Source organism: Pseudoalteromonas luteoviolacea (assembly GCF_000814765.1).
Taxonomy (GTDB): Bacteria; Pseudomonadota; Gammaproteobacteria; order Enterobacterales; family Alteromonadaceae; genus Pseudoalteromonas; species Pseudoalteromonas luteoviolacea_H.
This window is the reverse complement of sequence record NZ_JWIC01000004.1, coordinates 519,042-634,384: the sequence shown is the minus strand read 5'-3', so window position 1 is coordinate 634,384 and position 115,343 is coordinate 519,042. Positions and strand designations below refer to the sequence as shown.

General features: G+C 43.3%; 95 protein-coding genes and 12 tRNA genes (2 of these 107 cut by a window edge). 28 read left to right on the top strand and 79 right to left on the bottom strand.

Going from position 1 to position 115,343, the window contains the following annotated elements:
• The 16 genes from JF50_RS06020 to rppH form a co-directional block, all read right to left on the bottom strand.
• Positions 1–545 carry the 5' portion of a FlgO family outer membrane protein gene (locus tag JF50_RS06020; protein WP_039608529.1) on the bottom strand. The gene continues 112 nt to the left of window position 1, outside the view, so the window shows 545 of its 657 coding nt (coding positions 1–545); the start codon lies at positions 543–545; its stop codon lies beyond the left edge, outside the window.
• Between the two features lie 11 nt (positions 546–556).
• Positions 557–1,147, bottom strand: coding sequence for a FlgO family outer membrane protein (locus JF50_RS06015; RefSeq protein ID WP_039608528.1), 591 nt, complete (start codon positions 1,145–1,147; stop codon positions 557–559).
• Between the two features lie 139 nt (positions 1,148–1,286).
• Positions 1,287–4,187, bottom strand: a complete 2,901-nt coding sequence (locus JF50_RS06010; RefSeq protein ID WP_152614467.1) for a carboxypeptidase-like regulatory domain-containing protein — start codon at positions 4,185–4,187, stop codon at positions 1,287–1,289.
• A gap of 4 nt (positions 4,188–4,191) precedes the next feature.
• On the bottom strand, positions 4,192–5,001 hold the full coding sequence (locus tag JF50_RS06005) for a molecular chaperone (protein ID WP_039608526.1): 810 nt from the start codon (positions 4,999–5,001) through the stop codon (positions 4,192–4,194).
• Positions 5,002–5,010: 9 nt separating this feature from the next.
• Positions 5,011–5,436 (bottom strand): DUF4402 domain-containing protein, encoded by a 426-nt coding sequence (locus tag JF50_RS06000; RefSeq protein ID WP_039608525.1) that lies wholly within the window; start codon positions 5,434–5,436, stop codon positions 5,011–5,013.
• Positions 5,437–5,512: 76 nt separating this feature from the next.
• Positions 5,513–6,109 carry a DUF4402 domain-containing protein gene (locus JF50_RS05995; RefSeq protein ID WP_039608524.1) on the bottom strand — a complete coding sequence of 199 codons (597 nt, stop codon included), beginning with the start codon at positions 6,107–6,109 and terminating at the stop codon, positions 5,513–5,515.
• Between the two features lie 144 nt (positions 6,110–6,253).
• Entirely contained in the window at positions 6,254–6,889 is a 636-nt protein-coding gene (locus JF50_RS05990) for a hypothetical protein (protein ID WP_039608523.1), read from the bottom strand.
• Positions 6,890–7,096: 207 nt separating this feature from the next.
• Positions 7,097–7,402, bottom strand: coding sequence for a hypothetical protein (locus JF50_RS05985; protein ID WP_039608522.1), 306 nt, complete (start codon positions 7,400–7,402; stop codon positions 7,097–7,099).
• 357 nt (positions 7,403–7,759) lie between these two features.
• Positions 7,760–8,611, bottom strand: coding sequence for a thymidylate synthase (locus JF50_RS05980; RefSeq protein ID WP_039608521.1), 852 nt, complete (start codon positions 8,609–8,611; stop codon positions 7,760–7,762).
• A gap of 181 nt (positions 8,612–8,792) precedes the next feature.
• Positions 8,793–11,933: an efflux RND transporter permease subunit gene (locus JF50_RS05975; protein ID WP_039608520.1), complete on the bottom strand. Its 3,141-nt coding sequence runs from the start codon at positions 11,931–11,933 to the stop codon at positions 8,793–8,795.
• Between the two features lie 12 nt (positions 11,934–11,945).
• Positions 11,946–13,670, bottom strand: a complete 1,725-nt coding sequence (locus JF50_RS05970) for an efflux RND transporter periplasmic adaptor subunit (protein WP_039608519.1) — start codon at positions 13,668–13,670, stop codon at positions 11,946–11,948.
• 94 nt (positions 13,671–13,764) lie between these two features.
• Positions 13,765–14,253, bottom strand: a complete 489-nt coding sequence (locus tag JF50_RS05965; protein WP_039608518.1) for a DUF411 domain-containing protein — start codon at positions 14,251–14,253, stop codon at positions 13,765–13,767.
• 141 nt (positions 14,254–14,394) lie between these two features.
• Positions 14,395–14,808 (bottom strand): hypothetical protein, encoded by a 414-nt coding sequence (locus tag JF50_RS05960; RefSeq protein WP_152614466.1) that lies wholly within the window; start codon positions 14,806–14,808, stop codon positions 14,395–14,397.
• Positions 14,809–14,924: 116 nt separating this feature from the next.
• Positions 14,925–15,725, bottom strand: coding sequence for a prolipoprotein diacylglyceryl transferase (lgt, locus tag JF50_RS05955; protein ID WP_039608516.1), 801 nt, complete (start codon positions 15,723–15,725; stop codon positions 14,925–14,927).
• Positions 15,726–16,142: 417 nt separating this feature from the next.
• Positions 16,143–18,428: a phosphoenolpyruvate--protein phosphotransferase gene (gene ptsP, locus JF50_RS05950; RefSeq protein ID WP_039608515.1), complete on the bottom strand. Its 2,286-nt coding sequence runs from the start codon at positions 18,426–18,428 to the stop codon at positions 16,143–16,145.
• A 13-nt stretch (positions 18,429–18,441) separates the two neighbouring features.
• Entirely contained in the window at positions 18,442–18,960 is a 519-nt protein-coding gene (gene rppH, locus JF50_RS05945) for an RNA pyrophosphohydrolase (RefSeq protein WP_039608514.1), read from the bottom strand.
• Between the two features lie 427 nt (positions 18,961–19,387).
• Between rppH and mutH the strand changes: the two genes are divergently transcribed.
• Positions 19,388–20,062, top strand: coding sequence for a DNA mismatch repair endonuclease MutH (gene mutH, locus JF50_RS05940; RefSeq protein ID WP_419177497.1), 675 nt, complete (start codon positions 19,388–19,390; stop codon positions 20,060–20,062).
• Between the two features lie 52 nt (positions 20,063–20,114).
• Here mutH and JF50_RS05935 read toward each other — a convergent pair whose 3' ends face one another.
• From JF50_RS05935 to rlmD, 6 genes are all read right to left on the bottom strand, one after another.
• Entirely contained in the window at positions 20,115–20,450 is a 336-nt protein-coding gene (locus JF50_RS05935) for a hypothetical protein (protein WP_039608513.1), read from the bottom strand.
• Between the two features lie 216 nt (positions 20,451–20,666).
• Positions 20,667–21,959 (bottom strand): phosphopyruvate hydratase, encoded by a 1,293-nt coding sequence (gene eno, locus JF50_RS05930; protein ID WP_039608512.1) that lies wholly within the window; start codon positions 21,957–21,959, stop codon positions 20,667–20,669.
• Between the two features lie 147 nt (positions 21,960–22,106).
• Positions 22,107–23,741, bottom strand: coding sequence for a CTP synthase (locus tag JF50_RS05925; RefSeq protein ID WP_039608511.1), 1,635 nt, complete (start codon positions 23,739–23,741; stop codon positions 22,107–22,109).
• A gap of 114 nt (positions 23,742–23,855) precedes the next feature.
• Positions 23,856–24,635 carry a nucleoside triphosphate pyrophosphohydrolase gene (gene mazG, locus JF50_RS05920; RefSeq protein ID WP_039608510.1) on the bottom strand — a complete coding sequence of 260 codons (780 nt, stop codon included), beginning with the start codon at positions 24,633–24,635 and terminating at the stop codon, positions 23,856–23,858.
• A 9-nt stretch (positions 24,636–24,644) separates the two neighbouring features.
• The gene (gene relA / locus JF50_RS05915; protein ID WP_039608509.1) at positions 24,645–26,801 is read right to left on the bottom strand and encodes a GTP diphosphokinase; all 2,157 of its coding nucleotides are present in this window, start codon (positions 26,799–26,801) and stop codon (positions 24,645–24,647) included.
• A 7-nt stretch (positions 26,802–26,808) separates the two neighbouring features.
• The gene (gene rlmD, locus JF50_RS05910) at positions 26,809–28,122 is read right to left on the bottom strand and encodes a 23S rRNA (uracil(1939)-C(5))-methyltransferase RlmD (RefSeq protein ID WP_039608508.1); all 1,314 of its coding nucleotides are present in this window, start codon (positions 28,120–28,122) and stop codon (positions 26,809–26,811) included.
• 82 nt (positions 28,123–28,204) lie between these two features.
• Here rlmD and barA point away from each other — a divergent pair, with 82 nt between their 5' ends.
• Positions 28,205–30,973 (top strand): two-component sensor histidine kinase BarA, encoded by a 2,769-nt coding sequence (gene barA / locus JF50_RS05905; protein ID WP_039608507.1) that lies wholly within the window; start codon positions 28,205–28,207, stop codon positions 30,971–30,973.
• A gap of 89 nt (positions 30,974–31,062) precedes the next feature.
• On the opposite strand, the gene JF50_RS05900 is transcribed toward barA, so the two are convergent.
• From JF50_RS05900 to pspA, 8 genes are all read right to left on the bottom strand, one after another.
• Complete coding sequence (locus JF50_RS05900; RefSeq protein WP_039608506.1) at positions 31,063–31,407, bottom strand: 4a-hydroxytetrahydrobiopterin dehydratase; 345 nt, start codon at positions 31,405–31,407, stop codon at positions 31,063–31,065.
• Positions 31,408–31,417: 10 nt separating this feature from the next.
• A complete protein-coding gene (gene phhA / locus JF50_RS05895) occupies positions 31,418–32,215 on the bottom strand; it encodes a phenylalanine 4-monooxygenase (RefSeq protein WP_039608505.1) in 798 nt (265 codons plus the stop codon).
• A 213-nt stretch (positions 32,216–32,428) separates the two neighbouring features.
• Entirely contained in the window at positions 32,429–33,607 is a 1,179-nt protein-coding gene (locus tag JF50_RS05890; protein ID WP_039608504.1) for a trans-sulfuration enzyme family protein, read from the bottom strand.
• A gap of 176 nt (positions 33,608–33,783) precedes the next feature.
• Positions 33,784–34,797, bottom strand: coding sequence for a TIGR01620 family protein (locus JF50_RS05885; RefSeq protein ID WP_039608503.1), 1,014 nt, complete (start codon positions 34,795–34,797; stop codon positions 33,784–33,786).
• The gene (locus JF50_RS05880) at positions 34,794–36,200 is read right to left on the bottom strand and encodes a YcjX family protein (RefSeq protein ID WP_039608502.1); all 1,407 of its coding nucleotides are present in this window, start codon (positions 36,198–36,200) and stop codon (positions 34,794–34,796) included. Before JF50_RS05880 ends, JF50_RS05885 begins: the two co-directional genes overlap by 4 nt.
• Before the next feature lie 55 nt (positions 36,201–36,255).
• The gene (gene pspC, locus JF50_RS05875) at positions 36,256–36,657 is read right to left on the bottom strand and encodes an envelope stress response membrane protein PspC (RefSeq protein WP_039608501.1); all 402 of its coding nucleotides are present in this window, start codon (positions 36,655–36,657) and stop codon (positions 36,256–36,258) included.
• The gene (pspB, locus tag JF50_RS05870) at positions 36,654–36,887 is read right to left on the bottom strand and encodes an envelope stress response membrane protein PspB (RefSeq protein ID WP_039608500.1); all 234 of its coding nucleotides are present in this window, start codon (positions 36,885–36,887) and stop codon (positions 36,654–36,656) included. The genes pspC and pspB overlap by 4 nt, the downstream gene beginning before the upstream one ends.
• A 75-nt stretch (positions 36,888–36,962) precedes the next feature.
• Positions 36,963–37,622, bottom strand: a complete 660-nt coding sequence (pspA, locus tag JF50_RS05865; protein ID WP_023397153.1) for a phage shock protein PspA — start codon at positions 37,620–37,622, stop codon at positions 36,963–36,965.
• Between the two features lie 183 nt (positions 37,623–37,805).
• Here pspA and pspF point away from each other — a divergent pair, with 183 nt between their 5' ends.
• The 6 genes from pspF to JF50_RS05835 are packed head-to-tail and all read left to right on the top strand — an operon-like array spanning position 37,806 to position 44,213.
• Positions 37,806–38,891, top strand: coding sequence for a phage shock protein operon transcriptional activator (pspF, locus tag JF50_RS05860; RefSeq protein WP_039608499.1), 1,086 nt, complete (start codon positions 37,806–37,808; stop codon positions 38,889–38,891).
• Between the two features lie 14 nt (positions 38,892–38,905).
• Positions 38,906–40,549, top strand: coding sequence for an ABC transporter substrate-binding protein (locus JF50_RS05855; RefSeq protein ID WP_052262174.1), 1,644 nt, complete (start codon positions 38,906–38,908; stop codon positions 40,547–40,549).
• Positions 40,549–41,580 (top strand): ABC transporter permease, encoded by a 1,032-nt coding sequence (locus tag JF50_RS05850; RefSeq protein ID WP_039608498.1) that lies wholly within the window; start codon positions 40,549–40,551, stop codon positions 41,578–41,580. The genes JF50_RS05855 and JF50_RS05850 overlap by 1 nt, the downstream gene beginning before the upstream one ends.
• Positions 41,567–42,460, top strand: coding sequence for an ABC transporter permease subunit (locus tag JF50_RS05845; RefSeq protein WP_039608497.1), 894 nt, complete (start codon positions 41,567–41,569; stop codon positions 42,458–42,460). The genes JF50_RS05850 and JF50_RS05845 overlap by 14 nt, the downstream gene beginning before the upstream one ends.
• Positions 42,460–43,467: an oligopeptide/dipeptide ABC transporter ATP-binding protein gene (locus JF50_RS05840; RefSeq protein ID WP_039608496.1), complete on the top strand. Its 1,008-nt coding sequence runs from the start codon at positions 42,460–42,462 to the stop codon at positions 43,465–43,467. Before JF50_RS05845 ends, JF50_RS05840 begins: the two co-directional genes overlap by 1 nt.
• Positions 43,452–44,213 carry an ATP-binding cassette domain-containing protein gene (locus JF50_RS05835; protein WP_039608495.1) on the top strand — a complete coding sequence of 254 codons (762 nt, stop codon included), beginning with the start codon at positions 43,452–43,454 and terminating at the stop codon, positions 44,211–44,213. The genes JF50_RS05840 and JF50_RS05835 overlap by 16 nt, the downstream gene beginning before the upstream one ends.
• Positions 44,214–44,286: 73 nt before the next feature.
• On the opposite strand, the gene JF50_RS05830 is transcribed toward JF50_RS05835, so the two are convergent.
• The 11 genes from JF50_RS05830 to JF50_RS05780 form a co-directional block, all read right to left on the bottom strand.
• The gene (locus tag JF50_RS05830) at positions 44,287–46,200 is read right to left on the bottom strand and encodes a SurA N-terminal domain-containing protein (protein WP_039608494.1); all 1,914 of its coding nucleotides are present in this window, start codon (positions 46,198–46,200) and stop codon (positions 44,287–44,289) included.
• Between the two features lie 158 nt (positions 46,201–46,358).
• Positions 46,359–46,631 (bottom strand): nucleoid-associated protein HU-beta, encoded by a 273-nt coding sequence (gene hupB / locus JF50_RS05825; RefSeq protein ID WP_039608493.1) that lies wholly within the window; start codon positions 46,629–46,631, stop codon positions 46,359–46,361.
• A 209-nt stretch (positions 46,632–46,840) separates the two neighbouring features.
• Complete coding sequence (gene lon / locus JF50_RS05820) at positions 46,841–49,210, bottom strand: endopeptidase La (RefSeq protein ID WP_039608492.1); 2,370 nt, start codon at positions 49,208–49,210, stop codon at positions 46,841–46,843.
• Between the two features lie 123 nt (positions 49,211–49,333).
• Positions 49,334–50,617, bottom strand: coding sequence for an ATP-dependent protease ATP-binding subunit ClpX (clpX, locus tag JF50_RS05815; protein ID WP_039608491.1), 1,284 nt, complete (start codon positions 50,615–50,617; stop codon positions 49,334–49,336).
• A 229-nt stretch (positions 50,618–50,846) separates the two neighbouring features.
• The gene (clpP, locus tag JF50_RS05810; RefSeq protein WP_039608490.1) at positions 50,847–51,455 is read right to left on the bottom strand and encodes an ATP-dependent Clp endopeptidase proteolytic subunit ClpP; all 609 of its coding nucleotides are present in this window, start codon (positions 51,453–51,455) and stop codon (positions 50,847–50,849) included.
• A gap of 190 nt (positions 51,456–51,645) precedes the next feature.
• Positions 51,646–52,953: a trigger factor gene (tig, locus tag JF50_RS05805; protein ID WP_039608489.1), complete on the bottom strand. Its 1,308-nt coding sequence runs from the start codon at positions 52,951–52,953 to the stop codon at positions 51,646–51,648.
• Between the two features lie 274 nt (positions 52,954–53,227).
• Positions 53,228–53,304: transfer RNA gene (locus JF50_RS05800), tRNA-Pro, on the bottom strand.
• Positions 53,305–53,328: 24 nt separating this feature from the next.
• A tRNA-Pro gene (locus JF50_RS05795) sits at positions 53,329–53,405 on the bottom strand.
• Positions 53,406–53,426: 21 nt separating this feature from the next.
• Positions 53,427–53,502 (bottom strand) — tRNA-His (locus tag JF50_RS05790).
• Positions 53,503–53,530: 28 nt separating this feature from the next.
• A tRNA-Arg gene (locus JF50_RS05785) sits at positions 53,531–53,607 on the bottom strand.
• Positions 53,608–53,656: 49 nt separating this feature from the next.
• Positions 53,657–53,733, bottom strand: a tRNA-Pro gene (locus JF50_RS05780).
• Positions 53,734–54,121: 388 nt separating this feature from the next.
• On the opposite strand from JF50_RS05780, the gene folD reads away from it, so the two are divergent.
• Positions 54,122–54,976 (top strand): bifunctional methylenetetrahydrofolate dehydrogenase/methenyltetrahydrofolate cyclohydrolase FolD, encoded by an 855-nt coding sequence (gene folD, locus JF50_RS05775; protein WP_039608488.1) that lies wholly within the window; start codon positions 54,122–54,124, stop codon positions 54,974–54,976.
• A gap of 22 nt (positions 54,977–54,998) precedes the next feature.
• Here folD and JF50_RS05770 read toward each other — a convergent pair whose 3' ends face one another.
• The 4 genes from JF50_RS05770 to cysS all read right to left on the bottom strand — a co-directional run bounded on the left by JF50_RS05770 (position 54,999) and on the right by cysS (position 58,136).
• Positions 54,999–55,412: a hypothetical protein gene (locus JF50_RS05770; RefSeq protein WP_039608487.1), complete on the bottom strand. Its 414-nt coding sequence runs from the start codon at positions 55,410–55,412 to the stop codon at positions 54,999–55,001.
• Positions 55,413–55,530: 118 nt separating this feature from the next.
• Entirely contained in the window at positions 55,531–55,812 is a 282-nt protein-coding gene (locus JF50_RS05765) for a hypothetical protein (RefSeq protein ID WP_052262149.1), read from the bottom strand.
• A gap of 119 nt (positions 55,813–55,931) precedes the next feature.
• The gene (locus JF50_RS05760; RefSeq protein WP_052262173.1) at positions 55,932–56,393 is read right to left on the bottom strand and encodes a RidA family protein; all 462 of its coding nucleotides are present in this window, start codon (positions 56,391–56,393) and stop codon (positions 55,932–55,934) included.
• 363 nt (positions 56,394–56,756) lie between these two features.
• Positions 56,757–58,136: a cysteine--tRNA ligase gene (gene cysS / locus JF50_RS05755; protein WP_039608486.1), complete on the bottom strand. Its 1,380-nt coding sequence runs from the start codon at positions 58,134–58,136 to the stop codon at positions 56,757–56,759.
• A gap of 207 nt (positions 58,137–58,343) precedes the next feature.
• Here cysS and JF50_RS05750 point away from each other — a divergent pair, with 207 nt between their 5' ends.
• Entirely contained in the window at positions 58,344–58,838 is a 495-nt protein-coding gene (locus JF50_RS05750; RefSeq protein ID WP_039608485.1) for a peptidylprolyl isomerase, read from the top strand.
• 53 nt (positions 58,839–58,891) lie between these two features.
• Complete coding sequence (locus tag JF50_RS05745) at positions 58,892–59,611, top strand: UDP-2,3-diacylglucosamine diphosphatase (RefSeq protein WP_039608484.1); 720 nt, start codon at positions 58,892–58,894, stop codon at positions 59,609–59,611.
• Positions 59,612–59,658: 47 nt separating this feature from the next.
• On the opposite strand, the gene JF50_RS25960 is transcribed toward JF50_RS05745, so the two are convergent.
• The 5 genes from JF50_RS25960 to JF50_RS05720 form a co-directional block, all read right to left on the bottom strand.
• A complete protein-coding gene (locus tag JF50_RS25960) occupies positions 59,659–60,582 on the bottom strand; it encodes a glycosyltransferase family 2 protein (protein WP_052262148.1) in 924 nt (307 codons plus the stop codon).
• Positions 60,539–61,678 carry a polysaccharide pyruvyl transferase family protein gene (locus JF50_RS05735; RefSeq protein WP_052262147.1) on the bottom strand — a complete coding sequence of 380 codons (1,140 nt, stop codon included), beginning with the start codon at positions 61,676–61,678 and terminating at the stop codon, positions 60,539–60,541. Before JF50_RS05735 ends, JF50_RS25960 begins: the two co-directional genes overlap by 44 nt.
• Positions 61,679–61,903: 225 nt before the next feature.
• Positions 61,904–62,593 (bottom strand): sugar transferase, encoded by a 690-nt coding sequence (locus tag JF50_RS05730; RefSeq protein ID WP_052262146.1) that lies wholly within the window; start codon positions 62,591–62,593, stop codon positions 61,904–61,906.
• A 2-nt stretch (positions 62,594–62,595) separates the two neighbouring features.
• Positions 62,596–63,852 carry a WecB/TagA/CpsF family glycosyltransferase gene (locus tag JF50_RS05725; protein WP_052262145.1) on the bottom strand — a complete coding sequence of 419 codons (1,257 nt, stop codon included), beginning with the start codon at positions 63,850–63,852 and terminating at the stop codon, positions 62,596–62,598.
• A 203-nt stretch (positions 63,853–64,055) separates the two neighbouring features.
• Complete coding sequence (locus JF50_RS05720; protein WP_039608483.1) at positions 64,056–64,799, bottom strand: hypothetical protein; 744 nt, start codon at positions 64,797–64,799, stop codon at positions 64,056–64,058.
• Positions 64,800–65,037: 238 nt separating this feature from the next.
• On the opposite strand from JF50_RS05720, the gene JF50_RS05715 reads away from it, so the two are divergent.
• From JF50_RS05715 to JF50_RS05680, 8 genes are all read left to right on the top strand, one after another.
• Positions 65,038–66,666 (top strand): LruC domain-containing protein, encoded by a 1,629-nt coding sequence (locus tag JF50_RS05715; protein ID WP_052262144.1) that lies wholly within the window; start codon positions 65,038–65,040, stop codon positions 66,664–66,666.
• A gap of 13 nt (positions 66,667–66,679) precedes the next feature.
• On the top strand, positions 66,680–67,285 hold the full coding sequence (locus JF50_RS05710) for a hypothetical protein (RefSeq protein ID WP_039608481.1): 606 nt from the start codon (positions 66,680–66,682) through the stop codon (positions 67,283–67,285).
• A 258-nt stretch (positions 67,286–67,543) separates the two neighbouring features.
• Positions 67,544–68,992 carry a sigma-54-dependent transcriptional regulator gene (locus JF50_RS05705; RefSeq protein WP_039608480.1) on the top strand — a complete coding sequence of 483 codons (1,449 nt, stop codon included), beginning with the start codon at positions 67,544–67,546 and terminating at the stop codon, positions 68,990–68,992.
• A 175-nt stretch (positions 68,993–69,167) separates the two neighbouring features.
• A complete protein-coding gene (locus JF50_RS05700; protein WP_052262143.1) occupies positions 69,168–70,409 on the top strand; it encodes an oligosaccharide flippase family protein in 1,242 nt (413 codons plus the stop codon).
• A 10-nt stretch (positions 70,410–70,419) separates the two neighbouring features.
• Positions 70,420–71,427, top strand: a complete 1,008-nt coding sequence (locus JF50_RS05695; RefSeq protein ID WP_039608479.1) for a glycosyltransferase family 2 protein — start codon at positions 70,420–70,422, stop codon at positions 71,425–71,427.
• Between the two features lie 205 nt (positions 71,428–71,632).
• A complete protein-coding gene (locus tag JF50_RS05690; RefSeq protein ID WP_052262142.1) occupies positions 71,633–72,904 on the top strand; it encodes a polysaccharide biosynthesis/export family protein in 1,272 nt (423 codons plus the stop codon).
• Between the two features lie 10 nt (positions 72,905–72,914).
• Positions 72,915–74,315 (top strand): GumC family protein, encoded by a 1,401-nt coding sequence (locus tag JF50_RS05685; RefSeq protein ID WP_039608478.1) that lies wholly within the window; start codon positions 72,915–72,917, stop codon positions 74,313–74,315.
• A 3-nt stretch (positions 74,316–74,318) separates the two neighbouring features.
• Positions 74,319–75,653, top strand: a complete 1,335-nt coding sequence (locus JF50_RS05680; RefSeq protein ID WP_052262141.1) for an O-antigen ligase family protein — start codon at positions 74,319–74,321, stop codon at positions 75,651–75,653.
• 8 nt (positions 75,654–75,661) lie between these two features.
• Here JF50_RS05680 and miaE read toward each other — a convergent pair whose 3' ends face one another.
• Positions 75,662–76,450 carry a tRNA isopentenyl-2-thiomethyl-A-37 hydroxylase MiaE gene (miaE, locus tag JF50_RS05675; RefSeq protein ID WP_039608843.1) on the bottom strand — a complete coding sequence of 263 codons (789 nt, stop codon included), beginning with the start codon at positions 76,448–76,450 and terminating at the stop codon, positions 75,662–75,664.
• 206 nt (positions 76,451–76,656) lie between these two features.
• On the opposite strand from miaE, the gene JF50_RS05670 reads away from it, so the two are divergent.
• On the top strand, positions 76,657–77,256 hold the full coding sequence (locus JF50_RS05670; protein ID WP_039608477.1) for a Yip1 family protein: 600 nt from the start codon (positions 76,657–76,659) through the stop codon (positions 77,254–77,256).
• 110 nt (positions 77,257–77,366) lie between these two features.
• On the opposite strand, the gene purF is transcribed toward JF50_RS05670, so the two are convergent.
• From purF to JF50_RS05610, 11 genes are all read right to left on the bottom strand, one after another.
• The gene (gene purF, locus JF50_RS05665) at positions 77,367–78,893 is read right to left on the bottom strand and encodes an amidophosphoribosyltransferase (RefSeq protein ID WP_039608476.1); all 1,527 of its coding nucleotides are present in this window, start codon (positions 78,891–78,893) and stop codon (positions 77,367–77,369) included.
• Positions 78,894–78,911: 18 nt separating this feature from the next.
• Positions 78,912–79,406: a CvpA family protein gene (locus tag JF50_RS05660; RefSeq protein WP_039608475.1), complete on the bottom strand. Its 495-nt coding sequence runs from the start codon at positions 79,404–79,406 to the stop codon at positions 78,912–78,914.
• 61 nt (positions 79,407–79,467) lie between these two features.
• Complete coding sequence (locus tag JF50_RS05655; protein ID WP_039608474.1) at positions 79,468–80,196, bottom strand: SPOR domain-containing protein; 729 nt, start codon at positions 80,194–80,196, stop codon at positions 79,468–79,470.
• Between the two features lie 10 nt (positions 80,197–80,206).
• On the bottom strand, positions 80,207–81,469 hold the full coding sequence (gene folC / locus JF50_RS05650; protein ID WP_039608473.1) for a bifunctional tetrahydrofolate synthase/dihydrofolate synthase: 1,263 nt from the start codon (positions 81,467–81,469) through the stop codon (positions 80,207–80,209).
• Between the two features lie 22 nt (positions 81,470–81,491).
• Positions 81,492–82,367, bottom strand: a complete 876-nt coding sequence (gene accD / locus JF50_RS05645) for an acetyl-CoA carboxylase, carboxyltransferase subunit beta (RefSeq protein ID WP_039608472.1) — start codon at positions 82,365–82,367, stop codon at positions 81,492–81,494.
• Positions 82,368–82,586: 219 nt separating this feature from the next.
• Positions 82,587–83,387 (bottom strand): tRNA pseudouridine(38-40) synthase TruA, encoded by an 801-nt coding sequence (gene truA / locus JF50_RS05640; protein WP_039608471.1) that lies wholly within the window; start codon positions 83,385–83,387, stop codon positions 82,587–82,589.
• A 106-nt stretch (positions 83,388–83,493) separates the two neighbouring features.
• Positions 83,494–83,715, bottom strand: a complete 222-nt coding sequence (locus JF50_RS27870) for a FimV/HubP family polar landmark protein (protein WP_419177498.1) — start codon at positions 83,713–83,715, stop codon at positions 83,494–83,496.
• A gap of 3,128 nt (positions 83,716–86,843) precedes the next feature.
• On the bottom strand, positions 86,844–89,927 hold the full coding sequence (locus JF50_RS05625; RefSeq protein WP_052262139.1) for a FimV/HubP family polar landmark protein: 3,084 nt from the start codon (positions 89,925–89,927) through the stop codon (positions 86,844–86,846).
• A gap of 268 nt (positions 89,928–90,195) precedes the next feature.
• Positions 90,196–91,212, bottom strand: coding sequence for an aspartate-semialdehyde dehydrogenase (locus tag JF50_RS05620; RefSeq protein WP_039608470.1), 1,017 nt, complete (start codon positions 91,210–91,212; stop codon positions 90,196–90,198).
• Between the two features lie 2 nt (positions 91,213–91,214).
• Positions 91,215–92,345: a 4-phosphoerythronate dehydrogenase gene (locus JF50_RS05615; RefSeq protein WP_039608469.1), complete on the bottom strand. Its 1,131-nt coding sequence runs from the start codon at positions 92,343–92,345 to the stop codon at positions 91,215–91,217.
• 59 nt (positions 92,346–92,404) lie between these two features.
• A complete protein-coding gene (locus JF50_RS05610) occupies positions 92,405–92,695 on the bottom strand; it encodes a DUF6419 family natural product biosynthesis protein (protein ID WP_039608468.1) in 291 nt (96 codons plus the stop codon).
• 201 nt (positions 92,696–92,896) lie between these two features.
• Here JF50_RS05610 and fadE point away from each other — a divergent pair, with 201 nt between their 5' ends.
• A complete protein-coding gene (gene fadE, locus JF50_RS05605; RefSeq protein WP_039608467.1) occupies positions 92,897–95,347 on the top strand; it encodes an acyl-CoA dehydrogenase FadE in 2,451 nt (816 codons plus the stop codon).
• A 49-nt stretch (positions 95,348–95,396) separates the two neighbouring features.
• Here fadE and JF50_RS05600 read toward each other — a convergent pair whose 3' ends face one another.
• The 4 genes from JF50_RS05600 to JF50_RS05585 form a co-directional block, all read right to left on the bottom strand.
• Entirely contained in the window at positions 95,397–96,473 is a 1,077-nt protein-coding gene (locus tag JF50_RS05600; protein WP_152614465.1) for a DUF6136 family protein, read from the bottom strand.
• 8 nt (positions 96,474–96,481) lie between these two features.
• On the bottom strand, positions 96,482–97,066 hold the full coding sequence (locus JF50_RS05595; RefSeq protein ID WP_039608465.1) for an ABC transporter ATP-binding protein: 585 nt from the start codon (positions 97,064–97,066) through the stop codon (positions 96,482–96,484).
• Positions 97,067–97,160: 94 nt separating this feature from the next.
• Entirely contained in the window at positions 97,161–98,057 is an 897-nt protein-coding gene (locus JF50_RS05590) for an SMP-30/gluconolactonase/LRE family protein (RefSeq protein ID WP_080760122.1), read from the bottom strand.
• 84 nt (positions 98,058–98,141) lie between these two features.
• Positions 98,142–100,391, bottom strand: a complete 2,250-nt coding sequence (locus JF50_RS05585) for a DUF5916 domain-containing protein (protein WP_039608464.1) — start codon at positions 100,389–100,391, stop codon at positions 98,142–98,144.
• A gap of 163 nt (positions 100,392–100,554) precedes the next feature.
• Here JF50_RS05585 and JF50_RS05580 point away from each other — a divergent pair, with 163 nt between their 5' ends.
• From JF50_RS05580 to JF50_RS05570, 3 genes are all read left to right on the top strand, one after another.
• Positions 100,555–102,648, top strand: a complete 2,094-nt coding sequence (locus JF50_RS05580) for a winged helix-turn-helix domain-containing protein (protein ID WP_052262138.1) — start codon at positions 100,555–100,557, stop codon at positions 102,646–102,648.
• 154 nt (positions 102,649–102,802) lie between these two features.
• The gene (locus JF50_RS05575; protein ID WP_039608463.1) at positions 102,803–104,731 is read left to right on the top strand and encodes a hypothetical protein; all 1,929 of its coding nucleotides are present in this window, start codon (positions 102,803–102,805) and stop codon (positions 104,729–104,731) included.
• A gap of 11 nt (positions 104,732–104,742) precedes the next feature.
• Complete coding sequence (locus JF50_RS05570) at positions 104,743–106,473, top strand: HEAT repeat domain-containing protein (protein WP_039608462.1); 1,731 nt, start codon at positions 104,743–104,745, stop codon at positions 106,471–106,473.
• Positions 106,474–106,666: 193 nt separating this feature from the next.
• On the opposite strand, the gene JF50_RS05565 is transcribed toward JF50_RS05570, so the two are convergent.
• The 9 genes from JF50_RS05565 to dnaQ form a co-directional block, all read right to left on the bottom strand.
• Positions 106,667–106,743, bottom strand: a tRNA-Asp gene (locus JF50_RS05565).
• Positions 106,744–106,777: 34 nt separating this feature from the next.
• Positions 106,778–106,854, bottom strand: a tRNA-Asp gene (locus JF50_RS05560).
• Positions 106,855–106,878: 24 nt separating this feature from the next.
• A tRNA-Asp gene (locus JF50_RS05555) sits at positions 106,879–106,955 on the bottom strand.
• 49 nt (positions 106,956–107,004) lie between these two features.
• Positions 107,005–107,081, bottom strand: a tRNA-Asp gene (locus JF50_RS05550).
• A 29-nt stretch (positions 107,082–107,110) separates the two neighbouring features.
• Positions 107,111–107,187: transfer RNA gene (locus JF50_RS05545), tRNA-Asp, on the bottom strand.
• Positions 107,188–107,216: 29 nt separating this feature from the next.
• Positions 107,217–107,293, bottom strand: a tRNA-Asp gene (locus JF50_RS05540).
• A gap of 26 nt (positions 107,294–107,319) precedes the next feature.
• A tRNA-Asp gene (locus JF50_RS05535) sits at positions 107,320–107,396 on the bottom strand.
• Between the two features lie 225 nt (positions 107,397–107,621).
• Positions 107,622–108,992: a TIGR03503 family protein gene (locus tag JF50_RS05530; protein WP_039608461.1), complete on the bottom strand. Its 1,371-nt coding sequence runs from the start codon at positions 108,990–108,992 to the stop codon at positions 107,622–107,624.
• Between the two features lie 13 nt (positions 108,993–109,005).
• On the bottom strand, positions 109,006–109,716 hold the full coding sequence (gene dnaQ, locus JF50_RS05525; protein WP_039608460.1) for a DNA polymerase III subunit epsilon: 711 nt from the start codon (positions 109,714–109,716) through the stop codon (positions 109,006–109,008).
• Positions 109,717–109,784: 68 nt separating this feature from the next.
• Here dnaQ and rnhA point away from each other — a divergent pair, with 68 nt between their 5' ends.
• The gene (gene rnhA / locus JF50_RS05520) at positions 109,785–110,249 is read left to right on the top strand and encodes a ribonuclease HI (protein WP_039608459.1); all 465 of its coding nucleotides are present in this window, start codon (positions 109,785–109,787) and stop codon (positions 110,247–110,249) included.
• Here the strand turns inward: rnhA and JF50_RS05515 are convergent.
• Positions 110,246–111,010: a class I SAM-dependent methyltransferase gene (locus JF50_RS05515; protein WP_039608458.1), complete on the bottom strand. Its 765-nt coding sequence runs from the start codon at positions 111,008–111,010 to the stop codon at positions 110,246–110,248. The genes rnhA and JF50_RS05515 overlap by 4 nt on opposite strands.
• A gap of 52 nt (positions 111,011–111,062) precedes the next feature.
• Between JF50_RS05515 and gloB the strand changes: the two genes are divergently transcribed.
• Positions 111,063–111,830, top strand: coding sequence for a hydroxyacylglutathione hydrolase (gene gloB / locus JF50_RS05510; RefSeq protein WP_039608457.1), 768 nt, complete (start codon positions 111,063–111,065; stop codon positions 111,828–111,830).
• 198 nt (positions 111,831–112,028) lie between these two features.
• Positions 112,029–113,588 (top strand): lytic transglycosylase, encoded by a 1,560-nt coding sequence (locus JF50_RS05505; protein WP_039608456.1) that lies wholly within the window; start codon positions 112,029–112,031, stop codon positions 113,586–113,588.
• Between the two features lie 37 nt (positions 113,589–113,625).
• On the opposite strand, the gene JF50_RS05500 is transcribed toward JF50_RS05505, so the two are convergent.
• Genes JF50_RS05500 through JF50_RS05490 form a run of 3 tightly spaced genes read right to left on the bottom strand, consistent with a single transcriptional unit; the run spans position 113,626 to position 115,127 of the window.
• The gene (locus JF50_RS05500; protein ID WP_039608455.1) at positions 113,626–114,069 is read right to left on the bottom strand and encodes a flavodoxin; all 444 of its coding nucleotides are present in this window, start codon (positions 114,067–114,069) and stop codon (positions 113,626–113,628) included.
• Entirely contained in the window at positions 114,069–114,803 is a 735-nt protein-coding gene (gene truC / locus JF50_RS05495; protein WP_039608454.1) for a tRNA pseudouridine(65) synthase TruC, read from the bottom strand. The genes JF50_RS05500 and truC overlap by 1 nt, the downstream gene beginning before the upstream one ends.
• Before the next feature lie 6 nt (positions 114,804–114,809).
• A complete protein-coding gene (locus JF50_RS05490; protein ID WP_152614464.1) occupies positions 114,810–115,127 on the bottom strand; it encodes a YqcC family protein in 318 nt (105 codons plus the stop codon).
• A 164-nt stretch (positions 115,128–115,291) separates the two neighbouring features.
• On the opposite strand from JF50_RS05490, the gene JF50_RS05485 reads away from it, so the two are divergent.
• Positions 115,292–115,343 carry the 5' end (the start) of a DUF3549 family protein gene (locus tag JF50_RS05485; protein WP_039608452.1) on the top strand. It continues 974 nt past the right edge of the window, so 52 of the gene's 1,026 nt are visible here — the first part of the coding sequence; the start codon lies at positions 115,292–115,294; its stop codon lies beyond the right edge, outside the window.

Below are 115,343 nucleotides of genomic sequence, written 5' to 3'. Positions count from 1 at the left end.
TTAACGCCGACAATGCGCGCATTGACCAACACGCCACCTTGATGGTTTGCCAACGTGCCAGCCAAAACATAGTTAAAAGTATGCTCATCTGACAACTCTAAAAAATCTCGACTAAAAATAAAGTCGCCTTGCTTGGTCACACGCATAAAATCGGTCGTTTTAAAATCAACAACAGGGACGCCAAAATTATGAAGTTCATGGACAAAGCTCTCTGAAAGCTGATTCCCCAATAAGGAACCGTAATTATAGTCTTCGTCAAGAAACACAAAGGTCGCAACAGCGATTGGCGTTCTATCATTCACGTAGCGCAAATTACCAATCATATCTTGCATTAAATTCTGTACATAATGCGTCACATTTCGGCTCGCCATTTGCTGAGAAACAGTCATCCCATGCATACCACCAGGGTGCATTTGAAACTGGCTCTCAGAACTGGCAAACGCATTTTTTTCCACCACTATCGCATTGCCCTGCTGCTGCATGCCATCGGTATTCATACAGCCAAATAACACAGGCAATAAAAGTGATAACGCATACTTTTTCATATCTTTCTCCGTTAGTGTTGGCCGCGATGAAGTAGCCCATCTCGCATTTGCACCTGCTCCTCTCCCCACAATGTTTGCTTGGGTAAGCTGATTGAGGCTGCTGACATTGTCTTACTATTCACCATATCAATTAACCTTGCATGGATAGTATATGAGTCAATATTTTCACTCACACTGCCCGTCAAGATCAGGTCAAATTTGTGGCGTTCTTTGAGCTTTTCGATGTCTCGGCTTAAAACGCTGTCCGAGCCAGACGACAAAGTAATGGCTTTTTGAATTCTAAACTCAACAACCTGTAACCCCATTTGAGTCAGGTAAGTAATAAAGCTTTCTTGTACTTGATTACTTAAACCCGCCCCTTGATTACTTAATGTATCGGCACCAAGGCTATTATCTTTAAAAAAGCTGGTTACAGCGACAGATGCTCCAGGCTTCAAAGGCCGACTATACTGGCTTAACTGTGTGGCCAGCTCCCCTACATAACTGTGAACACTACGTGCTGGTGGCACTGGCTGTTGTGTCTCTTTGGTACTGGCATTAATCCAATCACTTGAACTACAACCAGCTAGCAAGCACACAAACACCAAGATCAGAAATCGCATTTTGATATACCTCTAAGTTACTGGCTTGAATCTATGCAATAATCGAACCAAACTATAATAGAGTTTGAAATACGCATTTTTAATCTAGTCGCGCGTATTCTTAACACTCAGCAATTAAAAAAACGCTTAGAAGGCGTGATCAAGGCTTAGGCACGGGGACTGCAAAACACTTTACCCCTTGATGTTCAAATTTAAGGCAAGCATTTGCCGCAGCGTCTATATCATCAAAATAGTGATAGCCAAGTATGTATTTATTGCGCGGTTTGTCATGTACGAAAAACGGGTTGCTTGAAAACAGATTCGGCGACCTTTTGGTCAAAATAGACACATAGGTTTTCAATATTTTTAATGAATTAAACTCGCCACCAGCAGCAATATATCCATTTAACTGAGCTGCGGCTTCAACAGCTAGATCCACTTCCAGTAACACGTCCCCTTGGCTGGACAATATCACTTCAACTTTTTCAGTCTGAACAACACGATTTTCAGCGTGTTTTTTCACTCTTGCCTCATAATGTCCTGGCCTGATATCGCTAAATACATAGTAGCCGTCATACGCTGATTTTACCGTCGAAACAACACGCTGATTTTTATCCACCAATTCAATCTCAGCATAAGCCAATGGTGTTTCCAGGCCACTTTTGTCTTTTTTATATGCGACCCCTTCCAGTTCGCCAGCATGGACTACGGGATACTCTAAATAACCAATAAAGCCCTTTCTAGGCGTAATTGAACGACCATCATGGGCCGAAATATAAAATGGATCTGGTAATGACGCTTCGTCTAGGAGAATATCTGTTTGACGATTTAGTGGCATATTGCCAAGTAGGGCAACCCCTTTTTCATCTGTAAAAGCTTGTGCAAATCCCTGTACAGATTTGATCCGCACACCTTTTAACACCACATCATTGCCATCGAATATGGCGTTATTATTTTGATCTAAAAAGACCTTCACTAATACGGAGCCTGAACTTGCAAGGCGTCTATCTGTTATAAAAAACGCATTGCTATAATTTTCATACCCCAAACTAAACTGACCGGTTAAGCCAACCTGCCAATCATCATTTTGGAAATAATTAAACTGACCTGTTAGCCTAAACTTATCATTGTGCCAATTTAAGCCTGCACCCAGTTTGTATCCCTCATTAACCAGCGACTTAATGTAATCCACTTCTACATCAAACTGATTGTTAATCACTCGGCTTACCTGTATTTGATAATCCGTTAACTTACGTTCAGGGCGGAGTTGATAGCCCAGACCAATGCGACCATAAGTGCCGCTTAATCGTCCCTGCCAGCGAGCAACGCCTTTTACATCACGTGCTTGCTGTCCACCCGATTGGATATAATCTAATTGATGACTAAAAGTACCAAGCTGAGTCGCCATTGATAATAGGTTCGAAGCCATAAAATCCGTATCAAAGGCATCTTTACGCCAATTCAATGTATTTTGATAGTTTAACCTGACATGATTATGTTGGTAGAGATTTCCTGCCGCACGAAAAGTGAACTCTTGCGTATGCTGTTGCAGTATATGTTCGGCATCCCCGTTGGTTTTATTGTCTGTGAATACCACACTTAAAGCGTGCTGATTGATCTGTGTCCGCCCCTGAAGCAATAACTGCTGTGTGCCTAACTGATCTCGACTAAAATCTAGGTTTAATAGGCCCTTATTCCACATATCAAACCCCAACCCAGTGCTCACTTGATACGTATTTTGCTGACCTTCTAAACCAAAACGAACGCCAGAATATACTGATAAATCATCACTGATCCCGTAGTCATACCGACTTAATAGATTCCACCCTGCCTCGTTAGTTATATTCTGACTCTCATCTAGCAAGGTTTTACCTGTTTCGACTATTGAGGTATCAAAATAACCTTCACCTTTAGACAGATTGCCTCCTGCCACATAGTAAGAGCGGCTATCTTGCAATACTTGCCCTTGCGGGCCATACATGATTAATTCAAACGCATTGCTACCAAAGTAAAGCTCAACACGATCAAAATTATATACACCAGATTGCACATTAAGCCTTTGATCAATCATAATGCCATTGTGGTATAGCTCCACATCCCACCCAACCTGGATCACCCCACTGATCCTGATTGTTTGTGTATCTACCTGTTTATATAGTGGTCGATTACTTACTCTAACACCTCGTGAATATGTAGCGCGATGAGTCCCTCCGATCCGTGTCTCTAACACATCACCAACCTCAATGTGCGTCATCTCGATAGGACCAATCTGAACGCCCTGCTCCTCTTGACGAGTTAAACTAAAACGGCTTTCACTTACCCACTCTCCTGAACGACCATTGAGAAAATAATTGGCATTCCAAAACGCCATATCTTGACTGCCTAAGAGGGAAACTGATGCATAACTGTCATTATTATTTGTGGTTACTAAGGAGGTTTGAATATCAATCAGCGGAGGGCTCCAAGCCTGATATGGTGTCTCTTTCCAGGGCAAAACGGGCGCTTGCGTTGACAAGCCCTCAGAAAAATGGCGATTCTGTCTGGCAATACGCAGCTCTACGGGCAGTGGTTGCTCACTATGGAGCAATATTTTCAAATCTTGATAATCTATATCGAATTGCAAGCGAAACCAATCGGCTAATACCGCCGCTTCAACATAGAGTTCACCATCACGTATCCGTACTTTTTGCGCAGTAAAGGTAGCTATTTGGCCCGATAAATTAACCCGACGCTTTGCCACATCCAGCTCAAAACGCTGAGCTTCGTCTATATACCAGCCCGTATATTGCTGCTCGCTATCATCTGCAACAATGGCAAAATCTAAAGCCGAGAACAAACTTTGCAATTCAAGAAGCACACTCTCATCGCTCTTAACCGCAAATACTTCAGAAAGGTAATGATCTTCAATATACAACGAAAAGAAGAGTTCTTCGCCGCTTTGAATACGACCATCACCATAACTGCGAACAGGTTCCGTCTGTTCGTAAGCGTTAACGATACCCGCAGAAGAAGCCAAAAAACCAAGCACGAATAGTGTGCAAAGATGGAGTCTAATGTTCACTTATTCACTGAGTAGTGATGTTAAATATACGCTGTGAAAAAGCGTGATCGCGATATTCGGCCTGCCCAGTATAAGTCACCCTAAGTTGACCCTTCCCTGTCATAACTTGTCCAGCCAGAAGATTAAGCTCAACCTGTGCCTTTGTTACTTCGGGGTAAATTGCATAGTTGTTGGCAGTTGCAATATGACGCCACTCCTTAGCCCCTTCAGGCTTCCAATCTGCTTGTAACTTACCTAAAGCACTTGCCGATCCTTCTCTCAATATATCCACCGCAATCACAGGCTTCCCATTGATGCCTGTCGAGAACTTAGCCGCTGAAACTTTTACCTCAGGTGGCAACGTCTCTTTTCGATAAATAACAGGGATGCTGTAACTTAAGATCATATTTAAGCTCACCCCTATGGCTTCAGACTGACTTTGCTGTTCTGTGGGCAGGGCTTGAAATAACAGGTGAGAACGGTACTCCCCGCTTTGCATACCTTGCTTGCGACGTAACGCCAATTTAACCACTTGACGTTCACCTGCTTCTAGATGAACCTGTCTGGGTGTCACTCTCATTAAGTGGCTGAGTTTCCAAGGGCCTACTTGATCAGGATGGAGATCTCGATAACCACCTGCTGGCAGTGCACGTTTTTCTTTCCATCCCAAGCGATATGTTTTAGCTTCTTGGCTATTGTTAATCAAGAACACTTTGGCCGTACGCTGACGTTCATCAAATACCACCCGTGTAGGTGATATCATCAAAGACGCCTGCGCCACTTGGCAAAATACAACAATGGCGAAAGCGCCCATGATCAAAAAATACTTTTTCATACTGCTAACTTAATAATTTACTTCAATATTAACCCACACACGATAGGTACCATCTGGGTATTGGGAAGGCTGAGCATCTACTTCTAATGTACCCCCGACTTTCAATGCTGCGTTACCTTGAGCATCACTAAAAACACGATCAACATGCTCTAACTCAACCAGATTTATGCCCTGCACAGGTAAGTTACTGTGAGAAAGTAGCGGCGTCACAATACTGGTAGAGACCGAAATATCATACAGTGCAGGTAGGGAAGAGATAATTAATTCAGCAGCTTGACCTCCAGATACCAAGTGTACTGAACCGCTTGTTACATTTCGCCCGTTAACACCGATTTGAATACGACTCTTATTGGTATGATCAGAGATAAGAATGGTGCCAAAATCCAAAGGCGTGACTACTTCAATACGCGCACTCGTGATAGTGCTACTCACCATGAGTAGACAACATAATACGGTGCCGAGATATCTTATTTGGCACGCCCTGTTCAAATAGGCACTGAACATCAAAAGGCTAGTAGCTCAATTCCAATGTAAAAGTACCAACATAAGCGCCGTCTAAGTAATTAGCTGCGTTGCCGGTCGTTGTTGATAACGTCGCCCCAACATTAAATACCGCCTCACCATTTGCATCTACCTGAATTTGCTTGCCCACGACAGGTGTTGAGCTCGAAGCGCCTGTTTCAATATAATAAGTGAATGAACCTAGTGTAAACCCTGCTGCACCAGTACCACTGCCAACAGATAAAGATACATCCGTCTCAACTGGATCTGTAATCGATAAACTAGCAAATGGCACAACGCCCGAAATTTTAAATTGTGCAGGGCTACCAGCAGACAAAATTGCAATTTCAGCATTACTGATATTGGTCGACGCCACTGTAGGGGATTGAGTTGCATCTGCTGGAATAGTCAGAGTTGCGGTATCTGTGCCAGTATTATCAGCAACCGCTCGGATTGTACCAAAATCTAAGTCTTGATTTTTCACCAGTTCAAAGGCATTTTTTACAGTGACCTTGGCATCAAAAGTAGCTTTTTGGGTCGCAGCAGCACAGAGCGGTAATCCCGCAATAACAGCAAATAAAGCTAGTTGATTTAAACTCTTTTTCATACTCTTATCCTTTTAAAGCGTCGCCAAAATAAGCAACGGCTCTATTTATTTTTCACCAATGCATAAAGAGTTATTACTCTAAAAAAGTACACAAAGTGTATTCAATTGGAACGCACCAATGTACCCATATATATACATTTATATCTAATTTTTCAATTCAGAGCAACGCCTTGTGATACTCGACATCGCTTTACAAAACACCTTAGCTTCTTGTACAGAAGTAAACCCATTGGCAGTTACATAAAATAGGTTTCTCTTGGGATCTCGTTCAGAGACACGTGCTGTGATATGGCTGAACACCAGTGGGTAGTTTTGCCTGATCAGATCAACTCGGGCTTGTACCACTGCGACCTGAGACTGAGCATTTTCCTGTCTCAGGTGCATACCAAGTACAAAGTCAGGCATAATCATATTGGGCGCATCAATCACACCCGATGCTAGCGACGGTGCGACAACCGTATTAGGTATATCGGTCTTAATGCTTGGGTCTGTGGTGTGAGTAACGACCGTTTGAGCTGGTTGTAGATGACTATGAATATCACTCACTTCTGCTTGTGTTGAGAGTAGCTCAAGTAATTGGGTTAAGTCCGCTTCCATATCAGCCAACCTTTCAATGCTGGCTCGATTCTCTTTATAGGAAGCCAACATTGCCTTATGTGCATGTATTGCTTCTTGCTGGGCAAGCTTTTCATCTAGAGACAACTCCGTACCCGCACACCCAACCAAGTTAACCATGATAAAAATTGAAGCAAAAGTTGGTACTACAAACTTTAAAGGCATACAACTCATTCCACCTACACAACAGCTACAAAAATCACATACTAAAAAGCTAATGCATTAGACTGACTAAAAAAGACTGATTTGTCCAATAAAACGGATAAAAAGATGAGTTTAAGCTCAAAAAACGACCAAAAATAGAATGTAAGAGGTTAAAAAACTCTAATCATTAGATTTGAAAACAGCTGGAAAAAGGTGGTACTGACCCTTCTATAACTTATTATTTATCCAATTTTTATAAGAGAGAGAGGTTCCAAACCAAATTGATATGCCGTATACAATAGATAATACCAACCAAATGGCTGAGGTAATTAAGGTTTTACTTGCTGCTATCTCTTTCCCAGAAACAATTAATACAAAGAACATCGCAGAAGAAATAAGGCCCCACTTGAGAATCCCCTCTACCAATACAAAATGCAACATCCCTCTTTTTTCTTGGCTTTTCCATTTACTCTCACTATGCTCATCCCAACTTTTATATAAAGAACAGAACTTTATTAAAAAACCACCTTTCATTTTTCCTCCTAGAAAGTCAAATATAAGGACCTAAAAAGTCTTTTCAATACAGCCAATCAATAAATCAACATGGTGTTTATGAACATCTTAAAAAGCATCACGAGTCATATTCAGAATGACCCGCACATAATCGTTTGCAAAAGGCGTGTAAATTTACCAAAGACCTTGTTAGCTTAAAATAAAACGAGGTCATTGTTGTGGGATAGATGCTCAATTCATACACTCTTTAGAGCATACTGACTACCTTAATATCGGTAATCAGCGCCTAAAAAAACCTACAACCAATATGCCGAACTAGGTAGCCTGTAACTCGCTGCGCAACCAAAATCGATATAGGTCTTTTTTTAATCCAGAAATTTAAACCGAAAACGGATATTGAATCGCATCATGATGCTGATAGTTGGTCACTTCAAAATCATCCAAAGTAACCCAAGTCTCTAAGTCTTCAAACGTTTTAATGTCAGGGTTTATATGAAGCTGAGGTGATTCAAAAGGCGTGCGCTTTAACTGCACATCACGCATCAGCTCAAGTTGATCTTCATAAATATGCGCATTAACAATCTTGTGAAATGCTTTACCTGCTTCAAGCCCTGTGATCTGTGCGACCAACTTCAATAAAGTAAAGACTTGTATCGCGTTAAAGTTACCACCCAACGGCACATCTTGGCTTCGCTGGTAACTATTTAAATACAATACCCCCTCTAAAATAGAGAACTGATGCTGAAACATACATGGGCGCAAACACCCTAAGTGAAACGACCCCGGATGATAAAAAGTGATGATCTCACCACGATTATCGATGCCCTTTGATAAATCATCGATCACTTGTTTAATCAAATCAACACTGCCACCATCTGGCTTTGGAAAGTTTCTGGCTACAGCACCATAAACAAATCCCATATCGTCCTCACCTTTACGATTTGGATTTTTTAACCAGTCTTGGTTTTCATTCGCATTGGCGTTCCAAGTGTTGCAACCAATCTCTCTAAACTGAGCCGCGCTGTCATATCCACGCAAATACCCAAGTAATTCGGCAATGGCAGCTTTCCAAAAGCTCTTTCGAGTTGTATCGAGTGGAAATTCATTTTTATCAACGTGATAGGTTAAATCAGCATTAATAACTGTCAGGCATCTTTTTCCTGTTCTTTTGTTCTCGACCCATTTTCCCTCATCAACAATGCGCTGACACAAGTCTAAATATTGGCTCATTACCTAACCCTATCACTCTACTAAATTCAACTGCGCTATATCATACACTGCATGCCAAAGCTAAACCATCAAATACAGTGTGATAATCACTCACCCACACCTCAAAATAACCTCAATACTCACAGATACAAAAGCGGTGCTCTGTGCACCGCTTTTGAATATCTTGAAGCAATGTAAAAGGCTAACGGATAAACTTATTGAAGCGCTCCACTTCTTTGCGTTTTAATAAACTATAAATTGCCGGTAGCACAATTAATGTCAGCACCACGGCACTCGTCATGCCACCAACCAAAGGCGCTGCGATTCGGCTCATCACTTCAGAACCTGCGCCAGTACCGTATAAAATCGGGAGTAAGCCGACAATAATGGTGATCACTGTCATCATTACGGGCCGAACTCTAAGGCCAGCACCATGCAGTAATGCTGCTTGGTACTCTTCGAGAGAAATTGAAGTGCCGGTCTGCGAAGCCCGTGCTTTGAGAGTCTGAAGTGCTTGATTCAAATACACTAACATAATCACCCCAATTTCCACCGCAACCCCTGCCAACGCGATAAACCCGACACCAACAGCCACAGAAAAGTTGAATCCTTCAAAGTACATCAACCATATTCCACCTATCATGGCCATGGGGAGTGTCACCATAATCATCAAAACTTCAGTCATGGCTCTGAAATTTAGGTACAGTAAAATAACAATAATTGCCAACGTCAGCGGCAGTACATAGGTTAATTTCTCTTGTGCCCTTTGCATATATTCATACTGGCCAGCCCAAGTGATGGAGTACCCTGCGGGTAGGTCTAACTCTTTTGCTAAAAATACTTTTGCATTATCCACATAGGAGCCGACATCAACCCCCACTATATCGATGTATGTCCAGCCATTGAGTCGTGCGTTTTCACTTTTGATGCTCGCAGGTCCTGCATCAATATAAATATGAGCAACATCCCCGAGTGTGATTTGAGCGCCTGACGGTGTCACCAAAGGTAACCTTGCTAACGACTCAGGGGAATCTCGATGATGCTGGGGGTAGCGAATATTCACAGGGTATCGCTCTTGGCCTTCTACCGTATGAGTAATCGTTGCCCCACCAATGGCGCTCGCTACAACCTGCTGAATATCGGAGATATTAAGCCCAAAACGGCTAGCCTGTACACGATCAATATCGACCTTAATATAACGCCCACCAGCAACACGCTCAGAGTAAACCGACGCAGTGCCCTCTAAAGCAGGCAAGATGGCCTCAATTTGCTGGCCAATCTCTTGAATGACTTCTAGATCAGGGCCCGCCACCTTAATACCCACAGGGGTTTTGATCCCCGTTGCTAACATGTCAATACGCGTTTTTATCGGCATGACCCACGCATTCGTTAAACCGGGAAATTTAATCAAGCCATCTAATTCAGCTTTTAAACTTTCAGTTGTCATCCTCTCGCGCCATTGAGACTTTGGCTTTAATTGAATAAAGGTCTCAATCATAGTCAATGGTGCGGGATCGGTTGCCGTTTCTGCTCGCCCTACCTTACCAAATACACTGGCTACCTCAGGAACCGTGCTAATAAGCTTATCTGTTTGCTGCAATAGTTCACGGGCTTTAGCAATAGAAATGCCTGGGTAAGTGGTGGGCATGTACATCAGATCCCCCTCGTCCAATGGCGGCATAAATTCACTGCCAATTTTGTTGACTGGATAAAAGCCAGCAGCCGTTACAAATACAGCCATTACAATCGTACTTTTAGGAAAGCGCATCACCTGTTTAAGCACAGGCATATACGCCGCAATTAACATACGATTTAACGGGTTTTTCTTCTCGGATATCACCTTACCTCGAATGAAGTACCCCATTAATACAGGCACCAATGTAATGGCTAAACCAGCAGATGCCGCCATGGCATAGGTCTTTGTGTAGGCAAGAGGCTCAAACATTCGGCCTTCTTGTGCTTCTAATATGAACACAGGCAAAAATGATACCGTGATGATAAGTAGACTGAAAAATAGCGCTGGACCGACTTCACACGCCGCCTTGGTGACAACTTCCCAGCGGTTTTCATCGGTCAGCGGGGTTTTTTCCATATGTTTGTGCATATTTTCAATCATCACAATCGCCCCATCAGTCATAGCACCGATGGCTATGGCAATACCGCCTAACGACATAATATTGGCGTTAATCCCCTGCAAATGCATGATGATAAATGAGGCTAAAATACCAAGTGGTAACGTAACGACTGCTACTACCGAAGATCTGAAATGAAATAAAAAGACGACACAGATCACCGCTACCACGAGCAGTTCTTCAGCCAACTTCTGCCATAAATTGTCCACGGCAGCTTCAATCAAGTGCGAGCGATCATACACAGTAACCACCTCTACACCTTCAGGTAAAGAGTGCTTAAGCGATGCAAGCTTGGCCTTCACGCCCTCAATGGTCGCTTGTGCGTTTTCACCAGAGCGCATCACCACAATACCGCCCACAACTTCCCCCTCGCCATTGAGCTCAGTAATGCCCCGACGCATTTGCGGTCCAAGACGCACATCAGCCACGTTTGCAATGGTCAAAGGTACACCATTTTCACTCACCCCAAGCGGGATCTGCTCAATATCAGCAATTGCATCGATATAACCTGTCGCCGTGACCATATATTCCGCTTCAGCCATTTCAATCACTGAGGCCCCCGTTTCTTGATTACCTTGCTTCAAAGCAATTTCAATCAAGTTTAAAGGAATGCCATAAGCCCTCAGTTTGTCAGGATCTACTTCCACTTGATACTGCTTGACCATGCCCCCAGTTGTGGCCACTTCAGAAACGCCGGAAACCGTTTGCAATTCATATTTTAAAAACCAATCTTGAATACTCCTTAGTTGGCTCAAGTCATGACGGCCCGTTTTATCTGTCAATGCGTAGATATAAATCCAGCCAACCCCTGTTGCGTCGGGCCCAAGCTGCGGCTTAGCCGAGCTGGGCAAATTGCTCGCGGCCTGATTTAAATACTCCAGCACGCGGCTTCGTGCCCAATATAAGTCTGTATCATCATCAAAAATAATATAGACGTAAGAATCTCCAAAAAAAGAAAATCCACGCACTGTCTTTGCGCCTGGTACAGATAGCATCGCCGTGCTCAATGGAAAAGTAACTTGATCTTGCACCACTTGCGGCGCTTGTCCCGGATAACTCGTTTTTACAATCACCTGTACATCAGATAAATCTGGAATGGCATCTACAGGGGTTTGCTTGATTGAATACAAGCCTCCGAATGTCAAAATCAGCGTAAGTAACAGCACCAAAAATCGATTATGCACTGACCACTTGATAATTGATTCAATCACGTCAGGCTCCTATCAATGGCCAGTATGAGCGTCATGCTCACTGTCGTTAACGCCCTTGATGTCAACGATGACTAACTCGTCTCTGACTTCAAACGTAAACAAAATTTCTTGTGCAACTTTAAAATCGGCGAGTGACAATGAGTCATCCACCAAAAAGTCCATGGTTGCAGCAGCTCTATTCCACTTCTCAATGGCCTCACGACTGATGTTTACCGTGCGCTCATGATGAGAAACATGATTAATCACCCCTTTAACTGTCGCGGTGGGAATGTGTGGCTCCGCCATAATATGTATTCCAGTCACTTGATAGCTACCAGATTCACGCTGAGTCACCTCAAAATGTAATGTTTGCCCCGCTTTTAACACATTGATATCAACCTCTTGTGCCACATCAAAGTCCATCGTCATCTCAGGCCAATTCCATGCTTCAACGGGCCCATGTGTCACATTGATCTGCCTGCTTTGAGCCATTACGCTGTGAATATCCCCCTGCATCCATACCGATTGGGGCTTCTCATCGAGTGTCAGACGTCTAAAGTCAGAACTTTTGCTCGACTCAGAGTCAATCAAAAACTGAGCGGAAGTCACCACAGTCTCCCCTTCATTCAGCCCTGATATAATCTCAAAATGCGTTCTATCGGTGCGCCCTATTTCAACTTCAACAGACTTAAATTGCCCTTCTCCCAATGCTAAAACCACTCGATTCTGTTCGCCCGTTCTAATCACAGACTCTTTTGGTACCATCAGTGTGTTGTTGGTGTTATTCGGTTTTATCTGGACCTTTGCAAACATATTGGGCTTGAGAGTTTTATCCGCATTTGCAAATTTAAGCCTTACTCGCAACGTGCGGTTTTGTACATCCAAGCTGGGGTACACATAATCAACTTGTCCTTGCCACACCCTGCCAGGCAGATAGTCTAATGTCATAGAAGCGGGTATCCCTGCTTGCACTAGGCTTGCTTCGCGCTCAAAGACTTCCGCCTCTACCCAGACATGATCAAGCTGACCTATGCTCATCATCGTCGTGCCAGGCTGTACATAATAACCTTCACGGATCTTGAGATTTTTAACGACACCAGATTGCGGTGTATAAAAAGTGACAGTCTGACGTACTTGCTTGGTTTTTATCAACTGTTCAATAAAATCGGTCGACATTTTTAGCGCGCGTAACCGCTTGCGTGCAGCATCAATCAATTGCTGATCAGCTTGCTTCAGCGCAACCAACATTTCCTTTTGCGCGTTAACCAGTTCAGGCGAATATAAGTCGTAAAGAGCTTGCCCTTGCTCTACTTCATCCCCAATAGCCTTCACGTATAGGTTGTCTACCCAGCCATCGACACGTGGATGAATATGGACCAATCTATGTTCATCATATTGCACATACCCAACAGTATTAATATCTTGCTGCAATGTGCCCAGTGTCACCTCAGCTGTTCTAACCCCGAGATTATTCACAATATTAGGCGCGATGTTTACCACCCCTGGGCCAAACTTATCTTCTCCTTGAGACTCTTCGTATACAGGTACTAAATCCATACCCATCGGTGACTTACCCGGCTGATCACGGCGATAATTTGCATCCATAGGCGCAACCCAGTAAAGCGGCTTTTTCTCATCTGATTGCGCTCTATTTGTGTCCCCCTGAACATCACTGTTACCTTTCATTGTAACCAGTACAGCACCCATCGCTGCGCCAACCAATACAGCCAACAATAGTTTTACAACTGACACTTGCATTATCATTTACTCCCTTTTACTTCAGACCAGCCTTTGCCTTGGTGTAAACCAACTAACAATGCGTTTGAAGTCGCTCGATTCAATACCAACTGCATTAAAACTGCTCCTCATACGTGCTAATTTCAGCAAAAACTAAACTGCGCCCATCAGCCATCAACACTAATATTTGATATGGATGAAAGCGTTGCCCCACCTCCATGCCTGGAGAGCCAAGTGGCATGGCTGGCACAGATAAGCCAATGGCTCCTTTCACTGGCTTTGTAATAAATTGCTTGATGAATTTAGCGGGTACATGACCTTCAAATACATACCCCCCTTCACTCACACCTGTATGACAAGACTGATAACGCGGTAGGATCTGCAATTTGCTTTTAATACTGCCCAAATCAGACAGGTCATAAGTTTGATGGGTGACTCCCTGTTGTGTTAAGTGGGTTAGCCATTTAACACAACACCCACATGTTGAGGTTTTGTATACTTTGAGTAATGGTTGAACTACACCTTGCTGCGCATAAACAGGAGTGTGAAAGTTAAACACGGCAGCAATCAATAATACACCGGCGACAAATTTAAATTTAAACATTCTGGAACTCATTTTATTTTTGAAAAAGCGCCACCATTGTCAGGTCAAAAGTATTTAGAAAACGTTTGTACCATAACAAAAACATCTTAAAGAGGTGGCTAGACAGTAGAAAACCGATTTTTGGGCGCAATAGCCCTAGGGTTAAGCCAGAATGGGGGGTTTATAAACAGTGTTAATATGCTGGTTAGGTGAACCGGTATAAGCAGATACAGGCTTTTCTGTTAGCTGTTTAAATGTGGTAAATACGGAAGACTCACTGATAAAGAGAGAAAAAGGCGCACATAAACTCGTCGGGCACGCACACTCTGTTTCACAGCAATCCATCTCGTTGTCAGCAGGCATAGTGTGATGCATATCGCTGTGCTGGTGGCGCTTTGCAGCGACATCATAGCTGGTTGAGTGTGCAGACATCGTAACTTTTGACATGGGCATGTCATGATCACAGATCATCTGAGCTTGGGCCAAAGGCTGAAACACAGACATCAAAAATACCGTGACTACGAGCAAAAGCTGCAAGGCACTAGAGGCTTTTTTTGATGTAGATGAATAACGCACGTGTTTCAACTTCGTTTGGATTATCTGCCATTACTATAACGCTAAAATGGCCATTAATAAATTATTGTTTGTGTTTAGTGAAACTGAGGCTCCACTAAACACTCAGTTTACATGAATTAAGCAGCTTTAACTGTTTCTCGGCGATGCGCCCAAATCATTAACCCAAGACCACCTATTATCATTGGCAAAGATAGAATTTGGCCCTGAGAGATGATCCCTGCATGCAAACCAATATGTGCATCTGGCTCTCGGAAATACTCAATCGCAAATCTAAAGGCACCATAACCCAATAAGAACAGACCCGCGATACTCCCAGCTGGGCGAGGTTGCTTTCGATACCAAACTAAAATTAAAAAGAGTACTAGGCCTTCAAAAAAGGCTTCATAAAGTTGAGAGGGGTGTCTTGGCACACCACCGGCATGGGCACCCGGGAAAATAACCGCCCAAGGTACATCCGTTTGACGTCCCCAAAGCTCACCATTAATGAAGTTACCAATTCGCCCAGCTAAGAGCCCGATAGGCACCATAGGTACAACAAAATCCCCAACAGCCAAAGGCGATTTATTCGTGCGCCACGCGAAAATGAAAATTGCAGTTATTACGCCCAATGCGCCACCATGGAAGGACATGCCCCCCTCCCATACTTTAAATAGCATGAGCGGATCGGATAAAAAGGAAGAGAAATTATAAAACAGTACGTAACCAATACGTCCACCTAAAATGACACCTAGCATGCCGTAGAACAGCAGATCACTGACTTGATCTTTGGTCCATCCTGAATTGGGCTTTTCAGCTTCTTTATTTGCCCACCACATTGCAAATGCAAAGCCAATTAAATACATAAGGCCGTACCAACGGACACTTAGAGGCCCGACTGAAAAGATAATCGGATCGATTTCTGGAAACTGCAAAGCCATCGCTTTCCCTCAATAAAATAAAATTTTGTCTATATTCATGGTCAATATGAATACAAACACCTTTTTAATTGTTGCTATTGGTCAATTTTGTATCGCTTTCACATTTTTGCAACGCGCAAAGCTAAGAAGTCAGTACCATACCAAATAAACCAGCTAAGTAAACATACCTTAAAAAAACCTGATCACCGTTAACTTTTAACTACGTGACGTTTTCGCAGCATAAAATACCACACATTACTTGCACGTTTATTTACGCAGATTAACGGTGCAGTGGCTGCCAATGCAACACAAAACCTCCCCTCGCCACTCTCATAATGACATAAAGGTAGGTGTCATGTACTTAATACTGAATAGGACTTATAGAGCAATTATGCCCAGAGGATAAATACCTAATTCGCTTCACAGGTACTAATGCAATTACAGGTTGTCCACGCCGCTTTGTGTATAAATGATTTCACCCAAGCCTTGCTCAACGATAAAGTCTTGTAAGTAACGATGTACTTGAATGGCACTGGATGCCTGTAAGCACTGTTCAAGCAGTGCTTCCATATCTTTCACCTTTAATCTTCGCAATACCCATTTAACTTTATTCAATGCCGAAATATTCATACTTAATTTTCGATACCCCATCGCGACAAGTAAAATAGCCCCTTCAGGCTCAGAGCCCAGTTCACCACACAAACTAAAGGGTAGCTCCAGCGATTGGCACTCTGTCGCGATGCGGTTCAAGGCTCTCAATACACTTGGATGATAAGGTTCAAACAGCTTGGCAACACGAGAATTAGCCCTATCTACTGCCAACAGATATTGAGTAAGATCATTACTGCCAACTGAGCAAAAATCGACTTTCTCAGCCCACTCTGGCAGCAAAAAGATGCTGGAAGGCACCTCAATCATTACACCAACTTCTGGCTTATCTATTTGGTAGAATTGGTCTGCCCACTCTTCTTGCAATTCAAAATAAGCTTGTTCAAGTAGGGCCAACGCCTCGTCAACTTCTTCGGTATGACTGATCATAGGCAGCATAATGCGCAAGTTACCCAAGCCCGCATTGGCTTTGATCATGGCTTTCAATTGATCGAGAAATAATTCAGGATGATCCAAAGTAACCCGTATACCTCGCCACCCCAAAAATGGGTTCTCTTCTTCAATATCAAAGTAATCTAAAACCTTATCACCACCAATGTCCAGCGTTCTCATCACCACCGGTTCTGGATGGTACAATGATAAAACCTCTCTGTAACACTGCTCCTGCTCTGCTTGGGACGGAAACTGTCCGCGTTGCATAAACCATGATTCAGTTCGGTATAACCCCACTCCGTCGCTGAATTTAGCGCTGACATGTTCAGACGACAAATCAAGTCCCGCATTAAGCAACAAGCTTATCCGCTCACCATCAAGAGTCACTGGCGGTAGGTTATGCTCGGCATCAAACTTATCATGTAATTGGCTTTCTTTTTGGCGTAGCGCCTCATATTCTGATGACAATACTTTAGAAGGTGAGACGTAGACTCTGCCTGCATAAGCGTCAAGAATTATTTCTTTATCTTCAAATTGCAGCAAAGGCACATTTTCAATCCCCCAAATTGCAGGGATCCCCATTGCGCGAGTTAAAATAGAAGCATGTGAATTGGCCGACCCATGCACACTCACAACCCCCACTAAATTCTCCTTAGGGATGTGGGCTAACATAGTTGGCGTCAGTGTTTCTGCAACTAAAATAGTATGCTCGTGATAAGACTTTGAAACAGACTCCGTACTCACAAGATGATGCAAGACACGCAGCCCTAAGTCGTTTACATCTACGGCTCGCTCTTTGATATAAGGGTCTTGCATCGCCTCAAACTGCTTTACCAAGTCTTCTATCACATGTTTTAGTGCAGACTTAGCATCCCAACCTTGCTCCAACTCCTGTGTCACTTGCAGCCCTAAGCTACGTGCATCTAACAATTGTTGATACACTTCAAATACAGCTAAAGCTTCTTTAGGTAAAGTCAGCGATAGGCGGTTAGCCAGTACATGAAATTCATGCCGAGTCGCCTCAACAGCCTGCTTGAAAAGCCTTTTTTGCTCACTTAGATTATTGTGTTTGCTCGATTCGATACTAGAAAAGTTCAACTTAGGCAAAACAACATACGCTTTACCTAAAGCGATGCCTGGGGTACTGGCCACCCCTTTTAGTACTGAAGTTTTATGATTATTGGCGTCTTGTTTCAGCAAAGTCTGTAGTTCAACATGAGCAAGTTGAGAGGCCAGCTGTGCAGACAAAGTAATGAGAAAAGACTCTTCATCATTACTAAATTCTCGGGTATTTTTTTGTTGAACTACAATCACTCCCAGCACTTTACGCTGGTGGACGACAGGCACAGATAAAAAGGCATGATATCCTTCTTCCTGTACCTCTGGTGAATGTTTAAAACGAGGATGCAGTTGGGCTTGGGCGATATTAATGGTTTCTTCACGCTGAGCAACAAGTCCAACAAGCCCCTCTGTGAAACCTATACGAAATTGCCCTACAGCATCTGGGTTAAGCCCATCACTGGCCATCAATACGAAATTATCTTGACTATAGTCCGCAAAGTAAATTGAGCAACAGTCGGTTTGCATCGCATTTTTAACCATGACAACGAAAAGGTTTAAAGCATCATTTAAATTCTCTTGCTGAGATACCGATTGCGCAATTGACCTTAACGTTGCTAGCACTTTCACATCCTATCTATCGTCTTCGCCAGTGCTCTTTATGATTATGCTCTTTACGATTAAAAGGCATAGCAAATGGAGCAAACTCTTTCATTACTCTTCTGTACACATCTCTTTTGAACGAGACCACCTGTCTAACAGGGTACCAATAGCTTACCCAGCGCCAATCATCAAACTCCGGATGATGCGTTCTAAGTAAATCTACCTCTTCATCTTTACATCTGAGCTTGAGTAAAAACCACTTCTGCTTTTGCCCAATACATACCGGACTAGAGTCTTTACGAATTAACCTTTTGGGCAACTTGTATCTTAACCAATGCTTTGAGCTCGCAACGATTTCTACGTCTTCCGGTCTCAAACCCACTTCTTCGTGAAGTTCTCGATACATTGTTTGTTCAGGGGTTTCACCTTCATCCACGCCCCCTTGGGGAAACTGCCAAGAATGCTGGCCGTAACGCCTTGCCCAAAAAACTTGCCCTTGGTTGTTACATATGACAATTCCCACATTGGCACGAAATCCTTCGGCATCAATCACCTTAGCGCCTCATTCTTATGTCTATTTTATTTGATTGTTCCATATCTGGCTGGCATCAGCAAATATTATTCCTGCTTTTACTCAAGTTACTCACAGCTTGTGCATAACTCTCAGTAAATAAGTAGATTTTACAAACAAATCCACAGAATCAGCGCTAAAACACCAACTTCTCCACAGAAACTGTGGATAATGTTGTTCATATATCTGTATTTATCCAAATCATTGCTTATTAGATGATAAGTAAAACATACAAACCAACCATAAAAACCATTAAAATCATAACCTTAAAATATTCACACCCCACTTTAAGCTGCACAAAATAACAACACCCACACTCAGTACAAAAAACAAACAAATCAACTTAATCCACAATCTCAGGGGGATTCTGTTAAAATACACCAAGATCAAAGTCAATAAATACAAGGCCATGATAAAACCCTCACCACCGACAACCATTCCTGAATTACTACAACGAGTCGAAGCAATCGCAGGGTTAACGCTTGGCGAACTTGCTGCGCAGTATCATTTTAAAAGCCCAGATGACTTACTTAGAGAAAAAGGCTGGCCTGGTCAACTGATTGAATATGTATTAGGTGCCAGTGCTGGATCAAAACCTGTGCCTGATTTTGAGCATATCGGGGTAGAGCTTAAAACCCTTCCTCTCAGTTATGCTGGCAAGCCACTAGAGACCACGTATGTTTCTGTCGTGCCTCTGACCAACCTAACAGGACTCACTTGGCTACATTCTAGCGTCAGAAGAAAGCTTAACCACGTTTTATGGTTGCCCATATTAGCTGAGCGAGACATTGCGCCTGTGGATAGAACGATTGGCAGCGGTTTTTTATGGCAACCTGACTCTCAGCAAGAGGCACAATTACAACGTGATTGGGAAGAACAGATCGAATTAATCGCAACTGGACGTGTAAATGAAATATCAGGTCACCTAGGTGAAGTTATGCAAATCAGACCAAAAGCGGCCAACAGCAAAGCTTTAACTGATGCCATTGGTCCACAAGGGGGGTTAATTAAAACACTACCGAGAGGATTTTATTTAAAAACGCAATTTACACACACGATTCTGCTCAATCAATTTGCGAATTAAACACCCATTTAATTCGCCAATAATCTTATATTAGAAAAAATCTACTACGAGATTACACTTTAACCACTCTAAAGTGATATAACCCTTTTGATACAAGTGAAATCCAATCTCCCGTAGGGCAACTAGATTCATTGTTTTTAAACCACATTGTTACTGTATTTTGAGATGACATAGCTAATAATAATGCACTATACATAGCATTACAGTATTCACCAGTATGGCCATCAGTCACTCCATTTAAGTTACATACTACTGAATTTGTAACTTTTAACGGTGTAGAACCAACACCACTAAATGAGGCGGAAACGTATCCATTAGTTGATAATTGTACATTTGATACTTTGCCAAAGCAGTAATGAGTATTTGTCGCAGATACATTGAAGCTCAATGCTGCGCTTAAGTATAGAGAGGCGATAGTAGAGATTTTTTAAACTTCATTTTAAATATTCCTTATTTATGAATTAGCCAACTGAATTAGTTAACAATGTCCGTACCCATTTTAACAACTAAACAACCAGCTCACAACACCCATCTCATCATTTACAAAACAAAAAAATCCGCTGCATTTTCATACAGCGGATTTATTAACAATAGAAATTAAACTCTACTGACCTTTGATCTCTGAACGACCTTTGTAAACAGCCTTATCACCTAGTGCTTCTTCAATACGTAGTAGCTGGTTGTACTTAGCTACACGGTCTGAACGGCATAGTGAACCTGTTTTGATTTGACCAGCTGCAGTACCTACAGCAAGATCTGCGATTGTTGCATCTTCAGTTTCACCTGAACGGTGAGAAATAACAGCTGTGAAACCCGCGTCTTGAGCCATCTTAATCGCATCAAGCGTCTCTGAAAGAGAACCGATTTGGTTAAACTTGATCAAGATTGAGTTACCGATTTGCTCATCGATACCACGCTTTAAAATCTTCGTGTTAGTTACGAACAGATCATCACCAACAAGCTGAACTTTGTCGCCGATCTTATCCGTTAGGATCTTCCAACCATCCCAATCGCTCTCATCTAAACCATCTTCGATAGATACGATAGGGTAACGTGCAGCAAGATCTGCTAGGAAGTCTGCAAAGCCTTCTGAATCGAATGCTTTACCTTCACCACTTAGGTCATACTTGCCATCTTTGTAAAACTCTGAAGACGCACAGTCTAAAGCAAGTGTTACGTCTTTGTTCATTTCGTAGCCAGCTGCTGCAACGGCTTCTACGATAACTTCTAGTGCTTCTTCATTTGACTTAAGGTCAGGTGCAAAACCACCTTCATCACCTACCGCAGTGTTTAAGCCACGTGCGCTCAGTACTTTTTTCAAGCTGTGGAAGATTTCTGCACCCATACGCAGTGCTTCACGGAAACTTGATGCGCCAACAGGCTGAACCATGAACTCTTGAATATCAACATTGTTGTCAGCATGCTCACCACCATTGATGATGTTCATCATAGGTACTGGCATAGAGAATTGACCTGCAGTGCCATTAATGTCTGCAATGTGCTCATACAAAGCAACGCCTTTCTCTTGCGCAGCCGCTTTAGCTGTTGCAAGCGATACTGCTAAAATTGCGTTTGCACCTAGCTTTTCTTTATTTTCTGTACCATCTAGGTCAAGCATAATTTGGTCAACTGCACGTTGTTCTAGTGCATTTTGACCCTCTAGCGCTTGTGCAATTTCTTTATTTACGAAGTTTACTGCGGTTAGTACACCTTTACCCAAGTAACGAGACTTATCACCATCACGTAATTCAAGTGCTTCGCGAGTTCCTGTTGACGCACCTGATGGTGCACATGCGCGGCCCCAAGCACCCGAGTCTAAATGAACATCGGCTTCAACGGTTGGGTTACCACGTGAGTCCATAACTTCACGGCCAATCACTTTTACGATTTTTGACATCTTGATTCCTCTTTTCCCAAAGTGGTGAGTGTTTTTATTTCTGCTTAATTCGCATTGCTATGCAACCGCATTAGTGTGTCTCAGTCGCATAGCAATACACTAGGTATTAAAACAAAAAAGCCGTGCACTCGTGCACGGCTTTTTCTTTTATGAGTTTTCTTTTTGGTAGCTAAATGCCGCACCAACAAACCCTTCAAATAATGGGTGTCCATCACGCGGGGTAGAGGTAAACTCAGGGTGGAATTGAGCCGCAATAAACCAAGGGTGATCTTTGTTCTCAATGATCTCCACCAGCTTTTTATCCTCTGATAAGCCAGTGAATGCCAAACCAGCTTGCTCAAGTTTCTCAACAAAGTTGTTGTTCACTTCGTAGCGGTGACGGTGACGTTCAGTGATTTCTGCATTGCCGTATACTTCTCGAACCTTTGAACCTTCAGCTAAGTGACAAAGCTGCGCACCAAGGCGCATTGTACCACCTAAATCAGACTGCTCTGTACGCGTTTCAACATTGCCGTCTGCATCAAGCCACTCAGTGATCAAACCAACAACTGGGTTAGGTGTATTAGCATCAAACTCTGTTGAGTTTGCGTTTTCAAGCCCTGCAACATTACGTGCATACTCGATAAGCGCAACTTGCATACCCAAGCAAATGCCTAAATATGGTACTTTGTTTTCACGCGCATATTTAGCAGCGAGGATCTTACCTTCAACACCACGGTTACCAAATCCACCAGGAACAAGGATCGCATCAAGGTGATCAAGAAGTTCAGTGCCTTTGCTTTCGATATCCTGAGAATCAACGTATTCGATATTTACCGTAACGCGGTTTTTCAAACCAGCATGCTTTAACGCTTCGTTCACTGATTTGTATGCATCAGGCAGTTCAATATATTTACCAACCATACCAATCGTCACTTCACCCGTAGGGTTAGACTCTTGATACAGTACCTGCTCCCACTCAGATAAGTCAGCTTCAGGGCACTCTAGGTAGAAACGGCGACAAACTAGGTTGTCTAGCTCTTGTGATTTAAGTAACGCAGGGATCTTATAGATGCTATCTACGTCTTGTAGAGAGATAACCGCTTTTTCTTCTACGTTAGTGAAAAGCGCAATTTTTGCTCTTTCATTTGCAGGCAGCTTACAGTTTGAACGACAAACAAGAATATCTGGCTGGATACCGATTGAACGTAATTCTTTAACTGAATGCTGAGTCGGTTTAGTTTTCACTTCACCTGCAGCACCAAGGAAAGGTACTAATGTTAGGTGCATAAACAAAGCGTGCTCACGGCCAAGCTCTGTGCCTAACTGACGAATTGCTTCAAGGAATGGCTGTGATTCAATATCACCAACCGTACCACCGATCTCTACGATTGCAATGTCGTAGCCTTCAGCGCCTTCAACAACGCGACGCTTAATGTCATTGGTGATATGAGGAATAACTTGGATTGTTGCACCTAGGTATTCACCCTTACGCTCACGGCGTAACACGTCTTCGAATACACGACCTTGCGTAAAGTTATTACGACTCGTCATTTTGGTGCGAATAAAACGCTCATAGTGACCAAGGTCTAGGTCTGTTTCCGCCCCGTCTTCGGTTACGAAAACTTCACCATGCTGAATTGGGCTCATTGTGCCCGGGTCAACATTGATATAAGGATCCAGCTTAAGAATAGTCACGTTAAGGCCACGTGCCTCTAAAATCGCAGCTAATGAAGCAGCTGCAATACCTTTACCCAAGGAGGAAACAACTCCGCCCGTTACGAAGATAAATTTTGTACTCATGCGAACCCTAGAATATCAAGGAAAATGGAATTTAAATAAGAATCAAGACGGGGCGATAGTATAGCAAAAACGTGATTAGCAATCCAGCAAAAATTGTCTACTCAAGCAGCGGATTTACTTTGCTCGCTTTTTTATCAGCTCCCAAGCCTCATCCATTTGTGCAAGGCTTGCGTCTTCTAAGGTTAAGTTTTGTTTAGCCAAAACCCCTTCAATTTGTACAAAGCGATTGCTAAATTTTCGTGTCGCTTGACGTAACAGTTGTTCAGGGTCGCGTTTCGTATGACGAATGACATTCACCGTTGCAAACAATAGATCACCCAACTCTTCTGCACTGTGCTCAGAATAGGGGTCATGTGCCAAGGCTTCTTTCACTTCATCAACCTCTTCTTCAACCTTGTCTAACGCACCATGATAGTCTGGCCAGTCAAACCCTAATGACGCCGCACGCTTTTGAATTTTTTTAGCGCGAGTGAGTGCTGGCAGACCTTGGATCACATCGGCACCAAATTCGGGCTTTTCTTTGCGCTCTGCCTGTTTAATCGCTTCCCACTGTGCATCTAGTTCCTGCTCTGTCAATGTCGTTTTTTTATCGAAGACATGGGGGTGACGTCTAACCAGTTTGTCATTCAGCCCAGCGACAATGGACTCAAAATCAAATAGCCCTGCTTCTTTACCGAGTTGAGCATAAAAGATTACTTGAAATAGCAAATCTCCCAGCTCATCTTTAAGCGCTATATAATCTTGCTGCTCAATGGCATCAGCTACTTCATGCGCCTCTTCAAGCGTATGAGGCACAATCGAGCTAAAGTCTTGCTGCTTATCCCAATCACACCCTCTCTGTGGGTCGCGAAGTGTGGCCATGATCTCTAGCAGTCGATGTATATTTTCACTCATTACTTATTCTCAATGTTGTCGCTTCGCTTCAAACACACCTTCGGTTTGCAGCAGTTTAGTCAGTAATCGGTTCGTCGCGGACAAATCGCCTACTTCAATTTTCATTGTGAAAATGGCAACCCCTTTTTCATGCTGCGTTTGCACATTCATATTAAGCACATTGACTTTTTCATTGGCTAAAATGGCACTGATATCACGAATAAGGCCTTGTCTGTCATTGGCTTCGATACGGATGGTTATCTCATAAAATGATTGCACATCTTCTGACCAACTCACGGCAATTTCTCGTTCAGGATGCTGCTGCGTAATGTGTGCAAAAGAATCACAATCAGCACGGTGTACCGCGATACCTCGGCCTTGCGTAATATAGCCCACTATCTCATCGCCAGGCACAGGCTGACAACATTTGGCAACATGACTGAGCAAGCTGCCCACACCTTCAACCACAATCCCGTTTTTATCACCTTTGTGCTTTTTACGCGTACTAAGCTTTAACTTAGGTTCAACCTCTGGCTTATCCTGAATAAAGTTTAAGAATTGATTGATACGGACATCACCGGCACCAATCGCCACCATCAAGTCATCTAACTCTTTAAAATTAAAGCGCTCAATGGCTGGCTCTAATTCTTTGTAACTGATATCTAGTTTTTGTAAGTGACTATCTAAAATCTCCTTACCCGCTTGCAGATTTTTATCTCTGTCTTGCTGTTTAAACCAGTGATGAATTTTGCTACGGGCCCGCGAAGAGTATATATAGCCCAAAGATGGGTTTAGCCAATCACGACTTGGAGATGGATTCTTCTGCGTTAAAATTTCTATTTGATCGCCTGTCGACAGCTTATACGTAAACGGAACTATCTTGCCAAACACCTTGGCACCAATGCATCGATGACCCACATTCGAATGGATATAATAAGCAAAGTCCAGCGGTGTCGACCCCAAAGGCAAATCAAAAATATCTCCGCGCGGTGTAAATACATAAACGCGATCTTCCACGACTTGATTTTTGAGTTCCTCGGCAAACTCGCTGCCATCGACCACTTCTTCTTGCCATTGCAGTAGTTTTCTTAGCCAACTAATTTTCTGCTCATAGCCAGAACCGCGCCCAGGTAATGCTCCTTCTTTATACATCCAGTGTGCCGCGACCCCCATCTCTGCATCTTTATGCATATCATGCGTGCGGATCTGGATTTCGACTGTCTTGCCTTCAGGTCCAAATACAACAGTGTGTATAGACTGATAGCCATTGGGTTTAGGCGTAGCGACATAATCATCGAACTCTTTATTCAGATGGCGCCAGTTGGTATGCACAATACCCAATGCCGCGTAACAATCTTGCAATTGGTCAACCACAATACGCATAGCGCGGATATCAAATAACTGCTCAAACTCATAATTTTTTTGAGACATCTTTTTGTAAATACTAAAGATGTGTTTTGGGCGACCATACACTTCAGCTTTTACATTGGCATCAGCCAGCTTTTGCTGCACAGCTGAGACCATGTCGCTCATATACGCTTCTCGTGCAAGGCGTTTATCAGCCAGCTTTTTAGCAATGGTTTTATAGCTGTCAGGGTGTAGATAACGAAACGAGAGATCTTCAAGCTCCCACTTTAGTTGGCCAATACCCAGACGATTCGCCAGCGGGGCAAAAATATTGGCGGTTGTTTTTGCTGCAACTACACGCTCTTCTTCAGACGCGTCTTTCACACTTCGGAGATAGCAGATCTGCTCCGCAAGCTTGATCACCACCGCGCGCACATCTTCTACCATCGCCAATAGCATGCGACGAATTTTATCAATTTGGACATTGCCTTTGCTCTGATGAGCCAAGGTGCTGATTGACGCCATTTGCTCAACGCCTTTGAGCAACAAAGCGATGTTTTCGCCAAGCGCTTTTTCAACCGCTTCAATATCAAGTTGCTGAGCAAGAAAATAAGGGGTCAAAAAGGCCCCAGCGAGGGATTCTGAGTCAAAATTCAGCTCAGCCAAGATCTCTACCATCTCGATGGCTTTTTCTAACAGATCTTCATTGGTTTCTGCGGGGCACAAAGCATATGCCTCACTGAGTCGATCGGTTTTATCCTCTGACAATTTTAATAACGCTAATCGCGCATCAAAATCTGCTGGCAGAGTGGTATGGTGAGATTGGCGAGTCGCTACCATTATTTGACTACCTCCTTTGGAACAACGCCATTGTTTCTATATGTCCTGTATGAGGAAACATATCCATCAGTGCAACTTTGCTTACAGTAAATCCAGCTTGCACTAATAGCGCGCTATCTCGTGCCAAGGTGACAGGATCGCATGACACATAGAGCACTTTGCTAAATTGCTGCAGTGACATTTGCTTTAATACTTCATACGCTCCGGTGCGAGAAGGGTCTAGTACCAATGTATCTAAGCCTTTGTTAAACCACTGGGCTGAAGCCATTTCTTGCGTCAAGTCAAACTGGAAAAACTGTGCATTGTCGATTCCATTAGTGTGCGCATTTTGCGTCGCCATTGCAACCGAAGAAGCAACCCCTTCCACACCAATAACTTGCTTTGCATGTTTTGCGAACAATAATGAAAAATTACCAATGCCACAAAACAGATCGAGGACCTTTTCCTGCCCTGTTAACTCAAGCCAATTCAGCGCTTGATCTAGCATGGCTGAGTTAACTGCAGCATTAACTTGGATAAAGTTATTCAGCCTAAACTGAAATTCCGTGCCACCAACTTGATACTCTGGTAAGACAGAATAATATGGCTCTTCATTGCCATCATCCCAAATGACTCGCCACCCTCTTTGCTCAAACTGAGTACGTACGCCTTGTTTTACTTCATCGTCAATCACTTTGGTATGACGCAAAAGAATATACGGGGCGTTGTCAGCTTCACATAATTGAACATGACTGACACTTCTTAGTTGTGTGTGGCTATTTAATATTTTTCTCAAATCGATAAAAACGGATTGATATACCTGACTTAACACGCCACACTCGACCACATCGACCAATTTTTTTGATTTTGCTGCGCGAAAGCCCAAGTTCAGCAATTTCTCTTTTTTATCAAAGTAAGTCGCAATACGCGCAGCTCGACGATAGTGTTTACCGTTACTTTCTATTGGGTGTGCCCATGGTAATGTGTCGGTGCCCGAAAACTTAGCAAACAACTTTTCAACTGCTAATTGCTTATGTCCAAGCTGCGCTGGCTTCTCTAAGTGTTGCAATGAACAACCACCACATTGCTGATAGTGAGGACAAAATGCATCTACGCGCTGTGCACTTGCTATGAGCACTTTTTCAACTGTCCCCTCAAATAGCTTTGCTTTTTGTTGAGATACACGTACTTTCACGCGCTCACCCGGTAGCGCCCCCTCAATAAAACCAACTTTGCCATTGTGCTTCGTAACACCTCGCCCTTGGTGATCAAGCGACTCAATTTCTACTTCAATCACCTGACCCTTGCCAGATGTTTTTTTAGCACGAAAAATTTGTGCCATGTACCGCCCCTTATACATTGCTAAACACCTATGAACTCGCTACTCTAGAGTTCATAATTATCAAAGTTTTATATCGCTCAATATGTCTAAATTAAGCTTACGCGATAGCGTTTTATTGCTTACCCTGATCCCGACGGTGTTAATCGGTTTAATACTTGGTGGATATTTTACTATAAATCGCTACGTAGAGCTTGAACAAATCCTAAAACAGCAAGGTACCAGTATTGCTAACTCACTGGCCATGACCGTTGAGCAACCACTCGATTCTAAAGATAAAGCCAAGCTACACAGTATTATTACCAAAGCCCATAACCAACATGCTGCTCTAGTCAACAGTATTGCGGTTTTTGATTTGCACAACCAGCTGATTATGACGAGTAATTACCACAGTGAATTTAATGATTTACACTATCGTGGAAACGTAGCCGCACTACATGCTACCGAAGCGCAGAAGCTACGTAACAACTACATCATTTTTGCACCGGTTAAACACTATGGAATTGGAGAAACATGGACGGACGCCCATGCCCAAACAATTGCCGTTTTAATGGTGGAGATAAGTCAAGATCAAGCCATCATTGGCCAACAAAAGGCCTTGCTATTAAGCGGTACAATCATTCTTGCCGCATTGTTTTTAAGTATCTTTCTCTCAACCCGTCTAAGCCGGACTTTTTCTACTCCGCTTTCTCAATTGCAACTGGCGACTGACAAGCTCATCGAAGGTAAAACTGACATTGGCGTCAATGAGCAAATGCAAGGCGAGTTTGATATGATGCGCCAAGGCTTAATCACTATCAGTGAAAAAATGGTCGGACAGAGAGATGAAATGCAAAAGCACATCGATCAAGCCACCAGCGACTACCGAGAAACTTTAGAGCAGTACGAAACGCAGAATATTCAGCTGAATATTGCAAAAAAAGAAGCCCAAGTTGCCAACCGTGTTAAATCTGATTTCTTGGCTAAGATGAGTCATGAACTCAGAACACCACTCAACGGAGTCATTGGATTTACCCGACAGCTTTACAAAACGCCTTTAAACAAACACCAAAAAGATTACTTAGATACCATAGAGCTTTCAGCAAATAGTCTACTTACCATCATCAGTGATATTCTTGATTTCTCAAAATTAGAAGCGGGTGCCATGGAGCTGGAGAATATACAGTTCCAACTGCGCGATGCGGTGAATGAAGTCATGACTTTACTTGCCCCTAGCGCATATGAAAAACAGCTAGAATTGTCCATTGCTGTCAACCGGCAAGTGCCTGACAACCTAGTCGGAGATCCAACGCGCTTTAAACAAGTACTGATTAACTTGATTAGTAATGCCATTAAATTTACTGAAAAAGGCTCGGTTAAGGTTGATATCAGCCACCGCTTAAAAGGTGACTCTCAAACTTCATTATTGGTCTCTGTCAGTGACACTGGCTTGGGGATAGCGCAAGAAAAGCAGGACACGTTATTTACTCCTTTTGCACAAGCCGATACCAGTATCACACGCAAGTTTGGAGGAACCGGGCTCGGTCTCATCATCACCAAACATATTGTTGAAGTCATGCAAGGCAGGATCACATTAAACTCGGCACTTGGCAGCGGCTCTTGCTTTACATTTAATGCCATATTTAATTTGCCAAATCGACTCTTTAATGATGATTTGCCTTGCAAACCACTCGAAAACAAGCGTGTACTTTATTTCGAGCCTCAAGAGCACACACGTAATGCAGTCATCGCGCAAATTGAAACCTGGCATATGCAAGTAACTGTATGTGACAGCGATGAAGCCTTTTATAACGCACTGGCGCAAGAGTTTAGTTATGACATTTGCCTGGTCGGTAATATGGCAACCGTTGATGATATGCAAACGGTGAAAGGCTATATTAGCCAAGCGCGAGAGAAAGCCGATTACTTATACCTGATGGTCAACACCATCTCCCACAACATGCGGGAATCATTAATTGGTAGCGGTGCTGATGCATGTATTAGCAAGCCACTCCATCACAGGAAACTCTGTGAAATGCTTGCGGCGCCCTATCGCTTGGATCACCCAGATCTTTCCATCGAAACAGACAGCGCCACCCACTTACCGCTTAAAGTACTCATTGCAGACGACAATGACGCTAACTTAAAGTTGCTCTATACTTTGTTAGAAGAGCAAGTTGAAACCATTGAAACTGCCCACAACGGTGCGCAGGCCGTTGGACTTTGCAAAACACATAAATATGACTTGATATTTATGGATATTCAGATGCCAATTATGGACGGCATAACAGCCTGTATAAGTATTAAAGAGTCATCGATGAATGATGATACCCCCATTATTGCTGTCACTGCCCACGCACTCGCAGGAGAAAAAGAGCAGTTGGTCAAAGATGGGTTTAGCGGATATATGACCAAGCCCATTGATGAAGATATGCTCAAACAGATCATCTGTGATCACAGTGCAACCTCACCTGTCGAGCGAGCGCAAAAAGAAGAACAGATGGTCAGCAGTGTAGCGCCTTTTGAAAGTCACTTGCTAGATTGGAACCTGGCTTTGCAGCGCTCTGGTAATAAACCTCATTTAGCACTCGAAATGCTCAATATGTTGTTACAGAGTGTGCCTGAAACCATAGAGCACCTCAATGAGGCCAGTGAACAAGAAGATCCTGAATTATTATTAAAGGTAATTCACAAATTTCACGGCGCATGTTGCTACACGGGCGTACCTAAGTTAAAAGCTTTAGCGGAAACCATCGAAACGGCGTTAAAACAAGACAAGGGTTTTGACTATGTTGAACCCGAGGTTTTAGATCTCATTGATGAACTCACTAACCTCAATAACGATGCTGAAATTACCGCCACATCTAGCTTGTAATGCATCACGCGGTAGGAAATTGCGCGGTTAATTTCCTACAAGCAATAAAAAAGGCGCACATGGCGCCCTTAACATTCCGAAATAAAATCTTATAGTGCTGCAAAAACTTCGTCTGTTTTTGCTGCACAAATAAAGTCATTCTTGTGAAGACCTTTAATTGAATGACTCCACCAAGTTACTGTTACTTTACCCCATTCAGTTAATAAACCAGGATGGTGGCCTTCATCTTCTGCCATATCACCTACTTTATTTGTGAACTCTAGTGCTAGTTTGAAGTTTTTAAACTTATACACTCTTTCTAGTTGCATGATACCGTCGCGTACTTCAGGTACCCAATCAGGGATCTGCTTAATCAGTACTGCTAACTCTTCATCTGACACTTTTGGCGCATCCGCACGACACGCTTCACATTTTTGTGCACTTAAATCAGACATGGGGGGTTCCTTAACTTGCTAATTTATTTTTAGGTGGAAATTTTGGCTCAAACAGCCCTAATTCTTTTGCTTTCTCAACTAAAGCCATGATATCCATCTGTGAAATATCAAATAGATCATCTATCGAATTAATGGTGTAGTATAAAGGCTGCATGATATCAATACGATATGGTGTACGTAGTACATCTAAAACTTCAAGTTTATTGATCTCAGGTGTATCAGAATACACATATTGAGTTTCGCCAGGACTTGATAAAATACCGCCGCCGTAAATACGCAAACCATTGTCAGTTTGCATCAAACCAAACTCGACTGTAAACCAGTACAAACGAGCAAGATAAACGCGATCTTTTTTCTCTGCTGCGTAACCCAACTTGCCATATTTGTGTGTAAACTCAGCAAATGCAGAGTTTGTTAACATGGCACAGTGACCAAATATTTCATGGAAAATATCAGGTTCTTGAAGGTAATCAAACTCTTCACGAGATCGAATAAACGTGGCTACTGGGAATTGTTTATTGGCAAGCAATCTAAAGAATTCATCAAAGTCGATCAGTGCTGGTACGGGGGCCACTTGCCAACCAGTTTCTCTTTCAAGTACAGCGTTAATTTCATGTAGTTGAGGAATGCGGTCATGAGGTAGGTTGATCTTCTTTAGACCTTCCATATATTCATCACACGCTTTTCCCTCAATGCATTTAAGCTGTCTTGCAACTAGCTCAGACCAAATTTTATTCTCTTCTTCACTCCACTCAATGACGCCTTGCTCATTAGGCTGCTTGGAAGTGTATTTACTAGATTTAGCCATAGTAACCTTCTTTATCTCGATCTCCACTTCTTGTGGTGGAGCATTCAAACCTGTTATTTCGATACTAAGTAAAAGTGAGCAAAATATTAATAGGTAGGCCCAAAATGGCCCACCTACAGAACTCTAAAATCGTAAATTAAAAATTACACAATTGAACACAAAATAATACACCCCTTACTTTATAGGCATTACAAGCAACACCACCGTAAACTTTTATATACGATCAAATGCACTTTTTAGGTCCAAGATGATATCTTCAACCGCTTCAAGACCAACAGAGATACGAATGAGCCCATCAGAGATCCCTGCAGCTAAACGCTCTTCTTGGGTATAAGGTGAATGCGTCATCGATGCAGGGTGCTGAATTAACGTTTCAGGATCACCAAGACTAACCGCTAAGGTACATAGTGAAGTGGCATTAATAAAAGCTTCACCATCAGCCAGTGTACCTTTAATTTCAAAGGCGATTACACCACCTGCGCCTTTCATTTGCTCACCTAAGTATTTATGTCCAGGATGAGATGCCAACCCAGGGTAATAGACTCTCTCTACTTTTGCGTGGTCTTCTAAGAACTCCGCAACTTTTTGAGCACTTTGACAGTGACGCTCTATGCGAACATGCAGCGTTTTTAAACCGCGATTGATCAACCAAGCATCATGTGGGCTTATCGTCGCTCCAATGTCCTTCAATACTGTTAACTTGATGGTTTCAATATGCTCTTTACTACCACATACGATCCCCGCAACAACGTCACCATGACCATTTAAATATTTAGTGGCGCTGTGGATCACAATATCAATGCCATAACGATTTGGCTTTTGCAGCAAAGGCGTCATAAAGGTATTGTCAACCACGCTAATTAAATTATGCCTTTTCGCAAACTGGCCCAACATAGCTAAATCCAATACTGTCATATTTGGATTTATCGGTGTTTCTGCAAATAACATTTTACTATTTGGCTGAATGGCATTTGCGAGCGCTGCTTCATCTGTCATATCGACAAAACTGACCTCAATGCCAAATTTAGGTAGCATATGTGCAAATAATGCAAAACTACATCCATACAACGCACTCGAGGCAATTAAATGATCACCGTGCTGTAAAAAACTGAGCACCGATGCAGACACGGCCCCCATTCCCGTGGCTGTTGCTGCCGCATCTTCCATTTCTTCTAATTGTGCGAGCTTTTCTTCAAGCTCTCGCGTTGTTGGATTACCAAGGCGCGTATAAATGTAACCCGCTTCTTCTCCTGCAAATCGTGCAGCCCCCTGCGCTGTACTTTCAAATTTAAATGTTGATGTTTGGTACAAAGGTGCTGTTAATGCACCATGTGGATCATTTGCGTGGTGTGGACCGTGTATACAGTTGGTATAATCATGTAACTTCTTCATTGCTTGCCTGTTGTTATTATTCAAAATGTTTATATCTTATGTAATTAGATATTCCATGATGGATAAATGTACAAGCATGCTGGAAGTTCAGAAGTCTAAGTGAGAAAGATTAATCTGTTTAGCCTGTACACATATGTTGTCACTTAAACCGCAACCACCTATGCGCACCAGCTCAGTTAGTTTTGTTTAATTAATTGGTTTGTTAGTTTTTTTGCAAAATCAGATAAGAAGTTTGTTTTATTTTTCATACTCGGAATTGGCCTGCATAGCGCCATTGCTTTGTAACCCAGTCTGGCAGTAAAAACACCCGCGCTGAGTCCTTGAGCCGATCTGGCTGAGAGTTTACCAAGCAGTTCTGCACCTAAACTCGTCGCAGCAAGATCGCTGAGCAACTCAGATGCCCCCACAAACACGATTTGCTTGGCTAGCAACTTATATAATTTTATACGACTACGATAGCCCAATGTGATCCCATAATGCAGACTCAGCTTTTCAATCAAACTAACACCACGCCACAATACGGCTAGCATATCTGTAATGGCCATTGGACTAAGTGCCACCATCAGCGCCGATGTGGTTGCATAGTCAGCAATCATTTTTCTCGCTTGCTCATCTTGCGCTTGCAACACCGTCACTTCGTACAGTTGCAATATTTCCTGATCTGTATAATGACTCTTCACGCTTTGTTGAAACGTCGTAACCTCGCTTTTGGGCAACTTCGCTAGCACCGGCTTCAGCCAAGCCTGTGCCTCACCAATTTGATTACTATTTAACAGTCTCAATGCGTGTTCTCGACGCTGCTCTAATTGCTTTAATGTACGTAAAGCCTTCGCCTCTTTTAGCAGAAATTTACCACTCCAGGCAATCAATGAGGCCATAAAAAGTAAGTACACACTTGCTAGAATAACGTTTTGCTGAAAAGCACCATAAACGGTTAACGCCAGCTCTATAGGTATTAGAATCGCCAAACTAAACACCAAGCCATGTCGCCAACCAAGTTTTGATTTACTCGGTTGTACACTCTGTTCAACTGACTCATCACCTGAGAACGGTTCGAACGTTTGCTCTGTGCTCACAGGCACAGCATCACACTCTATACGCTCACCCAATCTTGGGCTTGTAGACAAATGCGCCTCGGGTTGTTCCGTTTCTATGCGCCTGCCTGCAAATCTTTTTTGTGAGTCCGTCATGTGAGCTTATCTCCAATCAAAAACTGTAAAGTGTGGTCTAAGCGAATATGTTCAAGCTGCCCTTGATGAGCTGGAAGTGGGTAAAAAGATAGAAAATTAAAGCCTTCCTGGGGCCATTGAGAAGCTGAAAGCACATGCTCTGGTGGCTCTGGTGGTAAATAGGTTATATATTCAGGCTCACTCAATGGTCGGCCATACACACAATGTAACGTCTTCCCCGACTCATTGACTTGTTTAGATTGGCAACTTTTCACCGATGAAATGGTCATCGTATCCACTGTCACGCCCGAAAATTTAAGCTCATTTTCTTGCTCACATAAAAGCTCATGTAACAGGCGTGTCAGGTTATCTTGTTCTGGTAAAGCTACAGCGTCACACTTATTGACCGCAAATAGTACTTTATCTATCTTAGGTTTAAACAATCGTTGTAATAGGCCGCTTTTACCATGTTGGAACATACCTACAGTCTCTTTTAACGCGAGTTTAGTCTGTGCAAGCGTCGCTGGCCCATCATTTAACGCTCCCAAAATATCAACCAATACTAATTGTCGGTCAAATGCGCAAAAATGATCTTTATAAAATGGCATGATCACCTGCTTTTTATAAGCTTCAAAGCGGTTTTCCAATTGCTTATATTGACTCTCATCATGGTACTGACCATGTGTCAATAAAGGAAAAAACTGAATAATGGGCGCGCCAGCTAAATCACCAGGGATCAACATTCTGCCAGGTTGCAACTGAGCGACTTTTGTGTGTGTTTTAAGTTGAATAAGGGTGCTTTGATAAAGTGCTGAGAGCTCGTCTAATTCAGCCATATTAATCGCAACGCTGGCATCAAACTGATTGAGTGCTGATAAAAACGCCGCACAATATGTGTCATAGCCGGGAGTAGATAATATATCTAGTTGTGCTCTACTCCACTGCTCATATGTCATATTTAATAGCGGTAGATCCATCAACCACTCACCAGGATAGTCAATCAACTCTAGATGTAAGGTATGGTCGTTTGCAATATGTTGACGCAGACCACTGCGGCTTTGAAACTTGAGAGCTAACGTCAGTGTGTTAATTCGTTCTGTCGAAGGTGGCCAACTAGGTGGTGTCTGCATGAGATGTGCGGACGCTGTGGTGTAATCAAATGTGGGGATATCGAGCGCTTTTTGTGGCACCTGTTTACAAGCAATAAGGCGCTGCTCTCTGATCACATCAAAAAATGGCAGGTTCTGACTGTTTGCCTGAGTTGTCAGGTGTTTAACCAAGGCAGTAATAAAAGCGGTTTTACCGCTGCCACTAAACCCAGTAACGGCTAATTTAACATGTTGATCTAATGAGCGCTGTAATGTTTTTTGCGCTTTACTTTGCAGTTTTTCAAGTGCCTTATGAGTAACACGTTTCACGCTCATACTAATTACAAATCCCTATCGTTTAAGTGGCGTGGCGACTATTCGCCACGTACCATTACAACTTATTTATTTCCCTTTTGACCGTAAATTCAGGTGACGTCACATACTGCTCCATTGACTGAATGCGGCCATCTAGCTTACCCAACCTATCTTTCAAATCAAACAAAGCTTGGCGTGGCGGCTCACCTTTTTGCCATACTTTAAATTTCACTGAGACAGGATCCGTTTCATAACTATTGGCAGTGTTTTCCAGCTCTGGCGCCTTGCGGTCTAAAATAAACCAGCAGGCAATATAAATAACGACAAATAGAGGACCACCCGATAACAAGACCGCTGTTACAAAGAGAATACGTACCAGCCAAAGTTCCATGTTAAAATAATCACTAAGACCTGCACATACACCCGCTAACTTGCCTCGTTTTGGGTCGCGATATAACTCTCTGCGTTTGTGACTCATACTTTGCGCCTCCAATCTGGTGATTCTTGATCTAACAGCGCCTCCAATGTTTCAACGCGCTCTGCCATCTTTTCTGCTTTATTTGCCAACTCGATAAGCTGGCGATGTTCATGCTCACTTAGCCCCTGACTCACCTGTTTTTTACTTTTGTAATGAAGAATGAGCCACAGCGGAGCCACCACGAGCATAAAAAGAATAATTGGGGCTACTAGTATCTCTGCGTCAAACATAATCTTCTCCTGTTTATTTAGTCTTGGCAGCGTATTTGTGTATTGCACCTACTGTAACAGTAGGTGCCATTATGTTCACTTATTTGCAAGTTTCTTTTTTAAAGCTTCAAGCTCATCATCTACTTTTTCATTTTTTTGTAGATCTGCAATTTCATCTGCTAACGATTTTTTACCCAAGTCATATGACTCGACCTGCGCTTCCAAACCATCAATTTTATTTTCGTAGCGCTCAAAACGATTCAATGCATCTTCAACTTTCGTGCTGTCTAATGCCTTTTTAACATCTAAGCGAGACTCTGCTGAGCGTTGACGTAGCACAATCGCTTGCTGTCGTGCTTTCGCATCAGCTAGCTTCTCTTGCAGTGTGGTCACTTCTTGCTGTAATTTCTCGATGTGTGACTCGACATGACTAAGTTCTTCAGCAACGCTTTGTGCTGCATCCGACGCCTTTTGTTTTTCAAGTAACGCCGCTCTTGCAAGATCTTCGCGCTCTTTTGTCAGTGCTAATTCCGCTTTTTCCTGCCAGTCATTGGCTTGACCATTTAATTGCTCAACGCGTCTTTCTAGCTCTTTCTTCTCAGCGAGTGTCTTTGCAGAAGTAGAGCGCACTTCTACTAACGTGTCTTCCATTTCTTGGATGATCAGTTTAACCATTTTTTCTGGATCTTCCGCTTTATCCAAGATTGCATTAATATTAGAATTTACGATGTCAGCAAAACGTGAAAAAATTCCCATAATCTTTTACCTCATTGGTTGTGAATTATATTGCTGATAAATATGTATCAATAAGCTTGCCAACTTTAAAAAGAAAAATAAACAATAAATTTCAACAACTTATAATTATAATAAAAAGCTACCCATCCCGTTTTTTTTCAAATAAACTAGATGTTAGTCAAAAAAACCAAGAGTTAGTCAAATATGAGTCAGTTCCGTCAGCAGGATAATTTACTCGGCCAATCTGATAGCTTTTTAGCTGTATTAGATCAGGTCTCTCAACTTGCTCCATTAGAAAAACCAGTGCTCATTATAGGTGAACGTGGGACAGGTAAAGAGCTCATCGCAGCACGATTACACTTTTTATCTGAAAGGTGGGACCAAAACTACGTCAAGCTCAATTGTGCAGCATTAAACGAAAACTTACTTGAAAGTGAATTGTTTGGCCATGAATCAGGTGCCTTTACTGGCGCCAATAAACGTCATGAAGGACGCTTTGAACGCGCTAATGGGGGCACACTATTTTTGGATGAATTGGCCAATACATCAGCAATGGTGCAAGAGAAACTGTTACGTGTCATTGAGTATGGCGAATTTGAACGCGTGGGGGGCAAACAAACTGTCAAAGTTGATACCAGGCTAGTCTGTGCAACCAATGAAGACTTACCAAGCCTTGCTGAACAGGGGGAGTTCAGACATGACTTATTAGACAGGCTTGCATTCGACGTGATCACCTTACCACCGCTACGCGCACGCCAAGAAGATATATTGCTACTTGCAGAACACTTTGCAATTAATATGGCCAGAGATCTTGGCTGGTCACTCTTTAGCGGATTTACTCGCAAAGCGACTGAGGCATTGCTTGAGTATGATTGGCCGGGCAATATTCGCGAACTGAAAAACGTGATAGAGAGAAGCTTATATCGCCATGGCAACGAGCACCTTGCAGTGCATCACATTACGTTTGACCCTTTTGAAAGCCCTTATCGGCCACAGCAGAGAATAAAAGCGCAAAAAAATGAAGCACAACCTCACATATCACAGCCACAAATAGGTGAAAAAGAGCCATTGGATATTACTGAAAACGCATCTTCGCCTGTTACATCACAAAGCTTCCCTTGCGATTTAAAAACTCTCTCAAGTGACTACGAAATTGACTTACTCAAAAAAGCACTTGAATTCAGTCAATTTAATCAAAAGAAAACTGCACAAAACCTTGGATTGACGTATCATCAACTAAGGGGATATTTGAAAAAATACAATTTGTTAGACTCACAACAAGAGGCTTAGCTGTGGTCGCCACAATGACTGATCTGTATAACACCTGCCAACGATATAAAACTGTGGTTTTTGCCACGTTCACTGCCGTATATCTCTCGGCATGTGGGGAATCGCCACAAACAAAATCGGCAAATAAAACCCAAGGGATCGTTTATTGTGCAGAAGCAAACCCTGTTTCTTTTAACCCTCAGGTCACCACAACGGGCTCAACCATCGATATTATTGCCAATCAGCTGTATAACTCTTTGATTAGCATTGATCCGATCACTGCGGAATTTAAACCAGAATTAGCTACCGAGTGGTTAATTAGCGATGATGGTAAGAAAATAACATTCAAGTTAAGAGAAGGCGTGCAATTTCACAGCACCGAGTATTTTACGCCGACTCGAACGATGAATGCTGATGACGTGATTTTCTCATTTAGCCGCTTGTTTGATGTGTATAACCCTTATCATTTTGTTCAAGATGCCAACTACCCATACTTTCAAAGTGTAGGGATGGACCAGTTGATAAGAAAAATTGTTAAAGTCGACGACTACACCGTTAGATTTGAACTTTTCAGTGCTGAAAGCAGTTTATTATCTAATATTGCCACTGATTTTGCAGTGATCTTATCTGAAGAATATGCAATGTTACGTGAATCTCAAGATAAAAAGCACCTTTTTGATTCCTTACCAATTGGCACAGGCCCCTACAAATATAAACATTTTTTAAGAGATAATTTAGTCCGTTTCCACAAACATAGCGGCTATTGGAAACATGATTACGCAGTTGATCAATTGGTCTATGACATCACAACCAACAACACAACTCGAATTGCAAAAATGCTCACTAAAGAATGCGATATTACATCGCATCCAAGTGCTACCCAGTTAGAGGCTCTATCACAACGGCAGGATATTGTGGTCGACAAGGCCGTTAACTTAAATGTGGGCTACTGGGCATTTAATACTGAAAAGCCACCTTTTGATAATGTTTTAGTCAGGAAAGCCCTAGCTCATAGCATTGATTTTGACAAAATTATGCAAGCGGTGTTTTATGGTAACGGTATTGCAGCACAATCAATTCTCCCGCCGTCATCGTGGGCGTTTACGAAACAAGTCATGCCTTATTATGACCCCCAAAAAGCAAAACAATATTTAACGGAAGCAGGATTTCCAGATGGTTTTGAAATGACACTTTGGGCCATGCCTGTGTCACGGATTTATAACCCTAATGCTCGAAAAATGGCTGAGCTAATCCAAAGTGACCTTCGACAAATAGGCATAAGAACCAGAATTGTTGAGTATGAGTGGAATGCATTTATTGAACGCATTGGCCGACATGAACATGACAGTGTGTTACTTGGTTGGGCTGCCGATACGCCTGATCCAGATAACTTTTTTAGCCCATTACTCAGTTGCACTGCGACCTTTACCGGTAAAAACCCCGCCAATTGGTGCAACCCTGAATTTGATCTGTTATTAACGCAAGCGCTAGATACCAACGATCTCAAAATGCGTAAACATTACTACCAACAAGCACAAAAAATGCTGGTGGAGCAACTTCCTGTAGTTCCCATTGCACATGGGGTTAGATTTCAGGCTCGCAGTGCTGATATTGCGGGTGCTGAACTTCGTCCCTTTGGCGGCGTATCACTGGCCAATGTAAGAAAAGGTGATCAGTAATGCTTGATTATTTACTGAGGCGATTAAGCTTGCTGCTATTTATGTTATTTGCGCTCACAGCATTTACATTTAGCTTAAACTACTTATTTCCTGGAGATTTACTGACTAATTTCAGCGGCCAATTAAACACCAGCTTTAACCAATCTCAAATGCTCGAGGAAAAGTATCGAATCGATGATAACGTCATTGTCCAATATGGTGCGTTTGTGAGCCGTTTATTCCAAGGCGATTGGGGACTATCACTTTCATCAGGCCAAACTGTCTCATCACATGTCGCTGTGCTGCTACCTGCAACATTAGAACTGTGCTTTTATGCATTGGTTGTTGCCGTTTTATTGGGGATCCCAGCAGGGATCATCACCAGTGCCTACTATAAAAGGTGGCCCGATAAAATTATCAGTACGCTTACCTTACTGGGCTTTTCAATCCCCGTATTTTGGCTGGCGCTGCTCCTTATTATGGTTTTTTGTCTTGGTTTTGGTTGGTTCCCTATGTCGGGTCGTATTGGCCTCTTATACGAAATCCCCGCAGTCACTAACTTCATTTTAATCGATATTTGGTTGCTTGGTTTTCCTTATGGTGGTCAGGCATTTCTTGATGCGCTGCACCACTTAACGCTACCCACAATTGTGTTAGCCATGTATCCAACAACCGTGCTGACCCGTTTTACTAGAGACTCCATGCTCAATGTACTAGAACAAAACTACATAAAAACAGCCAGAGCAAAGGGTCTTAACCGGAGGCAAATTATTTTAGATCATGCGCTACGTAACGCACTTCTACCAGTTATAAAACAAATAGGCTTGCAATTTAGCACCCTGATCACACTGGCCATGGTAACGGAAGTCATTTTTTCGTGGCCAGGCATTGGCCGATGGTTAATCGACAGCATTTATCAACGTGATTATCCTGCGATTCAAGGCGGTTTGCTCGCTGTGTCTATGTTTGTTATTTTTGCCAATATGTTAGCCGATTTGACCCACTCTTTACTCGACCCTGTATCTAGGAACCAGTCCCATGGCAAAGTTTAGACTATACAGTGAAGAGTCAAACCGATCACCTTTATCACGGCTATGGCGCACATTTAGAGCCAATCACCTGGCCTTGGTTGGCCTGTGGATGTTCATTGGGTTAACTCTGCTGGCGATGACTGCGCCTTTGTTAGCGCCTTATGGGATCGACCAACAGCATAGCGATGCGCTGCTGCTCCCCCCATCTTGGCATGATGATGGTGATGTTCACTTTATTTTGGGTACGGATGATCTCGGGCGAGATATTCTTTCAAGGCTGATGAATGGCGCCACTTATACTTTTGGTTTATCCATTGTAGCGGCATTGGTCACCACAATACTTGGGGTTGTACTGGGTACTTTAGCCGGGATAAACAAAGGATTTAAATCGAGTATACTAAACCATTTACTCGATATTACACTCGCGATTCCTTCTCTGTTACTCGCTATCATCATTATCGCTATTTTAGGACCTGGGCTTTTAAATACTGTGTGGGCTATCATCTTAGCCTTGTTACCACAACATATTCACTCAATTCGAAACCTCGTCGTTGAAGAGCTTAATAAAGACTACATAGGCGCTTATAGGTTAGATGGCGCAAGCCGCACTCAAACCCTGTTCCGGGGTGTGTTTCCTAATATTTATGAACATATCGTGGTGATATTTACTTTGGCATTGTCCACTGCAATTTTGGATATTGCTGCACTCGGCTTTTTAAAATTAGGTGCTCAACCGCCCACAACCGAATGGGGTGCCATGCTGGCTGAAAACCTTAGCCTAATTTATTTAGCACCTTGGACCGTTGGCTTACCTGGCGCCCTATTGTTTTTGTCTGTGTTAGCCACTAACCTTGTTGGTGATGGGCTGAGAAAAGCGCTGCAAGCTAGAAAGGCAACCTGATGCAATTACTCGATATTAAAAACCTCACCATTGAGCTCCCTACTGAAGACGGTGTAATTAGGGCCGTGGATAAAGTAAATTTGAGTCTTAAAGAAGGTGAGGTACATGCACTTGTTGGCGAGTCGGGCTCAGGGAAAAGTTTAATAGCCAAAGCCATTGTTGGCGTCCTCAATACTCGCTGGAAAGTGACCGCAGACCGTATGCATTGGCGAGGGGTGGACTTAATGCGTTTGAGCCCTGAAAAACGCCGTAAAATCGTCGGTCGAGATATGGCTATGATTTATCAAGAGCCAAGAAGAAGTTTGGACCCCACCGCAAAAATATTTGAACAAGTCGCTGAGTCACTGCCAGACGAGTGTTTTAAAGCCGGTTTTTTTGGTCGAAAAAAAGAGCGTAAAGTCAAGGTAAAAGCACTTCTGCACAAGGTGGGCATACGCGATGATGAGAAGATCTGTAGTAGCTACCCTCATGAGCTCTCTGAGGGAGTATGCCAAAAAGTCATGATAGCGATGGCCATTGCAAGAAACCCTCAGTTATTGATTGCTGACGAGCCCACCACGGCACTAGAAAGTACCACTCGCGCTCAAGTATTTAGGTTGCTAAAGAGCCTAAATCAGCTAAAAAATATGTCTATCTTAATGATTTCTCATGAATTGGAAGAAATAACCCAATGGTCGCATGCCATTCATGTGCTGTACTGTGGCCAGATGGTGGAGGCAGGGCCAACTAAAAAAGTATTTACCGACCCTTTTCACCCTTACACACAAGCCTTGGTTAAATCATTGCCAGACTATGCCCATGGGCTGGGCCACAAAGCCCCTTTTTATGCTCTCAAAGGAACAATCCCTCCATTACAGCATCTGCCAATTGGTTGTAGATTAGGCCCTCGCTGCCCGCAGGCACAAAAAGAGTGCGTTGCAACCCCTATACAAGTTAAATCACATGGGCATTCCTATGCATGCCACTTCCCATTAAATAGGGAGAAGAAAAAATGCAACCCGTGCTAAAAGTTCAAGCCCTGAGTAAAACATTTAAAACTCGATCTGGATTATTCAAACGAGATACTGTACAAGTTTTAAAAGATATCTCATTTGCTGTTTTGCCGGGCCAAACGTTAGCGGTCATCGGAGAAACCGGGTCAGGCAAAAGTACCTTAGCTAAGGTGCTGGCTGGTGCAGAAGATGCCGATTCTGGTCAGATCCTATTAAACGGCGATATGATAGTTGATGATGGGCAATCTAAACGTGAATGCCATCACATTAGACTTATATTTCAAGATCCTACCCGCTCACTTAACCCAGGTTTGACCATTGGCGAAATGCTTGATGATTGCCTAAGATTTAACACCAAGCTTACAGATGCACAACGAGATAAAAAAATTGAATTGACCCTGTCTCGAGTTGGTCTGCTCTCAGAACATTATGACTATTACCCACATATGTTCAGTGGCGGTCAATTACAGCGTGTAGCGCTAGCCAGAGCGCTTATTTTAGATCCTAAAGTCGTGGTATTAGATGAGGCACTTTCTTCGCTCGATCCCTCAGTGCGAGCACAAATAGTCAACTTGCTCTTAAAGTTGCAACAAGAAACAGATTTAACATATGTACTTATCACCCATCACCTTAGTCTCGTAAAACATATGAGCGACCGGCTACTCGTACTCAACAATGGTGAAGCCGTGGAGTATGGCTGTTGCCAAACTATTTTTAATCGTCCGCAATCTAAAGTAATGAAGAAGCTGCTCGCCGTATAAACCCGCAGCCGATCTTGAACGCAAAAAAAAACCACCGAATGGTGGTTTTTTTATTTATTTTAAACTGCGCTGATTAGTTCTCTTCAGTCACTTCAAAAGTACTTGGTTTAACAATTTCAGCCGTACCTTCAAGTGCACCTAGCAACGCCAAGTAATTTTTATTTACCTGTGTTCTAGTAATGCTTTGCTTTTGCTGAGGCTCAAGCTCATCTGTTACGTTAGCTAGATTAACCGCTTTAACCACTAATAGTGCAGAGTCACCATTATTAAGCTCTACCATCGCTTTAGATGTGCCCTCTTCTGTAGGGTGAGCCATCTTAAAGGCTTTACTTACCAGCGCTGGTGAGACCGCATAGCTTTGACGTGCTAGCGCAGCTTCTGATTTCACTTCCAATGACTCCGCTGCCGCTATTTCAGCTAACGTTTTGCCACCTTCAAGCTGCGCAAACAACTCTTGCGCTTTGTCTTTAGCCAGTTCAGAAGCTTTATCGTTTTCTAAACGTGTAGTAATCTGCGCAGTTACTTCCTCCAGTGGCTTCACCGCCGCAGGCTTATGCTCGACAACCCTTACTACAACTACGTGCTCTGGCGCAACTTCGATGACTTCTGAGTTCACGCCATCTTCTAACAATTCAGGTGTAAAAATAACACGAGAAACCTCAGGTGAATTTAATGGTGCAGGAAGCAAGTTGCGTGCAACCAATTCAGTGCGCTTAACTTCAAGGTTAGCCACTGCTGCTGCATCATCTAATGTATCAGCCACTTCGAATGCTAGCTCACGTACATCTTCTTGCTTGCCGTAAAACGCATCGATTTTTGCATTTTGCTCAAGCTCAGCTCTTAGCTCAGCAGCTAGTTCTTCGAACGATTTAACTTCTTGCGCCTGAAGATCCGTTAACTGAATAATATGGAAGCCAAACTCAGACTCAACAACCTCTGAATAGTCACCGATATTGGTTAACGCAAATGCAGCAGCTTCGAATTCTGGCTCCATCATCTCGCGCTCGATCCAATCAAGGTCTCCGCCTAACTCTCCACTTGCCACATCATCTGAATGTGTTTGAGCTAGTTCAGCGAAATCAGCCCCGCCTTGCAGTTGGGCATATAAATCTTGTGCTTTCGCTTTCGCAGCCTCTGCATCTTCAGTACTTTCAACTAGAATGTGCGAAACACGACGTCTCTCTTCTTCTAAATATTGAGCCTGATTCTCATCATAATAAGCTCTAACTTGCTCATCAGTCACAGGATCAAGTAGTTCTACATCAGATGCTTTTAGCTCGATATAATTCAGTGCAACCTGCTCAGCAGACATAAATTGATCTTGGTTTAAGTCATAGTAGTCTTTAACCTCTGACTCTGATACTGACACTTGTTCTTTTAACTTTTCTTTATCAAGTACTAAGTAATCAACGTCACGCGTCTGCTGTTGTAAAACCAAAGTGTGCTTTATTTCACCATCAAGCGCAAAGTCAGATCCAGCAATTGCAGAAACTAACTGGTTACGCGTCATTTCTGCACGCAGATATTCACGGAAATCATCTGGTTGGAAATTCATTTGTCTGATTAATTGCAAATAACGGTCATTACTAAACTGACCACCAATTTGAAAATAAGGCATTTCAAAAATTGCTTGCTTTATCTGCTCGTCACTAACGCGTAGACCTAGCTCTAGCGCAAGCTGATTTTGCAACTCTTGTTGTACTAAACGGTCTACAACTCCTTCACGGATTTGCGCCATATAAGCAGGATCAGAAGCGATTTGTTCGAAATACTCTCCAAACTGTTGCTCTAATCTACTACGTTCATTTTCGAACGCTCTCGCAAAGTCTAATTGCGAAATTTCAATACCATTGACTTCTGCAACTGGTTGCTCTGTGGTTCGACCTAGGTAACCACCGATCCCTGCCAGCGCAAAAGACAAGATAACTGCACCAAGAACGATCTTGGCAGCAAGGCCCTGAGACCCCTCTCTAATCTTTTCAAGCATTTATTCTATCTCTTATCTAAGTCAAAGCACCAAGGTACTTTGCATCAGTTAGCTCATGTAAAAAAAGCGTATCTTACCAGATACGCTTTTTATCTTGAAGCTTATGCGTCCAATTACATCTACATAACAATAGTGTGATTGTAAAAATAAGCTCTTTCTTAGTTAACCGCGTCTTTTAAAGCTTTACCAGCTTTAAAAGCAGGGATGTTAGCAGCAGCAATATCAATTGCAGCACCCGTTTGAGGGTTACGGCCTGTACGTGCAGCGCGTTCACGAACAGAAAAAGTACCAAAGCCTACAAGGGCAACTGAATCGCCTTCTTTTAGCGCAGCGGTTACTGACTCAATGAATGAATCCAGTGCACGACCAGCAGCGGCCTTAGAAATATCAGCATCAGCTGCGATTTGATCGATTAATTGAGATTTATTCACAATATCATCCTCTTACATTGTTATTATCAAGAGCGATGGCGTTTTAAAACTAACATCACTTTTGTTGTTAACTACGAGAAATCTTTCGATTCTCTATTGCTTAAATGTATTACAGCCTAGAAACTACGGGGCTTCCCGTGTCCTAGGCCTAAATCCAGTGCTTAACTTAGCACACCAACGGGATTTGAAAACCCTTTTTCTCGACTTTTTTAAGCTTTAACAGCAGTTTTTTGCGTTTCCACAGTAAAACTGTCCACAGGTTGAGCAAGCGCAATAGATAAAACGTCCTCAATCCATGTCACAGGGTGAATTTCGAGGCCATCTAATACGTTATCTGGGATCTCTTTTAAGTCACGTTCATTCTTTTTCGGAATGACCACTGTCTTAATTCCACCACGGTGCGCAGCCAGTAACTTCTCTTTTAAACCACCAATTGGTAATACTTCACCACGCAGTGTGATTTCACCAGTCATAGCCACATCACTTCTTACCGGATTGCCAGTCAAACTTGAAACTAAGCCTGTGACCATCGCAATACCAGCACTTGGGCCATCTTTAGGAGTAGCACCTTCAGGCACATGCACATGAATATCACGCTTTTCATAAAAATCTTCGTTGATTCGAAGTTTCTCGGCACGATTTCTGACGACTGTCATCGCAGCTTGAATGGACTCTTGCATGACGTCACCCAAAGAACCTGTGTAAGACAGCTTGCCTTTACCAGGCACAGCCGCACTTTCAATGGTCAATAAATCACCACCGACTTCAGTCCATGCAAGGCCTGTCACCTGACCGACTCTGTCACCATCTTCGGCTTTTCCGTAATCAAAGCGCTGAACGCCCAAAAAGCTCTCCAGATTGTCTGCATTGATAACGACCTTCTTCTGATCCTTATCTAACAAAATGGTTTTCACCGCTTTACGACACAACTTAGACATTTCACGCTCTAAGTTACGTACACCCGCTTCACGTGTGTAATATCGAATGGTATTGATAATTGCGCTATCTTCTATTTCAATTTCACCCGCTTTTAAGCCATTGCGTTTAATTTGCTTTGGAATTAAATGCTGCTTAGAAATATTCAGCTTTTCATCTTCGGTATAACCCGACAAGCGGATCACTTCCATACGGTCTAATAACGGGCCTGGAATATTAAAACTATTTGATGTTGCCACGAACATAACATCAGACAGGTCGTATTCAACTTCAAGGTAATGATCAGCAAAACTGCTATTTTGTTCTGGATCTAAAACTTCCAGTAATGCTGATGCTGGATCACCACGCATATCTGATGACATCTTGTCGATTTCATCTAACAGGAAAAGTGGGTTTCTAACGCCAACTTTACTCATGCTCTGAATGAGCTTGCCTGGCATAGATCCAATATATGTACGGCGGTGGCCCCGTATTTCAGCTTCATCACGTACACCACCCAGTGCCATACGTACATATTTGCGGCCTGTAGAGCGCGCTATCGATTGACCTAGGCTCGTTTTACCCACACCAGGAGGGCCAACAAGACACAATATAGGGCCTTTTAGTTTATTGGTACGCTGCTGTACCGCCAAATATTCGATAATACGCTCTTTGACTTTATCTAAGCCGTAATGATCAGCGTCTAGAATCTTCTGCGCATTCGCTAAATCTTTCTTCACCTTTGAGCGTTTTTTCCAAGGCACATTGATTAGCGTATCAATATACGAACGCACCACTGTGGCTTCAGCAGACATTGGCGACATCATTTTAAGCTTATTCAGCTCTGAAGTGGCTTTTTCTTCCGCTTCTTTTGGCATCTGAGCTTCACTGATACGCTTTTTAAGCGTCTCAAACTCATCTGGCACATCATCTAGTTCACCAAGCTCTTTTTGAATCGCTTTCATCTGCTCGTTGAGGTAGTACTCACGCTGCGATTTTTCCATTTGCTTTTTCACGCGAGAGCGAATCTTTTTCTCAACTTGAAGTAAGTCTATTTCACCTTCCATCAATGCCATCAAGTACTCTAGGCGCTCAGTAACGTTATACAACTCAAGCACCTTTTGTTTTTCAGGTACTTTAATTGGCATATGCGCAGCCATGGTGTCAGCTAAACGTGCAGTTTCGTCGATGCCAGAAACAGAGGTCAGTACTTCAGGTGGGATTTTTTTATTGAGTTTTACATACCCTTCAAACTGGCTCACTGCACTGCGAATGAATATATCTTGTTCTTGCTCAGCAATGTTTTCTGAAGCAATGAACTGTGCATTTGCTAAGAAATACTCATCAGTAACCAAAAACTCATCAATTCTCGCTCTTTGTGTGCCTTCAACTAAAACCTTGACCGTGCCGTCTGGTAGTTTCAGAAGTTGTAATACAGTGGCAACTGTACCGACATCATAGATATCGTCAGTACTAGGATCATCGATGGAGGCTTCTTTCTGAGCCACTAAAAAAATTTGCTTGTCATTTTCCATTGCAGCTTCAAGACATCTAATAGATTTCTCTCTGCCAACGAATAGTGGGATCACCATGTGAGGGTAAACCACAACATCACGCAGTGCTAACACTGGAATTTCGACTCGATCCGTTCTCTCAAGCGTCATTATGTTCTCTTTGCACTTCATTTATTTTTAAGATTACAGAGGTATATGGGGATGCCCTCTATAAAGTTCAACTCTTGGACAAAAAAAGGAGCACTAGGCTCCTTTTCTAACTTAACTGATAAATCATTCAGATGCAGCTTTATCTTGATTGCTATTTTCGTAAATTAAAATGGGGTCTGACTCCCCTTTAATGACTGTTTCGTCAATAACAACTTTGCTGACATCTTCAACTGAAGGAAGTTCATACATGGTTTCAAGTAGAACAGCTTCAACAATTGAACGCAGTCCTCGAGCACCAGTCTTACGCTCCATCGCTTTATGTGCAATGGCTCTTAACGCGTCTTCACGGAATTCAAGTTCAACGCCTTCCATCTTAAACAACGCACCATACTGCTTTGTTAATGCATTCTTTGGCTCGTTTAAGATTTGTATCAACGCATCTTCATCGAGCTCAGTCAAGGTCGCTACAACTGGTAGACGACCAATGAACTCTGGAATTAAGCCATACTTAACCAAATCTTCAGGCTCAACATCTTTAAATGTCTCGCTCAATGAACGTTCACCATCAGAACTCTTCACCTCTGCACCAAAGCCAATACCAGTATTGGTGTGACTACGTTGCTCGATGACTTTATCTAGGCCTGCAAAAGCGCCACCACAGATGAATAAGATTTTAGACGTATCAACTTGCAAAAACTCTTGTTGAGGGTGCTTACGCCCGCCTTGTGGAGGAACCGATGCAACGGTGCCTTCAATCAATTTCAGTAACGCTTGCTGCACACCTTCACCAGACACATCTCTGGTAATAGATGGGTTATCAGACTTACGTGAAATTTTATCAATTTCATCTATGTAAACGATACCACGCTGTGCTTTTTCAACGTCATAATCACACTTTTGCAAAAGCTTCTGAATGATATTTTCAACGTCTTCACCAACGTATCCAGCTTCGGTCAATGTTGTCGCATCAGCCATAGTAAATGGCACATCTAACAATCGTGCTAACGTCTCTGCAAGTAACGTTTTACCACTACCTGTAGGTCCGATTAACAAGATATTACTTTTTCCGAGTTCTACATCGGATTTAATACCTTGGTTTTTAAGACGCTTGTAATGGTTGTATACCGCCACTGACAAAACTTTCTTTGCATGTTCTTGGCCGATAACATAGTCATCTAAGTGATTACGGATCTCTTTAGGCACCGGCAGTTTATCAGACGCATCATGCTGCGGCGCGATATCCTTGATCTCTTCTCTAATGATGTCGTTACACAGTTCGACGCATTCATCACAAATATAAACTGAAGGACCAGCTATCAATTTGCGTACTTCGTGCTGACTCTTACCACAAAATGAGCAGTACAAGAGTTTGCTGTTCTTGTCGCCGTCTGTAGGAGTGTCTGACATTCAACTACCTCTTAAATTGGGTGAGTTATCTCTATTTGGATAACACAATATATGCTTTAACTATACCAAATAAACTTTCAGTTGGCATAACTAAGCTAAAGCAAAGTGTCACTACTTAGTCATAAATAGCGTTTTACACCGAGAGTAACTCAACTGGACATCTTTAAGATATAGATCCAAGTTTTATTATTTCAAGGTGTAAAATTTCACCTTTGTTTAGCTTTTATCTCTAGCGGCTTGTATGCACCGCGTCAACTAGCCCGTAATCGACTGCTTCTTGCGCATTCATAAAATTATCACGGTCAGTGTCATTAGCAAGTACTTCGTATGGCTGACCTGTATGCTCTGCCATTAACCTGTTTAATTTTTCTTTGATAGTTAGGATTTCTTTGGCGTGAATTTCAAAGTCAGATGCCTGCCCTTGGAAACCCCCTAGAGGTTGATGGATCATTACACGAGAATTTGGTAGACAGTAACGCTTACCTTTAGCACCACCAGACAATAAAAACGCCCCCATACTTGCCGCTTGACCAACGCAAACAGTGCTCACATCGGGCTTGATGAAGTTCATCGTATCGTAAATTGACATACCTGCAGTCACAGAGCCACCTGGAGAATTAATATATAGAAATATATCTTTTTCTGGGCTTTCTGACTCTAGGAATAGCATCTGCGCCACAATTAAGTTAGCCATATGGTCTTCAACTTGGCCTGTTAAGAAAATAATTCTTTCTTTTAAAAGACGCGAGTAAATATCGTACGAGCGTTCACCTTTCGCTGTTTGTTCAACAACCATAGGCACTAAGGCGTTTAGAGGGTCTATCATACCGTCATTCATATTATTGGTTCCTTTATATGCGAGGCAGGCTTGCCGCGTCATTCAAGCATCACTACTTGAACATGCCTTAAACTATTAATCACTATTAACAAAAAAGGCTCGCAGCGCTGCGTTTAACAGAGCATTACGAGCCATTTAAGCGTTAGCTTAGCTGTAAGTCAATGCTTTCCTCTAAGACGAGGTAAGAAACTTACTCTGCAGCTTGCTGTGGGTTCATGATGTCGTCGAAAGATTTCTCAACATCAGTTACCGTTGCGCTTGAAAGTACAGCTTCTACAGCTTGCTCTTCCATTGCAACATTACGCATTTGCTGCATTAATTGATCATTTTCTTTGTAGTAGTTAACTACTTCTGAAGGATCTTCGTATGCAGAAGCAACCGTTTCGATTAGTGATTCAACTTTAGCATCATCAACTTTAATGTCGTTTGCTTTGATCACTTCACCTAGAAGAAGACCAGTTTTAACACGAGTTACTGCTTGCTCGTGGAAAAGCTCAGCAGGAAGCTCTGGCATGTTTTTAGCGTCGCCGCCAAAACGCTGTGCAGCTTGCTGACGAAGCGCGTCAATTTCTTGATCGATAAGTGCTTTTGGCACTTCAACTTCATTTGTGTCTAGAAGACCTTTGATTGCTTGCTCTTTTACCTTTGCTTTAACAGCTTGGTCAAGTTCGCGAGTCATGTTCTTCTTAACTTCTTCTTTAAGTGCATCAACACCGCCTTCAGCAACACCGAACTTAGTTGCGAACTCATCGCTTAGCTCAGGAAGCTCTTGCACTTCAACTTTCTTCACAGTGATAGTGAATTGAGCTGGCTTACCTTTTAGGTTTTCAGCGTGGTACTCTTCTGGGAAAGTTACGTCAGCAACGACTTCTTCACCCGCTTTCTTGCCTACGATACCATCTTCAAAACCTGGGATCATACGACCTTGGCCTAGCTCTAGAGGGAAGTCTTCAGCTTTACCGCCTTCGAACTCTTCACCGTCTACAGTACCTAGGAAATCAACTGTTACGCGATCGTTTTCGCCTGCAGCTGCATCGACTTCAGTCCAAGTTGCGTGCTGCTTACGAAGTGTCTCAAGCATGTTAGCAAGGTCGTCTGCAGTTACTTCAACAACTGGCTTTTCAACAGCTACTTTATCTAAGTCTTTAATTTCAACTTCTGGATAAACTTCAAAAGTCGCTTCAAACTCTAGATCTTTACCAGCTTCAAGTGATTTAGGAGCAAAGCTCGGTGCACCTGCTGGGTTAATTTTTTCAGAAACGATTGCTTCAATGTAGTTACGCTGCATAAGGTCGCCAGCAACTTCTTGACGAACTGCTGCACCGTAGCGCTTGTTGATCACAGAAACTGGTACTTTACCAGGACGGAAACCGTCAATACGCTGTGTTTTAGACAGTTGTTGTAAGCGTTTTTTAACTTCAGTCTCAACGTTCTCTGCAGGAACGGTGATAGTCAGACGGCGCTCAAGGCCTTGAGTCGTCTCAACAGAAACTTGCATGATATACCTCAATTTTCATTTTTGGCGGCAACGCGCCTTCCTTCACAAACAAGTCGACATAATAGTGTAATCAGAAACAATGCAAACACTGCATTTATTCACAACCAATTACCTGTCGAGCTTGCTGCCTGCCCCATCAGGGCACTATGTTAAACATTAGACGCGGCATTATAACCTATAAAACGGGAGAGTCGAGCAATCAGAACAAATAAATAATAGGAAAAAAGACAGTAAATTAAATGAATGAGATAATATGAGATAATTAGAAGGAAGATGGTCGGCGATGCAGGATTTGAACCTGCGACCCCTTGGACCCAAACCAAGTGCGCTACCAAGCTGCGCTAATCGCCGATAATAGTATATTTTTTTGAAAAGTGGTCGGCGATGCAGGATTTGAACCTGCGACCCCTTGGACCCAAACCAAGTGCGCTACCAAGCTGCGCTAATCGCCGATATAATTTTGAGTGTGTAGATGGGGCGACTGATGGGGCTCGAACCCACGACAACCGGAATCACAATCCAGGGCTCTACCAACTGAGCTACAGCCGCCACTACATACTTGTGGACTTTGTTTAAATGGCGCACCCGGAAGGATTCGAACCTTCGACCCACGGCTTAGAAGGCCGTTGCTCTATCCAGCTGAGCTACGGGCGCAACACAAACAACACTTGTGTGCTATCCACCTACTTCCTCGAGGAGGAAGTGGTCGGCGATGCAGGATTTGAACCTGCGACCCCTTGGACCCAAACCAAGTGCGCTACCAAGCTGCGCTAATCGCCGAATTTGTTACTTACTAAGAATTTTTTGTTTAACACCCCTCGTTGGCAACGGGGTGCATAATAGGGTTTTGAGTTGTTGAGGTCAAACATTTTTTTTATAAATTCGTTCAACTGCCTATTTTTGACTCAAAAGGGTTAAAAAGCAGCTTAAAAAGACAAAAATCACTCAACAACCACTGTGACTTATATTAATGCAGCTACATTAACACGGAATCTTGCTTGGCTAATTAGCTCAAGTTTGCGAAAATATAGTCAACACAGCTTTATTATCTCTGAAAAGCAATATTGTATGTGCCCATTAAGACTGCAGCTGTAAGTATTGTTAATAGAGTCCCCAAATAAGCTCTATAATCGTTCAAGTAAATAACCCCTAGATATAAAGGTCACCCATGACGGCAAACATCATCGATGGCAAAGCAATTGCGAAGCAGGTTCGCAGTACTGTCGCAACACGTGTTGAGCAGCGCGTAACTGAAGGACTTAGAGCTCCAGGACTGGCAGTGGTACTTGTCGGACAAGACCCCGCGAGCCAAGTATATGTTGGCTCAAAGCGCAAAGCATGTGAAGAAGTTGGCTTTGTTTCTAAATCATATGACTTACCTAGTGATACAAGCGAAGCACAGCTGTTGGAGTTAATCGACAATTTAAACCAAGATCAAGAAGTGGATGGGATCCTTGTTCAATTGCCTTTACCTGAAGGGCTTGATGCAGAAAAAATCCTTGAACGAATTCATCCTCATAAAGACGTAGATGGTTTTCACCCTTACAATGTGGGAAGACTTGCACAAAGAATGCCTGCACTGAGACCATGCACACCAAAGGGCATTATTACGTTACTGGAATCAACCGGTGTCCGCTACAAGGGTATGCACGCGGTCGTTGTTGGGGCATCAAATATCGTTGGCCGACCCATGTCTCTTGAGCTTCTACTCGCAGGCTGCACAACAACGGTATGTCATAAGTTTACGCAAGACTTAGAATCTCATGTTCGCCGTGCTGATCTGTTAGTTGTCGCAGTCGGGAAACCAGAGTTTATTCCTGGCGACTGGGTAAAAGAAGGGGCAATTGTGATTGATGTAGGCATTAACCGCCTAGAGTCGGGCAAACTAGTTGGTGACGTGCAATATGATGTTGCAGAAACAAAAGCCAGCTTTATTACACCAGTCCCTGGTGGTGTTGGTCCAATGACAGTCGCGAGCTTAATTGAAAATACATTAGAAGCGTGCGAAAACTACCACAGCTAATGTATTATTGGAGTGCTCAATGTTAAGGGTGCTCCACTTTTACATCCTCTTCACTTTCCTCACCCCCTCCTCTTCTATATTCTTTCGCAAGCATCTCTTGCAAAGCAGACATTTGCTTTTCAAATTCTTTTTGATCAATTTCTCCAGACTCAAGTCTTGCCAATAATTCTTGCATTTTTGACTCTATTTCTTTGATCTTATCTTCATTCACCCCGATGCGATTAAACATCATTGATTGACGGGCTTGTGCTAAAAAACTGTCATTTAATCGAGAGGCTGAGAGATCTTTTTGCTTTAATGATTGAGATAATTCCGAGTCTGTACTGAAGCTAGTCATTTCTTTAGCAAACACCTGAGGCTCGCTCTCTTTTGATTTGGGCCCTTTTATTTGCATGAATTCGGTAGGGGGAATTGAGACGCTTTTATGCAATAACATTGTCTTCTCCTTAAACTGTGGTAAATATGCTCCTCTACCACAAATTCAAAGCAAACACCGCGCCAAGTTGAGGGCAGTAGTCAACTTGGCCTGTCACATTTAGCACCTAAAGCCTGATTTATCTACACATAGACTTGATAATTTCTAATTGTGCTTTTTGTGCCTTCATATCGTTATTTGTAATAGCCACAGCATGATCGACTTTGGCATTTTTACACTTTTCTGTTAGCTCTTTATTCATGAGGTAGACTTTATCTTTTTGCGACTGCACAACCCCTTCAACACCTTGGTATTCTGTACGTTCTTCTGGGGCTGCATCTTTATCAAAAGACTCACCCTCATTAACCTTACACCCAGTTAAAAACAGCGCGAGTAAACCTATACCACAAGCAAACTTCATTATATTCAACTCCTTATTTATTGCTTAGGGCGCAAAAATAGCATGCACTCTAAGATTAACAAAGCGTCAAATAGATAAACTAAATGAGGAGCAAGCTGAACAGTAAATATTTACCGTGATTATTTCGGTATTGCCGCCATACACTCTACTTCTACCCGAGCCCCTAATGCTAATCCGTTGGTTGCAAAAGCACTTCGCGCTGGATAAGGTTTTGAAAAATACTTCGTATACACCGTATTGAACTTAGGCCATTCCTTGATATCTGCAAGCATAATCGTGCACTTCACAATATTCTGCATCGATAAGCCGTGAGCTTCTAAGCTTGCTTGAATATTTTCCATAGTTTGCTTACTTTCACCGGTAATACCGCCTTTCACCAGCTGTGTTGTGCCGGGTTGAATGCCAATTTGGCCAGATAAGTACACCATATCATTCACACGTACAGCCTCTGAAAATGGCAAATTATGGCCAGCAGGTAAAACAGCATAAGAGTTTAGGTGCTCAACCTGCTTGTTAGGTTTAGCGATGCCATGGCTCGCTGCGGCCAAAAAAGTTAAAGCAATTATTTTTTCCTTCATCATACGTTTCCATTCAAAACACGATACACTCAAAATATCACCGTTCAAAAAAAAGCCAAGGATATTTTCAGCCAAAGAGACTGGCATTTAAGCACGCAAAGAATAGCTTAAAAATGTATCAGCATAATTTCGCCTGTAAGAAAATACCGGTGATAAGATGAAAATAAAAAGAAAGTAAAGAATTTAAGTAACGATAGCCGTGCACTCCCTTATGCTGAGAGAACGAATATTGCTGGGGGCTACCAGACAAAAACAGGGGGTAATGGGAGCACTGACGCATTTCACTCAAATGGGCCCTGCCATACATATTTCTGCTAAAAAAAAAGAGCACTCAGTGCTCCTTTTTAAATATTTATTAAGATGTGCTTACGCTTTACGCCAAGTCGTTTTTCCAGCACTGTCTTCCAACACGACGCCCAGCGCAGTTAATGCATCTCTCGCCTCATCAGCAGCAGCCCAATCTTTATTGGCACGTGCAGTGTTACGCTGCTCGATCAAAGCTTCAATTTTCGCCACTTCATCTTCATCTTGCTCACCTTGTAAAAAGCTCTCCGGCGTCTGTTGAGCGATCCCGAGTACTTCAGCTAATTTTACCAAAATATAGGCGTGCTCACCTGCGGCTTTTACGTCAGTATCTTTCAATAAGTTTACTTCTTTGGCCAACTCAAAAATAACAGGTAAAGCTTCTGGCGTATTGAAATCATCATTCATGGCAGCTTCAAAACGCTCTGCGTAAGCATTGCCCTTAAGCTCAACTTCCACAAGCTCCACACCACGTAGAGCCGTGTAGATACGCTCTAGAGATGAGCGAGCTTGATCTAAGTTTTCTTGTGAGTAGTTTAACTGACTACGGTAGTGACCATTAATCAGGAAATAACGCACCGTCTCGCGGTCATACGCCTTTAATACTTCACGTACAGTAAAGAAGTTACCTAAAGATTTAGACATTTTTTCTTTGTTGACTTGTACCATACCTGTGTGGATCCAAGTATTTACGTAACAGCCATTATTTGCGCAGCAAGATTGTGCAATTTCATTTTCATGGTGCGGAAACTGTAGATCTGAACCACCACCATGAATATCAAATAAATCACCTAAGTGCTTAGAACTCATTGCACTACATTCAATATGCCAACCTGGTCGACCTTCGCCCCATGGTGATGTCCAAGATGGCTCACCTGGCTTGGCTTTTTTCCATAGTACAAAATCAAGTGGATCATCTTTGCCTTCAGCCACTTCAACACGCGCACCGGCTTGAAGCATATCCAAATCTTGCTGTGATAGCTGACCGTAATCTTTAAATGTGGAAACATCAAATAATACATCGCCGCTTTTTCCGACATAGGCATGTTTTTTAGCAATTAAGCGCTCGATCATTTCGATGATTTCATCCATATGACCCGTTACTGTTGGCTCAATGTCAGCAGGTAAGATATTTAATGCCTCAAAGTCATCGTGCATAGCTTTGGTCATACGCACTGTCAGGTCATTGATCTCTTCTTTATTCTCTGCTGCACGCTTGATGATTTTATCGTCGACATCAGTGATGTTACGAACATAAGTAACGTCATAACCTAAATAACGAAAATAACGGTTGATTACATCGAAAGATACATATGTGCGTGCATGTCCTACATGACAGAAATCATAGATTGTAATACCACACACATACATGCCGACTTTGCCTTCAACAAGCGGTTTAAATTGTGACTTTTGACGTGTCAGTGTGTCGTATATCTGCAACATGTAGTAATTTTCCTAAATTCGAGTTTGAAACTTTTGCATCATATCACTTGAAAAAGCTCGTCACCACCGTAAAAAGGCGAATTTTACCCTATCTAGGTAACAAAATTTAAACAGCAAAACTGTCAAAGTTATTTCAACACTTTGTAGTTCAGCAGATGTACTATAAAATAGCGTTTTAATCTTATCATTGTAATTCAAGGACCCATTATGGTTGTTTTACAAACAAACTTCGGCGAAATCAAAATCGCACTATTTGAAAAAGAAGCACCTGCTACAGTTGCAAACTTCAAAAAATATGTTGAAAGCGGCTTTTACACTGGCACTATCTTTCACCGTGTGATCGATGGCTTCATGATCCAAGGCGGTGGTTTTGAGCCTGGTATGAGTCAAAAAGAAGTTGACGCACCTATCCAAAATGAAGCAAACAATGGTCTTGCTAACAAAGTTGGTACACTTGCCATGGCACGTACGCCAGATCCTCACTCTGCAACAGCACAGTTTTTCATCAACGTGAATGACAATGACTTCCTAAACTTCTCAAGCGAAACATCTCAGGGTTGGGGTTATTGCGTATTTGCTGAAGTTGTTGAAGGCATGGACGTTGTGAACAAGATCAAAGGTGTTGCAACAGGTTCATCAGGCTTCCATCAGGATGTGCCACTGGATGATGTAATCATCGAAAGTGCAACCATCACTGAATAACACTGACTAAAAATATGAGCGCTAAGGCGCTCTTATTTATAACAAGAGACATCATGCGCAAGACCTACTTTATTTCCGACCTTCATTTAACCGAACACAGACCAGACATCACCAACGCCTTTTATAACTTCTTAGATGCTTTTATAGATGACAGTGTGGACGCGTTATACATATTGGGTGACTTTTTTGAAGTTTGGATTGGCGATGATGAAGGCGACCCACTTGCAATTGAAGTTGCTAAACGACTCAAAGCTATCAGTCATACAGGTACAAACGTGTACTTTATTCACGGCAACCGTGATTTTTTAATTGGCGAACAGTATGCCAAGTTATGTGGTATGACTTTATTGCCAGAGCAAGCAGTGATAGACCTATACGGCACGCCGACACTGATTTTGCACGGTGATGAAATGTGTACTCAAGATATCGAGTATCAAAAGTTTCGAAAAAAAAGTCGCGGCTGGTGGTGGCCGAAGTTAATGCTCGCGATGCCGTTATGGTACAGACGCAGAGTGGCTAAAAATGCCAGAGCAAAAAGCAAGCTTAATCAACAAGGCAAAGCGCCCAGTATATTAGATGTGACAGACGACGCAGTCGCCGAGATGTTTGAAAAGTACAATGTACAACACATGATCCACGGCCATACACATAGGCCAAAAGTACATAAAGATAAGTTCACCAGAACAGTGTTAGGAGATTGGTATAGTCAAAGCTCATATTTACTTGTGACAGAAGAGAGCCAATCTTTAGAACAACACGCTTTTAGCGAATAAAGTAGCGAAATACTTTACTCGCTCAATATTGAACATCTTGTCAAAGTCTATGCGGCTTTAGAGAAAATACACATTGGCGTAGATACCAGCTTGTAAAAACTCCAATGAACCGGTTTAGTGCGAGATACTGGGTTTGACAGTAACTGTGCGGCATAGTCATAAGAACCATGTTTAATATGGCGTTTAGCCAAGTCGCAAATATGTGCGCCAACGTACTTTAATACCATCTGCTCTAACTTAGGTGCGATTCGCCCTGCTTTCACATCATCCAGCAAACGCTCAGCAAATGGACATAACTCTTTTGGTGGCGCCTTGTCACATGCACTATTTTGAGTACCTTGAAAATAAAAACTTTCAATTAACGGAGAGTAGGCAATTCGCGAATACAAAGCAAAGTTGACATAAAAGCTCTGATCTTCTCCCATCCACTCACCGCGCGGGAAGCCACCTAACTCATCAAATGTCGACTTTCTTACAACGATACTCGACATGGTAAATGGTAAGTCACCACTTGCTGCAACCGCGAAATAGTTATTCATTTCATAGCCGTTAGCATCCCATTGAGTCAACGCAATTTTTGCGTCTTTATAATCATTATCACCGTATACTTTCTGGTAACGCGTTGCATACAGGCCCATGTTTGGGTGTAGATTAATTAAATCTGCAATGCGATTCAAGAAAAATGGCGACCATGTATCATCAGCATCTAAAAAAGCAATAAACTCATTCTTAGCAAGATTAGCACCTGCATTGCGCGCTTCTGACACACCTTGATTTGCCTGCTTCACTAATTTTACGTTACTGATATTCAAGGCAGTGACAATCTCTGCACTGTCATCTGTAGAGCCATCATCAATGATAATGATTTCATCTGCTTCATAGCTCTGAGCAACAACACTGTTAATTGCACGTTCAATGCAATCACGCTTATTGTACAGAGGGATAACAACTGAGAATTTGATGCTGTTCATATTCATTGCTCCAATTATTCATTGATAATGCGACCGCTTGCTCTACTGGTAGTGTTGGTGCTACACAGTGACCCGATACAACCTGATTTGTAATATTGATGACCTCTAGTGGGTCATAGTCATTAGCATCAAATTGATACATGTCTGCCATGCCAATTTGCTTTGACCATTGCTTACATTTGCTGTGATACTGCAAGTTAATAAACGGCGTATTCACCATGTAGGCATAAACTGCAGCGTGTAATCTCATGCCAATCACTGCTTTAAACATTGCCATGCTTTGTAGTAAGCGCAGTGGATTCACTGTATATCGAATACGTTTAACCGGTACATAACTTGGCATTTTACGAAGAATTTGCTCGTGCACATTGTTATCACCTAATGTGCTGTGGTCGTTAAAATCTACAAGGTAGATGTCTTCACGTGTCATTTCCCAAATAGCGGTCATCAACTTAACTGCTTTTCTGATTCTGGCACGTTCGCTCAACTGATCTGCTTCACCAAAAGCATTAATCGCTTGCTGACAGAAATTAAACGCGACACCTCTGCGCTCAATTGCTTGAATTGAATTGCCGAAGTAATGTAACAGCGAAGGAGCCAAATCAAATGTCTGCGCGATATTGGCATTCGGTGCAATCGCTTTCGCAATGTCAAAACTTTTCGCATCTCTTACACCAGTGAAGTGACATTTGTTTAAAAACTTCGCACACTGCTTTTCATCTGCTGTTGTTTTAAAATCTTCAATCCCAACCCCAACGGCGTAGCTAGACTGCTTACCACACAAAGAAATCATATGACACTTTTGTGCAATATCTCTGCTTGAGTGCAATACAGAGCCACCACCAAAAACAATTTTCTTTGCATTAAATGCACGTTTGTAATGCGTTACTCTTTGATGGCCTCTAAACAACATCGGTGCTTGACCTTGTACCTCTAGCTGTCTCACTAAACCATATTGGTTGCTGGCATTAACAGCGATGTTGTTACTACCGAACGTGCTTTTTGCACCTTCTATACTTGCTAACATCAGCGCATCGTCTCCGCTGTTGCGCATGCCGTAGTAACCAACAACATATATGTCGTGTTTGCTTTGCATGTGTAGTCCTCAACTCTGTGTCTATACCTAGATATTGCAGGGGCTGTGCCAAAACAAAATTTAATTTTAAATTAACTATTATCAATAACTTAAAATAAAACCGAAATAAATGGCGGGTATTTTCACTATGAGAATTTGCAGAACGAAAATGCAAAATGCGGGGATTTTTAAAATAAAAAAGCCAGTAAATAAGTTACTGGCTGGATAAAGTGAAGGGATTGAATTTTAATATGCACCTTTTGCACCTACTACACATGGTACGGTTTTCAGTAAAATCTTAACGTCGCTCATAATGCTCTGCTCAACAATATACTGCTCGTCCAATTGCACTTGCTGTTCAAACGTCGTATCTGCACGGCCTGTTACTTGCCAAAGACCTGTTAACCCCTGCTCTGAATTTAAACGTGACAGTTGTGCTGGTTTGTATTGAGCAACTTCCATCTCTAGTGCTGGTCTTGGACCGATTAACATCATGTCGCCTCTTACAACATTTAATAACTGTGGTAACTCATCAATCGAATATTTACGAATGAAACGACCAATACAAGTGATACGAGGGTCGTGGATATACTTCTGACATACACCCTCTCTAGCACTGTCTTTCTGGTCAGGCGCTTGGAAGCGCGGATCGTCCTGCATATACATTGAACGGAACTTGTACATAGTGAAACGACGACCAAATTTACCTACTCTCGTTTGACGAAATACCACTGGCCCCTTGCTTTCTAGCTTTATCGCTAACATCAATAGTAATAACAGAGGGCTAATGGCTAATAAGCCTAGCGCTGCAACCGCTCTTTGGAACCACACTGGAATGCCGTGGTGGACACCGTCAATATGGTGTTTTGTTACTTTCTTTGCTGTTTGAGTTGATGTAGCTGTCACGTTTGTCGCAATTTTAGTTGTGATATCCATGATTAAAGCCCTCTGATAGATTGTTTTAAAATGAAAACTCGGAATAAGAACACGGGGTTGCCAATGACATAGCGATTGAACTTGGTTTTTGGCTCTTGCATTAAACGCCATACCCACTCTAAGCCCATTTCGCGCATCCAGAGCGGTGCTCTTGGAATTGCCCCAGAAAAGAAGTCAAATAAACCACCTACTGCCAATGCACACTGGCAATTTAAACGATGTTTGTTTTTAGCAAGCCATAGTTCCTGGCGAGGTGATCCTAGAGCCACCAGCAAAATGGTTGCTCCGCTTTGATTAATTTGCTCGATGATGTCGTCATCACTGTTAAAATAACCGTGATGCGTGCCGCGAATGTCTAAGCCTGTGTATTTAGCTTGTAGAGCTTCGCCTGCTTGTTTCGCGACGCCTTCTTTTGCCCCTAGCAAAAAGAATGATTGTTCGGTTTGTACAGCCTGCTCACACAACAGTGGTAACATGTCAGTGCCGTTAACATTGTCTGCCAAATCGATGCCTGAGTGCTGTGCTGCTATTCGCATGCCTGAGCCGTCAACAAAGTTCTTATCACTACCGCACAACGTACAGTGTAACGATTTATTGCTCGAAGCTAAATTAATTGAATTCACATTCAGGAAGTAACCGACGCGACAGTTTGTCTGTGTTTGCTCGCTTTGACATACCCAATTAATTGCATCATGCATTGTGGTATTCGCGAACGGTATGCCAAACATCTGGCAGTCACCTTGCGTGCAGCCACCTTTTTTATACAGCGCATTACACACGACTAACTTAAAAACCAGCATTGCGTCCTGAATACAGTTTTGTGTCGCCTGTGCTTCCAGCAGTGTTAGTTCATCACTTGCAACTAAACCTGTAGCGTGATGTAACTGTAAGCAATCATATAAACCCGCTTTTTCACATGGTGATTTGAACCGCTTTACATTGGGGATTGACGTTGTGCCGCGGATAATGGGTGTGCCTACAAAGTGAACTTGACCCATTGCAACGTTAATTATGTTTGCGCTCGATTTGAACGGACCAACTTGCCAGCTGTAAAGCTCAACCACATCGCCACCGATATCAATCCAGTTTTCACCTTTGATTGGAGCTTTCAAGACTAGCATGCTAAACAGAATGTTTAAGATGTATAAAGGAAGCAAAGCGACCATCAAAACAATTGCAAACGTAAATCTAATTACACTACGTGTTGCACTTGTTTTTTTTGTAGATGCAATATTGTGTCTGTTAGTTTGAGCAGCCATGTCACCACCTCCGTAATCTTTGTTGTAGAGGTAATTGCGAGGACTGTGCCAAATGAAATAAAAAATTTAAAGTGTTGAATTAAATTAATTTAATTCAACTTTGCAATTTTAGAGTGAATAGAATTTCTTAATTTGCAAAGCACAACGAGAAGTGTTTTTTTAATTTAAAAAATATGAGAGTAACTATTCGTTATACCTCCCTACTACTTACTAAATTGCGGATAAATACGACGAACTCTGTTAAATAACGCGGGCAGTTTACTGCTGACAATGGTGAGCTTTTTACCTTGTTGCTGGGCATCATTAAGGTCGCACTTAAGCAATAGCTTACTCACTTTAAAAATGATTTTATGGACCAATTTATCAAAAAAGCTATTTTTCAAAGGGCCATAATTAAAGTGACGAATATAATCCGCCATGTCTTTAGAGTGCGTATTATTCCATTTATCCGAAATCAACTGAAATCCACCGGTGCTTTTAGCAAAATGCGCGACATGTCCATTTTCCCCCCAGCCAATCCCTTTCGACTCAGCCACCGGGGTTTCAATCGCGCCAAGCACTTGTTCAAACCACGCTATAGCAACAGGGGTATTGTGCACTAACATCACGCCTGAATTGATTTCGCCACTAAAACCGTGGGCCATATAAATGAACTTATCAGCAACAAGTAGCGATTCAATCTGTGGGCAGTCATCTTGTATGAATGCATCCGCATCAACAAACAACACATTAATATAGCCCGCCTGTAACGCCCCTTTTAAAAGTAACAACTTAAGCCAGCAGCACTCTACCCCTAACGAGGTAAATAGAGGCCGAGTGATAACCACATAGTCATACCCCATTTTTTTTGCATATCGCTTTTGACTTTTTATACAGTGGCTATAACGCCATTGGTACCCATTCAAAGCCACACTAAATACCAGAGTCTCATTTTTATTCTTTGTCATTTACCGCTCCTTAATATGACTTCGTGCCTTTTTTAAATAAAGCAAACTCAGCATAAGTTTGCACAAGAAATATTTTTTCATTTTAAGAAATCTAAAAAATATGCGTATTAATTTGCGAAAATCGCCCCCTTAAAAACTCACTTTAAAAACGCAAGCAACTGTAATTTATAAACTTTATTTTCTGGCACATTTGCTGCTCTAGTCTTATCAACTTAATCGAAAACAAGGTCTACACGTTATGAGCTATTTCACAAAGATGTGCGTTTCTGCTGCGCTTTGCACCATGGCATCAAGCGCGGTTGCAGTACAGGTTGTCGATGGCAACTACGTATGGCAGTTCCAATCTGGGCAAGCTTGGCCAGGCGGATATAACCAAAATACAGGTAAACCAGACAGCTTAATTTACGCACGCGACGAGTATGGTAGTGATTTTTTCCATCGGATTAGTAATGCACTACCCGAAGCGAAAGTTAACGAAGCTTTTATAACTGGTGACAGCGGTTCAACTATACACTTGGTAGAAGAAGCGGAAGTATTCATTACCTTTATTCATGAAGGTGCTGGGTATAAAAACTCTTTTGGTTACTTCACTTTTGACCCTGAAAACCCGCCTACCTCAGCGGATCAAATACAAGAAACCATCGTCTTTCCTAACTTAAGCTATCCACATTTGACCAATGGCCACCGCGTCAGTATCGGCACACACCCTGCGGGCACTAGTATCGGCTTTTTCGTCGCAGCAAATGGTTTTTGGTACTACACAGGGGTGAAAAATTGGCAGATACCTTACTACTACTCAATCTCGTCACTTAATCCTGAACCGACTGAAGACTTAAGACAGCATTGCGTGCTCTTATATGATGAGCAAGAACAAGAAGTGGTTATCGGTTTCGAAGACTTACCGCGCACTTGGGGTGACAATGACTTTAACGATGCCGTATTCAGTGTGCAAAGTAGTCCAGGCACCGCTATTCAATCGAGCAATCTTGTTGTCATGCCTGAAGCCAATGACAGCGATGCGGATGGTATACCTGACGAGCAAGATGAATTTCCAAATGATTTCAGACGTTCACACAGCCAGTACTTCCCTTCACAAACCGGTGTGTCAACACTCGCTTATGAAGATAATTGGCCACAACGCGGCGACTATGACTTAAATGATTTAGTCGTAAAACAACGCATACAAACAACGTTTGATGCCAATAACGAAGTCAGTGGGTTTATTTTACACGGCTGGATCACGGCGCGTGGTGCTGCATATGAAAATGGCTATGCGCTTCGCATATTAGACTCAGCACCGGCACTCATTGAAAAAGCCACTGTCACCATAGACGGTCAAACGTTTGAAAAGAACGTAGAGGAATATCAATCAAATGCCGTGTTACAACTTTGGAGCAATACACAGCTATTCACGCAAACTGGTGAATCAGGCAAGTGTACCCACTTTAATACAGTGAAAGAATGTAGTTACTTTGAGCCGATACCATTTACGCTCGACGTCACATTTGAGGCATCTCAGCCTTCGCTCAGCATCGCGGATTTAGACTTCTTTATCTTCAGAACAGCGGATCGCACCATAGAAGTTCACATGGCTGATTATCCGCCAACAGACTTATTCGACCAAACTCGTTTTGGTAAGGTGGATGACTCATCAGATCCAAGCCTGAACCGTTATTTCAGAACAGCTGACAACTTACCTTGGGCGCTGACCGTGAGTGAAGAGTTTAACTACCCACGTGAATATATTGATGTGTTATGGGCATACCCTAACTACGAGACCTGGGTTGAATCAAGCGGTGCACAAGCACAAGATTGGTATAAAACCAGTGACAGAGACACCCACTACTACATGCCAGAATCAGAGTAATTAGGAGCGCACCATGAAAACAGTAACTAACTTAACCGCAATGTTCAGCATCACCCTACTGGCTACTCTGATGACAGGCTGCGGAGGAGGTGGCGGCTCTGAATCGAGTTCGCCAGCCCCAACAGCGACACAAGCAGCGACGCAACCAGCTGCAACATCCAGCGCAGCTACCAGTGAACCGCAACAAACTGAGCCAGCGCAAACTCCAGCACAGGAGCCGACGGCAGCAATGGAAGACTTTATGCCACAATCAGAGCTTAAAGAATCTGCTGCGACAGACTCGACAGATCTCTATGTTATGCCTGATTTTAAATTCAGAACCAGCGATGAAGTAACAATGGAGTTCAGTGGTGAGAATGTGTTTGGTGAGTCTTTGGCAGGAAGAACCATCAAAATTTATTCATTTGATGTCGAGGTGCCTTCTGTTGAAGACGAGTTGATGGGTAATAGAAAGCTGGTTGCCACTTTGAGATTTAATCCGTCTGGGCAGCTACAGCACACCCTAACGTTACCACAGACCGCAAAAACGATGCTGGTGCGCGTGGATAGCATGTTAGAGACAAACCAAGTGCTGTTCTCGCTCGATTCAGACGAGACAATAGTCCATACATTTAAGTAAGCTCTCCAAGCCAAAGTGTGCTCTGCATATGTGGAGCGCACTTTATTCTCTCTCTTTCACACGCCCACCCCCTGTCACAACAAAATTGCCAGATCTTTATACGTTAGTCAGAATCTTTGTCTATGCTTGTTGCGGTTATATTTATCGCATTGTGATAAATATTAAATATCCGCTACTTTCTAACAAAAGTCTTTGGAACTCTGAGAGTTACACTGCTATATCTTAATAGAGAACAAAAATTAATAAAGGAGCGCTTGAATGGATAAAATAACAGGACTTAATATTTTGCTAGTTGATGACGAGCCACATATTTTGCGCTCACTCAGCAGAGCATTACGCTCCGATCAATATCATATTCATACCGCTGAAGGTGGACCTGCCGCACTAGAGATTTTGGCGAATGAATCCATCGATGTGGTCGTCACTGACAAAAATATGCCAGAAATGACAGGCAATGAATTGCTCGCCATCATCGCTGAGCAATACCCAGATACCATTCGTATTATGCTGACAGCCTTCACCGAGCAAGCTGCACTCATTGATGCCATAAACCAAGGGAAAGTTTGGGGCTATATGCAAAAACCTTGGGATAACGATAATCTCAGGATCACCATAGAACAGGCACTACAGACTAAAATGCTCATTGCTGAGCGTAACATGCTGCGCGCCAGTCTAAAGCGCTATAAACGAGAACATAGATCTCAGTTCCAACGCTTTATTGGCGGCTCCTTAGCAATGCAAGTTGTGTATAAATGTATCGATAAGGCTGCACCGAGCCGTGCTAATGTGTTTATCACCGGCCCCAGTGGAACGGGTAAAGAACTGGCCGCGGAAGCCATTCATAACCTAAGCCCTCGTCACAACAACGAACTTGTCTGTATTAACTGCGCGGCAATCCCGTCAGAACTGATGGAATCAGAAATCTTTGGTCATATTAAAGGCGCGTTCTCTGGTGCGACCAATAATCGAGATGGCGCTGCGACGCTTGCAGATGGCGGCACGCTGTTTTTAGACGAAATTGGCGAAATGGATATGGCGCTACAAGCAAAAATTCTGCGCTTTATTCAAACGGGTACTTTCCAGCGCGTCGGTAGCGGCAAAGTCGAAAAGGTCGATGTGCGGTTTGTGTGCGCTACCAACCGCAATCCACTGGAAGCCATTGAACAACAGCTGCTACGTGAAGACCTGTTTTATCGACTTAACGTTATTGCGATAGATATGCCCGCCTTGTCTGATCGCGATGAAGACCCTTTGCAAATTGCACTCTTCTATCTCAACAAATTTAGCGAAATGGAAAATAAGCTATTTGTCGGTTTTTCAAAACGTGCTGAACAGCTCATTTTGAATTATGCTTGGCCCGGCAATGTCAGGCAGCTAGAAAATCTTATTCATAGTGCCGTAGTCATGTCCGATGGACCCATGGTAAGTGAAGAAACACTAATGCAGCAGCTGCATTTAAAACCCAGTGAAGAGCTATTCAAACCTAAAGACAAACCATCATCTGTCCCACAGCCGACTAATGGCTCGGCTGCACCAATCAGCACGGTAACGCCCGATGCCAGCAACATTGTGCCCCTTTCAGAAGTAGAACGTATTGCCATTGAACAAGCCTTACTTGTTTGTGAAGACAATGTAGTCAAAGCCGCTAGTCTATTAGAAGTCAGTCCTTCAACTTTGTATCGCAAAATACAAAAATGGGAGCCTTGACAAGGATAAGCACTTTGCAAATTAGAAAACATCTGCATTGCAAATTGCGACAAAGAAATACGGTTAACTTATAAAATAAAACAAAATAACCATAAAAATCAAAACGTTAAAAATAAAAATAGAATTGGCGTAATTATTGATTGATAGAGGTATCACTTAAAACCGAGTAAAGCCAATGCAATCAAGTAAACACTCACTGAAGCTACTACTGCGAAACACCTCTTGGCTGGTGGGCGCGGAAGTTGTAGCCAAAGCTACGCGCTTACTGAGCATCATGGCGATGGCTGCATTTTTGGTACCTGTCGAATATGGCGCAGCTATGTTGGCACTGAGCATACATGAAGTCATTCGTTTACTTTTACGCTCAGGTACTGGCGCACAAATTATCCGTGCAAAAGACTGTGATTTACCTGATTACCTGTCAAATGGCTTGTGCATACAATGGTTATTGTGCATTGCACTTTGCATCGTGCAACTCATTACTGCCTACGCCACTCAGTGGCTTTTCCCAGAGCATGACATCACAACCTTAGTAGCCTTGATGGCATTTACTTACTTAGTATTCCCTATCGTCAGCACCCGAGCATTTTTGGTACAGCGCGATAACCGCATGGCACTGTTTAGCATGATCAGTAGCTGCTGCATCATTTTAGAAAATACCACGATAGCTATTGCGCTATATTTTGATGCGGGCCTACTATCGATTGTTTACGCAAAATGGGCATTTGCACTGTTATGGCTTGGCGCTTTTTCACTGGTTGACACTCTGCCTCATAAAATAGGCTTCAAGCGTGACACCTTTTTTTATTTACTTGGTTCTTCTACGCAACTCGCTGCTGCTGAAGGCCTGCGTTCACTTCGTATGAACATGGACATCTTCATTGGTGCAAGATTACTTTCACCTGAACTGTTTGGCCTTTACAGCTTTGCTAAAAGTGCGGGCATTGGACTTGCCATGTCAATCAGCCAAGCCTACATTACTGCGCTTTACCCGTATGTTTGCCAGCAACAAAAAAATGCACAAACGGGCAACCTAAATCAAAAAATCATGTGGGTTACCGCTGCGGTATCTGCCATTTTTGTATGCCAATCGGTCTTGGTGCCAGTCTATGTACCCTTTCTTTTCTCAGCAGATTGGCAGGCAAGTTTTACAACAACCAGTTTATTGTGCCTTATTGCAATCACAACAGTATGGTCAGACACCTACAGTGCAATGCTACGCAGTAAAGGCCTATTTAAGTTAGAAACACAACAATGTGCATTCTGCCTTATCGTATCCATCATCGGTGTATTGGCTATCGCACCACAGCAGCCAGACACATTTGCCCTAGTTTTACTTTTGAGCAGCATATTGTGGCTGGTATTCCCTGCCATCAATGTACTTCTTGTCAAATTCAGCGCCATCAAAGCCGCCTAAGGAGCTTGCTATGACTACTTTAATCAACCCAACAGTTAGCGTCGTTATTCCTATGTACAATGTAGGTAAATATATTGAGCAAAGCATCGGTTCGGTACTGAAGCAAACTTATCAAGACTTTGAAGTATTATGTATTGATGATGGTTGCAGTGACGATACTCTGGCTAAAGTCGCACAATTTGATGACTCACGTATTCAAGTCATTCAACAACTTAATCGTGGCTTATCGGGTGCTAGAAACACAGGAATACGAGCCGCGAAAGGTAAATACATTGCTCTACTGGACGCCGACGATTTTTGGTCAGCAAAAAAACTAGAATTACATGTCGCACACTTAGATAGCAACCCTAAAGTGGGAGTGAGCTACTGCCCATCTCTGTTTGTGAATGAAGACGGTGCGCCTCTGGGCATTGGCCAATTTCCCGCTTTAACAGGCATCACCACAAAACAAATTTTTTGCCGCAACCCGGTTGGTAATGGTTCTGCGCCTGTTATCAGAAAAGCGGTATTTGATGCAGTGGCCTTTCAAGATGGCATGCGTGCATGGACACAATACTTTGATGAAGAGCTGCGCCAGTCTGAAGACATCGAAATGTGGTTGAGAATGGCACTAGATACTGATTTTGAATTTGAAGGTATTGCCCAACCACTGACTTATTATCGCGTCAACGCATCAGGCTTATCATCTAACTTGCATAAGCAATTTACCAGCTGGCAGTATGCTGTTGACCAAAACCGTATCGGCCATGAAGCCTTCTTCAATCAATATGCCTCACTGGCAAAAGCTTATCAGCTACGTTATTTATGCCGCCGTGCGATCCAGTCAAGAAACAGCACTCAGGCAATTAAGTTGATGCACCAAGCACTTAAAACTAACTGGCGTATTTTGAAAGAAGAGCCAAAACGCACCCTAGCAACTTGGGCTTGTACGTATTTAAGTACATTACCTGCCTGTATTTATAACACCATAGAGAACGCGGCGATGCGCGGTGTTTCATACCTTCAAAAGTCGCATTAATGTTCACTTATCACATTCAGTACCCATAAATAAAAAACCAGCAGAGGCTGGTTTTTCTATTTTGCAAACGCCACTCAATGCAAATTGCAAAAAGCCAATATAAAAACCGCAAAACAACTTTATAACCTCCTGTTTTTAAATGATTTCGACAACTGGCCTAATTAATGCTTTATTTAAGACAATATCTTTCATTAAGGAATAGACTATGACAGTCACCAGCATCTCAACAAAGCTCAGTATATTAGCACTTGTGTGCAATATCGCGCTGACTGCTGGCTGTGCACATATTGACGGAACAGTAGAGTTAGAAGATAACGACGACCGTTTTTATGGCCACCCTGATGCACAAGGCACAGTGATTAATCCAGCAGAGCCCGGCACAGTATTCGCAGCCGGTTTAGATTGCTCAGGCGCGAACGAATTTGCCATATCAAAACAGTACCGCGTTGACAAAGCAATTGTTACGCACCCAAACAATCAAGCGCCCGTACCTGTGCTAGGTGGAAAAGATGCAAATTCTTTACCACTGAGCCCGGGCGACTTGATCGACATTAATATGGAGTTTGGTGAAGGTTTCAATGGCCGCTATATACTAGATAGCTCTGGCCTATTGGAAATGCCCGTGATTGAACCTATCTTTGCAGCGGGTTTGACCACCAAGCATTTAAGCGAGCGCATTGAACTGGCATTGATCAGAGCGAATATATTCAAAGCGCATACGCTTGATGTAAATATCAAAGTACTGAACTTAGCCTCCATAGAAGTGCCTGTATCAGGCGCGGTATTTGAACCAGGTCGCGTGACAATTAATGCAACGATCCCCTCGCAAGTGCAGCAAGAACGCCTTGCAGCTTCAGGTGACCAAAGTAAAAAGCGTTTATTGTCTGAAGCGGTCAGAACCGCCTCTGGTATTCGCCCAGATGCGAAGCTAGACCAAGTGATTTTAATCCGTTCAGGATGGCAGGTAGAAGTTGACCTCACGGGTATTTTAACCGGCGAGCCGGTAACTGACTATGCACTGATAGCTGGTGACCAAGTGATAGTGCCAAGTACAGGGTGTTTTCAACCTCACTTAGTGAGACCGTCGCAGATCACGCCAAAAGGCTTTCGAGTATTTATGTCGAACTTGATTGATTCTGCAGAGAGTAATTCAAACGCAGCCATCGGTCGTTTTTCAAGTAGCCTGCCTTATGGTACGCGCTTATTACAAGCTGCAGTCTCTGCCAACTGTGTGGGTGGTAAATCATATACTAACGCGCCTCGTCGCGTAGTGTTAGTCAGCACCCACCCAATTACAAAACAGACGCAAGTTATAGAGCGTTCAATCGAGCAACTTATGCGTATGCCTTATAGAGATAAAATCAATCCATACGTAATGCCAAATGACGCTATCGCCTGTTACGACTCTGATATCACAAATTTAAGAGACGTGGCACAAACAGTTTTAGACTTAGTCGCACCATTCAAGGTGTTTTAGGAGGTGTATCATGGGTACAGCACTTCAAGTCACGACGCCATACAGCCGCTTTAGAGCAACGATTTATCGTTGGCTGCACAGACCATACTTAGCTGCATGTGCGATTAGTTATGTTGTTATTACATTGTTGGTGATTGCCTATTTGCAAAAAGCACCCACTTTCAAAAGTGATTTTGACATTGTGCTACCGGGTACTGGTGCTAACAGCCAAGTCAATATCGACGAAGTAGGTCAAGTGGTCTCATCCACTAGTGCACCTTTTGGCAAAGGGTATAACCCGCGCGTGAACTACAAAGAGATGATCATGAGTCGTAACCTAATCGACAGCGCTGCTAAAACAATGAATCTAACAGGTCGCGAGTTTGGCAATCCAAAAGTACGCTTAACCGAGCAAACCTCTATTTTGAATGTAGAAACAACCGGCGACTCACCACAAATTGCACAAAACAAAGCATGGGCTATCTACGACGCACTACAAGCACAGCTCGACCATTTGCGTGCAGATGAGGTCAAACGCCGCGATGAAAGCATCAAAGCTGTTTTAGACCAATATCGTGAGCGTCTAAACCTAACGCGTAATAACATTATTGATTTCCAGCAGCGCTCACTCATTGTTTCTGCTGAGCAATTACAAAGAGAAACAGCAACTCTGTCTTCAATTAGAGAAAAAATGGTGATGATCCAAGCGGAGATCGGCCAAGGTGAAGACTATGTCAGCCAATTGAGTGTAGACTTGGGTGTATCACCGGCTATGGCGGGGCAAGCATTTGTGCTTCAATCTGACAGTGAGTTTCGCGGCTATCTATCAGAGCTGACTTCTAGTGCATCTCAGTTAAGCGAATATCGTTCACGTTGGGGTGAAGGTCACCCGAAAGTCAAAGCAGAATTTGCTCGCTTTGAATACTCAAAACAATCGCTTCGTAACCGCTCACAAGGTTTAGTCGGTCCAAACGCAGCACATATATTCACGTCGCTAGATTTAAAGAATAACCCAAAACGAGCGCAACTTTTTGCCGATCTTATCAATGCGTATGCCGTTAAAAAAGGCAAAGAAGCAAAATTAGTTGAACTAGACCAAGCACAAACGTTGTTAAACGAAAAAATCAAAATATATGCACGAGAAGCAGCAGAGCTTGAACGCCTTCAACGCGAGTTTGACCTAGCAGAAGCCGTATTCACGTCAGCAGCAGCGCGCTTAGAAGCAAGTAAAGCCGATGTATTCGCTTCCTATCCGATTGTGCAACTTATGACGCCACCCTCAATGGCTTTCAAAGCAGTGAGTCCGAAAAAAGGGTTGGCCATTGCTGCAGCGCTTTTTGCGATGATTTTCACATCACTTGCTATATTAATGGTTAACAAACGCAGAGAAATCGTTGCACTCGTTGTAGAGAAGCCAAAAGCAAAAGGATAATGGATGCTACTACTGTCAGCATTACCAGGAGAGAAAAAAGAATTTGTCAGCTCAGAGGAATTCGTCGTCTGGGCTGGCTTAGTGCTGACCTACCCTTCCTTTTTAACCGGCACACTATACGTCCTCGGTTCAGTGATTGGCTGGATCTTATTTGCTATGGTGATCACCCGCCTCTATGTTGAGGTTGATAAAAAACACAGCCGAGTTAACCCTATGGTGTGGTTATGGGTCATCGCCATGATGGTGATGCTGGTGGCGCTCATTATTGCCCATTTTAATTGGTCATTAGGCATAGGGAAAACCATAAAATCATCCATCGGCTGGATGAAAGGGTGGGCGCTTTTAGCGCTGTTTCCTCTAATCGGTAACTTAATTCAAATTCGCAAAGAAGTCGTGATCCGCGCGGTATGCATCATCGGTATTCAAACCCTGATCTTTGCTGTGGTTTCTTTTATTTTTTACTTAGGTCGCTTACCCGGCGACATTTTCCTCTCTCCATTAAAAGTCATCGGCGGGCCCGGGGAAAGCTTTTTCATGGTGAGTTTTTACGGCATAAACCCAGAAACCGGTGCTGGAAGATGGCGCTTCTTCACTCCATGGGCTCCCGCAGCCGGGTTTATGGCCTGTATCTATCTGGTATTTTGCCTGCAAGAGCAAAACGCGCGTATTCGCCGCTGGGCCATCGCTGGATGCTGGGCCATGCTGCTACTTTCTCAATCCCGTGCGGGCATTGCCATTTTTATTATGCTCTTTCCTATGGTGATGTTCAGCGATAAATTCAAAGAGCCATGGTTTTTATTTTTACTCGGCTTTTTAGTGCCCGTGATACTGTTACTCGGTGAGCCTGTGTATCAATGGGTGATGGACTCTTACGAAGCCGTCAAGCAACAGCGACCAGGCTCAACGCGCGTAAGGCAAGCATTAGCCAATATAGCCGTGCAGCGCTGGGAAGCTGAAGCGCCTATTTGGGGTCACGGTATTGTTGAGCGCGGGCCTAAACTCGTTGAGCGTATGCCAATTGGCTCTCACCATAGCTGGTATGGACTACTTTTTGTCAAAGGTATTGTTGGCGCCATCGCCCTTGCCGTGCCAATGGCGCTTACCTTTATTTACTTTTTATGGAAATCACAAGACTCTAAAACAGCACAAACGGCACTGTGTTTAATGACGGTGTTTATCTGTTATAGCTTTTTTGAAAACTTAGAGATTTTGTCGTTTTTGTACTGGCCGGCATTGCTATGGTTTGGCATCGTATTCAAAGGCGAGAAGGCATATCGCGCATCAACAAGAAAACACCGGCAAATAGAGCACTTTCCAAGCAGACGCGCGGGGCGTTAATTTAGTTTTTATGCCGCTACAGGCACACCACTGTGGAATTTAAAGTCTTCATCTGGTGTATCTATGAGTGCATTTTCAATGGCTTTAAACTCGGCAATGCGCGCAGTTACATCAAAACGTGTCGGATCGGTTGCCTGTGCGACTTGCTCAGCAAGCTCAATATAATCTTGATAGTGGCGTGCTTCAGAACGCAGTAGTGATACATAAAAACGCGCCAGTTCATCATCTAAAAATGGCGCAAGCTTAGCAAAGCGCTCACACGACCTCGCCTCGATGAATGCACCAATAATGAGCTTATCAATGAGCGCAGCTGGCTCAAACGTGCGTACATGCTTGATCATACCCGCAGCATAGCGAGAAGCATTTAGGCTTTGTACACGCAAGCCTCTTTGCTGAATGATCTCAAGCACCTGCTCAAAATGATGCAGCTCTTCTTTAATAAGACGCACCATTTTGTCTAATATATCTTGGTTATAGGCATATTCTGGTTTTGCAGTTAAGCTGCCAATTAACTCATTTTTGCTCGCTGCAAACGTGCCGTCACCTATTTTACGATATACAAAGTCCTCATAAGGCTTTACCCAGCCCAACAACGTTTTTGCAGACTGATTGTCCACTGCATATTTACGAATTAAAAACGCAGCGCTTTGCGCCGCTTTTAATTCACAATGCATATGGTCAACAAGTAGTCGTTGCAAGTTTTCAGGCTTTTTAGCCTCTTCAATCCAACTGTCGGGTGTACATGTACCCAAGAACTCGTATATCGGTGCAAGCAAATCTGCGTATTTATCTAGCATCATCATCAAAATATTTCGAACTAATGGCGCAATTCTATCACACACTCACCGTACCACTCTATCTTGGCGTAGCGGAAATAACATGGCTCAATTGTTTAGGATCAAGAACACCTGTCGTTTAACCCGAGTTGCTTGACAAAATTTAACCAATATTTCATATGTTAATTGAGGTTGTGTGAAAAACACTCAAAAAAGAGAGGCTTTGTATGATTTTAAACCACTTATGGGGGCTCTATGCTCACCCTATTGAGGAGTGGCAGACGATTGACAACCATCATGAAAATGCCAGCTTTAGTCTATCCCATATGATAGTAATAGCCCTGATCCCGAGTATTATGGGATACATTTCTTCTGTTCACTTAGGTTGGAAAATTGGTGCGGGAGAAGCGGTATATCTTACTCATGAAAGTGCGCTGCTCATTGCAATTGCTATGTACTTTGCACTGATCATCGGTGTATTTGCACTTGCCTATTTAGCGCATTGGATGGCGGTCACCTTTGGCGCTGCCCCAACTTTTACGCAAACCCTTGAACTGGCAGCTTACACGTCAACGCCACTCTTTATGTCAGCCATTGCCGCCATTTATCCTGAGCTTTGGTTTGTAGTTAGTGTTGGCATCGTCTCTGTCGCCTACTCTGTCTACTTACTTTACACGGGTGTGCCTATTCTCATGCATATTCCCGAAGAGAGAGGCTTTATCTACGCCAGTTCAATGGTCACCTGTGGACTTATCTTATTGGTGATCATTCTTGCTGCAACGGCGATTTTATGGACGAATGGCATAATTAGCCCTACATTTACTTAGGGTAGCGTGGTGATTCGCGCTACCTTGCTTTTATCCTAAAAACGAAATCAAACTAAAAGGGCGATGGTATTCACCATCGCCCTTTTTACATATTCAAGTGTAAGCGTTGCTTATTCGCCTTCGCCTGTTTCTTGATTATGCAGCTCTAAACTCGCTGACATCGCTTGCTCACGCGTTGATTTTGCTGAGTCATTTCTCAGTGCATCGATACGGTTTAGGTAATCTTGATCGACATCACCTGTGATGTACTGACCGTCAAATACCGATGTTTCAAACTGACTGATCTCAGGATTTTCAATGCGAACTGCTGCAATTAAATCTTCAAGAGATTGATAAATCAAACCATCTGAGCCAATGCTCGCATTGATATCCTCGAGTTCACGACCATGCGCGATCAACTCAGCTGCCGACGGCATATCGATACCATATACGTTCGGGAAGCGTACCTCAGGAGCTGCTGATGCAAAGTAAACATTTTTTGCACCTGCCTCTCTCGCCATTTCAACGATTTGTGCTGAAGTTGTACCACGTACAATCGAGTCATCTACTAGTAAAACATTTTTACCGACAAACTCTCTGTCGATGGCATTAAGCTTGCGACGTACTGACTTCTTACGCTGCTCTTGCCCTGGCATGATAAACGTACGGCCGATATAACGGTTTTTCACAAACCCTTGACGATATGGCAGGTTGAGTACTGAGGCAATTTCAAGGGCGATATCACATGAGGTCTCAGGGATTGGAATAACCACATCAATGTCTTTATCCGCCCACTCACGTTGGATCTTTTCACCCAGCTTAGTACCCATATTCACGCGTGACGCATAAACTGACATGTTGTCGATGGTCGAATCTGGACGAGCAAAGTAAACAAACTCAAAAATACACGGCGCTAACATGGTTTTATCAGCACACATCTTCGAGAAAAATTGACCATCTTCGGTTACATAAATCGCTTCACCTGGGGCAACATCACGCACGAAGTCAAAGCCATCTGTCGCCAATGCTACGCTTTCAGAAGCAAACATGTACTCAGTACCATTGTCTGTGTCACGTTTACCAAATACCAATGGGCGAATACCATGCGGGTCACGGAACGCTAACATGCCGTGGCCAATGATCATTGCGATACTTGCATAACCACCTGAACACTGCGCATTCACCGCGGCAATTGCGGTAAACATGTCATCTGCATCCAGCTTCATTTTGTCGCTGCAACCTAGCTCATAAGCAAGGATGTTTAGCAGGATCTCAGAGTCTGATGTTGTGTTTACATGACGTCTAGCCTTGGTAAACAAACGCTCTTTTAACTCCGCGGCATTGGTCAAATTACCATTGTGCGCTAATGAGATACCAAATGGAGAGTTTACATAGAAAGGCTGCGCTTCAGCAGAGCTTGAAGAACCTGCTGTCGGGTAACGCACATGGCCAATACCAATGTTGCCCTGTAGTCGTTTCATGTGACGTGTGTGAAACACGTCTTTTACCAAGCCGTTTGCCTTGCGAAGGCTAAACGTATTGTTGTCAATGGTAATGATGCCCGCTGCATCTTGACCGCGGTGTTGCAAAACAGTTAAGCCGTCATACAAAGCCTGATTAACAGGAGATGTTCCGACTATCCCAACGATACCACACATTAAAAAATTCCTCGCCGATTAACGGTTTGCTGAATTTAAAAAGCTTGAATTGTTCTCCAAATAAGAGAAAAACCACTCAATAACAAATCCAAATTCAGGGATTACTACCGACGCCTTCCACCAATCTGTATCTGGGGCTTTGGTGAAAGCATCGAGAAAGAACAACAGGGCGCTGACCACTAATACCCCACGCATTGCACCAAATAAGATGCCAACAACGCGGTCTGTGCCAGATAATCCTGTACGCTGTACAAGTTCACCCAATATAAAATTAACCAATCCACCTAATACCAGCGTCGCGACAAATAGTATGGCTATTGCTGCTGCGTTTCTTAAAAGGGGTTCTGAAACAAAGGTAAGGAAAGTGGATAGATATTGATAAAATAGACTGGATATAAAGAATGCGCCAACCCAAACTACAAGGGACATAGCTTCTTTTACAAAGCCGCGTATTAGGCCAAAAAAGGTAGAAATACCGACAACTGTAAATATGGCGTAATCAACCCAAATCATAATAACCAACAAGTCGTTAATTTTGGGCGCATTTTATAAGACACGCCCTAGAATTGCCAGATCAATTTGCAACCTTAAATTGGGTAAGTCGGCCGTTGAGCTTAGTTAACTTCTTTAATTCTGGTAACTTAGCTTCAAGTTTTTGCTTATTTAAATCTGGTCCAACAAATACTTTTGTCAGCGTACCATTGGGAGTTTTAACGGGGCGAGTAAAAGTTTTAAAGCCATTGAGCTTAAGCTTAGCAGTCAGTGCATCAACATTTGCTTTATGAGAAAAGCTGCCAAGCTGTATTACATACGCCATCTTCGAAAAGTTTGAACTCTCTGGACGTGCTAGCTTGGGGGCTTTGGTCTCTGCGGTCACCACTTTCTTAGGTTCTGTAATTTGCTCTTCAATAGGCTGCTTAGGTTCAGGCTCAGTTTGCGGCTCACTGGGTACTGCAACCACTAGTTGCGCCTCAGACTCAGTAGACTCTGTTTGAGCTGACTGGGCTGGGTTCCCCTCCGTTACTTCTATCGCCGGCGATGGTTCTTCCTCGCTTACACCCGCAGACATATCATCGGCAGGAATATCTTCAATCACTTCAGGTTTGGGCTGCACAGCCAATTCGGCGCGTGCATCTACCGTCTCTTGCAAATCAATAGACGTAAATTCAGGTCGCTCAGGAATTTGTTGAAACCCCTCTTTGTAATGCACTTTTTCGCCATCCAAAATATTTGGAATAAACACGATGGCAGCGATCACTATGATACTGGTACCTACGAGGCGATTTACAAATCCTGAGTTCACATCTTACTCTCTATTTTTTCCAATACTGTATGGCATCAGCGACTGTGAAGAATGAGCCAAATATAATAAGTACCGAGTGCGCTTCTTGTGCCGGTACCAATGTATCTAGTGCTAAGTGTACTGAATCAAAAACAGCAATCTCTTGCTGCTGCACTTTTCCTAACGCTACTCGCATATTCTCTGCACTTTCAGCACGAGGTCCACTGAGCGCAGCACATGTCCAATGATCGACAACATCACGCAATTCATCAATAACTGCGACTTTGTCTTTATCAGCAAGCATAGCGACTAAGACATTAATTTTAAAGCCCTGATTTTTTAAGTCGAGTAACTTTGTACGTAAATAACGTGCTGATTCAGGGTTATGAGCCACATCTGTGTATACTAGAGGAGAGTCACTGAGTTTTTGAAAGCGACCTTCAACCTGCAAATTATCTAGTATCTCAACTATTTTGGTCTGTTCAGGTAGCAGGTTCAACCGTGCTAACGCGGTCAACGCCGTTGCCACATTCTGAGCAGGAATAGCAGGCGGTGCTAAAGTCATATCATAGTCTTGATACTGCCAGCGCAAACCATGATCAAGTGGTGTGAAGATAAAATCCCGCTTTGATAAAATCATATCTGCGTTAATTTCATCACCGTAATCCGTGACAGTATGAGGGATATTAAGATCGCCCACGATCGCAGGGGTGTTAGTCCTAAAGATACCCGCCTTATCATAGCCAACAAGCTCACGTGTATCACCTAAGTACTCTTTATGATCCAAGTCTATAGTAGTAATAATGCTCGCATATGGCGTGACAATGTTTGTCGCATCATAACGACCTCCTAACCCCACTTCAAGCAGCACGTAATCCACTTCGTAGCGTTTGAATAGAGCCAGCGCGCCGAGCGTCCCATATTCAAAATAAGTCAGTTGAGTTTCGCCGCGGCCTTGCTCCAATTGATAAAACGCGTCCACATGATCTTGGTCTGCCAATTCTTGACCATTAATACGCACGCGCTCGTTATAGCGGATAAGGTGAGGGGAAGCGTAGGTACCAACTGAATAGCCTTGTGAAAGTAACATCGCTTCCATACAGCGAGCGGTTGTACCTTTACCGTTAGTGCCACCAACTAGGATTATTTTACTGCGCGTATCGAGTAATTGGATATTATTTGCGACTTGAGCAACCCGCTCTAACCCCATTTCAATATTTGCAGGGTGCAGTTGCTCTAAATAACAAAGCCAATCATCTAAGCTCGATGATTGGCTAGGTTTGATGTGTGACATAGCTAGCTCAATTTCGAAAAATTTACGCTACTCTATGCTCTTGTTCTGTAGAAGGCAAGTCCATAAACTTAGAAATCATACGTGCTAGAGAGTCACGCATTTCACGACGGTCAATAATCACATCAATCGCACCGTGCTCTAATAAGAACTCACTGCGCTGGAAACCTTCAGGTAAGGTTTCACGTACTGTTTGCTCGATTACACGAGGACCAGCAAAACCAATTAATGCTTTTGGCTCACCCACGTTGATATCACCAAGCATTGCCAATGAAGCTGATACACCACCCATAGTTGGGTTAGTTAATACAGAGATAAACGGCAAGCCTTGCTCGCTCATTTTTGCAAGTGCAGCACTGGTTTTAGCCATTTGCATTAGTGAGAATAACGCTTCTTGCATTCGTGCACCGCCTGATGCCGAGAAACAAATTAACGGCATATTGTGTTCAAGACACTCATTCACAGCCGCAACAAAGCGTGCACCTACAACAGACGCCATTGAACCACCCATAAATGAGAATTCAAACGCAACTGCCGCAACTGGCATGCCTTTCAAACGACCTTTCATCGCGATCAGCGCATCCTTTTCACCACTGACTTTCTGTGCGGCAGTAATACGGTCAGAGTACTTTTTGGAGTCTTTAAACTTCAATACATCTTGCGGCTCAAACTCAGTGCCTAATTCCACAAGCTCACCGTCATCAAGGAAACGTTCTAGACGCTCACGCGCTGAAATTCGCATATGATGATCACATTTAGGGCATACATAAAGCGATTTTTCTAATTCAGCTTTGTATAAGATGGAATCACAGGCCGTACATTTTGCCCATACACCTTCCGGAACCTCTTTCTTACCTGCCGATTTAGCAGCTTTAGGCAAGATTTTTTCTAACCAACTCATTGGCAACTCTCTTGTCTTGATTCTGTATATTAGTCTGTGCACACAGACAGATTTTCCCAATTAAAACATGTTTAAGGCAACAGCGGTATAAAAAACTGGTCTTAGTAGTCTTAACAAGTAATAGACGCATGAGGAACTGAGATTTTAATGCGCAGTATAAAGAATGTTACTGCGTATAATTAAATAGCTTATGCAGTTTCATCTGCGCCCAAGTAATAATTATTTTTTAATCTCCACTTCCGGTAGGAATAGCGGACCAACAGACATTTTTGGGATCCCCCATTTTTCAGGGTAATCCACATCAACTAAATATAGACCATTGGGCTTTGCCGTCGCACTCGCCTGTGTTCTATCTTTTATGGCCAATAATTCAGCCATCCAATCAGGGGACTGCTCACCAATACCAATATCTAATAAACACCCTGTGATATTTCTCACCATGTGGTGTAAAAATGCATTCGCCTTCACATCAATGACAACATAATCACCAAACCTATCAACTTGTAAATGGTGAATATTTCTAAATGGCGTATTGGATTGGCAATGTACCGCTCTAAATGAGGTAAAATCTTGTTCACCTAACATATGGTGACATGCAGCCTGCATTCTCTTTTCATCTAGAGGGTGATGATAATGGGTGACACCATTTCTTAAGATCCCAGGGCGGTATGTGTGGTTGTAAATCACATAACGATATCGTCTTGCCGTTGCGCTGAACCGAGCATGAAACTCATCATCAACTTGCTGTGCAAAACGTACGGCAATATCATCAGGTAATTGAGAGTTCATACCAAGTGTAAACGCACTCATTTCACGCTCAGCATCAGTATCAAAATGAACCAATTGCCCTGTCGCATGCACACCAGCATCAGTACGACCAGCACAGACAATTTCGACCGGATGATTACAGATCCGCGAAAGCGCTGTTTCAATTTCTTCTTGGACACTACTCACATGACTTTGACGTTGCCAGCCTGAGTAATTGCCGCCGTTATACTCAATACCTAGTACTACACGCATACACTTGCAAACTCTTCACTAATTTATAGCCGCGCATTTTATGCTATTGGCGTAGGGAATTAAAGCGAAGGGGGCGATATCGCCCCCTTTTGTTATGTCGTCTTTGTTATTTTATTTGTTCTTTTAGCAATTTCGCTTCCGCTTGCACCGATGCCGGACCATTCTCCATCACATCATCAAGTGCTGAAACCGCTGCATCAAAATCTTCGATTTCAAGATAAGCCCGAGCTAAGTCCAACTTAGCTGAAAACCCGCCTTCTTCTAAATCGACATCCGTGGGGTTATCGCCAGCAAGTAACTCTTCAAAGTCATCCAGCCCGACATCCATATTAGGTGCTTGATAAGGCTCCTCCACAGGTACTACATCATCACTTTCAGCAATTAAGTCTTCAATTTCTAAAAAGTCTTCCGGCATTGCCGAGGATGTTTCTTGAGGCACTTCCTCTTCAATTTCAAACTGTTCGTCTAAATCTTCACTGAGTAACGCATCAAAATCGACCTCGAGTTCAGGCTCCTCCGCATTCTCTATATCTTCAGGCTCAGCATATTCATCAAGTAAGGCATCAAAATCAGTCCCTTCTAAATCGGCCATGAATGCATCTTCAATGGCGTTTTCATCAATATCGACTGGGGGCTCGACCTCACTCTCCGCTTCAGCCACTTCATCTAATTCAGCCAAAAATGCATCCGGATCAGCACTCACATCCAGCTCTAATTCAGCTTCTGATATACCTGTATTTGGCGCTGACTCCACCGTATCAGAAATACTGGTTTCATCAACTGCCAGAGATCCACTCGCTTGTGCTTCCATTGAAGCAAGCGCCGCAGACTCGTCAAATGGCGTGTCTAAATCAATTTCTAGGTTTTGTAATTCAGCTGATTCACTTCCTACTTGCAGTTCAGGCTCGCTAGGCAGCTCTTTATCCATTGCAGCCATGGCTGCTTCTTCATCAAATGGCGTATCTAAATCGATACCTAGATCATCTAATTCATCTTCTACAACAGCCAACTCTTCGTCATGTTCAACTGATAAATCCGAAGACGGCTCTGCGAGTAAATCCGTCTCTTCGGCAAGAGGCTCATCGTCTAGATCATCGAATAGGTCGTCAAACTCATCATCAAAGGAAGCTTCTAGATCACCATCAATACCTGCGTTCAGATCCCTTTGGCTTTCAAGACTTTCAGCAAGTTGACGCTCGGCTTCACTCACCCCTTCGGTAAGTGGCGCTTCATCTAATGAAATGTCAGGCTCTTCAATTTCTTCTAGCTCAAGCTCGGGATAACTCCCTAACTGCTCACTGGGGGTGACAAAATCTTGTTCTAACGGTGGCTCCTCATTGAGAAGATCCACTTCATCTCCCAGAGGATCATCCCCCAAATCAATTTCAACCTCTTCAGCCATGAGCTCTTCATCAAGAGAAGCTAAATCAGCTTCAACTTCCAATGCTTCAAGCATGTCATCAACATTTTGCGGCTCAACGCTTTCAATATCATGTAAGAGGTTTTCAAGGCCTGACTCAGGATCAACTTCTATTTCAAGTTCAGGCTCTGCCTCGAGCTCTGGTTCTACTTCAAGCTCTAGCTCTGCTTCAAGCTCTAGCTCTGCTTCAAGCTCTGGCTCAGCTTCAAGCTCTGGTTCTGCTTCGAGCTCCGGTTCTGCTTCGAGCTCCGGTTCTGCTTCGAGCTCTGGTTCTGCTTCGAGCTCCGGTTCTGCTTCAAACTCTGGTTCTGCTTCTAACTCTGGCTCTGCTTCTAACTCTGGCTCAGCTTCTAGCTCTGGCTCAGCTTCTAGCTCTGGCTCAGCTTCTAGCTCCGGCTCAGCTTCTAGCTCCGGCTCAGCTTCTAGCTCCGGCTCAGCTTCGAGTTCAGGCTCAACTTCGAGCTCTGGTTCAACTTCGAGCTCTGGTTCAACTTCGAGCTCTGGTTCAACTTCGAGCTCTGGTTCAACTTCGAGCTCTGGTTCAACTTCGAGCTCTGGTTCTACTTCAAGCTCTGGCTCTGCTTCTAGCTCTGGCTCTGCTTCTAGCTCTGGCTCTGCTTCGAGCTCTGGCTCTGCTTCTAGCTCTGGCTCTGCTTCTAGCTCTGGCTCAGCTTCTAGCTCTGGCTCAGCTTCTAGCTCTGGTTCTACTTCTAGCTCTGGCTCAGCTTCTAGCTCTGGCTCAGCTTCTAGCTCCGGCTCAGCTTCTAGCTCCAGCTCAGCTTCTAGCTCCAGCTCAGCTTCTAGCTCCGGCTCAGCTTCGAGCTCTGGTTCTGCTTCGAGCTCTGGTTCTGCTTCGAGCTCTGGTTCTGCTTCGAGCTCTGGTTCTGCTTCGAGCTCTGGTTCTGCTGCAAGCTCTGGTTCTGCTTCGAGCTCTGGTTCTGCTTCGAGCTCTGGTTCAACTTCGAGCTCTGGTTCTACTTCAAGCTCTGACTCTGCTGCAAGCTCTGGTTCTGCTTCTAGCTCTGGCTCTGCTTCTAGCTCTGGCTCTGCTTCTAGCTCTGGCTCTGCTTCTAGCTCTGGCTCTGCTTCTAGCTCTGGTTCTGCTTCTAGCTCTGGCTCTGCTTCTAGCTCTGGCTCTGCTTCTAGCTCTGGCTCTGCTTCTAGCTCTGGCTCTGCTACAAGCTCTGGCTCTGCTACAAGCTCTGGTTCTACTTCGAGCTCTGGTTCTGCTACAAGCTCTGGTTCTGCTTCGAGTTCAGGTTCTGCTACAAGCTCTGGTTCTGCTTCGAGTTCAGGTTCTGCTACAAGCTCTGGCTCTGCTTCTAACTCTGGCTCTGCTTCTAACTCTGGCTCTGCTTCTAACTCTGGCTCTGCTACAAGCTCTGGCTCTGCTACAAGCTCTGGCTCTGCTACAAGCTCTGGCTCTGCTACAAGCTCTGGCTCTGCTTCTAACTCTGGCTCTGCTTCTAGCTCTGGTTCTGCTTCGAGCTCTGGTTCTGCTTCGAGCTCTGGTTCTGCTTCGAGTTCTGGTTCTGCTTCAAGCTCTGGCTCAGCTTCTAACTCTGGCTCAACTTCTAACTCTGGCTCTACTTCTAGCTCTGGCTCTGGCTCTGGCTCTGCTTCTAGCTCTGGCTCTGCTTCTAGCTCTGGTTCTGCTTCTAGCTCTGGTTCTACTTCTAGCTCTGGCTCAGCTTCTAGCTCCAACTCAGCTTCTAGCTCCGGCTCAGCTTCTAGCTCTGGTTCTGCTTCGAGCTCTGGTTCTGCTTCTAGCTCTGGTTCTGCTTCGAGTTCTGGTTCTGCTTCTAGCTCTGGTTCTGCTTCTAGCTCTGGTTCTGCTTCTAGCTCTGGTTCTGCTTCTAGCTCTGGTTCTGCTTCTAGCTCTGGTTCTGCTTCTAGCTCTGGTTCTGCTACAAGCTCTGGCTCTGCTTCTAGCTCTGGCTCTGCTTCTAGCTCTGGCTCTGCTTCTAGCTCTGGCTCTGCTACAAGCTCTGGTTCTGCTTCTAGCTCTGGTTCTGCTTCTAGCTCTGGTTCTGCTTCTAGCTCTGGTTCTGCTTCGAGCTCTGTTCTGCTTCGAGCTCTGGTTCTGCTTCGAGCTCTGGTTCTGCTTCGAGCTCTGGTTCTGCTTCGAGCTCTGGTTCTGCTTCGAGCTCTGGTTCTACTTCAAGCTCTGACTCTGCTGCAAGCTCTGGTTCTGCTTCGAGTTCTGGCTCTGCTTCTAAATCCGGATCTACACCCGTATCAGATTGAATACTCGCAATGTCAGGAACATCAACTTCATCATCTACCATTCCATCGAGGTGACCAGCTTCAACGTTCGATACGGCAAATGGTTCTTCACCTAATAAATCATCAACATCACCTACACCTAGCTCATCTTCAATAACAGGTTCTGCCACTTCTGCGTCAAGCTCTGTACCAAGGCCGTCTTCACCCACATCCGCAAGTAAGTCATCAACATCACCTAACTCATCTTCACTGGCAGGTTCTGCCACTTCTGCGTCGAGCTCTGTACCAAGGCCGTCTTCGCCCCCCTCTACAAGCAAGTCATCAACATCACCTAACTCATTTTCACTGGCAGGTTCTGCCACTTCTGCGTCAAGCTCTGTACCTAGGTCGTCTTTGCCCGAATCATCAAGCAAATCATCAATATCGCCTAATTCATCTTCGATGACGGGTTCTGCCACTTCTGTGTCAAGTTTTGTGCCTAGGTCGCCTTCACCCACATCAGCAAGCAAGTCATCAACATCGCCTAGCTCATCTTCGATAACGGATTCAGCCACATCTGCGTCAAGCTCAGTACCTAAGCCGTCTTCACCCACATCCGCAAGTAAGTCATCAATATCGCCTAATTCATCTTCAATGACAGGTTCTGTAACGTCTGCGTCAAGCTCTGTACTTAAGTCGTCTTCACCCACATCCGCAAGTAAGTCATCAACATCACCTAGCTCATCTTCAATGGCAGATTCTGTCACGTCTGCGTCAAGCTCTGTACTTAAGTCGTCTTCACCCACATCCGCAAGTAAGTCATCAACATCACCTAGCTCATCTTCAATGGCAGATTCTGTCACGTCTGCGTCAAGCTCTGTACTTAAGTCGTCTTCACCCACATCCGCAAGTAAGTCATCAATATCGCCTAATTCATCTTCGATGACGGGTTCTGTCACGTCTGTGTCAAGCTCCGTACCTAAGTCGTCTTCACCCACATCGTCAAGCAAGTCATTAATATCGTCTAGCTCATCTTCAATGGCAGGTTCAGCCACTTCCGCGTCAAGCTCTGTGTCTAAATCACCGTCACTGACCTCGGCCAAGATGTCATCTACATCACCTAGTTCATCATCTGGGGCGCTCGTTGACGCGGTCTCTTCGCCAGCTTCAGCCAACAGTGCATCAATATCGTCGTCATCAGCCAACTCGTTGTCTTGCTCAGCCTGAGAGATCATATCATCGATATCTTGTTGCTCTTCTGAAGCTTGTTGTGCTTCATCGATCAGCCCATCAACATCATCGAGTTCAAAACCGTCATCATCAGCGTCTAATTCTTCTTCATCCAACGCACCGTCAAGCAAATCATCAATATCATCAGCACTTAAAATACTATCGTTATCAGCTACTCCCTCAGCCTCATCAGACTTTGGGGGTTCCGCGGCGGCCTCATCGATTAAACTGTCAATATCATCCAAATCAAGCTCATCATCACCTGACCCAGATGCCGCAGGCTCTTCTGCAAGCTCTTCACTCAACGCCGCCAGCGCATCATCACTGACATCTAATGTATCGTCTTGCTCATCACCGACTTCGTTAAATAAATCATCAATGTCGTCCGCGCTTAAAATATCATCCCCATCTGAAGCACTCTCCTCTACATCTAACGTTACTTCATCGCCAAGCGCATCGTCTGTAGAGTCAAAACTTTGTTGTAAGAAGTCATCGATATCATCTGAAGATTCTTCGGCAGGTGATTCGTCATCAAATACAATGTCATCATTGAGTAAACTGTCTAACTCATCTTGATCCAATGTGCTATTGCCAGTTTCAAAACCATCATCTTCATCGTCTAAAGAGTCAAATACGATGTCATCATCTTCAGGCAGAATATCATCATCAAGTTGAACACTTTCATCTAATGGAGCGATGTCATCTGTTACTGGCATGTCTAAATCAAGTGGATCAGCAGCTGCCGCTGCGGTAGCGGCTCCTGCTGTCGCTGCTGCAGCAACAGGTGCTTGCGGTAAAAACTCGTCGTCTTCAGCATTGCTGTCAGCTGCTTGCTTACGTTTACGTAAGAAAAACATCAACCCAAGCCCAACAATCAACAAAGCTGGTATCGTCGCCAACAAGGCAATCACAAGCGGGTTAGACAAAGCATTACTAAAACTTGATTCTTGTTCGGCTTTTTTATCCGCTTCTTGCTGAGCAATCATCTCGCTCTGCATATCGATTACGACTTTTAATTGCTGCTGGATTTCACTGTCTTTACCGAGCTGCTCTCGAACATTTTGCAGCTCATCTGAAATACTGCTAAGTTGCTTTCTAAGCTGATTGTTTTCTTCTAAGATTTCTTCCACATTTTGCACTGAAGACTTAAACTGATTTTGTAAGTCGAGCAGCTTGGAGTCTTGCTCCATACGCAGATTTCTAAGTTGATTGGTCAACGCTTTTTGCGCCTGTTCAACATCTTCTTTACGCGCCTGGGTCACGCGTTTTTTGGCAGCATCTATGTCTGACGGGTTTAAAGTGCCATTTTTCTTGCGTTCCCACAGCGCGTCATCCTGATCCGACTTTTGTTTCGCAATGCCCGGATTGACACGCCTGATCTCTGCAAGTGTTGGAATACGGAGGTATGCGCCATCACGCATATGGTTGAGATTTTGATCTAAAAACGCACCTGGGTTTTTGTCATACAACGCCTTCATAACCTGATAAATCGTAACCGAATCATCGGGTCTTATTTTCTGTGCTACGCGCCACAATGTGTCCGAAGACCGAATTGGGCCAACAGAACGACCTTCAAGGCCATAATCGACACCCTTGGGACCCTTCAACACTGTGCCAACTTGAGTGTGTGCCGGAGACGTTATGAAAGCCAATGCTAGGATACAAAATAAGGCTAAACCGCGCATGCTGTTCCTTTGTTTAAGGTGACCACTTACTCAACCAGTAAGTGAATAATAAATTTGCTCATCTTTGCTTTTTGCAAGCTCTATTCCAATTGCAAACTATAAACCAGTTATTAGGGAATATCCATTGTCAGCGTAGTGAATCTTAACATCAACCTAGCACTTTAGGATTGGAATGAAAATGTTTTATAAATCAGGGAGGTGGTAAAAAGATAGATTTGTGTATTTAGAGGGGCAAAATGCTGCCAGCACATTTTGCCCAATTATGAGATTAAAGGTAATTTGCTACCAGCTCTTCTGCAATTTGTACACTATTTGTTGCCGCCCCCTTGCGTGTATTATCAGACACAACCCACAAGTTTAATCCCATAGGATGCGAAATATCCGCTCTTAGACGGCCAACGTAGACGGTATCATTACCACTGGCATCGCTGACTGGCGTTGGATAATCTTCTTCATTTTCAATTAACTCAACACCAGGTGCCTCTGTAAGCAATTGTTTTACATGCTCTAAGTCGTAAGGCATACGTGTTTCTAAATGAATCGCCTCTGCATGACCAAAAAAGACCGGAACACGCACTGCGGTAGGGTTTACCATCACACTACTATCACCTAAGATTTTATGTGTTTCCCACACCATTTTCATTTCTTCTTTGGTATAACCATTGTCTTGGAATGCATCTATTTGTGGAATAACGTTAAACGCAATTTGCTTTGGAAATACGTCATTTTCCATCGGTCTTGCATTCATCAAGTTGGCTGTTTGTTTAGCCAGCTCATCAACCGCTTCTTTGCCTGCACCAGATACCGCTTGGTACGTAGACACATTGATACGATCAATGCCATATGCATCATAAATGGGCTTTAATGCCACCAGCATCTGGATAGTCGAGCAATTTGGGTTCGCAATAATATTGCGATTTCTAAAATCAGCTAGGCTGCCTGCGTTTACCTCTGGCACCACTAGAGGCACATCATAATCGTATCTAAAATGTGATGTGTTATCTATTACCACACAGCCTGCTTCTGCAGCAATCGGCGCATATTTCTCAGACACACTGCCTCCTGCTGAAAATAAGCCAATGTGGGCGTCTGCAAAATCAAACTCCTCAACATCTAAAACAGTGACTTTTTCACCCATGAAATCAATTTCTTCACCCGCACTGCGACTACTAGCCAGCGGGTATAGTTTATCAACTGGAAACTTTCTTTCAGCCAATGTTTCAATGATTTGCTTGCCTACTAGGCCAGTTGCGCCCAGTACCGCCACGTTAAATTTCTGCGACATGTTTATTCCTCATTCATTTCTACTTGAAAGCCAAGTTGCTGTAACTGTTGTGTATGGGCTGGCTGCGATAAGATGTTCAATGTTGAGAACTCTCTTCTCGGCGGATATTGCTTGCGCAATACATCAAAGCCCTGACTTTCTATATTGGCTCGCATTAAACCATTATCGCGGCGAATATCATAGATCATATGTACAATACGTCCGTAATCTCTCTCAGTAAATGTCTCATTGAGCTGGCATTGACTTACTGCTGGAACGGGTAGAAAAGCAGACAATTGCTTGGTTGGTGCAACACCTAGGGTTTTACACAAAGCTTGATAAAGCATTTGCGTTCCCCGTGCTTTCCCCTCTAGTGTATGGCCTGCAATATGTACTGACGTATACAAGCAATGCGCCATCAATTCAGTCAAAATATTCGGCTCATTTTCCCACACATCAAGGATCAACTCTAATGCTTGCCCTGCTCGTTTAACTTCTAAAAGCGCCTGATTGTCAATCACATCACCTCGACTGGCATTGATCACCAACATACCGCGTTTAAGCTTTGTAATTCTTTCTTTATTTAATAGGTGCTTAGTTTGATGCGCCCCACTTTTAACCAGAGGCACATGGAACGTCACGAAATCCGCTTGAGCCAATGCAGTATCAATGTCGACGTGCTCATTTAACTCACCTCGCTCAGCACGGACAGGATCACACAAAATCAGCTCAATACCACTGTGCGCTAACTTTTGTTGTAAACACGCTCCAATATTACCCACACCGACAATTGCGAGCTTTTTACCTCGCAGCTCGACATCGCGATCTTGACTGTACGCATATAAAGCACTGATCACATATTCAGCCACTGCAATCGCATTACACCCAGGGGCGCTAGAAAATGCGATCTCCCGCTTCGCTAGATAGGCTTGGTCAATGTGATCCACACCGATTGTGGCCGTACCGACAAATTTTAATTTATTTGCCGTCTCTAGTAGCTGTTGATTTACTTGGGTTATTGAACGCGTTAACAGCACATCCGCCGTCTGAACCTGCTCTGCACTCACAGCACGCCCATCAAAGCGCGTCACCTCACCGAAACTTGAGAAAAACTCTTCCACTAAAGGCATGTTCTGATCAGCCAAGATCTTCATGTAATTTTATTCCTAAACGTCGCACGGAACTCTATTGTAACTCAGCTCTCGTATAGACCCTAGTTTCGCTTTACCCCTATGCCAAATGCAATAAACATTAAACTCAGTAAAAACAACACCAATACCTTGACACTTGGCTGCTCGGAGACGTTGATTAAAGGACTAAATACAAAGGCATGTACATTGCACCACGCAAGTAACAGCGCGGTATAGTGAGCGCCACCATATGCATAGCCCGCACACACTATACTACTGATAAAATTAATAAAAATTGCATATTCCAAAGCCTCAACACTGAGCAACATGGAAGCGAAAGAAATGATGATGATACTTATATTCCCCAATTGCATAAACAACCCCTCCTTAGGTCTTTTTTGTAATATAGATAAGTTTACAAAATTGGCAATTGAACAATTTTTAAGTATCGCAACACACTGGTATGGTCAAAAAATGACTTCTAAAATAATTATTGGAAGGCTTTTTTGCTTGAAATAACTGGTCAGACAAGCTAGCCTAATCATGTGGTCAGACCTCTAATAAGGAAGAACAACATGACACTTTTATTTACTATCGCTTTGATAGCCTTGGTCAGTGCGGCCTGTTATCATCGCGCCAGCTGGAATACCTGCTTAGGTATTGCAGCCGCAACTTTGGTTGTGGGCACTTTTGCCAACGCCTTTGGCGCATTGTCTTGGTTAATATTCTTAGCCATTGCAATCCCATTTTCTGTCACTAACATCCGTCAACAATACATTGTCGCCCCTCTTTTCAAGGCCTTTAAAAAAGTCACTCCGACGATGTCAGACACTGAGAAATCTGCGATCGATGCGGGAACAACTTGGTGGGAAGCAGATTTATTCTGTGGCAATCCGAACTGGAATAAACTTCACCAATTCGCCAAGCCTAGACTCACTGCTGAAGAACAAGCGTTCTTAAATGGCCCAGTTGAAGAAGTCTGTGCCATGTTAGACGACTGGGAAGCAACTCACGAGTTAACCGATTTACCACAGGATGTATGGCAGTTCTTAAAAGATAAAAAGTTTTTCGCCATGATCATCAAGAAACAATATGGCGGTCTTGAGTTTTCAGCGTATGCCCAATCTTGTGTGCTGCAAAAATTAACCAGTAAATCAACTTTGCTATCCTCAATCGTCGGTGTTCCAAATTCGTTAGGTCCGGGCGAATTACTGCAACACTATGGCACGCAAGAGCAAAAAGACCACTATTTACCTCGCCTCGCTGTAGGTGATGAAATTCCTTGTTTCGCACTGACGTCACCTGAAGCGGGCTCAGACGCATCGTCTATTCCTGACTTTGGTGTCGTATGCAAAGGCGAGTGGGCAGGAAAAGAAACGCTTGGGATCAGTTTAACATGGAACAAGCGCTATATTACGCTTGCCCCCGTATCGACTGTACTGGGCTTAGCATTCAAAATGCAAGACCCTGATGGCTTACTAGGTGATAAAGAAGACATTGGTATCACATGCGCACTTATTCCAACTTCAACACCGGGTGTTGAAATTGGCCGTCGACACTTCCCATTAAACGTGCCGTTTCAAAATGGTCCTACGCGTGGTAAAGATGTCTTTGTGCCGTTAGATTTCATCATTGGTGGTCCAAAAATGGCAGGGCAAGGCTGGCGTATGCTGGTTGAATGTTTGTCTGTAGGCCGAGTGATCACCCTGCCCTCTAACTCAACAGGTGGTATAAAAACACTGGCATTAGCAAGTGGTGCCTATAGCCGTATCCGCCGCCAGTTCAAATTACCGATTGGTAAAATGGAGGGAATCGAAGAAGCACTATCTAAGCTCGGTGGCTATGCATATAGCAGCGATGCGGCACTGAGCATGTCTACAGGGGCGGTCGACTCAGGCGAAAAACCTTCGGTCATTTCTGCCATCTTGAAATATCACCTCACCGAGCAAATGCGCGCAGCGACCATTCATGCCATGGATATCCATGGTGGTAAAGGGATTTGTTTGGGGCCAAACAATTACTTGGGCCGTGGTTACCAAGGTGCGCCTATCGCTATCACTGTTGAAGGCGCAAACATTCTTACTCGTAATATGATCATCTATGGGCAAGGTGCTATTCGTTGCCACCCGTTTGTCTTGGCTGAATTAAATGCATGTAACATCAAAGACAAACAAGAAGCGTTAGACAGCTTTGATAACGCACTCATGGGACACATTGGGTTTACGATTTCTAACCTTGTACGCACTAAGTGGTTAGCAATCACAGGTGGCCGCTTTACCAACGTGCCATTTAATGATGAAACTGCAGACTACTATCGCAATGCTGCGCGTTACAGTGCATCATTGGCACTCATGTCTGACATTTGTATGGCCGTGTTTGGCGGTTCTTTGAAACGCAAAGAGCGCATCTCTGCCAGATTAGGTGATCTGCTAAGTTATTTATATTTAGTCTCAGCAACACTGAAAAGATACAATGATGAAGGCCGAAGAAAAGAAGACCTACCGCTAGTCAAATGGGCTTGTCAGGAACACTTGTACTTATGTCAACGCGCATTGGCGGACCTGATTAATAATATGCCATCGATGGCACTTCGTGGGGCGTTAAAGTTAGTATTGTTTCCATTTGGCCGTCCAGTGCGTAAACCAACGGATGAGATGGAACACGATATCGCCAAGCTACTGCAAACCCCGAATGAAACGCGTGACCGTCTAGCCAATTACATCTACACCACAGACGAGCCGCTTAATCTGATCGGTAAGCAAGAGCAAACATTGAAAGACATCTTGGCCATTGAGCCTATCTTTGACAAAGTGTGCCGCGCTAAAGGTCAAAAGCTGCCGTTTATGCAACTAGATAAAGTCGCTAGTATGGGGCTTGAAAGTGGGATCCTTACTCAACAAGAAGCAGATAGTCTTGCCGCTGTCGAGGCCAAAAGACTTGCGGTGATCAATGTCGATGATTTTGATCCAGCTGACTTGCTTGCTGGTAAAGCTCGAGTAGTCGACAGCAACGTCGACGCAGCATAAGCCGCAACACAAATCTAAAAAGGCCGGTATATCCGGCCTTTTTTATCAACTATGCTATTAATACTTTAGTTAACATGAGTGCGACCACGGCAACAGCCCAAGTCAATGCCATATATCGCGCAGCCCGCAAAATAACCCACATCATCACAGGCGTCACAAGCACAGTTAAAAGTTCAAATATGCCGCTTCCCAATAATACTAAACCGCCAAACCACATCATAAATGTTAGACTAAACACAAACATACATTGGCTGCGTTGTACCTGTGTAAACTGAGATAAAGCATACCAATAGCTACGGTATTTAATGACCTGTTTATGAGTATCTATTAATAAACTGCTCCACCACAGCACGGTAAATAGCTGTGCCATGACCGCGTAATAACTCTTCAGGTCGGGGCGCTCTGTAACAATAATCCAAATACACCAATAGGTTAAAATCGTCACGCCAAGACGCCAGATCACAGCCCAAGGCTGCTCTATTGCCCATTGCCACCAAAAACTATGCGCAGTTACCTTGCTCAACTTCACGGCTTTGTACTGACGAGGAAGTAATAGAGACCCGACTAAAACCACAGCCAAAGCAACATAATACGTAACGAAACTCTCACACACAAACACCAACAAACACGCTACAGTCAATACTACAAAGACAGATATTGGGCGATAAAGTAGAGTCGTTGCTAATACCAGTTGAGCCAGCATAAACATCACAAGCTGAGGTGACTGAAGTAGATTCTGTAACCCCATTGATACAGCTAAAAACAAAGCAAATAAAAACAGCACATGGCACAGAAGTAACAACCCTTGATCAGCCACCCATTGATGAATTCTCGACTTTAGTAAAGTACCATGATAGTTGCGATGCGCCGTATCTAGCACTGCGCTTTTTAAGGTATGCAGTAACAGGCTTTGCAAAAGTAAAAATCCAAATGTCATATAGATCACATCCAACTCTGACTCATATTGCACAATTTTGCCAAGCGCAAAAAAGACCCCTAAGGCCAAACCAGGTAAGTAAACAAAAAATAACGTCGCTAACAGCAAAGAAAACTCAGCTAACTGACGACGTAGCTCTTTTAGCTCCACCTTAAACGCGCTCAATCTGTATCGATAATAATGAACCAAGTGCCCTCCTAGCTTGAAAATAGCGATTGAGGCACAAACCCCATATCAAAAAACGGTTTGGGCTCGTGGCAACTGATCAGGATCTGTCCTTGATAATCTTTTAAGTATTCGATGAGATGAAGAGTGCTTTGATGGTCTAAAGCAGCACTTGGTTCGTCCAATATGACATAGGGAGTTTGACGCATCAAAGCATTAATCAGCTGTAATTTCTTTTGGTTACCAGACGACAGTGCGCTAAATGTGGTATCTAAAAAAGAAGAAAAACCAAGTAATTCGATCAATTGATCTGGAAAAGGACATTGCCAGCTTTGCTGAGTCATGGTTAGCAGTTGTTTTGCTGTTAAAAAAGCGGGAAACTTAATATTATCTGAAGCTAAAGCGACTTTATCTTGTGGCGTCTTAAGGCGCTCACCATCATAAGACACTATGCCCGCATAAGCGCGATCAAGCCCTGCAATAATGGAAAACAAGGTACTTTTACCCAATCCATTCGGGGCCTCTAAGCACACTTTAGGGGCACTAAATTCGATATGATATTTTTCAAAAATGGGCTTATGGACAAACACTTTAGATAGATTTTCAACTTTAATCATACGCAGACTACTTATTATTTTTAGTCTATCTTAACAAGTAGTCCGCTTACGTTTAAATTACTAAAGTGTTGCAAAATTTATCTAAACAATTCACTCATAAGGATGTCACTGCGCTACCTGCGTACTCACTATAAAAGCTTTCAATGGCACCACGTTTTTGCATTGTCACAAAAACTTGGCGACCTGACGCGCCTCCAAAAGCGACATTCGTAGGGTATTTGCCTTTCAATTTAACGGTTCTCAGTAACACGCCTTGAGGTGATAAAATGGCGACTTCACCCGCTCCATAGCGCGCAACATACAAGTTACCACGTTCATCGGTACGCATTCCATCGAGACCATGGTCAGCAAATTGATAAAACAATTTTGCTTCGCCCAGCTGCCCACTGTTACTGATGTCAAACGCCCAAATTCTTTTCTGAACACTTTCATTCACGTAAAGCACGGTATTATCCGGACTGACTTCTATGCCATTAGTTGTGCCCATATCTGCTTTTAAGCGTTCAACTTGCCCTGTCGAACTAATACGCCAAACCTGCCCATTGCCACCTTGCCAATTTGGGTCGCTCGCATACAAGGTGCCATCGTTGGCGATGGCAATATCATTAGGCTGATTCATCGTTGATTCATGCGCAAAAACACGGATCTGCTTTTGCGGTGTGATTTGCAAAATATTGTGCTGCGTATAATCCGCAATATACATATTGCCTTTTTTATCGAAACGAATGCCGTTACCTATACTGCCTTTAGGAAGCTTGACGTATAACGATGCATTATTTTGCCCTGTGACCTGACCGATCGTACCCTGCTCTTTATAATTCACAGCGTATAGTACACCTCGAGCATCTACAGCCGGTCCTTCAATACCTGATGTGAACACCCCATCTGCTACCCAGTCTTGAGATTGGTATAATACCTCATTAGAGGGCTCTAGACTTTGGCAGCCAGCCAATCCAATCATTAACAACGCAGTGCCCAAAATTACTTTCATCGCTCGCTCCTTGGTAAAAAAGTCAGTATGCAATTTGCCCACTACGTTGTGAATTGAGATTTCTTCACGTCTTCATGTCACAGACTAAAAAAGGTAACGCACTTTAAAAATCACACTGTCTTCATCTGGTTGAGTCCAATTCTCTTCAACCCCCTCAAGCCATGACTGATCGCCAACATGCATACGCTGTAAAGACACTATGTCTCGCCCACCTCGGCGGTAAACGAGATAAATATCAGAATAAGCGCCCAGACGATAGCGTAACTTAAACTGAGACATCAGGCCTTTATCAACAAAACTGGTATCTAATTCACTCAACCTGACTAAGCTCTGCTTTGTAATTTGAAAAACATCCTTACTGGCGGCCTCTAAAACCGACCATTGAATATTCGCCGATAGCTCTAAATTATCCGATAACAACGCCGATACTTCGATGCTATTTACAAAGTAGTGCCTATCATATTCGGTGATTTGGTTTTGCTTATTAGCAACCAACCAACCGTCTCCACTGCGATAGAAATTATTGAACTTTATATTCCAGTTTTCATGCGGCATCCAGGTCATATCTAGCGCATATTGTTGAGCGTGCCCCGAGAGCCCCTCTTGATCAAATTCAATACTCGCCGCCCAACTAAAACTGCCACTGTAAGCGCTTTGATAGAGTACCCGAGTTTCCAAAGCGCTCGGCAGCTTGAACGGCTCACTCTGCGCGCCAATATTGTCTTGCCACCCTGTATCACGATAATCTATTCGCACTGTCCACTGTGCGCCATTATTCATCATAATCTCTGACTGATAACCCTGCTTAGATGACAGCTTGAGTCCTTGAGTATTGGCTTCATACGACAAATCAAAGGTATGTCTAATTCGCGTTAGCCAATCATTGTTGATGTTCGTTGCGTGATTCAAATTTAAGTTCATATATTGCCAATCATTGCGCTTCATATACCCCATATCACGACTATTAAATTGCTTATTTAAGCGCAGGTACTTTCCAGAAGCACGGGTGTTTGGTGAAAATTGATAACCTATATTGAATGACGTGCCATTACCTGTTTTGCGTTGCACCTCATCAATTTGACTGACTAAAAAAGCGCTTTGCATCGACCACTTTTCATTTTGAAACTGGCTGTCCCATGCCAAACTATGCGCTTGGCGATTAAACCAAGGCCGTTCGACATGTGTCGCGAGTAGACCGGTTCGCCAATTGGCGCTGCGATAGCTGTATCGACCCGCATAGAATTGCTTTCCAGCTGCATTTTCTAAATTATTTTCGTGTACCGCAAAGCCTCCCCACTGATTATGTGTTCCTTGATGAACAAATCGTACAGCCCCATCAATTGGTGTTATAAGCTCACTACCATCATCACTTCCTGCACCGATCCTGCGCGTGTGGATCAATTTGGTATCCTGCAATACGTCGATGTTAAACACGCTAATATCTTGTGTAAAAAAGGGCCTTTTATCGGTTCTCAACGTTTCTACTGCGGAATAGTTAACATCAACATCATCACTGTCAACCTGCGCAAAATCGGGATTCACGGCTATCGACAAAGTTTGATTGTGGGCTGGTTTGTAAAACAAATCAAAACCCACATCTGATTCTCTGCGTTTATTTTGCCTTTCTGTAAAATGATGTTGATGTGTCACATAAGGCACAAAACTTAGCTGAGCTTGAGCTGGTATTGCGATATCTACCTTAGGCATATTTAGGAAAAAGTCACTGTTGGCAATCGTCTGCTTTTGATTCGCAAAAATATGATTTGAATGCAGTTCATATAACTGGATCCCCACACCGATAGAAGCCAACCCTGCCGCATTTAACTTTGGCGAAAACGACACGCTGTGCCATGGTATAAAAACCTCATTGCTCCAATACGTTGGAGATTCATAATAAGCACTTTGCCAATCACCATCCCAATCGTGGTCTATTGATCGCTGTGCCGTTACCACCGCATCTTGTTTGCCGCCGCCCAATGTTGTCGCAAAGAGATAAGCACTACTGCCATCTCCAGAGAAATCGAGATAAATACGATTGAATTCCGCCTGCATAAAACCATCTTGCAAATTAAACTGCTTCTTGCGACGACCCTCAATTTGATAATTAGTAATACCGATATATATGCCTGCACTATCAGCAAAAACCTTCGCACTCAGTTTATCGTTTGACATAACATGTGTAGCTGGCACAACCTGAAAAAACGATTCAATATTGTGTGCTGTTTGCCAAACGTGTTCATCAAGTTTGCCGTCGATTATGAGTGAATTTGCATGACTTGTTGGAAGATATAAACCCACTATCACTACGGCAAAACTGTGCTTAAATGCGCTCATTCAATTTTCCCCACATCTATAGAAGGCTGTTATATAAGCAAATATTTACCGTTTAAAAGCTTATGGTTTTCTGAAGATTAGTTTTAAATGGCTGAACAAGATTGACTTTAAGCTGAACATGGTTACCTTTGGATTGAGCCTAATATGACAACAAGGTTGAAAGATGGATCGTGAAACTACTGATATTGAAAACAGCCAAAAACAGATTGGTAATAAAACAAACTCTCGTTTTCAGTTTGCCCATTGGCAATTTTTTAATGACAAGGATGAACTGTGGAATACACAAACCCACTCTGTAAGTAAGCTAGAGCCGCAGGTTGCGCGTTTACTCACCTTGCTCATAACACAACAGGGCCAAGTCATTACCAAGCACATGCTGAATATTCAGCTTTGGCCAGACACGATTGTGGAAGCAAACAGCCTCTATCAATTGCTGACTAAGTTAAGAAAAGAATTACAGGACAGCGCTAGAAACCCACTTTATATCAAAACAATACCAAAAAAAGGATATATGTTTTTACCCGAAGTTTCGCTCATAGATATACCCGAGCGCCCTTTCCCAAACACCTCAAGCGTTGCCCCAGTAGACATAGTTTCACAGCAACCCAGAACCACTCTATCGAGCCAAATTCAATTGCTATTGACCAAAAAACGATGCTGGGCACTGACGCTATCCGCAGGTGCCTGTTTTAGTGCCATCGCTTTTTTTTCATCAACCCCCGATGATATCACCTCACCACACTATGAACGTGAAGACATCACCTATGAATTAGGTGTTGAATTTAATGTCACAGCACACGCTCAACATGATTTGCTAGCGTATATTGAACAGTTTAATGTCTTAAAAATCACCGATAAAACCGGTAAATATCAACACACCCGTCAATTTGATACACGCATAGCCCATCCCACTTGGCACCCTGATAAAAAGCAACTTGCCTTTTGGCAGTATCAGGGAGACAAATGCATCTTACATGTCAGTAATGATGAGGCAAAAACGCTCCATAGCAGCGTTCCCATCCCTTGTCACTTGATACGCCCGCCAGTATGGCAATCTGATAATGAGCTCGTATTAACCATTATTGAAAAAGCAGGACATAGCGCTTATTTGTACCGTATTGAACAGCAACAGTTAGTCAAAATCCCACTCCCTAAAGCCGCGGATGAAAAATATGTTGGTGCAATACGCGCTTGGGAAGAGCAAATCTATTATCTTATTACCGATACCGAACATAATTCTCGTTTAGTTGGTTTGGATGGCAAAGTCCACATGACGTGGGATTTCCCAGTGTGGTTATTTAACTTTGACCCAGGCAAGCAAAGTATTGTCAGTAATGATGACAGTGCCCATCACAACTTAATCGGTAAGCTTAGAAACGGTCAGACGTATCCTATATTTGCCACATCACAAGGCATGTTTAGCAACCTCTCAATTGATCAACAAGGTGATATTTATACTGCAGCCGAAACATGGCAAGTGAATATTCGCGATCAAGACAACCTGCCTATCTTTTCAAGCTCTAGTAATGACTTTCTTCCGGTTACCAATAATTTAGGTGAAACCGTTTTCATGTCTCGTCGAACCGGACAATGCGAAATTTACCTTCACTCGAACAACCAGTTAAAACAGCTATCCTTTCACAAAGGATATGAGTTGGTGAGCTTTTTAGCTTGGGATCCACAACTCAGCAAAATCCTATCAAACCGTGACAAAAACCTTGTTCTCTATGATAGAGAAGATGTCATTATCAGCTTTGATAGTCAGCACAGTAAAATGCCAACACAATTTGGTTGGCTTGATCAGCAGAATATCTGGTCAAGTGATACGCAATTTGTTCATACGTTTAATGTAGATGGCAACTTACTCACGCGAACAAAGTTTGCATCTGACTTTTTGACCTTTGACGCCGAGCGACAAAACTGGATTGTTCTACAAGGCAATGTGCTTTACTTATCTCAGTCTCTAGCAAATTTTGAAGTGCATAAGCAGCCGCTGATTGAACTACCGGAAAATGCCGTCCACATGATTAAGAACCCTCGGCTAGTTAATGGCGAGTTATATTGGCAATCCACTTGGTCAAAAACAGACATCATTTGGAAGTTGCCTTTATCGACCCCTACTATGTTGACAAAAATAAGACAGGAACCGTTAATTTGGCACTATGATATTACGCCAGATGGCGCACTTAGAGTCGCAAAAATGGAATCTGTAGAAGCAGATATAAAACGAATTACGCCACAATTACCCAGTACTTAAAGGCCCACATATTTAAGCCAGCAGAATAACGCTGGCTTAAATAAATTTAGCCAATTTTTCATAAAAACTGCACATTTCCCTGATAGCTCTCCACAATCATTCCACTTTTTCATGATAAAAATGCCGAAATATAATTAAAAATAGTGAAAATAATATGATACGCTCTAAGTATTTTGCATTAGCTATGCCCTTTTTGCTCACCGCTTGCTTCAGTGAGAGTGACAATAAACCCAATATCATCGCGCCTGAAATAAGTACGCACACGGATCCGGTGCCGAATGTGTCTTTAACCGAACTAAAAACCCCTGCGCAAACTCTTTTCCAGCCTGGTCAACCGATTACGCTAGATTACACAATTAGCTCTGAGTTGTTAGACACGCAAAATATTGGTGTCACTTTCATGGCTATCCCGAAAGATAAGGTTGCACAACTTGAGACTGAAGATGCACCTGAGGGCTTTAATTTAGGGGTTCATCATATCGAACAACTGCAAGCTGGTGCACAAAGCTTCACAGCCACACTCATGTTTCCAAATGAACAAATGCCCAGTGGTGAATACTTAATTGGTGCTTATGTCGACAGTGCCAAGAGCATTGCTGACGAGGCTAACTTAGACGATAACCGTTCACGTGGTCATGACAGCAATGATTTAACGACCTATGCTCAAATCACTATTGACTCGTCACATTATCATGACTTTGTGCTTGATAAAGCGACTGTCGGTGATGGCTTTGCCATGTTCCCAGAGTTTGGCCCCAGAGATGCTGAGTCAGAGGGTAATCCAACTCAAAAGCGCTCAGACATCATCGGTCATATCGATGCCAGTAAATTTGGTAATACAGTCAACTCTGCTGACGTTACTGCCGAGATCATCATTGAAGATCAAGCATATACCGCCCACTTTTGGCAAGAAGGACAGGATCACTACGCTGAAAAAATGCGCATCACCTTTGCTCAGTTTGAGCAAAGTCACTATTTTCCTTACGACATCGCAGTAAACGGCGCGTTATTACACAAAATCAGACAAGCATACGATGCAAACTCAAGTGAAAATTCCTTTGATATCCGCTTTACATTGCACGATACCTCAGAGTTTGATGAAGCGCTCACAAGCAATAATAGCTACACGCTAGCAGTGCCGTACAGCCTATATCGAGACACGACGCCCAGTGACGATATACTAGAAAAACACAATCTGCCAACGAGCAACAGGGCGCCAGAGAATCTATTTTCTCGTAGTATGCCAACCGATGATCTGGCGTTCACGATTAGCCAACAAACAGCTGAACAATTCATCCTGTTAGACCTCTTTGGCAACACTTATGGTGATAAGTCTAAGGTCGCTGTTGTGCCAAGTTTCCTGTCTCTGATTATTTTAAAAGCCACAGATGGCGGCTACGCTTGGGCTTCAAGCGGCGGCGGCTTTGATCTGTATATGTTTGACGACAGCGTTGACCTATTTTCCGCTGGTGCCAGCGGGATTGCCGATGGTGCCAATGGTACCTTAAGCTACTCTATGGGCGTATCTCTGCTGGGTAAGTCACTCATTTCTGAATCAGACTCAGTCACGGCACTGGATGAAAGTTACACGCATGATTGGAGTGAAGAGCAGAAGCTATTCTCTACGACTTTCACGATTGCCATTGTGCCAGTAAGCGTCTCAGCAGGTATCAAAGGTGAAGTTGGCGTAGGTGCTGAACTCAAATATGAAGATCAACGTTTTAGCATTGGTGGCGATATCTTAACCGCAAGCCTAGATGCCTATGCGACGGCAGGCATCGACTTATTAATTGCCAGTGGTGGTATCGGTATCGACTTTTTGATTATCTCTGAAACCTTATCCGCCACAGCCTATACTGACATCAGTAAAGCCATCAGTGATTCTGAGATCACCTATGGCATTGATGTGAGCAACCATATGAAAGCCATCGAAGGCGAACTCTACTTATGGGTGAAATACCCTGGTTATGAATTCTGCTGCTCATTCCCAACCAAAACCGCAACAAAAACACTGTATGACACGGGTGCTTTGTATAACAAAACATGGCAAATGCTAGATTACAGCGACAGTTTTAAGTTCTAAACGAGTAAAGTATGAATCGGGCTACTCCATTATTACTTTGCACATTAACACTGCCTTTTGGCGGTGTTAATGCCAGCCAAGAGTGTGCACGCTGGGGCGAGTTTTCAACGCATGCAAATACAAAAATGACCACTCTTAATACACCAAGTCAAAATAAACTCTCAGTTTCAGGTGACTTGGTATACCGACCACTGCTAAAAACGGATAAACATTACTGGCTAGGTTTACAATTATCTTCTGCTGAATTACAGCTCGACAATACACCTATCCAAGCGCTGTATTACAGCGTGCCGTTTGCAGTCAAAATTGCTTCGTCGGGCGATATTTTAGACTATCACTTTGCGGCCAAACTCAAACCTGAAGATGAACAAAAGTTGATGGCTATCTATCAGCAATTTCATGTTGAGCACTTAAAGCAGGTCGATTTAAGCGCTCCTAAAATTCTCGAAGAGACAGACAATTTAGGCCGTTATCGAGTCCAATACCAAACTCTGGCTAATCAGGCAATTCAAAAACAAAAGTTGAGCTATACGTTAACGACACAAGGTACTCAGTTATTTTCCTTCAAAAAGCCGGAAATAAAACAGGACTTATTTACTTTAGACATCACAGATTGCTGGGTAAGAGAATTACAAGGCTACAACAATACCTTGGTAGAGAGCGCAAAAGGCGATATTAATATCAACGTCTATCAAACGATCAAATATAAGCAAAAACAGCAACCTATTGCCACCGATATCGCACTAATGTCATTACCGATGTCACCACTACAGTGGCCTCAACTCCCCCAAAGTAGTGTCTACCCTAAACCAATGCCCGTGCCACTTGCTAGCGCAAAAAGCTTTACTAATTTATTGTTAAGCAAAGACTTACGCGCTCTATCTACAGAGGCATTGCTACAGCTTCTCTATGATAACCAAATACATTTAAATGCATTACACAGCTTGATAAAACAAGGCACCTTCGAAGATAAACAACTCAGTCGTTTACTACTCATGATTGGTAAAAGTGATTTTACGTATGCCCATCAATTATTAGCTAATCTGTACCTAGATACGGAGATCGATGCCAATCAACGCTTTCGTAGCCTAATGGCCTTGAAATATAGCGAGCAACCTTTGTCACCAGAACTCATCGATTCTATTTACAGTCATATAGACAGTGAAGAGTTGACCACAAGCGACGAAAAACTAGCACGCACAGCACTGATGGTCTTGGGCGTCATCGCTAATAACCAAGCGGGCAGTGAGTTTGCCCAGTCGCTAACCGCCTCGCTTGCAGATAGACTCGAGACCACTCGCGATACTAAAAAGCAGGCCACTTTGCTAACGGCATTAGGCAATAGTGCAGATGCGACACATCAAGAGAGTATTTCTAAGTTCCTGCGTAATGATAATGCAAAGCTTCGCGCGAAAGCTGCACAGGCATTGGGGAACATGCCAAATGAGGTAAGCCTAGGCTATCTTGAAAAGTCACTCAAAAATGAATCTAATACAGACACACAGAAAGCTTTGCTCTCAGCCATGGGGAACAATCAACTCTCCGAGCCACAAATAGACAAAGTCATTGGATTTGCGCAAAAACAGCAAAGTAATACAGTACGAGTTGCAGCCATCAATGCAGCCGCAAAGCAAATGTCTCATAATCAAGAGATTAAAGAAAAACTTAAACCACTACTCAAACAAGAGCGCGATCAACAAGTCCTCAGAGCGCTTATGAGCGCTATCCACGGTCATAACTAGCCAATAAGGGGCATGGATGCCCTTTTCAATCATAGCCCTTTAAAAGCATATAAGCAGCCCTGCACTTCCATCCAACGAGATAAGCAGATCAGACATCAATGCTTAAAAATCGCATGAGCGGAATAAATAATTAAATAAAACTTTAAGGGAATTAAAAAAAACTAAGAGGAGAAATATGTTTTAGAAACATAAATGGCGGAGTGGACGGGACTCGAACCCGCGACCCCCGGCGTGACAGGCCGGTATTCTAACCAACTGAACTACCACTCCGCAGTGGTATGTATATGTTCTTTAAGATATCAAATGGCGGAGTGGACGGGACTCGAACCCGCGACCCCCGGCGTGACAGGCCGGTATTCTAACCAACTGAACTACCACTCCGCAGAGATATCTTTTTACGCTAAATGGCGGAGTGGACGGGACTCGAACCCGCGACCCCCGGCGTGACAGGCCGGTATTCTAACCAACTGAACTACCACTCCGCAGTAAGCGTATTGTCATATTTTTTTGCTAAAACACTAAAAAGCCAAATGGCGGAGTGGACGGGACTCGAACCCGCGACCCCCGGCGTGACAGGCCGGTATTCTAACCAACTGAACTACCACTCCAAGTGATTTAGCTTGCTTCTTTAATTAAATGGCGGAGTGGACGGGACTCGAACCCGCGACCCCCGGCGTGACAGGCCGGTATTCTAACCAACTGAACTACCACTCCAAAGAAGCAATGCACATATGTAAGCGAGTTGGCGGAGTGGACGGGACTCGAACCCGCGACCCCCGGCGTGACAGGCCGGTATTCTAACCAACTGAACTACCACTCCAGCTTACATCGCGATACAAAATTAAATGGCGGAGTGGACGGGACTCGAACCCGCGACCCCCGGCGTGACAGGCCGGTATTCTAACCAACTGAACTACCACTCCGCGATAACTTTGTATCTCACTGACAAGGTGTGCTCCCTGACAGCGGCGTGAATAATACGAATGACCCCTTTCAGAGTCAACTATTTTTTTGAAAAAAACTGAATTTTTAGCGATAAATGCAGTTGCACGATGAAAATTACATCACCTTGTATAGAACTCAATCAAAAAAAGCGACTATACGGGTTATGGCTCTCACATCGGTTATACTCATAGAGCTAAAAAAAGTTATCGCTTATCATCCGACATGGATAAATTTAGTACATCACCTGAGTCGGAGTCACCCCCTTCGGCGCTATTTTCCTCACCAACGACCAACTCATCATCCTCATCTTTCGACTTTTTCTTCAAAAATGGTAATGAAGTCGGCAACGGAATTGAGAATTTCAGTGGTTTGTTTTGCACAAACACTCTTATTGCCAACCAGCCCAGTAGTAAAACCAATAAATTACCCACAACGACAATCGTCACGATGAGCACAGGACTTGTTTCAGGCTCAACCGGTTCTGGCTGTTCTAGTAATTCGGCAGGCGTTATGGGTTTAGTTAATTCAGGCACCTTTTCAATCGGGCGCTCTATTTCGAAGTTATAATCCGGTATCGATGCCATAAACTCACGGCCATTGATATTTTCACCAAATGCCGACAGCTGGATACTGTAACGCCCCCAGTCATAATTCTTTATTTGCAGTTGGCGATAAAAACGCTCGGCCTCATCGAGCGTAAATAGTTGCTCTTCGCCGTTAGGGTAAAGGATCTTCCCCTGTAAAATGACAGTCTCTGGCTTGACGATTTCGCGGTTAAGCTTGATCACAAGCTCATGCTCAAACTCCTCATCATCTGCCAACTGCAGTTCAAAGCTAAATGGCGGCTCGGCGATAACAATAGGATCTTTGACCACTCGCCTTTTTAAGATCGGTGTTTCAATGTAAAACTCGGGTTGCCACTCTCCGGCTGGGAAAACAAGCCTAAACTCGCCAGTGAATATTCCATCGAGTGGCCGCTCGTCAAAATCTCTGCCATCATCTCTGAACTCAGTCACACTTTGTGTGCCCGCACCAAAGTTCGCATACTGCTCATTATTGGTGCTGACAAATTCAACATACAAAGTGACCACATCTCTGAAGTAACCCACATCAATCGACTTTCCGTCATTGGTAACCCGGCCATTCACCTTCAACATTTCACCGCGAAAAAGTAGCGGCGGTAAGGGATCGACAGCCAACTCAATTTCGCCTAATACCATAATTCGGCTGTCTTGCATGATCTGCCCAAGGACTTGCCAAGGCCCGGGCATTGGCTTATCTATAATAATGAGGTCGTAACTAATCTCGTCAAACCACTCTAGACTTTCATCTTTTACAGAGTGAATAGAATAAATTTTACTGCCATCCGGCCTTACAAGCACCACGGCGGGAGCGCCAGGCGCCCTAAAAAATAATAAAGTAATTTTATCAACGTTGTAGTCAATGCGAAATCGATTATCTAGCAGCGGAATTTCATTTGATACTCCATCACGTTCTAACATCGTAATGTCTGGCGTTTCACAATAAGCCAACCAACTTAAAAACGTAAACAACACTGCTAAGCAAATGCGCATTAATCTTACCTCGTTATTGTTGCCATAGGCTTTGGCCACATGCCTTATTAACTATTTCCATTCTTTCTTTATGTGCAATCTCTTCATCTTCACTGGCATGGATCACTCGCAACTTTGGTCTATCAGCTGCCAATCGCCTAATCCCTCCAGTATCGCTCTGTTGTTGACCTTCAAGCTGTTGCGCCAGATTTAGTTTTTTCTGACCGCCTGTCATGGCCAAGTAAACGTCTGATAAAATCTCAGAATCCAGTAATGCGCCGTGCAGCGTACGTTTCGAGTTATCAATATCATAACGTCGACACAAAGCATCGAGACTGTTCTTTTGACCAGGATGCAAGCCACGGGCCATCACTAACGTATCAAGTACTTCACACACGTCATTGGTCGTTGGGAAGCCCTGATTAAGCATTGCGAATTCATGATCCATAAAGCCCACGTCGAACGGGGCATTGTGGATCACCAGCTCAGCACCTTCAATATAGTCCAGAAACTCCTGTGCAACTTGATGAAAGTATGGTTTTCCACGTAAAAACTCATTGGTAATACCATGTACATCAATGGCTTCTTCTTCAATATCTCGTTGCGGATTGATATACACGTGAAAGTTATTACCGGTAAGGCGTCGGTTAACTAATTCTACACACCCTATTTCAATGATTCTGTGTCCGGCTTTGGGGTCAATGCCGGTGGTCTCTGTATCGAGTACTACTTGTCTTTTTTGCATACCGTTGGCTGCCTAACTTTGCTATGGTTAGCGTCTATCTGCCCATTCTACATAAAACAGGCGAATTCGTGCAAAAAACAGTAGAAATTTATACCGATGGCTCATGTCTTGGCAATCCAGGGCCTGGTGGCTACGGTGTGTACTTAAGCTATCAAGGCCATGAAAAACAACTCAGCCAAGGTTACCAACTAACGACTAACAACCGAATGGAGATGTTGGCAGCCATTGTCGCACTGGAAACACTGAAACGCCCTTGCCAAGTTATACTTTATACTGACAGTCAATATGTTAAACAAGGCATTGAATCTTGGCTTGCCAATTGGAAAAAACGAAATTGGCAAACCGCAGCAAAGCAGCCAGTAAAAAACGTCGATTTGTGGCAACGACTAGACGAGGCATGCCAACGCCATGATATACAATGGCGCTGGGTAAAAGGTCACGCAGGCAACAAGTACAATGAACTGGTTGATGATCTCGCGCGCGAAGCGGCTTCTCAAGATACGCTACTCGAAGACACTGGCTATATTACTTAATCATTCTCACTTACTTTTTGCTGGCTGCGACTGTGCTTTAATCTCGCGCCTTTAACCGCTGGCGTCCATTTAGGCCTCGCGTGCCACTTAGGTTTAATCGGCGTCAACGGCGCGACGCGTTTACGCGCAACGAGCATATACACACTGCCCATGGGCTTCAGATAATGTCGGCAAAATCGACGCCATGGTGCAAATCGAGATAGCCGCGACCCTCTCGCCAGAGAAGCATGAATAAAACGTTCATCAGCGATGATTTCAAAACCGAGTAAATTTAGCCAGTCTTTCACACGCGAAGGCGTAAAAAAACGCCCAGACCAAGGCAGCTTTTCGCCGCTAAACGGCAACATATGCGCAAGCCCGCATAAACTAAACGGGTTGAACCCAGTGATCACAATATAGCCACCGGGAATTAAGGTACGATGTGCTTCACGTAAAATATGGTGGGGATCTGAGTGGTACTCCAGACATTGAGATAAAATACACGCGTCAACACTATGCTCGTAAAAAGGAAGTTCGTCTATCTCAGCTATCACGCCAGCATGTGGGCCACTCGAAGAAATACAGACTTGATGGTCGATGAGACTCTCAGAGGTATCAAGCTGCCCGCTGAGGCACCCCAATTTAAGCATATGATAACCAAACATCCGTGGAAGCCATCGCGCCATACGCCGCTCAATGCCCGCTTTTAGGTACTCTCCGTGAGGAAAGTCCTGCCAAGATTGTGGTTTAGGTCCTTGCTGAAAACTTAATGCTGGTTTCATCCCGTACGCTCGTTATACTTACTGACACCTTCACTTTATAGAGCAATGAGTTATGGCGCAAGTTGAACCGATAAAGGCATTTAACGATAACTATATCTGGGCCATATGTAGTCAACATGAACAACACACTTGGGTGGTCGATCCGGGTCAAAGTCAGCCCGTGTTAACGTTTTTAAAAGCAAACAACCGTCGACTTACAGGTATACTGATCACCCACCATCACTGGGATCATACGGATGGCGTCGCCGAATTGCTGCTACAGTTTCCTGATATTCCCATTTATGGCCCTAAGGATTCAAAGTTTTCCGGTATAACACATCCGCTCTCGCATAATGACAATGTAACTATAGCAGGCATTACATTTAAGGTCGTGGAAACGCCTGGGCATACACTTGACCATATATGTTATACCAATGAGCAGATCACGTTTACTGGTGATACTTTATTTAGCGGGGGGTGTGGCCGCCTTTTTGAAGGCACCGCAGAGCAAATGTGGCACTCGCTAGAGTTGCTGAAGCAGCTACCCGACACTTGCCAGATATACTGTACCCATGAATATACCTTAGCAAACCTTGCCTTTGCTCAAGCGGTAGAGCCAGAAAACCAAATTTTGTCCGATTATATCGCATGGTGCCACCAGCAGCGAGAAAAGGGCTTGCCTACCCTACCCACAACGATGGGAAAAGAGCGCAACGTTAATCCGTTTTTACGTTCAGACCAAGCAAATATCCTGACCCACTTACCCACCGATTTACAGGGTTTATCAGACCAACACTGGCAATCCTTCGCCAAATTAAGGTTATGGAAAGATAACTTTTAATAAAGTGTTTACCACAGCGGACAAGCCGCTGTGGTGTCTAGTGTCCATGGCACATTTAAATTATTTCAAGTGTTAATACTGCTACAAGCCCTATTGTTGAAATATTTTAAACACCTTAAGTAAGAAAAATACGATAACTTCCCAATTAACTCAGATAAAGGTAGAATCGTCGAGTTTTTGCCCGACAAAAAGAGATTTATGAAAAAGCCACTGCTGATAATTGCGATTTTAAGTTTAATCACTGGCTGTGAATTAACACCAACGCAACCCCAAGAAACAGATGTACGTGATCACGCAAGCCCTGCTCAAATTAGTGACGTACTGTCTCATGCCATTCAAGAGCCTATTGAAGCGGACGAACCGCCACCAGTATTTGATGATGTATGGGAAAGGATCCGTTATCAACTGTCCATTCCGGTGCCACAAAACCGTCCCGTGGTGGCAGAAAGAAATTACTATCAGCGCCACCAATCTTATTTGGATCGGATCTCTAAACGCGCAGAACCGTACTTGTACTTTATTGTAGAAGAAGTGGAAAAGCGCCAAATGCCGATTGAAATTGCGCTACTACCAATTGTGGAAAGTGCATTTGACCCATTTGGTTACTCACATCGCAGTGCTTCAGGTATTTGGCAATTTATGCCACAAACTGGTGAACGCTTCGACCTCAAGCAAAATTGGTGGTATGACGGGAGACGCGATATTGTGCAGTCAACTCGTGCAGCATTGGACTACTTAACCTATTTGCACAAAACACTAGATGGTGACTGGTTAAATGCCATTGCAGCCTATAACTCAGGTGAAGGCAGAGTTATGCGAGCGATCAGAAAAAATCGCAAAAAGCACCTGCCCACGGACTTTTGGTCTTTAGATTTACCGCGAGAAACCACGGCTTATGTCCCTAAATTACTGGCACTATCTGATCTTCTATTGCGTCAAGAAGAATTCAAAGTAACTTGGAACAAAATCATCAACGCGCAAGTTGTTGATACCGTAGACGTCGGCACACAAATTGATTTAGCTCTCGCAGCAGATATGGCGGGGATCTCATTAACCGAACTCTATCGTTTAAACCCGGGGTTCAACCGCTGGGCGACGGACCCTAAAGGTCCACATAGTTTATTGTTACCCACAGATAAAATCGCACAGTTTAAGACCAAGTTAGCCAATACACCAATGCAAGAAAGACTGCGCTGGCAATATTACACGGTCAACCGTGGAGACAGCCTGTCAGTCATCGCGAATAAGTTTGATACGAGTCCATCTGCAATTCAAACGCTCAATAAACTTGATAGCCACATCATTCGCGTAGGTCAAAAGTTACTGGTGCCGTTAAGTGAAGGTGAACTGAAAAGCGAGCATTTACCGACGTCAGTGAGAAAAGTCGCCAATAAAGCCCAGAAAAACAAGCACACGCATACTGTAAAAAGTGGTGATACATTATGGGATATTAGCCGAGAGCACGACGTCACCATTAAGCAGTTAGCCGCTTGGAATAAACTCAAGACCAGCGCTGTACTCAAGCTTGGTCAAAAGCTGACCATTTATAAATCACAGCCAAAGACAAAAACTGCGGGGCTCAAAACAATCGAGCGAACAATCACTTACAAAGTACGTAAAGGTGATTCATTGGCACGTATCGCGTCTAAATTTAATGTCACCATCAAAGACATTATTAAGTGGAATAACATCGCTGGACAAAAGTATTTACAACCAGGACAAAAGCTAAAACTCAAAGTAGATGTTAAGCGCGCATAATAAAAAAGGCCTCAGATGAGGCCTTTTTTATTCACGTTCACAATCGTGCTATCCACTGAGTCAACCAAGGTTCTACCGCCTCCCAAGGCTCAAAATATTCACCGGCATCGACATCCAGTCTTGGCTGTACAACATTGGCATTTAATTGCTGAACCAGCGCATCAATTTGACGCCCGGCACCACAATAAGTATCACCATAACTGCGGTCTCCAAGCGCCACTACACCCACACTTTTATTCGTCAACATTGGCATTTGCGCCTGCATTTGAATAAATAACGGATATAAGTTATCAGGAATATCACCTTGCCCAGTCGTCGATGACACAAACAGAGCATGCTCGGCTGACTTTACTTGCTCTAACGTTGCCGGCTCTGCAATGTCGACTTGATGCCCTTGAGCATTTAAATGAGTCTGAATTTGCTCAGCTAAATTCTCTGCATTGCCGTAAACACTGCCTACAAATAAAGTGATTGATGCCATTACTGATAATCCTTCTCCGTTGACGGCCAACCTAGCTGACGGCAAATGTCCAACATTTCCTCACCTAACTTGGCACGAATTAATATAGGTTCATTAGTATAAGGATGGAGAAACTTTAGCTCAGTTGCAAATAACATCAACCTTTGTAGGCCAAAATGATCACGGAAAAAATGATTATGTTTGTTATCACCATGATTTACATCACCGATTATTGGTGTAGATAAGTGATTCAGGTGCCTGCGGATCTGATGTTTTCGACCCGTTTTAGGAAAACACTCTACCAAAGAGTAACGAATACTTGGATATTTACCAAAAGGAATATCCAAGCTTGTTTTGTGTAAACATCTCACAAGGGTCTGCGCCTCCTGAGGCGCTTTATCTTGATCTGCAAATTTATCTGCTATTTTATCCAGCTGCTCTTTTAATGGTTTATCCACAAAGATTTCATCTTTGCTATAGCCTCGTACCAGAGCCAGGTAACGCTTTTGAATTTTGCCTTCAATGAATACTTGATTCATATCTCTGGCCGCTTCAGAACTCAAAGCAAATAATAAGACCCCACTTGTTGGTCTATCCAAACGGTGCACTGGGAATACGTGCTGGCCTAATTGATCTCTGAGCATCTGCATTGCAAATTGAGTTTCTCGTTTATCTAAAAAAGAGCGATGAACGAGCAGGCCTGATGGCTTATTGATGGCCACATAATGTTCGTCTTGATAAATAATTTCTAGCATACTTCACTACGCCCCATGTGAAATGAGCGTATCAATCTCACTTAAACATTTGAATAAAGTTTGCTGATCAGGGTGTTGTGAAAATGCCACATCACACATAGGTGCAATCGCAATATTGGTAGGTAAAGGTACGCCTGTTTCTATCATCGCCTTTATTTTCGGGATAAAGACAAATTGCAGCCATTGCTCAAACCGTAACGTATCACAGCAAAAAGGCTGTACAGACGCCAATGCTTGCTCATCAATCGGCTCAGCTTGCCAAAGTTGAGCATGTTTTAACTGTACTTCTAAATCAGCGAGATGCTGTAAAACCAATTGACTCACTGTCACGCCTCTATTTTCAATATCAAAGTTGGCAGTATACCACTTGTGTCAATTATGCACATTTCCCCAATGTAAATATTGGACTTCAACCTCGCTCCCTCCCCTTACTCCCCGCAGCAAATACCGTTATACTTGTACCCACTGTAATTTTTCGTGAGCAAATAATGACGACACATATTTCTACCTTAGGTGAACTTTTAACTTCAGCAGGCACGC

Bases quoted from the DNA above. Each gene is read 5' to 3' on its own strand.
- JF50_RS06015 (WP_039608528.1), bottom strand. From the start codon at position 1,147: ATGCGATTTCTGATCTTGGTGTTTGTGTGCTTGCTAGCTGGTTGTAGT.
- JF50_RS06005 (WP_039608526.1), bottom strand. From the start codon at position 5,001: ATGAAAAAGTATTTTTTGATCATGGGCGCTTTCGCCATTGTTGTATTT.
- JF50_RS06000 (WP_039608525.1), bottom strand. From the start codon at position 5,436: ATGGTGAGTAGCACTATCACGAGTGCGCGTATTGAAGTAGTCACGCCT.
- JF50_RS05995 (WP_039608524.1), bottom strand. From the start codon at position 6,109: ATGAAAAAGAGTTTAAATCAACTAGCTTTATTTGCTGTTATTGCGGGA.
- JF50_RS05990 (WP_039608523.1), bottom strand. From the start codon at position 6,889: ATGCCTTTAAAGTTTGTAGTACCAACTTTTGCTTCAATTTTTATCATG.
- JF50_RS05985 (WP_039608522.1), bottom strand. From the start codon at position 7,402: ATGAAAGGTGGTTTTTTAATAAAGTTCTGTTCTTTATATAAAAGTTGG.
- JF50_RS05980 (WP_039608521.1), bottom strand. From the start codon at position 8,611: ATGAGCCAATATTTAGACTTGTGTCAGCGCATTGTTGATGAGGGAAAA.
- JF50_RS05970 (WP_039608519.1), bottom strand. From the start codon at position 13,670: ATGCAAGTGTCAGTTGTAAAACTATTGTTGGCTGTATTGGTTGGCGCA.
- JF50_RS05965 (WP_039608518.1), bottom strand. From the start codon at position 14,253: ATGTTTAAATTTAAATTTGTCGCCGGTGTATTATTGATTGCTGCCGTG.
- lgt (WP_039608516.1), bottom strand. From the start codon at position 15,725: ATGGCTTTGCAGTTTCCAGAAATCGATCCGATTATCTTTTCAGTCGGG.
- mutH (WP_419177497.1), top strand. From the start codon at position 19,388: ATGATAAAACCCTCACCACCGACAACCATTCCTGAATTACTACAACGA.
- eno (WP_039608512.1), bottom strand. From the start codon at position 21,959: ATGTCAAAAATCGTAAAAGTGATTGGCCGTGAAGTTATGGACTCACGT.
- JF50_RS05925 (WP_039608511.1), bottom strand. From the start codon at position 23,741: ATGAGTACAAAATTTATCTTCGTAACGGGCGGAGTTGTTTCCTCCTTG.
- mazG (WP_039608510.1), bottom strand. From the start codon at position 24,635: ATGAGTGAAAATATACATCGACTGCTAGAGATCATGGCCACACTTCGC.
- relA (WP_039608509.1), bottom strand. From the start codon at position 26,801: ATGGTAGCGACTCGCCAATCTCACCATACCACTCTGCCAGCAGATTTT.
- rlmD (WP_039608508.1), bottom strand. From the start codon at position 28,122: ATGGCACAAATTTTTCGTGCTAAAAAAACATCTGGCAAGGGTCAGGTG.
- barA (WP_039608507.1), top strand. From the start codon at position 28,205: ATGTCTAAATTAAGCTTACGCGATAGCGTTTTATTGCTTACCCTGATC.
- JF50_RS05900 (WP_039608506.1), bottom strand. From the start codon at position 31,407: ATGTCTGATTTAAGTGCACAAAAATGTGAAGCGTGTCGTGCGGATGCG.
- phhA (WP_039608505.1), bottom strand. From the start codon at position 32,215: ATGGCTAAATCTAGTAAATACACTTCCAAGCAGCCTAATGAGCAAGGC.
- JF50_RS05890 (WP_039608504.1), bottom strand. From the start codon at position 33,607: ATGAAGAAGTTACATGATTATACCAACTGTATACACGGTCCACACCAC.
- JF50_RS05885 (WP_039608503.1), bottom strand. From the start codon at position 34,797: ATGACGGACTCACAAAAAAGATTTGCAGGCAGGCGCATAGAAACGGAA.
- JF50_RS05880 (WP_039608502.1), bottom strand. From the start codon at position 36,200: ATGAGCGTGAAACGTGTTACTCATAAGGCACTTGAAAAACTGCAAAGT.
- pspC (WP_039608501.1), bottom strand. From the start codon at position 36,657: ATGAGTCACAAACGCAGAGAGTTATATCGCGACCCAAAACGAGGCAAG.
- pspB (WP_039608500.1), bottom strand. From the start codon at position 36,887: ATGTTTGACGCAGAGATACTAGTAGCCCCAATTATTCTTTTTATGCTC.
- pspA (WP_023397153.1), bottom strand. From the start codon at position 37,622: ATGGGAATTTTTTCACGTTTTGCTGACATCGTAAATTCTAATATTAAT.
- pspF (WP_039608499.1), top strand. From the start codon at position 37,806: ATGAGTCAGTTCCGTCAGCAGGATAATTTACTCGGCCAATCTGATAGC.
- JF50_RS05855 (WP_052262174.1), top strand. From the start codon at position 38,906: ATGACTGATCTGTATAACACCTGCCAACGATATAAAACTGTGGTTTTT.
- JF50_RS05850 (WP_039608498.1), top strand. From the start codon at position 40,549: ATGCTTGATTATTTACTGAGGCGATTAAGCTTGCTGCTATTTATGTTA.
- JF50_RS05845 (WP_039608497.1), top strand. From the start codon at position 41,567: ATGGCAAAGTTTAGACTATACAGTGAAGAGTCAAACCGATCACCTTTA.
- JF50_RS05840 (WP_039608496.1), top strand. From the start codon at position 42,460: ATGCAATTACTCGATATTAAAAACCTCACCATTGAGCTCCCTACTGAA.
- JF50_RS05835 (WP_039608495.1), top strand. From the start codon at position 43,452: ATGCAACCCGTGCTAAAAGTTCAAGCCCTGAGTAAAACATTTAAAACT.
- JF50_RS05830 (WP_039608494.1), bottom strand. From the start codon at position 46,200: ATGCTTGAAAAGATTAGAGAGGGGTCTCAGGGCCTTGCTGCCAAGATC.
- lon (WP_039608492.1), bottom strand. From the start codon at position 49,210: ATGACGCTTGAGAGAACGGATCGAGTCGAAATTCCAGTGTTAGCACTG.
- clpX (WP_039608491.1), bottom strand. From the start codon at position 50,617: ATGTCAGACACTCCTACAGACGGCGACAAGAACAGCAAACTCTTGTAC.
- clpP (WP_039608490.1), bottom strand. From the start codon at position 51,455: ATGAATGACGGTATGATAGACCCTCTAAACGCCTTAGTGCCTATGGTT.
- tig (WP_039608489.1), bottom strand. From the start codon at position 52,953: ATGCAAGTTTCTGTTGAGACGACTCAAGGCCTTGAGCGCCGTCTGACT.
- folD (WP_039608488.1), top strand. From the start codon at position 54,122: ATGACGGCAAACATCATCGATGGCAAAGCAATTGCGAAGCAGGTTCGC.
- JF50_RS05770 (WP_039608487.1), bottom strand. From the start codon at position 55,412: ATGTTATTGCATAAAAGCGTCTCAATTCCCCCTACCGAATTCATGCAA.
- JF50_RS05765 (WP_052262149.1), bottom strand. From the start codon at position 55,812: ATGAAGTTTGCTTGTGGTATAGGTTTACTCGCGCTGTTTTTAACTGGG.
- JF50_RS05760 (WP_052262173.1), bottom strand. From the start codon at position 56,393: ATGATGAAGGAAAAAATAATTGCTTTAACTTTTTTGGCCGCAGCGAGC.
- cysS (WP_039608486.1), bottom strand. From the start codon at position 58,136: ATGTTGCAGATATACGACACACTGACACGTCAAAAGTCACAATTTAAA.
- JF50_RS05750 (WP_039608485.1), top strand. From the start codon at position 58,344: ATGGTTGTTTTACAAACAAACTTCGGCGAAATCAAAATCGCACTATTT.
- JF50_RS05745 (WP_039608484.1), top strand. From the start codon at position 58,892: ATGCGCAAGACCTACTTTATTTCCGACCTTCATTTAACCGAACACAGA.
- JF50_RS25960 (WP_052262148.1), bottom strand. From the start codon at position 60,582: ATGAACAGCATCAAATTCTCAGTTGTTATCCCTCTGTACAATAAGCGT.
- JF50_RS05735 (WP_052262147.1), bottom strand. From the start codon at position 61,678: ATGCAAAGCAAACACGACATATATGTTGTTGGTTACTACGGCATGCGC.
- JF50_RS05730 (WP_052262146.1), bottom strand. From the start codon at position 62,593: ATGGATATCACAACTAAAATTGCGACAAACGTGACAGCTACATCAACT.
- JF50_RS05725 (WP_052262145.1), bottom strand. From the start codon at position 63,852: ATGGCTGCTCAAACTAACAGACACAATATTGCATCTACAAAAAAAACA.
- JF50_RS05720 (WP_039608483.1), bottom strand. From the start codon at position 64,799: ATGACAAAGAATAAAAATGAGACTCTGGTATTTAGTGTGGCTTTGAAT.
- JF50_RS05715 (WP_052262144.1), top strand. From the start codon at position 65,038: ATGAGCTATTTCACAAAGATGTGCGTTTCTGCTGCGCTTTGCACCATG.
- JF50_RS05710 (WP_039608481.1), top strand. From the start codon at position 66,680: ATGAAAACAGTAACTAACTTAACCGCAATGTTCAGCATCACCCTACTG.
- JF50_RS05705 (WP_039608480.1), top strand. From the start codon at position 67,544: ATGGATAAAATAACAGGACTTAATATTTTGCTAGTTGATGACGAGCCA.
- JF50_RS05700 (WP_052262143.1), top strand. From the start codon at position 69,168: ATGCAATCAAGTAAACACTCACTGAAGCTACTACTGCGAAACACCTCT.
- JF50_RS05695 (WP_039608479.1), top strand. From the start codon at position 70,420: ATGACTACTTTAATCAACCCAACAGTTAGCGTCGTTATTCCTATGTAC.
- JF50_RS05690 (WP_052262142.1), top strand. From the start codon at position 71,633: ATGACAGTCACCAGCATCTCAACAAAGCTCAGTATATTAGCACTTGTG.
- JF50_RS05685 (WP_039608478.1), top strand. From the start codon at position 72,915: ATGGGTACAGCACTTCAAGTCACGACGCCATACAGCCGCTTTAGAGCA.
- JF50_RS05680 (WP_052262141.1), top strand. From the start codon at position 74,319: ATGCTACTACTGTCAGCATTACCAGGAGAGAAAAAAGAATTTGTCAGC.
- miaE (WP_039608843.1), bottom strand. From the start codon at position 76,450: ATGCTAGATAAATACGCAGATTTGCTTGCACCGATATACGAGTTCTTG.
- JF50_RS05670 (WP_039608477.1), top strand. From the start codon at position 76,657: ATGATTTTAAACCACTTATGGGGGCTCTATGCTCACCCTATTGAGGAG.
- purF (WP_039608476.1), bottom strand. From the start codon at position 78,893: ATGTGTGGTATCGTTGGGATAGTCGGAACATCTCCTGTTAATCAGGCT.
- JF50_RS05660 (WP_039608475.1), bottom strand. From the start codon at position 79,406: ATGATTTGGGTTGATTACGCCATATTTACAGTTGTCGGTATTTCTACC.
- folC (WP_039608473.1), bottom strand. From the start codon at position 81,469: ATGTCACACATCAAACCTAGCCAATCATCGAGCTTAGATGATTGGCTT.
- accD (WP_039608472.1), bottom strand. From the start codon at position 82,367: ATGAGTTGGTTAGAAAAAATCTTGCCTAAAGCTGCTAAATCGGCAGGT.
- truA (WP_039608471.1), bottom strand. From the start codon at position 83,387: ATGCGTGTAGTACTAGGTATTGAGTATAACGGCGGCAATTACTCAGGC.
- JF50_RS27870 (WP_419177498.1), bottom strand. From the start codon at position 83,715: ATGGATGTCGGGCTGGATGACTTTGAAGAGTTACTTGCTGGCGATAAC.
- JF50_RS05625 (WP_052262139.1), bottom strand. From the start codon at position 89,927: ATGCGCGGTTTAGCCTTATTTTGTATCCTAGCATTGGCTTTCATAACG.
- JF50_RS05620 (WP_039608470.1), bottom strand. From the start codon at position 91,212: ATGTCGCAGAAATTTAACGTGGCGGTACTGGGCGCAACTGGCCTAGTA.
- JF50_RS05615 (WP_039608469.1), bottom strand. From the start codon at position 92,345: ATGAAGATCTTGGCTGATCAGAACATGCCTTTAGTGGAAGAGTTTTTC.
- JF50_RS05610 (WP_039608468.1), bottom strand. From the start codon at position 92,695: ATGCAATTGGGGAATATAAGTATCATCATCATTTCTTTCGCTTCCATG.
- fadE (WP_039608467.1), top strand. From the start codon at position 92,897: ATGACACTTTTATTTACTATCGCTTTGATAGCCTTGGTCAGTGCGGCC.
- JF50_RS05595 (WP_039608465.1), bottom strand. From the start codon at position 97,066: ATGATTAAAGTTGAAAATCTATCTAAAGTGTTTGTCCATAAGCCCATT.
- JF50_RS05590 (WP_080760122.1), bottom strand. From the start codon at position 98,057: ATGAAAGTAATTTTGGGCACTGCGTTGTTAATGATTGGATTGGCTGGC.
- JF50_RS05585 (WP_039608464.1), bottom strand. From the start codon at position 100,391: ATGAGCGCATTTAAGCACAGTTTTGCCGTAGTGATAGTGGGTTTATAT.
- JF50_RS05580 (WP_052262138.1), top strand. From the start codon at position 100,555: ATGGATCGTGAAACTACTGATATTGAAAACAGCCAAAAACAGATTGGT.
- JF50_RS05575 (WP_039608463.1), top strand. From the start codon at position 102,803: ATGATACGCTCTAAGTATTTTGCATTAGCTATGCCCTTTTTGCTCACC.
- JF50_RS05570 (WP_039608462.1), top strand. From the start codon at position 104,743: ATGAATCGGGCTACTCCATTATTACTTTGCACATTAACACTGCCTTTT.
- JF50_RS05530 (WP_039608461.1), bottom strand. From the start codon at position 108,992: ATGCGCATTTGCTTAGCAGTGTTGTTTACGTTTTTAAGTTGGTTGGCT.
- dnaQ (WP_039608460.1), bottom strand. From the start codon at position 109,716: ATGCAAAAAAGACAAGTAGTACTCGATACAGAGACCACCGGCATTGAC.
- JF50_RS05515 (WP_039608458.1), bottom strand. From the start codon at position 111,010: ATGAAACCAGCATTAAGTTTTCAGCAAGGACCTAAACCACAATCTTGG.
- gloB (WP_039608457.1), top strand. From the start codon at position 111,063: ATGGCGCAAGTTGAACCGATAAAGGCATTTAACGATAACTATATCTGG.
- JF50_RS05505 (WP_039608456.1), top strand. From the start codon at position 112,029: ATGAAAAAGCCACTGCTGATAATTGCGATTTTAAGTTTAATCACTGGC.
- JF50_RS05500 (WP_039608455.1), bottom strand. From the start codon at position 114,069: ATGGCATCAATCACTTTATTTGTAGGCAGTGTTTACGGCAATGCAGAG.
- truC (WP_039608454.1), bottom strand. From the start codon at position 114,803: ATGCTAGAAATTATTTATCAAGACGAACATTATGTGGCCATCAATAAG.